The 109179-nt window shown below is 63.4% G+C and carries 118 protein-coding genes, 1 tRNA gene and 2 pseudogenes (2 of these 121 only partly in view); 55 read left to right on the top strand and 66 right to left on the bottom strand.

Going from position 1 to position 109179, the window contains the following annotated elements; genetic code table 11:
* The 4 genes from SPHS8_RS11840 to SPHS8_RS11825 all read left to right on the top strand — a co-directional run.
* A protein-coding gene (locus tag SPHS8_RS11840) for a hypothetical protein (protein ID WP_328805328.1) crosses the window boundary here: on the top strand, positions 1–89 show its final stretch. It extends 568 nt beyond the left edge of the window; 89 of the gene's 657 nt are visible here — the last part of the coding sequence; its start codon lies off the left edge, out of view; its stop codon occupies positions 87–89.
* Positions 90–167: 78 nt separating this feature from the next.
* Positions 168–1238 carry a DNA replication/repair protein RecF gene (gene recF, locus SPHS8_RS11835; protein WP_201515688.1) on the top strand — a complete coding sequence of 357 codons (1071 nt, stop codon included), beginning with the start codon at positions 168–170 and terminating at the stop codon, positions 1236–1238.
* A 108-nt stretch (positions 1239–1346) separates the two neighbouring features.
* Positions 1347–1880 (top strand): CHAP domain-containing protein, encoded by a 534-nt coding sequence (locus SPHS8_RS11830; RefSeq protein ID WP_201515687.1) that lies wholly within the window; start codon positions 1347–1349, stop codon positions 1878–1880.
* Positions 1881–1958: 78 nt separating this feature from the next.
* Entirely contained in the window at positions 1959–2684 is a 726-nt protein-coding gene (locus SPHS8_RS11825; protein ID WP_201515686.1) for a CHAP domain-containing protein, read from the top strand.
* 54 nt (positions 2685–2738) lie between these two features.
* Here SPHS8_RS11825 and SPHS8_RS11820 read toward each other — a convergent pair whose 3' ends face one another.
* From SPHS8_RS11820 to SPHS8_RS11790, 7 genes are all read right to left on the bottom strand, one after another.
* On the bottom strand, positions 2739–3011 hold the full coding sequence (locus SPHS8_RS11820; protein WP_201515685.1) for a DUF3297 family protein: 273 nt from the start codon (positions 3009–3011) through the stop codon (positions 2739–2741).
* A gap of 30 nt (positions 3012–3041) precedes the next feature.
* Positions 3042–3896, bottom strand: a complete 855-nt coding sequence (locus SPHS8_RS11815; RefSeq protein ID WP_201515684.1) for a S1 family peptidase — start codon at positions 3894–3896, stop codon at positions 3042–3044.
* A 2-nt stretch (positions 3897–3898) separates the two neighbouring features.
* The gene (locus SPHS8_RS11810) at positions 3899–4321 is read right to left on the bottom strand and encodes a DUF350 domain-containing protein (RefSeq protein ID WP_201515683.1); all 423 of its coding nucleotides are present in this window, start codon (positions 4319–4321) and stop codon (positions 3899–3901) included.
* An 88-nt stretch (positions 4322–4409) separates the two neighbouring features.
* On the bottom strand, positions 4410–4706 hold the full coding sequence (locus tag SPHS8_RS11805; protein WP_097092417.1) for a hypothetical protein: 297 nt from the start codon (positions 4704–4706) through the stop codon (positions 4410–4412).
* A 121-nt stretch (positions 4707–4827) separates the two neighbouring features.
* Positions 4828–6069 carry an SAM-dependent methyltransferase gene (locus SPHS8_RS11800; RefSeq protein WP_201515682.1) on the bottom strand — a complete coding sequence of 414 codons (1242 nt, stop codon included), beginning with the start codon at positions 6067–6069 and terminating at the stop codon, positions 4828–4830.
* 33 nt (positions 6070–6102) lie between these two features.
* Positions 6103–6855, bottom strand: coding sequence for a molybdopterin-dependent oxidoreductase (locus tag SPHS8_RS11795; RefSeq protein ID WP_443018572.1), 753 nt, complete (start codon positions 6853–6855; stop codon positions 6103–6105).
* Positions 6852–7580: a cytochrome b/b6 domain-containing protein gene (locus SPHS8_RS11790; protein ID WP_201515681.1), complete on the bottom strand. Its 729-nt coding sequence runs from the start codon at positions 7578–7580 to the stop codon at positions 6852–6854. The genes SPHS8_RS11795 and SPHS8_RS11790 overlap by 4 nt, the downstream gene beginning before the upstream one ends.
* Before the next feature lie 413 nt (positions 7581–7993).
* Between SPHS8_RS11790 and SPHS8_RS11785 the strand changes: the two genes are divergently transcribed.
* Positions 7994–8512 (top strand): outer membrane protein, encoded by a 519-nt coding sequence (locus SPHS8_RS11785; RefSeq protein ID WP_201515680.1) that lies wholly within the window; start codon positions 7994–7996, stop codon positions 8510–8512.
* 92 nt (positions 8513–8604) lie between these two features.
* On the opposite strand, the gene SPHS8_RS11780 is transcribed toward SPHS8_RS11785, so the two are convergent.
* The 5 genes from SPHS8_RS11780 to SPHS8_RS11760 all read right to left on the bottom strand — a co-directional run bounded on the left by SPHS8_RS11780 (position 8605) and on the right by SPHS8_RS11760 (position 13773).
* Positions 8605–9525 carry an EamA family transporter gene (locus SPHS8_RS11780; protein ID WP_201515679.1) on the bottom strand — a complete coding sequence of 307 codons (921 nt, stop codon included), beginning with the start codon at positions 9523–9525 and terminating at the stop codon, positions 8605–8607.
* Between the two features lie 263 nt (positions 9526–9788).
* On the bottom strand, positions 9789–10808 hold the full coding sequence (locus tag SPHS8_RS11775; protein WP_201515678.1) for a fatty acid desaturase family protein: 1020 nt from the start codon (positions 10806–10808) through the stop codon (positions 9789–9791).
* A 239-nt stretch (positions 10809–11047) separates the two neighbouring features.
* On the bottom strand, positions 11048–12568 hold the full coding sequence (locus tag SPHS8_RS11770; RefSeq protein WP_201515677.1) for a fumarate hydratase: 1521 nt from the start codon (positions 12566–12568) through the stop codon (positions 11048–11050).
* A gap of 93 nt (positions 12569–12661) precedes the next feature.
* Positions 12662–13021 (bottom strand): DUF4440 domain-containing protein, encoded by a 360-nt coding sequence (locus SPHS8_RS11765; RefSeq protein ID WP_201515676.1) that lies wholly within the window; start codon positions 13019–13021, stop codon positions 12662–12664.
* A gap of 89 nt (positions 13022–13110) precedes the next feature.
* The gene (locus SPHS8_RS11760; protein WP_201515675.1) at positions 13111–13773 is read right to left on the bottom strand and encodes a glutathione S-transferase family protein; all 663 of its coding nucleotides are present in this window, start codon (positions 13771–13773) and stop codon (positions 13111–13113) included.
* Positions 13774–14307: 534 nt separating this feature from the next.
* Between SPHS8_RS11760 and SPHS8_RS11755 the strand changes: the two genes are divergently transcribed.
* On the top strand, positions 14308–16242 hold the full coding sequence (locus SPHS8_RS11755) for a ribonucleoside-diphosphate reductase subunit alpha (RefSeq protein ID WP_097092408.1): 1935 nt from the start codon (positions 14308–14310) through the stop codon (positions 16240–16242).
* 67 nt (positions 16243–16309) lie between these two features.
* Here SPHS8_RS11755 and SPHS8_RS11750 read toward each other — a convergent pair whose 3' ends face one another.
* Positions 16310–16564, bottom strand: a complete 255-nt coding sequence (locus SPHS8_RS11750) for a DUF2171 domain-containing protein (RefSeq protein WP_097092910.1) — start codon at positions 16562–16564, stop codon at positions 16310–16312.
* Between the two features lie 89 nt (positions 16565–16653).
* Between SPHS8_RS11750 and SPHS8_RS11745 the strand changes: the two genes are divergently transcribed.
* From SPHS8_RS11745 to SPHS8_RS11735, 3 genes are all read left to right on the top strand, one after another.
* Entirely contained in the window at positions 16654–17709 is a 1056-nt protein-coding gene (locus SPHS8_RS11745; protein ID WP_097092407.1) for a ribonucleotide-diphosphate reductase subunit beta, read from the top strand.
* A 54-nt stretch (positions 17710–17763) separates the two neighbouring features.
* Positions 17764–18372, top strand: coding sequence for a hypothetical protein (locus tag SPHS8_RS11740; protein WP_236575110.1), 609 nt, complete (start codon positions 17764–17766; stop codon positions 18370–18372).
* A 172-nt stretch (positions 18373–18544) separates the two neighbouring features.
* Positions 18545–19156: a glycine zipper 2TM domain-containing protein gene (locus SPHS8_RS11735; RefSeq protein WP_201515673.1), complete on the top strand. Its 612-nt coding sequence runs from the start codon at positions 18545–18547 to the stop codon at positions 19154–19156.
* 9 nt (positions 19157–19165) lie between these two features.
* Here the strand turns inward: SPHS8_RS11735 and SPHS8_RS20450 are convergent, their stop codons facing one another.
* Both SPHS8_RS20450 and SPHS8_RS11725 read right to left on the bottom strand, forming a co-directional pair.
* On the bottom strand, positions 19166–19534 hold the full coding sequence (locus tag SPHS8_RS20450; RefSeq protein ID WP_236575109.1) for a thermonuclease family protein: 369 nt from the start codon (positions 19532–19534) through the stop codon (positions 19166–19168).
* A gap of 308 nt (positions 19535–19842) precedes the next feature.
* Positions 19843–20196, bottom strand: a complete 354-nt coding sequence (locus tag SPHS8_RS11725; protein WP_201515671.1) for a hypothetical protein — start codon at positions 20194–20196, stop codon at positions 19843–19845.
* A 136-nt stretch (positions 20197–20332) separates the two neighbouring features.
* Here SPHS8_RS11725 and SPHS8_RS11720 point away from each other — a divergent pair, with 136 nt between their 5' ends.
* The 4 genes from SPHS8_RS11720 to SPHS8_RS11705 are packed head-to-tail and all read left to right on the top strand — an operon-like array spanning position 20333 to position 22247.
* Positions 20333–20713: a RidA family protein gene (locus SPHS8_RS11720; RefSeq protein WP_201515670.1), complete on the top strand. Its 381-nt coding sequence runs from the start codon at positions 20333–20335 to the stop codon at positions 20711–20713.
* Between the two features lie 5 nt (positions 20714–20718).
* A complete protein-coding gene (locus SPHS8_RS11715; protein ID WP_097092907.1) occupies positions 20719–21075 on the top strand; it encodes an ArsC family reductase in 357 nt (118 codons plus the stop codon).
* A gap of 51 nt (positions 21076–21126) precedes the next feature.
* Positions 21127–21552 (top strand): RrF2 family transcriptional regulator, encoded by a 426-nt coding sequence (locus tag SPHS8_RS11710; protein WP_097092403.1) that lies wholly within the window; start codon positions 21127–21129, stop codon positions 21550–21552.
* 38 nt (positions 21553–21590) lie between these two features.
* Positions 21591–22247 carry an MBL fold metallo-hydrolase gene (locus tag SPHS8_RS11705; RefSeq protein ID WP_201515669.1) on the top strand — a complete coding sequence of 219 codons (657 nt, stop codon included), beginning with the start codon at positions 21591–21593 and terminating at the stop codon, positions 22245–22247.
* A 4-nt stretch (positions 22248–22251) separates the two neighbouring features.
* On the opposite strand, the gene SPHS8_RS11700 is transcribed toward SPHS8_RS11705, so the two are convergent.
* Positions 22252–22683 carry an MAPEG family protein gene (locus SPHS8_RS11700; protein WP_201515668.1) on the bottom strand — a complete coding sequence of 144 codons (432 nt, stop codon included), beginning with the start codon at positions 22681–22683 and terminating at the stop codon, positions 22252–22254.
* Between the two features lie 209 nt (positions 22684–22892).
* Between SPHS8_RS11700 and rpmF the strand changes: the two genes are divergently transcribed.
* The 5 genes from rpmF (at position 22893) to SPHS8_RS11675 (ending at position 25984) form a co-directional block, all read left to right on the top strand.
* Positions 22893–23072 (top strand): 50S ribosomal protein L32, encoded by a 180-nt coding sequence (gene rpmF / locus SPHS8_RS11695; protein WP_022682012.1) that lies wholly within the window; start codon positions 22893–22895, stop codon positions 23070–23072.
* 65 nt (positions 23073–23137) lie between these two features.
* Complete coding sequence (gene plsX / locus SPHS8_RS11690) at positions 23138–24163, top strand: phosphate acyltransferase PlsX (protein WP_236575140.1); 1026 nt, start codon at positions 23138–23140, stop codon at positions 24161–24163.
* Positions 24160–25128: a beta-ketoacyl-ACP synthase III gene (locus tag SPHS8_RS11685; RefSeq protein ID WP_201515667.1), complete on the top strand. Its 969-nt coding sequence runs from the start codon at positions 24160–24162 to the stop codon at positions 25126–25128. The genes plsX and SPHS8_RS11685 overlap by 4 nt, the downstream gene beginning before the upstream one ends.
* Before the next feature lie 126 nt (positions 25129–25254).
* A complete protein-coding gene (gene ihfA, locus SPHS8_RS11680; RefSeq protein WP_097092398.1) occupies positions 25255–25551 on the top strand; it encodes an integration host factor subunit alpha in 297 nt (98 codons plus the stop codon).
* A 70-nt stretch (positions 25552–25621) separates the two neighbouring features.
* Positions 25622–25984 carry a MerR family transcriptional regulator gene (locus tag SPHS8_RS11675; protein ID WP_201515666.1) on the top strand — a complete coding sequence of 121 codons (363 nt, stop codon included), beginning with the start codon at positions 25622–25624 and terminating at the stop codon, positions 25982–25984.
* A 184-nt stretch (positions 25985–26168) separates the two neighbouring features.
* On the opposite strand, the gene SPHS8_RS11670 is transcribed toward SPHS8_RS11675, so the two are convergent.
* From SPHS8_RS11670 to SPHS8_RS11660, 3 genes are read right to left on the bottom strand one after another with little or no spacing between them, the layout of a single operon-like run.
* Positions 26169–26711 carry a SixA phosphatase family protein gene (locus SPHS8_RS11670; protein WP_201515665.1) on the bottom strand — a complete coding sequence of 181 codons (543 nt, stop codon included), beginning with the start codon at positions 26709–26711 and terminating at the stop codon, positions 26169–26171.
* A complete protein-coding gene (locus SPHS8_RS11665; protein ID WP_201515664.1) occupies positions 26708–29458 on the bottom strand; it encodes an ATP-dependent DNA helicase in 2751 nt (916 codons plus the stop codon). Before SPHS8_RS11665 ends, SPHS8_RS11670 begins: the two co-directional genes overlap by 4 nt.
* Before the next feature lie 52 nt (positions 29459–29510).
* A complete protein-coding gene (locus tag SPHS8_RS11660) occupies positions 29511–29888 on the bottom strand; it encodes a PilZ domain-containing protein (protein WP_097092394.1) in 378 nt (125 codons plus the stop codon).
* A gap of 152 nt (positions 29889–30040) precedes the next feature.
* Here SPHS8_RS11660 and SPHS8_RS11655 point away from each other — a divergent pair, with 152 nt between their 5' ends.
* Entirely contained in the window at positions 30041–31618 is a 1578-nt protein-coding gene (locus SPHS8_RS11655; protein WP_201515917.1) for a lysine--tRNA ligase, read from the top strand.
* A 256-nt stretch (positions 31619–31874) separates the two neighbouring features.
* On the opposite strand, the gene SPHS8_RS11650 is transcribed toward SPHS8_RS11655, so the two are convergent.
* The 3 genes from SPHS8_RS11650 to SPHS8_RS11640 all read right to left on the bottom strand — a co-directional run bounded on the left by SPHS8_RS11650 (position 31875) and on the right by SPHS8_RS11640 (position 34177).
* The gene (locus SPHS8_RS11650; protein WP_097092393.1) at positions 31875–32348 is read right to left on the bottom strand and encodes an RcnB family protein; all 474 of its coding nucleotides are present in this window, start codon (positions 32346–32348) and stop codon (positions 31875–31877) included.
* Between the two features lie 187 nt (positions 32349–32535).
* On the bottom strand, positions 32536–33213 hold the full coding sequence (locus SPHS8_RS11645; RefSeq protein ID WP_201515663.1) for a 2OG-Fe(II) oxygenase: 678 nt from the start codon (positions 33211–33213) through the stop codon (positions 32536–32538).
* Positions 33214–33310: 97 nt separating this feature from the next.
* Positions 33311–34177 (bottom strand): RcnB family protein, encoded by an 867-nt coding sequence (locus SPHS8_RS11640; protein WP_236575108.1) that lies wholly within the window; start codon positions 34175–34177, stop codon positions 33311–33313.
* Between the two features lie 298 nt (positions 34178–34475).
* Here SPHS8_RS11640 and SPHS8_RS11635 point away from each other — a divergent pair, with 298 nt between their 5' ends.
* From SPHS8_RS11635 to SPHS8_RS11625, 3 genes are all read left to right on the top strand, one after another.
* Positions 34476–34958, top strand: coding sequence for a biliverdin-producing heme oxygenase (locus tag SPHS8_RS11635; RefSeq protein ID WP_201515662.1), 483 nt, complete (start codon positions 34476–34478; stop codon positions 34956–34958).
* Entirely contained in the window at positions 34951–37521 is a 2571-nt protein-coding gene (locus SPHS8_RS11630) for an HWE histidine kinase domain-containing protein (protein WP_201515661.1), read from the top strand. Before SPHS8_RS11635 ends, SPHS8_RS11630 begins: the two co-directional genes overlap by 8 nt.
* Before the next feature lie 69 nt (positions 37522–37590).
* Positions 37591–38400, top strand: a complete 810-nt coding sequence (locus SPHS8_RS11625) for a DODA-type extradiol aromatic ring-opening family dioxygenase (protein WP_201515660.1) — start codon at positions 37591–37593, stop codon at positions 38398–38400.
* 4 nt (positions 38401–38404) lie between these two features.
* On the opposite strand, the gene SPHS8_RS11620 is transcribed toward SPHS8_RS11625, so the two are convergent.
* The 3 genes from SPHS8_RS11620 to SPHS8_RS11610 form a co-directional block, all read right to left on the bottom strand.
* A complete protein-coding gene (locus tag SPHS8_RS11620) occupies positions 38405–38941 on the bottom strand; it encodes a (2Fe-2S)-binding protein (RefSeq protein ID WP_097092389.1) in 537 nt (178 codons plus the stop codon).
* A complete protein-coding gene (locus SPHS8_RS11615) occupies positions 38938–39414 on the bottom strand; it encodes a DUF2721 domain-containing protein (protein WP_201515659.1) in 477 nt (158 codons plus the stop codon). The genes SPHS8_RS11620 and SPHS8_RS11615 overlap by 4 nt, the downstream gene beginning before the upstream one ends.
* 238 nt (positions 39415–39652) lie before the next feature.
* Positions 39653–40861: an LL-diaminopimelate aminotransferase gene (locus SPHS8_RS11610; protein WP_097092386.1), complete on the bottom strand. Its 1209-nt coding sequence runs from the start codon at positions 40859–40861 to the stop codon at positions 39653–39655.
* Positions 40862–41003: 142 nt separating this feature from the next.
* Here SPHS8_RS11610 and SPHS8_RS11605 point away from each other — a divergent pair, with 142 nt between their 5' ends.
* The 5 genes from SPHS8_RS11605 (at position 41004) to SPHS8_RS11585 (ending at position 46603) form a co-directional block, all read left to right on the top strand.
* A complete protein-coding gene (locus SPHS8_RS11605; protein ID WP_201515658.1) occupies positions 41004–42743 on the top strand; it encodes a PHA/PHB synthase family protein in 1740 nt (579 codons plus the stop codon).
* A gap of 130 nt (positions 42744–42873) precedes the next feature.
* A complete protein-coding gene (locus tag SPHS8_RS11600) occupies positions 42874–43719 on the top strand; it encodes a phasin family protein (RefSeq protein ID WP_201515657.1) in 846 nt (281 codons plus the stop codon).
* Between the two features lie 144 nt (positions 43720–43863).
* Positions 43864–44232, top strand: coding sequence for an ATP-dependent Clp protease adapter ClpS (gene clpS, locus SPHS8_RS11595; protein WP_176502233.1), 369 nt, complete (start codon positions 43864–43866; stop codon positions 44230–44232).
* Positions 44233–44344: 112 nt separating this feature from the next.
* Positions 44345–46126 (top strand): sensor domain-containing diguanylate cyclase, encoded by a 1782-nt coding sequence (locus tag SPHS8_RS11590; protein ID WP_201515656.1) that lies wholly within the window; start codon positions 44345–44347, stop codon positions 46124–46126.
* A 99-nt stretch (positions 46127–46225) separates the two neighbouring features.
* Positions 46226–46603: a MerC domain-containing protein gene (locus tag SPHS8_RS11585; RefSeq protein WP_201515655.1), complete on the top strand. Its 378-nt coding sequence runs from the start codon at positions 46226–46228 to the stop codon at positions 46601–46603.
* A gap of 83 nt (positions 46604–46686) precedes the next feature.
* On the opposite strand, the gene glpX is transcribed toward SPHS8_RS11585, so the two are convergent.
* Positions 46687–47670: a class II fructose-bisphosphatase gene (glpX, locus tag SPHS8_RS11580; protein WP_201515654.1), complete on the bottom strand. Its 984-nt coding sequence runs from the start codon at positions 47668–47670 to the stop codon at positions 46687–46689.
* Between the two features lie 152 nt (positions 47671–47822).
* Here glpX and SPHS8_RS11575 point away from each other — a divergent pair, with 152 nt between their 5' ends.
* A complete protein-coding gene (locus SPHS8_RS11575; RefSeq protein ID WP_201515653.1) occupies positions 47823–48137 on the top strand; it encodes a hypothetical protein in 315 nt (104 codons plus the stop codon).
* 12 nt (positions 48138–48149) lie between these two features.
* Here the strand turns inward: SPHS8_RS11575 and SPHS8_RS11570 are convergent, their stop codons facing one another.
* Both SPHS8_RS11570 and SPHS8_RS11565 read right to left on the bottom strand, forming a co-directional pair.
* Positions 48150–49454: a homoserine dehydrogenase gene (locus SPHS8_RS11570; protein WP_201515652.1), complete on the bottom strand. Its 1305-nt coding sequence runs from the start codon at positions 49452–49454 to the stop codon at positions 48150–48152.
* A 97-nt stretch (positions 49455–49551) separates the two neighbouring features.
* Positions 49552–50409, bottom strand: coding sequence for a hypothetical protein (locus SPHS8_RS11565; RefSeq protein WP_201515651.1), 858 nt, complete (start codon positions 50407–50409; stop codon positions 49552–49554).
* A gap of 249 nt (positions 50410–50658) precedes the next feature.
* On the opposite strand from SPHS8_RS11565, the gene SPHS8_RS11560 reads away from it, so the two are divergent.
* From SPHS8_RS11560 to SPHS8_RS11540, 5 genes are all read left to right on the top strand, one after another.
* Entirely contained in the window at positions 50659–51318 is a 660-nt protein-coding gene (locus SPHS8_RS11560) for an energy transducer TonB (RefSeq protein ID WP_097092376.1), read from the top strand.
* Positions 51319–51389: 71 nt separating this feature from the next.
* Positions 51390–52148, top strand: coding sequence for a MotA/TolQ/ExbB proton channel family protein (locus SPHS8_RS11555; protein ID WP_176502232.1), 759 nt, complete (start codon positions 51390–51392; stop codon positions 52146–52148).
* 111 nt (positions 52149–52259) lie between these two features.
* Entirely contained in the window at positions 52260–52748 is a 489-nt protein-coding gene (locus SPHS8_RS11550; protein WP_097092374.1) for an ExbD/TolR family protein, read from the top strand.
* 19 nt (positions 52749–52767) lie between these two features.
* Positions 52768–53190: an ExbD/TolR family protein gene (locus SPHS8_RS11545; RefSeq protein ID WP_201515650.1), complete on the top strand. Its 423-nt coding sequence runs from the start codon at positions 52768–52770 to the stop codon at positions 53188–53190.
* Positions 53191–53382: 192 nt separating this feature from the next.
* On the top strand, positions 53383–53700 hold the full coding sequence (locus tag SPHS8_RS11540) for a PilZ domain-containing protein (RefSeq protein ID WP_097092903.1): 318 nt from the start codon (positions 53383–53385) through the stop codon (positions 53698–53700).
* Positions 53701–53724: 24 nt separating this feature from the next.
* Here the strand turns inward: SPHS8_RS11540 and SPHS8_RS11535 are convergent, their stop codons facing one another.
* Complete coding sequence (locus SPHS8_RS11535) at positions 53725–55512, bottom strand: ABC transporter transmembrane domain-containing protein (RefSeq protein ID WP_201515649.1); 1788 nt, start codon at positions 55510–55512, stop codon at positions 53725–53727.
* Between the two features lie 58 nt (positions 55513–55570).
* Positions 55571–56788 carry a class I SAM-dependent methyltransferase gene (locus SPHS8_RS11530; RefSeq protein ID WP_236575107.1) on the bottom strand — a complete coding sequence of 406 codons (1218 nt, stop codon included), beginning with the start codon at positions 56786–56788 and terminating at the stop codon, positions 55571–55573.
* A 173-nt stretch (positions 56789–56961) separates the two neighbouring features.
* On the opposite strand from SPHS8_RS11530, the gene dgcA reads away from it, so the two are divergent.
* A complete protein-coding gene (gene dgcA / locus SPHS8_RS11525) occupies positions 56962–57939 on the top strand; it encodes an N-acetyl-D-Glu racemase DgcA (protein ID WP_201515647.1) in 978 nt (325 codons plus the stop codon).
* On the opposite strand, the gene SPHS8_RS11520 is transcribed toward dgcA, so the two are convergent.
* The 5 genes and pseudogenes from SPHS8_RS11520 to SPHS8_RS11505 all read right to left on the bottom strand — a co-directional run bounded on the left by SPHS8_RS11520 (position 57933) and on the right by SPHS8_RS11505 (position 61884).
* The gene (locus SPHS8_RS11520; RefSeq protein WP_201515646.1) at positions 57933–58337 is read right to left on the bottom strand and encodes a hypothetical protein; all 405 of its coding nucleotides are present in this window, start codon (positions 58335–58337) and stop codon (positions 57933–57935) included. The two genes, dgcA and SPHS8_RS11520, sit on opposite strands and share 7 nt — an antisense overlap.
* A gap of 83 nt (positions 58338–58420) precedes the next feature.
* Positions 58421–59593 carry a mechanosensitive ion channel family protein gene (locus SPHS8_RS11515; protein ID WP_201515645.1) on the bottom strand — a complete coding sequence of 391 codons (1173 nt, stop codon included), beginning with the start codon at positions 59591–59593 and terminating at the stop codon, positions 58421–58423.
* A gap of 26 nt (positions 59594–59619) precedes the next feature.
* Positions 59620–59733, bottom strand: a pseudogene (locus SPHS8_RS20445) (DNA topoisomerase IB); the annotation flags it as partial.
* A gap of 73 nt (positions 59734–59806) precedes the next feature.
* A complete protein-coding gene (locus tag SPHS8_RS11510) occupies positions 59807–60517 on the bottom strand; it encodes a hypothetical protein (protein WP_201515644.1) in 711 nt (236 codons plus the stop codon).
* Complete coding sequence (locus SPHS8_RS11505; RefSeq protein WP_201515643.1) at positions 60517–61884, bottom strand: putative O-glycosylation ligase, exosortase A system-associated; 1368 nt, start codon at positions 61882–61884, stop codon at positions 60517–60519. The genes SPHS8_RS11510 and SPHS8_RS11505 overlap by 1 nt, the downstream gene beginning before the upstream one ends.
* Positions 61885–62084: 200 nt before the next feature.
* Here SPHS8_RS11505 and SPHS8_RS11500 point away from each other — a divergent pair, with 200 nt between their 5' ends.
* The gene (locus tag SPHS8_RS11500) at positions 62085–63314 is read left to right on the top strand and encodes a TIGR04063 family PEP-CTERM/XrtA system glycosyltransferase (protein WP_201515642.1); all 1230 of its coding nucleotides are present in this window, start codon (positions 62085–62087) and stop codon (positions 63312–63314) included.
* A gap of 35 nt (positions 63315–63349) precedes the next feature.
* The gene (locus SPHS8_RS11495) at positions 63350–64165 is read left to right on the top strand and encodes a hypothetical protein (RefSeq protein WP_201515915.1); all 816 of its coding nucleotides are present in this window, start codon (positions 63350–63352) and stop codon (positions 64163–64165) included.
* Between the two features lie 10 nt (positions 64166–64175).
* On the opposite strand, the gene SPHS8_RS11490 is transcribed toward SPHS8_RS11495, so the two are convergent.
* Positions 64176–64544, bottom strand: coding sequence for a hypothetical protein (locus SPHS8_RS11490; protein WP_201515641.1), 369 nt, complete (start codon positions 64542–64544; stop codon positions 64176–64178).
* Positions 64541–64726, bottom strand: a complete 186-nt coding sequence (locus SPHS8_RS20440) for a hypothetical protein (protein ID WP_236575106.1) — start codon at positions 64724–64726, stop codon at positions 64541–64543. The genes SPHS8_RS11490 and SPHS8_RS20440 overlap by 4 nt, the downstream gene beginning before the upstream one ends.
* 115 nt (positions 64727–64841) lie before the next feature.
* On the opposite strand from SPHS8_RS20440, the gene SPHS8_RS11485 reads away from it, so the two are divergent.
* Entirely contained in the window at positions 64842–65516 is a 675-nt protein-coding gene (locus tag SPHS8_RS11485) for a S24 family peptidase (RefSeq protein ID WP_097092363.1), read from the top strand.
* A gap of 155 nt (positions 65517–65671) precedes the next feature.
* Positions 65672–66589, top strand: a complete 918-nt coding sequence (locus tag SPHS8_RS11480) for an XdhC family protein (protein ID WP_201515640.1) — start codon at positions 65672–65674, stop codon at positions 66587–66589.
* Positions 66590–66598: 9 nt separating this feature from the next.
* Here the strand turns inward: SPHS8_RS11480 and SPHS8_RS11475 are convergent, their stop codons facing one another.
* From SPHS8_RS11475 to SPHS8_RS11460, 4 genes are all read right to left on the bottom strand, one after another.
* Positions 66599–66784, bottom strand: coding sequence for a YbdD/YjiX family protein (locus SPHS8_RS11475; protein WP_201515639.1), 186 nt, complete (start codon positions 66782–66784; stop codon positions 66599–66601).
* Positions 66781–68829 (bottom strand): carbon starvation CstA family protein, encoded by a 2049-nt coding sequence (locus SPHS8_RS11470; protein ID WP_201515638.1) that lies wholly within the window; start codon positions 68827–68829, stop codon positions 66781–66783. Before SPHS8_RS11470 ends, SPHS8_RS11475 begins: the two co-directional genes overlap by 4 nt.
* A 64-nt stretch (positions 68830–68893) precedes the next feature.
* Positions 68894–69355 (bottom strand): DoxX family protein, encoded by a 462-nt coding sequence (locus SPHS8_RS11465; protein WP_201515637.1) that lies wholly within the window; start codon positions 69353–69355, stop codon positions 68894–68896.
* Entirely contained in the window at positions 69333–69767 is a 435-nt protein-coding gene (locus tag SPHS8_RS11460; RefSeq protein ID WP_201515636.1) for a pyridoxamine 5'-phosphate oxidase family protein, read from the bottom strand. The genes SPHS8_RS11465 and SPHS8_RS11460 overlap by 23 nt, the downstream gene beginning before the upstream one ends.
* Positions 69768–69881: 114 nt before the next feature.
* Here SPHS8_RS11460 and SPHS8_RS11455 point away from each other — a divergent pair, with 114 nt between their 5' ends.
* Complete coding sequence (locus SPHS8_RS11455; RefSeq protein WP_201515635.1) at positions 69882–70439, top strand: 2'-5' RNA ligase family protein; 558 nt, start codon at positions 69882–69884, stop codon at positions 70437–70439.
* A 236-nt stretch (positions 70440–70675) separates the two neighbouring features.
* Here the strand turns inward: SPHS8_RS11455 and yihA are convergent, their stop codons facing one another.
* The 9 genes from yihA to SPHS8_RS11415 form a co-directional block, all read right to left on the bottom strand.
* Complete coding sequence (gene yihA, locus SPHS8_RS11450) at positions 70676–71314, bottom strand: ribosome biogenesis GTP-binding protein YihA/YsxC (RefSeq protein WP_443018578.1); 639 nt, start codon at positions 71312–71314, stop codon at positions 70676–70678.
* A 39-nt stretch (positions 71315–71353) separates the two neighbouring features.
* A complete protein-coding gene (gene yidC / locus SPHS8_RS11445; protein WP_097092357.1) occupies positions 71354–73054 on the bottom strand; it encodes a membrane protein insertase YidC in 1701 nt (566 codons plus the stop codon).
* Between the two features lie 37 nt (positions 73055–73091).
* On the bottom strand, positions 73092–73304 hold the full coding sequence (gene yidD / locus SPHS8_RS11440; protein ID WP_097092356.1) for a membrane protein insertion efficiency factor YidD: 213 nt from the start codon (positions 73302–73304) through the stop codon (positions 73092–73094).
* Positions 73301–73759 carry a ribonuclease P protein component gene (gene rnpA, locus SPHS8_RS11435; protein ID WP_097092355.1) on the bottom strand — a complete coding sequence of 153 codons (459 nt, stop codon included), beginning with the start codon at positions 73757–73759 and terminating at the stop codon, positions 73301–73303. Before rnpA ends, yidD begins: the two co-directional genes overlap by 4 nt.
* Before the next feature lie 32 nt (positions 73760–73791).
* Entirely contained in the window at positions 73792–73926 is a 135-nt protein-coding gene (rpmH, locus tag SPHS8_RS11430) for a 50S ribosomal protein L34 (RefSeq protein ID WP_007683189.1), read from the bottom strand.
* 176 nt (positions 73927–74102) lie between these two features.
* Positions 74103–74882 (bottom strand): DsbA family protein, encoded by a 780-nt coding sequence (locus SPHS8_RS11425; RefSeq protein WP_201515633.1) that lies wholly within the window; start codon positions 74880–74882, stop codon positions 74103–74105.
* Positions 74879–76228 carry a M48 family metalloprotease gene (locus tag SPHS8_RS11420; RefSeq protein WP_201515914.1) on the bottom strand — a complete coding sequence of 450 codons (1350 nt, stop codon included), beginning with the start codon at positions 76226–76228 and terminating at the stop codon, positions 74879–74881. Before SPHS8_RS11420 ends, SPHS8_RS11425 begins: the two co-directional genes overlap by 4 nt.
* A complete protein-coding gene (locus SPHS8_RS20595) occupies positions 76228–76359 on the bottom strand; it encodes a hypothetical protein (RefSeq protein ID WP_268933218.1) in 132 nt (43 codons plus the stop codon). The genes SPHS8_RS11420 and SPHS8_RS20595 overlap by 1 nt, the downstream gene beginning before the upstream one ends.
* Before the next feature lie 17 nt (positions 76360–76376).
* Positions 76377–79037: an Rne/Rng family ribonuclease gene (locus SPHS8_RS11415; protein ID WP_236575105.1), complete on the bottom strand. Its 2661-nt coding sequence runs from the start codon at positions 79035–79037 to the stop codon at positions 76377–76379.
* A gap of 573 nt (positions 79038–79610) precedes the next feature.
* Between SPHS8_RS11415 and SPHS8_RS11410 the strand changes: the two are divergent.
* The 6 genes and pseudogenes from SPHS8_RS11410 to SPHS8_RS11385 form a co-directional block, all read left to right on the top strand.
* Positions 79611–80447, top strand: a pseudogene (locus SPHS8_RS11410) (N-acetylmuramoyl-L-alanine amidase family protein); the annotation flags it as partial.
* An 80-nt stretch (positions 80448–80527) separates the two neighbouring features.
* Positions 80528–83044 (top strand): penicillin-binding protein 1A, encoded by a 2517-nt coding sequence (locus SPHS8_RS11405; protein ID WP_201515631.1) that lies wholly within the window; start codon positions 80528–80530, stop codon positions 83042–83044.
* 117 nt (positions 83045–83161) lie between these two features.
* On the top strand, positions 83162–83542 hold the full coding sequence (locus tag SPHS8_RS11400; protein WP_236575104.1) for a GIY-YIG nuclease family protein: 381 nt from the start codon (positions 83162–83164) through the stop codon (positions 83540–83542).
* A gap of 82 nt (positions 83543–83624) precedes the next feature.
* The gene (gene prfB / locus SPHS8_RS11395) at positions 83625–84752 is read left to right on the top strand and encodes a peptide chain release factor 2 (protein WP_097092349.1); all 1128 of its coding nucleotides are present in this window, start codon (positions 83625–83627) and stop codon (positions 84750–84752) included.
* Positions 84752–85486: a class I SAM-dependent methyltransferase gene (locus SPHS8_RS11390; RefSeq protein ID WP_201515629.1), complete on the top strand. Its 735-nt coding sequence runs from the start codon at positions 84752–84754 to the stop codon at positions 85484–85486. Before prfB ends, SPHS8_RS11390 begins: the two co-directional genes overlap by 1 nt.
* A gap of 101 nt (positions 85487–85587) precedes the next feature.
* Positions 85588–85899 carry a PilZ domain-containing protein gene (locus tag SPHS8_RS11385; protein ID WP_097092897.1) on the top strand — a complete coding sequence of 104 codons (312 nt, stop codon included), beginning with the start codon at positions 85588–85590 and terminating at the stop codon, positions 85897–85899.
* A gap of 3 nt (positions 85900–85902) precedes the next feature.
* On the opposite strand, the gene SPHS8_RS11380 is transcribed toward SPHS8_RS11385, so the two are convergent.
* The 3 genes from SPHS8_RS11380 to SPHS8_RS11370 are packed head-to-tail and all read right to left on the bottom strand — an operon-like array spanning position 85903 to position 88006.
* A complete protein-coding gene (locus SPHS8_RS11380) occupies positions 85903–86058 on the bottom strand; it encodes a hypothetical protein (RefSeq protein ID WP_176502231.1) in 156 nt (51 codons plus the stop codon).
* Between the two features lie 18 nt (positions 86059–86076).
* Positions 86077–86787: a hypothetical protein gene (locus SPHS8_RS11375; RefSeq protein ID WP_201515628.1), complete on the bottom strand. Its 711-nt coding sequence runs from the start codon at positions 86785–86787 to the stop codon at positions 86077–86079.
* A 4-nt stretch (positions 86788–86791) separates the two neighbouring features.
* On the bottom strand, positions 86792–88006 hold the full coding sequence (locus SPHS8_RS11370) for a toxic anion resistance protein (protein WP_201515627.1): 1215 nt from the start codon (positions 88004–88006) through the stop codon (positions 86792–86794).
* A 191-nt stretch (positions 88007–88197) separates the two neighbouring features.
* On the opposite strand from SPHS8_RS11370, the gene typA reads away from it, so the two are divergent.
* Positions 88198–90018, top strand: coding sequence for a translational GTPase TypA (gene typA / locus SPHS8_RS11365; protein ID WP_201515626.1), 1821 nt, complete (start codon positions 88198–88200; stop codon positions 90016–90018).
* A gap of 128 nt (positions 90019–90146) precedes the next feature.
* Positions 90147–91199, top strand: coding sequence for a DUF1176 domain-containing protein (locus SPHS8_RS11360; protein WP_201515625.1), 1053 nt, complete (start codon positions 90147–90149; stop codon positions 91197–91199).
* 3 nt (positions 91200–91202) lie between these two features.
* Here SPHS8_RS11360 and egtD read toward each other — a convergent pair whose 3' ends face one another.
* The 5 genes from egtD to gluQRS form a co-directional block, all read right to left on the bottom strand.
* Positions 91203–92162: an L-histidine N(alpha)-methyltransferase gene (egtD, locus tag SPHS8_RS11355; RefSeq protein ID WP_201515624.1), complete on the bottom strand. Its 960-nt coding sequence runs from the start codon at positions 92160–92162 to the stop codon at positions 91203–91205.
* Between the two features lie 3 nt (positions 92163–92165).
* Entirely contained in the window at positions 92166–93434 is a 1269-nt protein-coding gene (gene egtB / locus SPHS8_RS11350) for an ergothioneine biosynthesis protein EgtB (RefSeq protein WP_201515623.1), read from the bottom strand.
* Positions 93435–93527: 93 nt separating this feature from the next.
* A complete protein-coding gene (locus SPHS8_RS11345; protein WP_201515622.1) occupies positions 93528–94097 on the bottom strand; it encodes a cob(I)yrinic acid a,c-diamide adenosyltransferase in 570 nt (189 codons plus the stop codon).
* A 7-nt stretch (positions 94098–94104) separates the two neighbouring features.
* Positions 94105–94338, bottom strand: a complete 234-nt coding sequence (locus SPHS8_RS11340) for a twin transmembrane helix small protein (protein ID WP_097092341.1) — start codon at positions 94336–94338, stop codon at positions 94105–94107.
* Positions 94339–94347: 9 nt separating this feature from the next.
* Positions 94348–95259, bottom strand: a complete 912-nt coding sequence (gene gluQRS, locus SPHS8_RS11335; RefSeq protein ID WP_201515621.1) for a tRNA glutamyl-Q(34) synthetase GluQRS — start codon at positions 95257–95259, stop codon at positions 94348–94350.
* A 95-nt stretch (positions 95260–95354) separates the two neighbouring features.
* On the opposite strand from gluQRS, the gene SPHS8_RS11330 reads away from it, so the two are divergent.
* Positions 95355–95921 carry an HNH endonuclease gene (locus tag SPHS8_RS11330; RefSeq protein WP_097092339.1) on the top strand — a complete coding sequence of 189 codons (567 nt, stop codon included), beginning with the start codon at positions 95355–95357 and terminating at the stop codon, positions 95919–95921.
* A gap of 30 nt (positions 95922–95951) precedes the next feature.
* On the opposite strand, the gene SPHS8_RS11325 is transcribed toward SPHS8_RS11330, so the two are convergent.
* Positions 95952–96686, bottom strand: a complete 735-nt coding sequence (locus tag SPHS8_RS11325) for a Crp/Fnr family transcriptional regulator (RefSeq protein WP_097092895.1) — start codon at positions 96684–96686, stop codon at positions 95952–95954.
* A 215-nt stretch (positions 96687–96901) separates the two neighbouring features.
* On the opposite strand from SPHS8_RS11325, the gene murA reads away from it, so the two are divergent.
* Together murA and SPHS8_RS11315 are read left to right on the top strand one after the other, a co-directional pair.
* Positions 96902–98185, top strand: a complete 1284-nt coding sequence (gene murA / locus SPHS8_RS11320) for a UDP-N-acetylglucosamine 1-carboxyvinyltransferase (RefSeq protein WP_097092338.1) — start codon at positions 96902–96904, stop codon at positions 98183–98185.
* The gene (locus tag SPHS8_RS11315) at positions 98178–99701 is read left to right on the top strand and encodes a sensor histidine kinase (RefSeq protein WP_201515620.1); all 1524 of its coding nucleotides are present in this window, start codon (positions 98178–98180) and stop codon (positions 99699–99701) included. The genes murA and SPHS8_RS11315 overlap by 8 nt, the downstream gene beginning before the upstream one ends.
* Here the strand turns inward: SPHS8_RS11315 and SPHS8_RS11310 are convergent.
* From SPHS8_RS11310 to SPHS8_RS11300, 3 genes are all read right to left on the bottom strand, one after another.
* A complete protein-coding gene (locus tag SPHS8_RS11310; protein WP_201515619.1) occupies positions 99646–100083 on the bottom strand; it encodes a response regulator in 438 nt (145 codons plus the stop codon). The genes SPHS8_RS11315 and SPHS8_RS11310 overlap by 56 nt on opposite strands.
* A 68-nt stretch (positions 100084–100151) precedes the next feature.
* The gene (locus SPHS8_RS11305) at positions 100152–100379 is read right to left on the bottom strand and encodes a DUF2188 domain-containing protein (protein ID WP_097092335.1); all 228 of its coding nucleotides are present in this window, start codon (positions 100377–100379) and stop codon (positions 100152–100154) included.
* A gap of 4 nt (positions 100380–100383) precedes the next feature.
* Positions 100384–101001 (bottom strand): DNA-3-methyladenine glycosylase family protein, encoded by a 618-nt coding sequence (locus tag SPHS8_RS11300; protein ID WP_201515618.1) that lies wholly within the window; start codon positions 100999–101001, stop codon positions 100384–100386.
* A gap of 77 nt (positions 101002–101078) precedes the next feature.
* Here SPHS8_RS11300 and SPHS8_RS11295 point away from each other — a divergent pair, with 77 nt between their 5' ends.
* Complete coding sequence (locus SPHS8_RS11295) at positions 101079–101396, top strand: 2Fe-2S iron-sulfur cluster-binding protein (RefSeq protein WP_097092333.1); 318 nt, start codon at positions 101079–101081, stop codon at positions 101394–101396.
* Between the two features lie 21 nt (positions 101397–101417).
* Here SPHS8_RS11295 and SPHS8_RS11290 read toward each other — a convergent pair whose 3' ends face one another.
* Both SPHS8_RS11290 and rlmB read right to left on the bottom strand, forming a co-directional pair.
* Complete coding sequence (locus tag SPHS8_RS11290) at positions 101418–102152, bottom strand: hypothetical protein (protein ID WP_201515617.1); 735 nt, start codon at positions 102150–102152, stop codon at positions 101418–101420.
* 48 nt (positions 102153–102200) lie between these two features.
* Positions 102201–102941, bottom strand: coding sequence for a 23S rRNA (guanosine(2251)-2'-O)-methyltransferase RlmB (rlmB, locus tag SPHS8_RS11285; protein WP_201515616.1), 741 nt, complete (start codon positions 102939–102941; stop codon positions 102201–102203).
* Between the two features lie 106 nt (positions 102942–103047).
* On the opposite strand from rlmB, the gene SPHS8_RS11280 reads away from it, so the two are divergent.
* The 4 genes from SPHS8_RS11280 to SPHS8_RS11265 all read left to right on the top strand — a co-directional run bounded on the left by SPHS8_RS11280 (position 103048) and on the right by SPHS8_RS11265 (position 108078).
* Positions 103048–103134, top strand: a tRNA-Tyr gene (locus SPHS8_RS11280).
* Between the two features lie 112 nt (positions 103135–103246).
* A complete protein-coding gene (locus SPHS8_RS11275) occupies positions 103247–103567 on the top strand; it encodes a DMT family transporter (RefSeq protein ID WP_097092331.1) in 321 nt (106 codons plus the stop codon).
* Positions 103568–103637: 70 nt separating this feature from the next.
* Complete coding sequence (locus tag SPHS8_RS11270; protein WP_201515615.1) at positions 103638–105914, top strand: glycoside hydrolase family 3 N-terminal domain-containing protein; 2277 nt, start codon at positions 103638–103640, stop codon at positions 105912–105914.
* A 295-nt stretch (positions 105915–106209) separates the two neighbouring features.
* Complete coding sequence (locus SPHS8_RS11265; RefSeq protein ID WP_201515614.1) at positions 106210–108078, top strand: ABC-F family ATP-binding cassette domain-containing protein; 1869 nt, start codon at positions 106210–106212, stop codon at positions 108076–108078.
* Positions 108079–108084: 6 nt separating this feature from the next.
* Here SPHS8_RS11265 and SPHS8_RS11260 read toward each other — a convergent pair whose 3' ends face one another.
* Positions 108085–108531, bottom strand: coding sequence for a nuclear transport factor 2 family protein (locus tag SPHS8_RS11260; protein WP_201515613.1), 447 nt, complete (start codon positions 108529–108531; stop codon positions 108085–108087).
* Positions 108532–108796: 265 nt separating this feature from the next.
* Positions 108797–109179, bottom strand: the 3' portion of a protein-coding gene (locus tag SPHS8_RS11255) for an NtaA/DmoA family FMN-dependent monooxygenase (protein ID WP_201515612.1). 922 nt of this gene lie beyond the right edge of the window; the window shows 383 of its 1305 coding nt (coding positions 923–1305); its start codon lies beyond the right edge, outside the window; it ends in the stop codon at positions 108797–108799.

Raw genomic sequence — 109179 nt, 5'->3', positions numbered from 1 at the left:
CCAAGAGGCTGGAACTACGTCCGTCAGCCAATGGCCGCGAACTGACCATCATCAATGACGGAGCGGCGGTGACCCGCAAGCGCTGCTGATGCTCCGCCTTTGTCGCGGCGTTGCTTTTTGCGCAAAACCGGTTCCCTCTTTCACGCGCGATGCTCTAGAGCGGGGCGATGATCGGCCGCCTGACCTTGAGCGATTTCCGCAACCATGCGGATGCGCTGATCCTTCCTGATCATGCCTTCATCGTGCTGACGGGGGAGAATGGCGCGGGCAAGACCAACATATTGGAGGCGGTGTCGATGCTGGCGCCTGGCCGGGGCCTGCGGGGCGCGGCGCTGCGCGACATGGCGCGGCAGGGCGGGACAGGCAGCTTCGGCATCGCGGCGGAGGTGGACGGGGTGGTGCTGGGCACCGGCACTTCCCCGCAAGCGCCGGATCGGCGGCAAGTACGGATCGGCGGCGTTTCCTCTTCGGCGAACGCCCTTGCCGATCATCTCGCGATCGTCTGGCTGACCCCCGCGATGGACCGGCTGTTCATGGACAGCCCCGGCGGGCGGCGGCGCTTTCTCGACCGGTTGACGCTCGCGCTGCATCCCGAGCATGCCGTCCATAGCGCGCGCTACGAGGCGGCGATGCGGGCGCGCAACCGGCTGCTGTCCGACCTGCCGCGTGCCGATCCATCCTGGCTGGCGGCGCTGGAAACGCAGATGGAGGAACATGGCGAGCAGCTTTCGGTGGCCCGCGCCGACCTGGTCGCGCGGCTTGGCGGTGAACTGGAGGGGCAGGCTGACGAGCCCTTCGCCCGTCCATTGCTGGCGATCGAGGGTGAGGACGGGGGCGGCGCGCCGCTTGCCCAGCGGCTCGCGCGCGAGCGGCGGCGGGATGCGGCGGCTGGGCGCACCCTGTCCGGGCCGCACCGGCAGGATCTCGCGGTAAACCACGCGGCCAAGAGGCAGGCGGCGGCGCTCTGTTCGACGGGGGAGCAGAAGGCGCTGTTGCTGTCCATCCTGCTTGCGCATGCCGCTCTGGTCGCGGGACATCGGGGGCAACCGCCCGTGCTGCTGCTCGATGAGGTGGCGGCTCATCTCGACCCGTCGCGGCGGGCCGCGTTGTTCGACAGGTTAACTGAAACCGGCGGTCAGGTCTGGATGACGGGGACGGAAGATAGCCTTTTCAATGACTTGAGTTCCGCGACACGGTTAACCGTAACTTCGGGCCGTGTTTTTCGTTCCGCAGAATAACGCGCCCCCACAACAACTCACCGCTCGACGCTTCTCAATTCATCCTTGCTCTGCCCTAAGGGCGGCACGGGGTTGATAACGCACAACAAGTCGGGGGTCGTTACACACATGATCGGTGCTTTTCGCGCATTTATCGCGACTGCCATGCTTGCGCTCGGCGCCTTGATCGTGACCCCTGCCGCTGCCGGCGTTCTCCAGTGCGCGCCCTATGCGCGGCAAGTTTCCGGCATCGAAATCTACGGCAACGCTAACACATGGTGGGGACAGGCCGAGGGCCGTTATGACCGTGGCCATGAGCCGCGCGAAGGCGCCGTGCTGGCCTTCTCGGCAAGCCGCTCCATGCCCGTGGGCCATGTCGCCATGGTGAGCAAGGTGGTCAGCGATCGCGAAGTGCTGCTGACCCACGCCAACTGGTCCTATCGCGGTGGTATCGAGCGCAACGTGCGCGCGATCGACGTGTCGCCCAACAATGACTGGACCGATGTGCGCGTATGGTACGGCCCGATCGGCGGCTTGGGCCTCCGCTCGAACGCCGCCAAGGGCTTCATCTATCCCAGCCATGCCCGTGAAGCCGCGCCGGTCCAGATCGCCATGGCCGACCGCGTGAGCCCGGCCGCAGCCGCCGCTGGCGCTGCTTTCTAAGACATTAACTATTTTCTAAGCGCCGCTGGCTAGTTTGACCGGCGGTGGGGCGATTCTCAATATTTTGAGGTCGCAAAAATGTTTCGATATCTTCGCGGAGCAGCATTGGTGCTGGCTTCGCTGGCCGCAACCCCGCTATGGGGGGCGACGGCTTTGCAGTGCGTACCCTATGCGCGGATCGTGTCCGGCGTGAATATCCGGGGCGACGCGCTGACCTGGTGGGAACAGGCGGAAAACCGCTATGCGCGCGGCCATGTACCCCGGCGCGGCGCCGTCATGGCGTTCCGCCCCTATGGCCCGATGGTGCTTGGTCATGTCGCAGTGGTGAGCAAGGTGCTGGACGACCGGCGCGTGCTGATCCGGCACGCCAACTGGTCGGTGCCCGGCGCGATCGAGGAAGATGTGCTCGCGCTCGACGTGTCCGAAGCGGGCGATTGGAGCCAGGTCCGTGTCTGGCACAGTCCGACCGGGCAGATGGGTGCGCGGACCAACCCGACTTTCGGCTTCATCTATCCCGACAAGGCGCAGCTGCGCGCATTCGAGGCCGATCCGGCGCTCGGCATCAGCGTGCGCTTCGCCAAGGTGGACGCTGATATGGGGAAGCTGTCGAAGGCAGCGGTCAAGGTGGATGGGGAAGAGGCGCCGGCGCGCCTTGCGAGCCTGGGCCGGTCCTTGCGCAAGGCGACGCGTGAGCCGAAGCTGGAGGTCGACATGCGGGCGGTGCAGTTTGCGGACGCCATGCCGTCGGGACGATCGCTGCGGGACATCATCGCCGATGTGAAACGGGATGCGCGGCTGCGCTAAAGACAAATGCCGTTCGGGCCGAGCCATTCGACAGGCTCAGCCCGACCAATATATTTACTCGGGCTGCGACGGCTCTTCGTCGCCTTCGGCTGCACGCTCGAACCAAGCTTCCACCGGGCCTGACAGCTTGATGGTCAGCGGCTGGCCGTGGCGATCCTTGGTCTTGCCGGCGGCGACACGGATCCACCCTTCGGAAATGCAATATTCCTCGACATCGTTGCGGACGCGGTCCTTGAAGCGTATGCCGATCCCCCGTTGCAGCACGTCCATGTCGAAATGGGGGCTGCGCGGATTGGTCGAGAGGCGGTCGGGAGGCGTGTCGCTCATGGCTGTTTCAGATCCTTCGTTTCGCGCCGCCTAGCCTTTCGGCTGCGCCGCCGTCAACCGGGGCGCATCGTCCACATCGCAGAAGATGCGGCGGATCACCCCCTGCTCCAGCCAGGAGGCGAAGCGAACTTCCGCATCGGCAAGCCCGGCGAAGGGATAGGCCACGGGTTGATCGTTGACGGCGCGGCTGGCCTGAACCAGCCGGATCATCGCGTCCGGTGCAGTGGTCAGAATGCGCCCCCGCCGGTCGGTCGCCGCGCTGTTGACGCCGACCACATGGCCATCTTCGGCAAATACGGGGCCGCCGCTGATGCCGGACAAAGTGTCGTCGCTTTCGGGCAGGCGAGCGACTTCCGCCCAGGCGAGAACTGGCTGGGTTTCCTCCGTCCGCCCGCGCCGGGCGCTTGCCGCGCCGATCAGTTCGGAGACGACGAGCGCGGCGCGTCCTGCGGGAAAGCCCATATGGAAGCCGACGGAGCCAGGCGCGGGAACCCGGCCCGACAAGGGCAAGGCATGATCGCTGGGCAGGCCGTCACGCACGAGGGCGGCGTCCGCCTCCCGGCTTTCCACCACGCGGGACACGGCGCGCGCGACGCCGCCTTCCTCCAGCCCGATGCGGGCGCAGTCGTGGGTGACATGCTCCGCCGTCAGCCAGGCACCGTCGCGGTCCACAGCGAAGGCTGTGCCCATGCTGTCCGATGGCGCGCCCGGGCGGTCTTCGATCACGAAAGCCTCATCGCTCCATTGCGGCATTGGGCGGCGCGGGGAACGCGGGTCGAAGGTTTCGACTTGCAAGGGCGTGGGCTGCGTCACCTCGCCGATCCAGGCGAGCGCCAATATGCCGCCCAGCATCAGCGGCAGGCATCCTATGCTCCGCCGCGCCATATTCAGCCCGCCACGGCCGCGGCCGTCAGGCAGGCGATCGCAACCTTCATCATCGCCAGGAAGATGGCGGCGGATCGCTCATTCGCCTCGATCCGGGCGGAAAGGGAGCCGAGCAGGAAATCGACGAAGCGGAAGGCGATCAGTTGCAGCACAAGCGTGACGCTGCCCCAGATGATGATGTCCCAGACGTTGACCGATCCGGCGAGGCACAGCGCCAGCGGAACCGCAAGGCCGATCGCCGCGCCGCCGAGCGAGATTGCCGCAGCCTCGTTCCCGGCGCGAATCAGGGCGAATTCATCGTGCGGCGTGATCCACATATAAAGCGCCAGTGCCGCGAGCCACGCCAGCGTCGCGCAGGCAAGGTGCAGCAGGAAGATGGGGAGCCCGGACAGCAGGCTCTGAATGACGGGCATGGGATCGCTCATGCCGCCAAGGATGCCGCAACCTGATCCCCGCTTCAATCAGGGATCGGGTTGCGGAAGTGTTTCTGTCCCTAAGCCAGACAGTTATGCGTCAGCGGCAGATGCGCACCCGCACGTCGCGATCGCGATAATAGTCATAGCGCCATTCGGTCCAGCAGCGTTGGCGGTAGCGATAATGATGCCGCCTGCCGTCCCGCCAGTAGCGCCGGTCGCCATCGCGCCAGCGGCGATTATCCCAGCGCCGGTCCCAGTCACGGTCGCCCCGCCACTCGCGGTCGCCATAGCCATAATAGCCGCCGCGATATTGCGCCTGGGCTGGCATCGCCGTCGCGCCGAGGGCCGTGACCGCCAGCCCGAGCGCGGCCGCGCCCTTCACGAAGATATTCATATCCTCTCTCCTCAACATGCATCCCCGGACGCAGAGCGTTGGACGGGGCCTATGGGAGAGAGGATGCACAAGCTTCACTGAACCGTCCGGGAACGGCACTGTCAGCCATCATTAAGGGAGGCTATTTGCCGCGCAGTTCGTCTTCTGCTGCGGTCATGTAATCGCGCGTGATCGGCAGCGCGCGGCGATCACGCGCATATTGGACCTGGTAATTCACCATGCCGCCATGTTCGAATACGGTCGCCGCGCCCGCGAGATAAAAGGTCCACAGGCGGAAGAAACGCTCGTCATAGAGAGCGATGATGTCAGCCCGCCGTGCCATCGCCCGGGCATACCATTGGCGGATTGTGAGGCCGTAATGGAGCCGCAGCACTTCGACGTCCGTGACCATCAGCCGCGTGCCCTCGCTGCCCTGAATCATTTCGGACAACGCCGGGATATAGCCGCCGGGAAAGATATATTTCTGGGTGAAGGCGTCGGTGATGCCCGGCCCGTCCACGCGCCCGATCGTGTGCACCAGCATCACGCCGTCGGGCTTCAGCAACTGCCGACACTTTTCGAAGAAGGTGCGGTAATGGGCGGTGCCGACATGTTCGAACATGCCGACCGACACGATGCGATCGAACGGACCCTCCACATCGCGATAGTCGATCAGTTCGAAGCGGACATGATCGGCGACGCCTGCTTCCTCGGCCCGTTGGCGCGCGACCTTCAGCTGTTCCTCCGAGAGGGTGATGCCGGTAACGTCCACGCCGCAGGTGCGGTGCAGATAAAGCGCCATGCCGCCCCAGCCGCAGCCTATGTCCAGCACCTTCATGGCTGGCTTCAGGTGCAGCTTCGCGGCGATATGCGCCTTCTTGTCCTCCTGCGCCTGCTCCAGGCTGATCCCGGCCTCATTGTCCGCATCGGGGAAATAGGCGCAGCTATACTGGCGGTCGCGATCGAGGAACAACGCATATAGCGCGCCTGACAGGTCATAATGATGGGCGACGTTGGCCTTTGACCGCGCGCGATGGTTGGCGCGCCAGAGCGTTTGGCGGATCGACTTGATGCCGCGTTTCAGCCGCCCCTTGGCGCTGATCGACTTGCCGCTTTCCCAGCTGTTGTTGGCGCGGATCAGCGAGACCAGCTCCATGATGCCGCCGCCCTCGATAGCGACGCGGCCGTCGATATAGGCTTCCGCCATGCCGAGGCGCGGGTCCTTGATGATGTCGAAGGGGACACGTGCGTCCCGGAATTTGAGGGCCAGCGAAGGGAAAGCCGGATCGGGGGTGCCTGCGGTCACTTTCGTGCCGTCATGATAGATGATGGTCAGCTGTCCCCGTGTGACCAGCCGCTTGATGACGCGATCGAACAGTTTCATGGGGCGGCAACCTGTCAGGTCATTACGTCGCCGTCAAATGCCTGCATACCAATCATAATTGGCGCGGTCCTCCCAATAGCCGCCCTTGCCGCCGCCGATGCTGGACAACGTGTCGACCGCCTCTATCTCCATCAGATATTTGGCATGTTTGTAGCCCAATTGCCGCTCGACACGCAGGCGCAAGGGCGCGCCATTGGCTACGCGCAGCGGCTCATCATTGAGCGCGAAGGCCAGGATGGTCTGGGGGTGAAAGGCGTCGATCATGTCGATGCTTTCATAATAGGGCCGCCCGTCGCCCATGAAATCCGCGCATTTGAAGACGAGATAGCGCGCCTTGTCGCTCATCCGCGCGGCGTCGAGGACGAGGCTGAGCGGCACGCCTCGCCATTTGCCGATGGCGCTCCATCCCTCGACGCAATCGTGGCGGGTGATCTGTTCGCGGTGGGGCAGGCTGTGCAATTGGGCGAGCGAGAGCGAGAGCGGACGGCCAACCAAACCCGAAATGTTGAGCCGCCAGTCGGCAAAGCCCGACCGCCACAGCGCGCGATATCCCGGCGTGTTCGGATTGGCAGTGCCGTTGGGCCGGAAGAAGGGCGAGATCTGGTCGGGCCTGAACTCCCGCGCCAGTGCACCGCGCGCCATCAGGCTGCGCTGCGCCCATTTGTGAAAATTCTCCGCCGAGAACAGCAGCTCCCGCGCTTGCTCGTTGCGGGCCAAGCGATCGCATCCCGAGAGCGTGGCGGCGGCGCCGAGCAAAAATGTGCGGCGGTTCAGGATCAGGGTCACGGCCGCGCCTCTGGCAAGCGGTAGCGGCCGGTGATGATGGAGCGCAACTCGTTCGCAGGACCGGCAAGCAGCACCATGCTGAGGTGCACCAGAAAGAAAGCCGCCAGCAGGAAAGCGGCGATGAAATGGATCGAGCGCGCCGACTGCCTGCCGCCGAACAGATCGACCAGCCACGGCCAGGCGGCATTCATGCCAGGCGACATGGTGAGGCCGGTGAAGATCAGCAGTGGCAGCGCGATGAAGATGACCAGGACATAGCTCGCCTTTTGCAGGACATTGTAGCGCATCGCGGCTTGGCCCGTGGGAAAGCGCAGCCGGGCGTGATCGGCGATGTCCTGCCACACATGGCGCGGCGCCAGCTCACCCCTGCGGAAGGCGAGGTCGCGGCCGATATGACGGCTGAGCCACGCCCAGAGCATATAGGCGAGCAGGGCGAAGGCGAAGAGGGGAGCCGCCGCCAAGTGCCAGTGGCGGGACATGGCGAGATCATAATGGGCAGGCAGGGTGATCCACCCGCCAAAGCGCTCCAGCTCCAGCCATGGCTTGTCGAAATTGGCGCCATAATGGCCCCAATAGAGGCGTGGATGGGCGTTGAAGATGCCAAGGCCACTGGTGAAGAGGATGTAGAGCAGTCCGGCATCCAGCCAGTGCCACAGCCGAACCTGCCAGCGGTGGCGCAGCACCAGCGGCGCCGTCATGCTGGGGGAGGCGGGGCTGCTGTCCATGAGATGCTGTTACCCTTTTGCATCAGTCGCGTCAAAAAGTCGGCCTTTGGTCAGAACGTATCCGAAATGATTGGCCGGTTCATCTTCTGGCCATATTCGCCGTGGATAGGGACGATCATCTTCCGGGGCTGGCAGGCACGGACGGCATGCGTGTCGAATGTGGAAGATGAAGACGAATGACTGTTGCGAAATAGCATCATCAATCAACAATCTTCATATCGATATTGCAACATTGATCAAAGGTCACCATATGCGCTTCAGCTCACGACGCAAGATCGGGGCAAGCAGGGATGGCGTAAAAGGGTCACTTCATAGCGGCGCTTGGGGCTGAAATGCTTCGATACCATGCCTGTTATATATCAAGAGTGCGGCTCACTTCCTGAGTAACGCACTTCTTATTGCATGAGGACTTTATGAAGACTGTGATTTTCGCAGCCGCTGCTGCTGCCGCTTTCTCGGCTCCCGCTTTCGCGCAGGACGCTGCTCCCTTCACCGGCCCCCGCGCTGGCGTGACTGTTGGCTATGACAGCGTCGAAGACTTCAAGGACGGCGTGAGCTATGGCGTGAGCGCTGGCTACGACGTGGCCCTGACCCCCTCGATCACCTTCGGTCCGGAAGTGACCCTGGGCGACAGCACGGCTGACGCCGATGTCGTTGGCGCGGAAGTCAGCCGTGATCTGGCCGCTTCGGTTCGTCTGGGCTACATCCTGAACCCGCAGGTTCTGCTGTTCGGCAAGGTTGGCTACGCCAACACCCGTTTCGAAGGTTCGAACACCAACAACGGCGCTTCGCTCGAAGGCGTTCGCTTCGGTGGCGGTCTGGAATATGCATTCAACGGCAACGCCTACATCTCGGCTGAATATCAGCGCACCGAATATGAGAACGAAGGCAGCCGTGATGCCGCCGTCGTCGGCATCGGTTTCCGTTTCTAATCCTTTTCGGATCTGAAACACAGAAGGGCGGTCCCATTGGGGCCGCCCTTTTTGTTTGCGTGCATGATTCAGTTTCGCGCGCCTCGCAACGTTCACCAGAGCGAATCGGCCAGCGCAAGCACGACGCCACTGACAACCAACAGCAGCCCCAGAACCTCGCTGCGCGTCATCCGCTCGCCAAGGTAGAAATGGCCGAAGCCGAGCGTGAACGCGATTTCCACCTGACCAACGATGCGGACGAGCGCGACCGGCGCTGTGGCAAAGCCGGTAAACCAGCAGGCTGACCCCATGGCAGAGAGCAGGCCGACTTGGCCGGAAATGCGCCAGCTTCCCCAGAGCTTGCGCATCTCGTCCGGTTCGCGCAGCAGCAGATAGCCGCCCTGCATCAAAGTCTGGAGCGCTACCGTCACCACCAGAACGATGAGCGCGGCGAGGATCGGGTCGCCGCCGCCCACTTCCTGCGTGGCGCGGCGGATGCCAATGGCAGTCAGCGCGAAGAAGAAGCCCGAAGCGATGCCGGTGAGCGCCGCAGGTTGGCCGAGCGCCCTCAGGAAATCGGCTGGCCCCATGCGTTTGCCGCCCGCGGACAGCAGCATCACGCCAGCGACGCCGCAGCTTATCCCCGCCCAGGCAAGGGGATGAAGCCGCTCCCCCATCAGCAGGAAGGAGAGGATCGCACCCTGCACCGCCTCCGTCTTGGAATAAGCGGTGCCGACGACGAAGTTGCGGTGGGCAAAGGCCATGATGAGCAGGTTGGTGGCGACGATCTGCGCGAGGCCACCCGCAGCGCAGAAGAGCAGGAATTTGGCATCGGGCGAGGGCAGGGCCGTCGGGAACGCCCAATGATATCCACCAAGCAGCAGCAGGGTGAAGGGTAAGCCGTAAAGATAGCGGACCAGCCCGGCGGCGTTGACCGACAGGCTCTTGCTGACGCGTCGCTGAACTGCCGTGCGCCAGGCCTGGGTGGCGCCTGCGAGCAAGGTGGCGGGGAGCCAGATGGGCGAAGATATCATGCTGGTCCTATAGCGGCTTGCCCGGCGCTGTCATGATGAAGATCGGCGGAAAAGCGCCATTCTTGCCCCGAAGTTCACAGTGTAGGCGCGCGCGTGCCCGAGCGCGCGTGTGCGGATGCGACGCACGTCGCGTAGAGCGACGGGATACGCATCCCTGCCGGAAATAGGACAGGCGATTATTGATCGGTGCAGCGGAAATAGGATGGATTTTGCGCAGGCTGTAGCGGCCGGGCCACAGATGCCCTTGTCCCGCGCCCCGCCGTTCAGCCCTGCGGATTGGCGCTGGCCGTGGCCCGCGGTTCGCCCGCATCCTTGGCGGAAGGCGGCATCAACTCGCGCATCACCCCCCAGTAGCTTTGCGTGACATGGGCGTTGGCGGCGAAATTGGGGTCGGTCATCAAATGCGCATGCAGCTGGCGCAGATTCTGCCAGGGCACGGATGGAAACAGATGATGTTCCAGATGGTAGCTGACATTGAGCGGCGCGATCAGGAACCGGTCGAGCAGTGTCGGGACGATCGTCCGCGTGCCGTTGAGTTCTCGTTCGTTGGCAACGCCATTATGCTCCGCGATCGCCCTGATCCGGTTGAAGACATTGGCCCAGATGAATTGCGGGATCAGGAGAAGGCCCAATATCTGCCAGCGCCAGGGTGAAACCAGGATCAGGCCGTAGAACAGCACCGCCCAGACGATGTAGCGGATGCGCAAGGCGAGCGGGAAGTCGTAGCCGAAGCGCCCCGGATTATGGAAATTGGCGAAGGGCGCCCAGATGCGGCTGTCGCGGGCCATGCGATAGAAATTGAGGCCGGTCACGCTGCGGACGAGCAGCCACAGCATGGCGAGGGGCCGTTTCGGGAAATGCTGGTCGGGATCACGCTGCTGCACCCGATAGTCGCGGTCACGCATCGTGTTCGTGTAGCGATGATGATGCATGTGGTTGGCGCGGTACAGGTGAATGCTGAAGCCAAGCGGATAGGCGACGAAAATGTCCCCTATAAAGTCATTGATGCGGCGGTTGCTGAACAGCATCGAGTGGCAGGCATCATGCATCATCACCGCCAGGCATTGGATGCGCGATCCGATGATGAAGCCCGCCACTATATAGACGGGTATGTTGTCGAGATGGATTGCGACGGCCCCGGCGGCGATCGCGACAGCCCATTGCAGGCACAGCAGCACCGCGTTGCGGCGGTCGTCGATGACGGACAGCTTGCGCACGGTCGCCAGCATGTCGCGCCGGGCATAGCGATAGCCGGGCGGATAGAGGTTGGCGTTGTCTTCCACGGGAATGCGTCTCCGAGCGCGGCGTCAGCTTGGCGGGGCGACGTTATGAGGGGAGCAGCGCTGCGTCAACGGCGGGGGCTTGGGAGAAGGCATGGCGGCAGGACGCTGAGGCCCTTCGACAGGCTCAGGGCGAACGGGGGTAAGGTGCTTCGCGCTGTCCAATGTGGGTGGAAGCGGCGGGAGGAAGAACAGCGCCGGGTCTGGCGCGGTCGCTGTTCTTCCTTATCGCGGGACCGGGATCAGGCCTGTTCCAGCAAGCCTTCCTTACGGATCTTTTCCTGCCAGACGAGCGGCGCGAGGCGATGGACATTCTGGCCTTCGCTATCGACGGCCACCGTCACAGGCATGTCCTGCACCTCGAATTCGTAGATCGCTTCCATGCCGAGGTCTTCGAAGCCGACGACCTTCGCGCCCTTGATCGCGCGGGCGACGAGGTAGGCCGCGCCGCCGACCGCCATCAGATAGGCGCTCTTGTGCCTGGCGATGCTGTCCGTTGCGGCCGGGCCGCGCTCGGCCTTGCCGACGCAGGCGGCGAGGCCCTGTTCCAGCATCATGTCCATGAACTTGTCCATGCGGGTCGCGGTCGTTGGACCGGCGGGGCCGACCACCTCGTCGCGCACCGGATCGACCGGGCCGACATAATAGATGACCCGACCCTTGAAATCGACCGGCAGCTGCTCGCCCTTGGCCAGCATGTCCTGGATACGCTTATGCGCGGCGTCGCGGCCGGTGAGCATCTTGCCGTTCAGCAGCAGGCGGTCGCCATGCTTCCAGCTCTGCACGACTTCCGGCGTCAGCGTGTCGAGATCGACGCGGATCGCTTCCTTGCTCGGCTTCCAATCGACCTGCGGCCATTCGGAAAGCTTGGGCGCTTCCAGATAGGCGGGGCCGGAGCCGTCGAGCGTGAAGTGCGCGTGGCGGGTCGCGGCGCAGTTGGGGATCATCGCGACCGGCTTGCCCGCCGCATGGCAGGGATAGTCGTAGATCTTGACGTCGAGGATGGTCGAAAGCCCGCCCAGGCCCTGCGCGCCGATGCCGAGTGCATTGACCTTGTCGAAAATCTCGATACGCAGGCGTTCGATGTCGTTTTGCGGCCCGCGCGCCTTGAGCTCGCCCATGTCGATGGGCTCCATCAGCGATTCTTTGGCAAGCGCCACGGCCTTTTCCGCTGTGCCGCCGATGCCGATGCCGAGCATGCCCGGCGGGCACCAGCCAGCGCCCATCTGCGGGATCATCTCCAGCACCCAATCGACGATCGAGTCGCTCGGGTTCATCATCTTGAACTTGGTCTTGTTCTCGCTGCCGCCACCCTTGGCTGCGACATCCACCGTCACCTTGTTGCCCGGCACCATTTCGACGTTCAGCACGCAGGGCGTGTTGTCCTTCGTATTCTGGCGCGAGAAGGCCGGGTCGCGCAGGATCGAGGCGCGCAGGCGATTTTCGGGGTTAAGGTAGGCGCGGCGCACGCCTTCATCGACCACGTCCTGCATCGAGCGGCTGTTGTCGTCCAGGCGACAATCCATGCCCCATTTGATGAAGACGTTGACGATGCCGGTATCCTGGCAGATCGGGCGATGCCCTTCGGCGCACATGCGGCTGTTGGTCAGGATCTGGGCAATGGCGTCCTTCGCCGCAGGGTTGGCTTCGGCCTCATAGGCTTTGCCGAGCGCGCGGATGTAATCCATCGGGTGATAGTAACTGATGAACTGGAGCGCGTCGGCGACGCTCTCGATCAGATCGGCGGTCTTGATGACGGTCATCTACCCTGGTCCTCTGGCCATTATAGCGATTTGCGCCCGGCTATAGGGTTTTGGCGGACGCTGTCCAGAGGAAGGGTAGGCCGAATTGGGCGCCTAGCTGGCGATCAGCGGTGGGGTCTGCTGGTGCTGGATGACGCGCCACTCCTCATGCGCCAGCCGCCGATATGTCGATGTGCAATGGGCTTCATAATCCTCACCCTCGCCCCGATGCGCCTTGGCCATGTAGGCGATCACGATCAGCCCCTCCTGTGGGCGCATCACCTGCCGTTCGGTGAGTTCGACGCTGTCCCAGCGCGGCGTCTGCGCCATCGCCTGCGCGGCGTCGCGGCCCTTGTAGATGAAGGGCGGCGCGGGCACGACCATCAGGCTTTCATCATCGATGCACTGCTCATAATCGCTGGCGTCGCCAGTCCAGAGCCGTTCCTCAAACTGCCACACACGCTGGTCCTCCATTTGTCGCGCCTTTCTGCCGGGTCGGATCAAAGAAGCGCCCGGCGAGCGCAAAGGCTCCCCGGCTTGGTCGCAGAGATGGGGCGGCCCGCCTATCGCTCCCGGTCAGCGGCCTCTTGCGCGTAGGGGAACATGTGCCACCAGGGCTCTTTCTCCTCCAGCACCCGGGCAAAGCTCGACCGCGCCTCCAAACGATCGAGATAAGCAGCCAGCACCGGGAAACCGCCGCGCATCGGCTCGACCTTGTCGGCATAGAAAAGGGCAGGGGCAGCGGCGCAGTCGGCCAGTGTGAAGGCGTCACCCGCAGCCCAATATCGCGCGCCGATCCGCTCTTCCAGCAGCGCATAGGCCTTGCCCAGCAGAATGCGCGCCTCGCCAACGCCATGCGGGTCGCGCGCTTCCGCCGGCCGCAGCCGGTCGGCAACGATCCTTTGCATCGGAGTCATCACATAATTGTCGAACAGCCGGTCCATCATCCGCACCTCCAACGCTTCCTCCGCATCGGCTGGGATCGCGCGGAAGGAGCCGGAGCAGTGCTGCCCCAGATATTCGATGATGATGCTCGCTTCCGCCAGCGTCTGGTCACGGGCCTCGTCGCGCAGTACCGGGAACTTGCCGAGCGGCCATAGCGCAAGCCATGCTTCTACGACGCCCGGCTCCTCCATCATCCGGCGATCAAACGGAATGCCCTGCTCGTAAAGGGCGATCAGCACCTTCCAGCAATAGGAGGAAAGGGGGTGATAGTAGAGAATCATCGGCTTTGCCTCTGCGCTGCATCGTCCGTGGGGAATTGCGGCTTTTATCACGCTTTTTCGGCGTTGGCCCATTCACGGTTAATCCACATCAGCTTGTGGATAAGTTGTGGATGAACCACCATCCTTAGCGAAACGGGACAAGGGTGCTGACCTGATCCCGGCAAATTCGATGATCGGGCAGAATTATTTTCGTTCTCAAATTGTTTCCCTTGCCTTTTGCGAGATGGCCGGAAGTCCGCGCGTCGCTGCGATGCAGGATCGGTCCATTGTCATATGTTTGCCATGTGAACCACCGCGCGGAGTCCTCCAATCGTCATTTACCCTCTTGCAAGCATAGGAAGCTGTGGCACTATCCCTTGTATCGGGTTAACGGGGGTTACCCAACAGATTGTGATTGCTCCGGCTGGACCATTTTCCAGGCGAGAGGCGTTTTGCCTCATGCGGTCCATAGTTGGTTGGCCCCCTGCTGGCAGGGCAAGCTCTCGACAAGAAGCTTGACCGAATCGAACGAAACAGGAACATTCGGGGGCTCGAATGGATTTTCGTGACAGCGAACAAACAGGTGCAAGCGACGTGGCGACGGTAATCGACGAAGTTATGGAAACGGTGGCGGAAAAGAAGAAGGCTGCGCCGGCCAAGGTGGCTGCGCCTTCCTCTTCGTCCATCCAGGCGCGCCGGTTCGATGTCGTGACCGACGACAGCCGCGATGCGTTGCTGACGGAGTTCGGCAAGGACACGCTGAAGGACCGCTATCTGCTGCCCGGCGAATCCTATCAGGATCTGTTCGCCCGCGTCGCGGCGGCCTATGCCGACGATCAGGCGCATGCCCAGCGCGTCTATGACTATATCTCGCGCCTGTGGTTCATGCCCGCGACGCCCGTGCTGTCCAATGGCGGCACTGGACGCGGCCTGCCGATCAGCTGCTATCTCAACAGCGTCGACGACAGCCTGGAAGGCATCGTCAACACCTGGAACGAGAATGTGTGGCTCGCCTCGCGCGGCGGCGGCATCGGCACCTATTGGGGCAGCGTGCGCGGCATTGGCGAGCCGGTGGGCCTCAACGGCAAGACCAGCGGCATCATTCCGTTCGTCCGGGTGATGGACAGCCTCACCCTCGCGATCAGCCAGGGCAGCCTGCGCCGCGGTTCGGCCGCCTGCTATCTCGACATCTCCCATCCGGAGATCGAGGAGTTCCTGGAAATCCGCAAGCCAAGCGGCGACTTCAACCGCAAGGCGCTCAATCTGCACCATGGCGTGCTGTTGACCGACGAGTTCATGGAGGCGGTGCGCAACGGAGCTGAGTTCCAGCTGAAATCGCCCAAGGACGGCTCCGTCCGTGGTTCGGTCGATGCGCGCAGCCTGTTCCAGAAGCTGGTGGAAACCAGGCTTGCGACGGGCGAGCCCTATATCGTCTTCTCCGACACCGTGAACAACATGATGCCCAAGCATCATCGCGATCTTGGCCTTAAAGTTTCGACGTCGAACCTCTGTTCAGAAATCACACTGCCGACGGGTCGCGACCATCTCGGCAATGACCGGACGGCGGTCTGCTGCCTTTCGTCCCTGAACCTGGAAACCTGGGACGAATGGAACAAGGACCCCGTCTTTGTCGAGGACGTCATGCGCTTCCTCGACAATGTGCTGCAGGACTATATCGACCGTGCGCCGGACGAAATGGCGCGGGCGAAATATTCGGCGGCGCGTGAACGGTCAGTGGGCCTGGGGGTGATGGGGTATCACTCCTTCCTCCAGGCCCGGGGCCTCCCTTTCGAAGGGGCCATGGCCAAGAGCTGGAACCTGCGCATCTTCAAGCATATCAGCGAGAAGGTGAACGACGCCTCGATGCAGCTGGCGGTCGAACGTGGCCCGTGCCCGGATGCTGCCGACATGGGCGTCATGGAGCGCTTTTCCTGCAAGATGGCGATCGCGCCCACCGCGTCGATCAGCATCATCTGCGGCGGCACGTCGGCCTGCATCGAGCCGATCCCGGCGAACATCTACACGCACAAGACGCTGTCCGGCAGCTTCGTGGTGAAGAACCCCTATCTGGAAAAGATCCTGCGCGACAAGGCGAAGGATTCGACCAATGTCTGGAATTCGATCCTCGAACGTGGCGGCTCGGTCCAGCATCTCGATTTCCTCAGCCAGGAAGAAAAGGACACGTTCAAGACCAGCTTCGAAATCGACCAGCGCTGGCTGCTCGAACTCGCGGCGGATCGTACGCCCTTCATCGACCAGGCGCAGTCGCTGAACCTGTTCATCCCGGCGGACGTGGAAAAGTGGGACCTGATGATGCTCCACTTCCGCGCCTGGGAACTCGGCATCAAGTCGCTTTACTATCTGCGGTCAAAGTCGGTGCAGCGCGCGGGCTTCGCGGGCGGGGTGGAAGCCGACAACACGATCGACGCACCGAAATTCGAGCTGGCTGGGGGAAGCACAGACTATGACGAATGCCTGGCGTGCCAATGAGCTAATGGGGGGGATGGGCGCGGCGGTGGCGACACCGGCCGCGCCCACACAATCACCCCCGGAGCCGTCACCCCTCGTCTTGTTCTTCTTCAAAGAGAACGGCGTTGGCACCGGTCGCAGAGAGCCGCACAGTGCCATCCTCATCAACCCCGGCGATCAGTCCCTGACTGATATAATGATGATGCCCGGAGTGACTTCCCTGGCCGCTATCCGCCTTGATCAGCTTGATACGATCGCCCTCGACGTGATCGACAGTGCCGACATGGACGCCATCAGCGCCGATAACCTCAGCATGTTCCTTGATGCTGGTAAGATCAACCATCATATTGCTCCTGTGCCGGGAATGACGGGGACCAAACGTCCCGCGCCCGCACAGGTTGCGCACATCCATTAATTCGCGGAGCCGACCCGATGCCCCTTCTTCAAGCCAGCAAGGTCTACAAGCCTTTCGAATATCCCTGGGCCTATGAGTTCTGGAAGCGCCAGCAACAGCTGCACTGGCTTCCCGAAGAAGTGCCCCTGGGCGAGGATTGCCGCGACTGGGCGCAGAAGCTGTCCGACCATGAGCGCAATCTGCTCACGCAAATCTTCCGCTTCTTCACCCAGGCGGACGTGGAAGTGCAGGATTGCTACCACGAAAAATATGGCCGTGTGTTCAAGCCGACCGAAGTGAAGATGATGCTGACCGCGTTCAGCAACATGGAAACGGTCCACATCGCCGCCTACAGCCATCTGCTCGACACGATCGGCATGCCCGAAACCGAATATTCGGCCTTCATGCAGTATAAGGAGATGAAGGATAAGCATGACTATCTGAGCCAGTTCGGCGTCGACACGGACGAGGATATCGCCAAGACGCTGGCGATGTTCGGCGGCTTTACCGAAGGGCTTCAGCTGTTCGCGTCCTTCGCGATGCTGATGAACTTCCCGCGCTTCAACAAGATGAAGGGCATGGGCCAGATCGTCACCTGGTCGGTGCGCGATGAGACGCTGCACTGCGAAGGCATCATCAAGCTGTTCCACGCCTTCGTGAAGGAGCGCGACTGCCTGACCCCGTCCGTCAAGGACGACATCATGGACATGTGCCAGAAGACGGTGCGGATCGAGGACGCGTTCATCGACCTCGTCTTCGAAATGGGCCCGGTCCCCGGCATGACGCCCAAGGACATCAAGAAATATGTCCGCTACATCGCCGATTGGCGGCTGGGGCAGCTTGGCCTCAAGCCCATCTACATGATCGACGAGCATCCCCTGCCGTGGCTGACGCCGCTGCTGAACGGGGTGGAGCACGCCAACTTCTTCGAAACCCGCGCGACGGAATATTCAAAGGGCGCGACGCGCGGCCAGTGGAATGAGGTGTGGGACGCGTTCGACCGGCGCAAGACGCTCAAGGCTGGCAGTGCCGCCAATGTGGATGAGCCGAGCGATCCGGATATGTTCAAGGCTGCGGGGATCGCGGCGGAGTAGCCGGTAGCTGATCAAATGCAGCTAGATCCAAGATATCAGCCTCCTTACGCACCTATGCTTCTCATGCACGGGGTGCGAGAGGAGGAGAAGGAAATTGCTCGTGCGATCACCTCCAACCTTAATGCCTTGTCTACGGAGGCGAATAACATTGCGGCCGCTGTTGCGCTGTTTGGTCTCTGTGCTGGAAAGCAGGAAAGAGGGCTTTGGCAAGATTGGATGAGAGTAGCCGCGCGAGACGGCGCGATGTCGATCCGAAACTTTGGTGAAGCTCTTGCAAAGATTAGAGGGCTGATCGGGAAAGTTCCAACATGGTGTTCGGTGGTCGATACTAAAGCTCTAAAATCTGCCGAAACCACGTTTAAGGAGACATTCCCTTTCGCTTATAAAATGCGTCACTCGGTGGCTCACCCTGAATTGTATAATGACCCATCTAAGAAGATGGGTATTTCTGGGTCTATGGATGAACTAGGCATTCGAGCGAACGATGTCACAAATCTATCGATCCAAGGCCTAATAACCGGTGTAACATTTGCATCGACGTTTGAGGGTGTGCTCGTTCGATATGATGTGAGTGCTGAAAGTCTCTCAGCAATCATCGATATCACAAATACGTGCTTTAGTTCTTTTCAGCGATTGGAGGGTTTTAGAAGAGAAGTACGCTAGTGCAGTATGCCTCGGTTACAAACATTGCGCCCGACTAACTGATAGGCCCTGCGATAAGGTGGAATTACCACCTGACTTCCCGCTGAACGCGACGTTTTATTCCGTTCATGCAACGTCCGCCTACCCCGTGAGTTTAGCTCCACAGCCTGATAAATATGGCAAGGAGCATCAGATGAACTTCTCGATCAAGCGCGCCATTGCCGCTTTTTCGCTGGGTGCGATGACGTTGACTGGCGTTGCTGCGACCCCTGCTTTGGCACAAGGCCGCGATGTGCGGATCGATGCACGCGACTTCGCTCGTGACCAGCGGGACGCACGTGAGGATCGGCGCAGGGACGTGCGCGACGCGCGGCGCGACTTCCGCGAGGACCGGCGCGACGCTCGGCGCGACTATCGCCGGGATGTCCGCGAAGCACGCCGCGACTATCGGGAGGATCGGCGTGACAATCGGTGGAAGCGCCCCGGCAGGACCGTCTACAACTATGATTGGAACCGCCCGGATCGCCGCTATGGCACCCGCTATCGTCCCGATCGCTATTATCGCAGCGGCTATGAGCCGATCCGGGTGACGCGCAACACGCGTATCTATCGCGGCTATGACGACCGCTATTATTGCCGCCGCTCGGACGGCACCACTGGCCTGATCGTCGGCGCGGCGCTGGGTGGGCTGCTCGGCAACCAGCTCGATCGGGGCGGGTCCAACCTGCTGACGACGCTGATCGGCGGCGGCGCGGGCGCTCTGCTCGGGCGGGAAATCGATCGCGGTGGCGTGAGCTGCCGCTAACGCTTGCCGTTAACCCCTGCTGTCATTGGGACACCAGGGCTGGCGTGACCCCATCCAGGGCCGCGCCAGCCCTTCTGCGACCAGCATCGCTCCGATCGACTGGTCCCCTCGCATGACCATCCGCAATGATCGCCCATAGCGATCCTGGTCGCGATCGATCGGTTGGAGCACGAAGGGACCGGCGTTGAGCAGCTCCCGCAGCCGCTCGGTCGCTTGGGCGCCGAGCGAGGCTTCCTCGGGGCAGCGGGCCGGATGGGTTTCCGGCGTATCGATGTCGGCGATTCGAATGGTTTCGCCCCCCAGGCGAAAGGTATCGCCGTCGATCACGCAGTCGCTGCCATAGCCGTCATCGCACATGGCGAAGGAGGCAGCTTGCAACCGTTCTTGCGGTATGGAATTCGGTGACGGGTTGAATCTGGTGCCAGGCAGCGATGGGAGAAGATCGCCTCCGGCCCAAAGTCCTGATGCGATGATCAGGAACGCGGCCAGAAAGCCGTTGAAGCGGGTGCGCGATGCTTGCGCGCTGTGCCGAGGCCGAGCGCTTGCGTGGACGAGGCGGAGATGCCTGTGGCGGACGGGCCTGCGGGGCTGGTAGGACATGTTGTCCACCTAGCCCGCCGCACATCATTGCCGCGCCGTGAAGCTGATCCGCTTTCCCTCCGTTCCGGCGCGAACGGGGGAGGGCCTTAGCCTTCCTCTTCCGTGCCGTCGCCCATCATATCGTCTTCATCGTCCATATTCTCGGTATCGACCTGGCCGAGGGCGCTTTCCTCGTCATCCATCTGGGGTTCGCCGGAGAAGGCGTCGAAATCCATATGTCCGGAACGGTTCATTTCCTCCATCCGCTCGACGAGGTCGGGGGTGTCGTCGGGGATGATCTGGGCCGGGTTGCTGCTGCCGCCGCGCTCGCTGTCTTCGGACAGGTCGGTGCTGCGGACGCGGGCGTCGTCGGTGACGGTCTGCGCCTGTGATCCTTCGTCGCGCTGCTCGTCATTTTCCTCGATGATGTCGGGGAAGCGGTCTTTCTCATTTGCGTCCATGGCATGTCTCCTTGCCCCCTCAACGGATCAGTCCCGCCGCCGTTCCTCCCCGCCCAAAAGCCGCTGGACGCGAGCGGCGGCATGGGGCAAGAGCCGCGCCAATCCCCATCCGTTTCCGTTCGAAGGAACTCCCCCCATGTCCCGCACGCTCATTTCCTCGGGCTCGCCTTTCGAGGCGCAGGTCGGCTATTCCCGCGCTGTCGTCCAGGGCGACTGGTGCTTCGTCGCCGGCACCACCGGCACTGATCCCGAAACCAAGACGATGCCGGAAAGCGTCGTCGACCAGACTAGCAACGCGCTGAAGGTGATCGGCAAGGCGCTGGAGGAGGCGGGCTTCTCCTTCGCCGACGTCGTGCGCGTGACCTATTATATCACCGACCCGGCCTATTGGGACGAACTGGGCAAGGCGACGGCGCCGGTCTTTGGCGAGATCCGCCCGGCGGCCAGCTGCATCGTCACCGGCCTTATCAAGCCGGAGATGAAGGTCGAAGTCGAAGTCACCGCGTTCAAGGGGTGATGGCCATGATCACCATGTACGGCATCAAGAATTGCGACACGATCAAGAAGGCGCGCAATTTTCTGGACAATGAGCGCGTGTCCTACAGCTTCCACGACTACAAGGTGTCGGGCGTGGACAAGGGCAAGCTGGAGGAATGGGTGATGGAACATGGGTGGGAAACCATCCTCAATCGTTCCGGCACCACCTTCAAGGCGCTGGACGCGGGCGACAAGGCGCATATCGATGCGGACAAGGCTATCCTGCTGATGAGCGCCAACCCATCCATGATCAAGCGACCGATCCTGGACGTGGGCGGCCGGACCATCGTGGGCTTCAAGGCGACGACCTATGAAGAGGCGCTGAGCGGCGTAAAGGCCTGACCGGCTGCGCGGCGGCTTGTCAAATGAGGCGCGGGGGCGAATAACGGGATCATGCTTTCGCAGAAGACCCGTTACGCCATCCGCGCTCTCCAGCATCTTGCCGACCGCTACCGTCAGGGGCCTGTGCCGCTGAACGAAATCGCGACGCGGCAGAATATCCCGGCCAAGTTCCTGACGGTGATCCTGTCGGAGCTGTCGCGCGAGGGGCTGGTGGCGACGCAGCGGGGACGCGACGGCGGCTATTGGCTCGCGCTGGCGCCCGTCGACATCAGCTATGGCGACATCGTGCGGCTGACGCGGGGATCGCTGGCGCTCACCCCTTGCGCGAGCCGATTCGCGCATGAAACCTGCACCAACTGCCTGCCCGAATCGGAATGCAGGCTGCACCGCGTGATGCTGCGCGTGCGCGACGAGACGGCGCGGGTGCTCGACAGCATCAGCCTGGCCGAGCCGCTGGCGATGGAAGAGGCCGAGTAGCCCTTGCGCCTGGCGCGCGGCTTCGCCACATCTCCGGCATGACTACGCCTCCGCTCAAAGCCGCGCTTATCCCTGTCACGCCCTTGCAGCAGAATTGCACGCTCTTTTGGTGCACAGCCACCAATCGCGGCGCGTTCGTCGATCCGGGCGGCGACCTGCCACGGCTGAAAGCCGCCGCGGAGCAGCAGGGCGCCACGATCGAGAAGATATTGGTGACCCACGGCCATATCGACCATTGCGGCGAGGCGGGGACCTTGGCCAAGGAACTTGGCGTGCCGATCGAAGGGCCGCATGAGGCGGACCGCTTCTGGATCAGCCGCCTGGAGGAAGATGGCCGCAACTATGGCGTCAACGGCAAGATCTTCGAGCCCGACCGCTGGCTGGCCGATGGCGACCAGGTGACGGTGGGTGAGCTGGTGCTGGATGTCTATCACTGCCCCGGCCACACGCCCGGCCATGTGGTCTTCCACCATGCGCCCAGCAAACTCGCCATCGTCGGCGACGTGCTGTTCCAGGGATCGATCGGCCGCACCGACTTCCCGATGGGCAATCATCAGGATTTGATCGACGCGATCACGGGCAAGCTGTGGCCGCTGGGTGGCGATACGGCCTTTGTGCCCGGCCATGGCCCGATGAGCAATTTCGCCCATGAACGCCGCACCAACCCCTTTGTCGGGGACGCCGTGCTGGCCTGACCGCTTAGACCTGGGCGGCAAGGGCCGGAGGAGCCGGTACGGCGCGGGTCGCGCTGTATGCGGCATAGAGCGCTGCGATCGCCAGTCCCGCCATGACGACCCAGGTCAAAAGCGCGCCGACTGCGCGGGCAGGGGAAGGGCTGTCACCATCCATCCCGATCGGATGAGCGACACGCGCGATGATGAAGGCGCATGCCGCGATCCAAAGCCATAGCGGCGAGCCAAGCGCCAGTTCGACAAGCGCGAACAGGATGAGGACCATCGGCGCATATTCGGTGAAATTGGCGTGGGCGCGCATGCGGCGGGCGAGCAATGGGTTTCCGCCATCGCCGTGGAGCGTCTTGGCTGACATGCGAATCCGTACGCATCGCGTCGCCAGCCACAGGTTCACAAAAGCGCAGGCGGCGGCCAGTGTCAGCGTGATCGGCAACAGCATGATGGTCTTCTCCCCTTCTCTCTCTGATGATCAGGGTAACCGGGATGCCGCCAAGGGCAAGGAAGGACTTGCGCCGGGATCAAAAAGCGCTATAGGCGCAGGGCTTCGCGATCACCCGGGCCGCATGGTCTGCGGCGCCTGTGGCGTCGGCATTCCTCGGATATCGGCCAGTCGCTCAACCAGATTTAATTATGGAATAAGGTGCCGACATGGCTGTCCCAAAGAGGAAAACTTCCCCGTCCCGCCGTGGCATGCGCCGCAGCCACGATGCGCTGCGCGTCGAAGCCTATCAGGAATGCTCGAACTGCGGTGAACTGAAGCGCCCGCACAATCTGTGCGAGGGCTGTGGCCACTATAACGGCCGCGAAGTCGTTGCCGTCGGGGCCTGACGACACCCTCTCTCCTGCAAAGGTGTCCTGAAGTGTCCAGCCAACCGCGAATCGCAATCGACGCGATGGGCGGGGATGAAGGCGTGCGCGTGATGATGGCGGGTGTTGCGCTCGCCCGTCACCGCCACGAAGGGCTGCGCTTCACCCTTTTTGGAGACGAGGCGCGGATCAAGGCCGCCCTCGACAATCATCCCAATCTACGGGCCGCGTCCGAAGTCGTACACGCCAGCGATGTCGTGTCGGCCGGGGACAAGCCCAGCGTCGCGATCCGCAAGAAGGCCAGCTCCATGAGCATGGCCATCGCCGCCGTAAAGGCAGGCGAGGCGGGCGCTGCCGTGTCGTCCGGCAATACCGGCGCATTGATGGCGATGGCCAAGCTCGCTCTGCGCACCATGCCCGGCATCGACCGGCCTGCCCTGGCGGCCTTGCTGCCGACGCTGGGCGACAATGACGTGGTCATGCTGGACCTTGGTGCCAATACCGAGTGCGACGCCCGCAACCTCGTGCAATTCGCCGTGATGGGCGCGGCCTATGCGCGCATCGCCTTCGATCTGGAACGCCCCCGCGTCCGCATCATGAACATCGGCACGGAAGATATGAAGGGCACGGAGGAAATCCGTGACGCCGCCGCCATCCTGCGCGCCGCCACCAGCCTTCCCCTGTCATTCGACGGCTTTACCGAAGGCGACAAGATCGGCCGTGGCGAGGCTGACGTGATCGTCAGCGACGGTTTTTCCGGCAATGTAGCGCTCAAGACGGCGGAGGGGACGGCACGCTTCGTCACGGACCTGCTGCGCACGGCCTTTACCAGCTCGATCCGGTCCAAGATCGGCTTCCTGATTTCCAAGCCCGCCATGCATCTGCTGAAGCACCATCTGGACCCCAACAATCATAATGGCGCGGTCTTCCTGGGGCTGAATGGCGTGGTGGTGAAGAGTCACGGCAGCGCCAATGACAAGGGCGTCGCCAATGCTGTCCATGTCGCCGCCCGGCTGTTGGAAGAAGATATCACGCGACGCATCGCCGCCGACATGGCGGGTGTCAGCGCGCTTTCGGGTGTGGCGTCCAAGCAGGAGCTCGCCGCAAAGTGATTCGCAGGTCCGTTCTTCTGGGTACGGGGTCAGCTCTCCCGGTTCGCGCCGTCAGCAATGCTGAACTGGCGGAAACCGTGGATACGAGCGACGAATGGATCGTCGAACGCACAGGCATTCGGAACCGCCATATAGCGGGCGATGGCGAGACGACCTCAACCCTCGCCACCGATGCGGCCAAGGCGGCGCTGGAGGCAGCAGGCCTTGAGGCCCAGGACATCGACCTCATCATCCTTGCGACGGCCACCCCGGACCAGACTTTTCCTGCCAGCGCGACCATCGTTCAGGCAGCGCTTGGCATCGATGATTGCGTGGCGTTCGACGTCGCGGCTGTGTGCTCGGGCTTTCTCTATGCCGTCACGGTTGCGGACAGCATGATCCGCTCTGGCGCAGCGCAACGCGCGCTGGTCATCGGTTCCGAGACGTTCAGCCGCATCCTCGACTGGGAAGACCGGACGACCTGTGTCCTGTTCGGCGACGGCGCGGGCGCGATCGTGCTCGGCGCTGAAGAAAGCGCGGATGGTGCGCGCGGCATATTGGCGGCCAAGCTGCATGCCGATGGGCGGCACAACCAACTGCTCTACGTGGATGGCGGCCCTTCGACGACGAAGACGGTTGGCAAGCTGCGCATGAAGGGACAGGAAGTGTTCCGTCATGCCGTGGTCAACCTGGCGTCCGTATTGACCGAAGTGATGGACGTCGCTGGCCTCCGGACGGACCAGATCGACTGGCTGATCCCGCATCAGGCGAACGCCCGCATCCTGGACGCCACTGCGCGCAAGCTGAAATTGTCGCCGGACCGGGTGGTGATGACGGTCGATCGTCACGCCAATACTTCTGCCGCTTCGGTGCCATTGGCGCTTGACCTGGCGATGAGGGACGGGCGGATCAAGCCGGGTGACCTGCTGGTGCTGGAGGCGATGGGCGGCGGCTTCACCTGGGGCGCGTGCGTCCTGCGGGTCTAACCCAAGGTATATACCCCGGAATTCTTTAGATTTCTTCGGCTGACCATCTTGCCGAATCGCTTATGTTATCGCAGGATTTACCATTGGCGTCGGCATTTGACCGGCGGATGAAGGTGGGGACTTTCGATGACTGGCAATGGCACCCTGACACGCGCGGATCTGGCGGAAAGCGTCAACCGGCACATCGGCCTCTCCCGATCCGAAGCGGCGGCGCTTATCGAGTCCATATTGGAGCATATGACGTCCGCGCTCGAACGCGGCGAAAATGTGAAGATATCGAGCTTTGGCACCTTCGTCCTGCGCGACAAGACCGAGCGGATGGGGCGCAACCCGAAAACCGGGGTCGAGGTGCCGATCGAGCCACGCCGCGTGCTGACTTTCCGCGCCAGCCAGACCATGCGCGACCGCGTCGCTGCATCCTGACGCAGGCGGCGGGGCCGACACGCTTTTCCCACGGTTGACCTTTGCGCCGCGATAGGTGCAACATCATGCGATGGAAAAGGCAGAAGGTGCATTCCTGACAATCAGTGAGCTGTCCGGGGAACTGGGGCTGCCGCAGCATATCTTGCGCTATTGGGAGACGCGCTTCCCCCAACTGCGTCCGCTCCAGCGCTCGGGTAATCGCCGCTATTACCGGCCCGCCGATGTCGCCCTTGTCCGGCGCATCAACCAGCTGTTGAATGTGGAAGGCTTTACCGTGCGGGGCGCGCAGAAGGCGCTGGCCGATGGGCTGGCTTCGCCAAGTCCCGTCGCTGCCCCGGTTGCTGCTGTCCCGGTCAAGCCCGAGCGGGAAGCGGACCTGTTGGATCGGCTCCAGGCAATCCGCGCAGCCTTGGCAAAGGCCATTGGTGACTAAGAGGAGCTTTGTGCTTTAAAAAGGCGCTATCTCCCGAACCGTTCGCCCTGAGCCTGTCGAAGGGCCTTCGCTCCTTACTGAAGAAGAACAGGGCTTCGACAAGCTCAGCCCGAACGGGTTGAGTGTTCAGAGGGAACACATTCCGCCCTAGCGGAGGCCTTGGGTCGCCTCTTAGCAGTAAATCTTAACGCGATTCCGGGCCCAGTGCGGGATCCAGGTCACGGGGCCGGGTGAAGCTTACCAGCGTGCCCCCGTTCGGTGCGACATCTGCCCAAGCATCGATCTCCAGGTCCAGCACCGCAAGGCTGGCCGTGGGGAACTTGACTTCGACATCGTCGCGGAGCGGGCTGGCGCCATCGTCCGGAACCAGTTCGAGGATCAGTTCCTCCAAGCCCGGATTGTGGCCCGCAAGGATGACGCTGCTGGCTGTGTCGGGCAGATCGCGTAACACGTCGAGCAATGTCGCGACCGACGCCAGGTAGATGCGCCGGTCCCAATGGGGATCGAGCGGCTGGCCATACCCCTCCAGAAACGTATCGAGCGTCTGCACCACCCGGACGGCGGGGGACGCGACGAGATGGTCGAACTGCATCTTCCGGCTGCGCGCATATTGACCGATCAGCAGCGCCGCCCTTTCCCCACGCCGATTGAGCGGCCGGTCGAAATCCCGCTCTACCGGATCGTCCCAGTCGGACTTGGCGTGGCGCAACAGGGTCAACCGCTTCATCTTTGCTCCAGGTGGTGGGTGCCGGATTCGTCTTCCTGCTGCCCTAGCGACATGCCGTGGCCATGACCAGCGCGGGAATGGGCGCTCACCGCAATGATCGCTTCGTCCAGGGTGACGCGGCGAATGGGGGTGTCTGGCGGAAAGGCGCTTAGCAACCGGCTGGGCATTGCGGCGGACAATATGACGAAGCTGCCGCGATCCTCGGCGCGGCGGATGAGGCGGCCAAAGGCCTGGGCCAGACGCGCGCGGATCAGCCGGTCATCATAGGCGGCGCCACCTCCGGCGAGACGGCGGGCGGCGTGGAGCACCGTCGGCTTCGACCAGGGAACCCCCTCCATCACGACGAGCCGCAGCGAATGGCCGGGCACATCGACCCCGTCGCGCAAGGCGTCGGTGCCGAGCAGCGATGCGCGCGGATCATCGCGGAAGATGTCGATCAGCGTGCCGGTGTCCATCGGATCGACATGCTGGGCGTAGAGCGGCAGGCCCGCCCGCGCGAGGCGGTCGGCAATGCGCGCATGGACCGCGCGCAGACGCCTTATCGCGGTGAACAAGCCCAGCGTGCCGCCGCCCGCCGCCTCGATCAGCCGCCCATAGGCGCCCGACAGCGCGGCGATGTCCCCGCGCTTGATATCGGTGACGATCAGCACTTCGGCCCGGCCGGGATAGTCGAACGGGCTTGCCGCCTCGAACCGCTTCGCTCCGCGTGGAAGATGGCTGGCTCCGCTGCGGCTTTCCGCATTGTCCCAATCGCCGCCGCCCTTCAGCGTTGCCGATGTGACCAGCACGCCTTGCGCCGGTTTCAGCACGGCTTCGGCAAGGGGGCGGGTCGGGTCCAGCCAGTGGCGATGGATGCCGATGTCATATTCCCGCCCTTCGATCCGGTCGACCGTCATCCAGTCGACGAAATCCGCGTCAGCCGGGCCGCCGATCCGGGCGAGCAGCGCCAGCCATGCAGCGATCAGGTCGCGCCGCCAGCCAAGCGAGGCGATCGCGCCTTCGATCCGTGCCCGGGCCGCGCCGTCCAGCCAATCGGGCGCATCCTCGATGACTGCTTCCATCCGCTTGCCCAGCCGGTTGAGCGGCCGCAGCAAAGCGTCGAGCGCAAGCGCGGCTTCCTGAGCCGCTTCCACCAGCGGGCCATCGGGCTCGGCAACTTCGGTTTCCAGGCCATAGCCTGCATCCGCCTCACCCACGTCGGCCGCGCGGGCATAGACGGTGCCGCGCACTGCGGCGAGCAACTGTTCCAGCGGCCCGAAAGGCTCGCCCGCGACGATCCGCTTCAGCCACTCGTCGGCGGGCAGGGTGCGGGCTGCATCCGCTGCGGCGCGAATCGCCTCGCCGCCTTCCGCATCATAGCTGGCGAGGTCCGACAGGCGGGCGGCAAGGCCGCGCCTGCGGCCCCGCGAATTGCCCTCCGGACCCATGACCCATCGGCGCAGTTCGATCGCTTCCTGCCCTGACAGGGCGACGGAAAAGGTGGAATCGGCCGCGTCGAAAAGATGATGGCCTTCGTCGAAGATGATGCGCTGGGGCCGTTGACCGGTTTCTCGCCCACGCGCCGCGTTGATCATGACGAGCGCATGATTGGCGATGACGATGTCCGCGTCCGCCGAAGCGCGCGCCGACCGTTCGATGAAGCATTTGCGGTAATGCGGGCAGCCAGCGTAGATGCATTCGCCCCGGCGGTCGGTCAGCGCCGTCGATCCGTTGCGGCGGAACAGCGTCGGCAGCCAGCCCGGCAAGTCGCCGCCGACCATGTCGCCATCCTTGCTGAACGCTGCCCAGCGCGCGACGAGCTGGGCAAGGATCGCCGCCCGGCCGGAAAAACCGCCTTGTAGCGCATCTTCCAGGTTCAGCAGGCAGAGATAATTTTCCCGCCCCTTGCGCACCACCACGCGGCGCGCCGCCGTCGCCGGATCGGGAAAAAGGCGCAGGCTTTCCCGGTCAAGCTGCCGTTGGAGCGCCTTGGTATAGGTCGATATCCATACCGTGCCCTGCGCCTCCGATGCCCAGAGCGACGCGGGGGCGAGATAGCCCAATGTCTTGCCGATACCGGTGCCCGCCTCCGCCAGCAGCATGTTGGGTTGATCCCGATGCTGGCGCGGGCGGAAGCTTTCCACGGCGGCTGCGGCATAGGCGCGCTGGCCGGGCCGGGCTTCCGCCGCACTGCCGGTCAGATGGGCCAGCCGCGCCAGTACCGCGTCTTCATCCAGCGAGATGGTGCGCGGCGCTGGACGCGGGGGTGTTTCCTCCCATTCGGGCAAGCGGGAGAACAGCCAGCGTTCCGCTTCGGCCGGCCGGTTTATCCGGGGCGTGACCAGCGGCGCCCACGGCCAGCGGAGGCGAAGAAGCGTCTGGGCGGAGGTCCAGCCGCCCTCGCGCTCGGCCCATGCCGGCGAGCCGAGAATGTCGAGCAGCGCTGCGGTCGCGGCTTGCAGCAGTTGCGGAATGTCCGCTTCGCTGCCCGGCCGCTCCAGGCCAAGCGATTCGGCCAAACCCTTGGGCGTTGGCACGAGGAAGCGGGCCGGATGAACGAAAGCCCACAGCTCCAGCAGGTCGAGGCCATTGAGTTCGGGATAGCCGAGCCTTTGGCCGGTGAGCGGTGCGTTGAGCAGCAAGGTCGGGGTTTCGGCAGCGCAGGCGATGGCCGCTCCCTTGGCGACCGCCTGCGTGTTTCCGCCCTCGCGCAGCCAGATCCCACCATGGCTGGCATGAAGGGCGGGCAGGGCAGTCGCGTCGATCACTCCCGTCGCTTAGGCGAGCGGGAACAAAAGGGAAACCGGAAAAAGGCGCGATTCAGCTTGCGCGGCGGCCAAATCCATTTGGTTGCGAGAGGAAGGGACGGACCATGAATGCGCCTTCGCCACGCTTATGTGCGAGCGGCGATCGCAGGCGGGTCCGCGCCATCTCCAGCATGTCGAACAGCGGGCCGTCCACCAGCTCATAGGGGAAGCGGACGCCCATGCGATCGGGTTCGGACCACTGCACCGTGGCGAAGACGATCTGCCCTTCAAAGCCGATCTGGCATTGGCTGCGAGCCGCCAAGCTGCATCCACGGATCAAGGCGCCGCCTTCGCTCAGGTCGACGATGCTGCCCTCCAGGCTGTCGAGCACCGTTGTCACGACGATGTCGATGTCGACCATTATGCGTTGGCGACTGCGCGCGATATGCATGGTGCCTGTAATCCCCCTTCGATCGGGGGAATATGCCGCATCATAGTTAATCAAGGTTAAACATGACTGCCGTCGTCGAAGCGCGGGCGGCAAACAGGGATCGCGGAAAGCCGTTCCATTTCGCGGCTGCCAAGGCTAGGGGCATCTGCATCATGACTGTGTCCGATATCGTCCGCACCGCCGCTCAGGCGTCCAAGGCCTGGCCCTATGAAGAAGCGCGCAAGCTGCTGAAGCGCTACCAGAATGGCGCGCCTGAAAAAGGCCATATCCTGTTTGAAACCGGCTATGGCCCGTCGGGCTTGCCGCATATCGGGACCTTCAACGAAGTGTTGCGCACGACGATGGTCCGCAACGCCTATCATGCGCTGTCGGACATACCCACGCGCCTGATCGCGTTCAGCGACGATATGGACGGGCTGCGCAAGGTGCCGGACAATGTGCCGAACCAGGCGATGCTGGCCGAACATCTCGGCAAGCCGCTGACGCAGGTGCCCGACCCGTTCGAAAAGTTCGAAAGCTTTGCGCACCATAATAATGCGATGTTGCGCGACTTTCTCGACCGCTTCGGCTTCGACTATGAGTTCGTCTCGGCCACGGATCGCTACACGTCCGGTGCGTTCGACGATGCGCTCAGGAATGTCCTGCGTCATTATCAGGACATCATGGACATCATGTTGCCGACCCTGCGCAAGGAACGGCAGGCGACCTATTCGCCCGTGCTGCCGATTTCCGCGAAGAGCGGCATCGTCCTTCAGGTGCCGGTCGAGGTGCTGGACGCCGACGCAGGGCTGGTGCGCTTCGAGGATGAGGGCGAGATCGTCGAACAGTCGATCCTCTCGGGCGGCGCGAAGCTGCAGTGGAAGGTCGATTGGGCGATGCGCTGGGTCGCGCTGGGCGTCGACTATGAAATGGCGGGCAAGGATCTGATCGATTCCGTCACCCAGTCTTCACGCATCTGCCGCGCGCTCGGCGCCCGCCCGCCCGAAGGCTTCAATTACGAGATGTTCCTGGATGAAAAGGGAGAGAAAATCTCCAAGTCCAAGGGCAACGGCCTCAGCCTCGAACAATGGCTGACCTACGGGCCGCAGGAAAGCCTGGCCTTTTACGCCTATCGCGAGCCGAAGAAGGCCAAGCAGCTGCACATGGGCGTGATCCCGCGCGCGGTGGACGAATATTGGCAATTCCGCGGCAATTATCCCAACCAGCCGGTAGAGCAGCAACTGGGCAATCCGGTGCACCACATCCATGACGGCAAGCTGCCGCAAGGAAAGCTGCCCGTGACCTTCGGGCTGCTGCTCAATCTGGTCGGCGTGATGGGGGATGCCAGCCGCGAGCAGGTGTGGGGATATCTGCAAAATTATGTCCCGGACGCCAGTGCGGAGACCTACCCTGAACTGGATGCCCTGATCGGGCATGCGCTGGCCTATCATCGTGATTTCGTCGCGCCGACGCTGAAGCGCCGCGCTCCCGAAGCCAATGAAGCAGCCGCCCTGCGCAGGCTGGACGACGAACTGGCGGCTTTGGATGACGGCGCGACGGCTGAGGACATCCAGAATATCGTCTATGCCATCGGCAAGGACGAAGCCTTCGGCTTTGCGGAACTGCGCGATTGGTTCAAGGCGCTGTACCAGACATTGCTGGGTGCTGATCAGGGGCCACGGATGGGAAGTTTCATTGCGCTCTACGGCATCGGCAATAGCCGTCGCCTGATCGCCGAAGCGCTGAGCTGACCTACGGGAACATTCACAGCAGGTGAGCGTTCCTATTCTGGTCCACCCCCTTTCGGACTGATGGCGCGCCCTGCGCGCGTCATCGGCCGCGCCCGCTCGGAGACGGGCGGCGCGGCCAAGGGGCTTCTCCACAATTTGGCTGACCTGTGTAGGCGCTGTGCGCCGTGGCCAATCTTCGTGTCTGGACGCTCGTCGCTCACATGAAAACGGCTCCGGACTTTCGCCCGGAGCCGCTCGTCATGCGTGATACTGCCGATTACCAGAAGAAGCCCCGATGGACCTCCATCACGCGGCCGCTGCGGACATTGACCAGCAGCACGTCATTATAGTGCCTTACCCAGCGAAGATTGGGGTTACCCGGCCGGGACAGGCGATAACGATAGGGGTCGCTGATATAGTAGCGGGAATTATAGTAGCTCGGGCGCAGCTGCGATCCGACTTCCCAGCGATTGTAGCGGAACGGCGCGCGCCAGTTGCCGCCGCGATAGACGTCGCGGTGCGAACGGCGATAGTCGCGCCAATCTTCGCGCAATTCCTGTCGCGCGTCGCGGACATCGCGGCGTTGTTCGCGCACGTCGTGGCGTGAGCCATAGCGGCGTGCATCACGCAGCTCGCGCTGTTCCTGACGCAGTTCCCGCGCACTGTCGCGTACCTCGCCGCGCGACTGGGCCATGACGGCGCCTGGCATCGCGGTCGCTGCGATAAGGCCGAGGATGATCAACTTACGCATATATCTTCTCCCATCAGCTTGGCGGCCCTGAACCGGTGAGGGATCAAACTTCTTTCCCCGATGACCAGTTCCGCCACCAACAGGCTGCTTATGCGCCCCCTCCGCTGAACCTTCAGGGAATGAGGTAGTCAGGAGTCAGACATTTATGTCTCAACTTGTATCACCGTTATGAACCGCGGCTTCGGCTTCAGGCCGTCCAGCGGCGCTCGCGAAACCATTTGGTGACGACATATTTGATGCCGCTTTCGACGGGCCGCGCGGCGTGCAGGCTCATCGGGTTGGGAGCGCCGTCAGCCTTCATGTTGTTCCAGATGAGGATCATGCCTTCCACCGGCGGCACCATGAATTCGCAATGGGGAAAATGCGTCTCCCCGCCAGCCGCGACGGGGGAAAGATAGATCATCGCCGTCCAACTGCGCTGTCCCCCTGTCTTCATCATTGCGGGCCAGTAGCTGGCGGTGACCGGGAAATAGTCGCAATGCGCCTTATATTCCTGGCCCGTCGCATAGCGCTGACCCTGCAGCGTCTCGCCATATTCGGGCGGCAGTCCGGTCAGTGCGCAGATCCGGTCGCTGATGCTTTTGACGAGCGGATCATACGGGCTGAGATTGCAGCTCTGGCTGGTGCGGTAATCGGCGTTCGCGCTGCCGGAGAAGAGGGTCGAAGGCTGCGCATCCGCATCGATCAGCGTGCGCAGGGCCTCGCACTCCTCGGGGCTCAGAAAGCCGTGCCGCCCGTAAATCTCCAGATCGGGCGCATCGATCCGGCTGACCATGGGATTGCGGTCCAGCTTTGCCCGCACGGTGTTGCCGATCTTCGCCCTTATGGTGGAGGCGGTGCCGCCATCATCGATCATGTCCGTCATGCCTGCTTCCTGCCGCCGCTGATGAGAGGGTGCAAATGAAAAGGGCCCGGCGCGCCTGGCGCCGGGCCCAGATGATGTCCGCCGGACGATCTCCAGCTTACCAGAAGAATTCCGGGATCACGTCCACGACATAGCCGTCCCGAATATCGACGAGCAGGGCATCGTCATAATAGCGGATCCAGCGCAGCGTCCCATAAGCTGGGGGCAGGCGGTACGACCATGGATCATCGATCCAATAATTGTTCGCGAACAGCAGGCTGTTCAGGAATATGCCAACCGACACGCGTCTGTAGCCATAATCCCAACCGCGCGGGGCATAATAGCGGCCGATGCGATAGCGGTCGCCATAACGCGCCCGGTAGCCGCGCCAGTCATAGCGGCGGTCCTGCCGCCAGCCATTGTCCCAGCGCCGCTGGCTGCTCCAGCGGGTGCGATCGTCGAAGCGGCGCGGCCCGGCCAGGGTGCCGCGCCAGTTGTTGCCGCTGTCGAGCCTCCCGCTCGGCCGGTAGCCGTTCCAGTCGGGGCGCCGCTCGGCGCGATTGTCGCGCCAGTCCGGCCGGTCCCCGCGCCGATCATCCCGCCATTGCGGACGCTCGCCGACAGATCTTTCCCTGATGCGGGCATCGTTGCGCCATGCATCGCGGGCCGCATCGGTGCGGACGTCGCCGCTGCCCCTCCATTGGCGATCGGTCTGCTGCGGAACGGCTTGAGCGCGAACACGATCATTGGCCCGATCGCCGCCACGGTCCTGCCAGCGCTGCGTTGCCGCCCGGTCACCGCGCATACCGCCGTCCCCGCGCTGGCCATATTGCCCGCCATCCCGGGATGCCCGGCCATCGGCGCGGCCCGATTGTTCGCCGCCGCGATCGCGGCCGCCATCCTGCCAGCGTTGGGCATATGCCGGAGCAACGCCGCCCAGCACCGTGGCGGTCATCAGGCCCGCCAGCATCATCTTCCTCAACATGATCTTTGACTTTCCAAAAGGGGCGCCATGCCCCGCATGTTGCCCTTTTTATGTCCCCCGCCATGTCGCGAGGCTGAACTTGTTCGTCAGCGATCAGAAAGAATCTTCTATCATGAAGATGGATAATGGAGCCAGGCGGGCAAAAATCCGTTATGCAGCTAGAAAATAGATCAACTGCTGTCGTTGGCCTTAAAAGCTGATCTAGATCAGTGCGCGGCTTGTTAACAGCTTTTAGGAACGACGAGTGAAGAGAACGTCCAGTGCCGGCCGTGTCCGACAGGCCCTCCGTGATGCCACCATGGCGAATCACCAGCGCGTGGACGAAATTTATTCAGACTTCTCGCTTGGTTCACCGGCTGAATATGCCGCTTTCCTGAAGGCGCATGCTCGTGCCCTCATGCCGCTCGAAAAGCTGGCTCAACCGGATTCGCCACGTTTGCCCCAGCTTGTCGAGGATCTTGCGGTCCTGGGCGAAGCGCTGCCCGAACCGCTCGCTGCTGAAGCAGGTGTAAGTGAAGCCTTTCGCTGGGGCGCTCTCTATGCCCTCGAAGGTTCGCGCCTGGGTGGTGCCATGCTGGAGCGGCGGGTGGCTCCCGGACTGCCGCGCGCTTATCTGAAGGCCGGGCACCACAACGGCAGTTGGATCGCATTTCAGCAGGCGCTGGACGCGGCCGCCGATGGCGGCGGGCAGGAATGGATCGACAGTGCGGTGCAGGGCGCAGAGGCTGCCTTCGCGCTCTTTGCCGCAGGCGCCGCGGCGGAGCGCCTGAATAATGGCTGAGCGCACGGACGCGGATGACGCGAGCTTCGCGGTCGACATCAACAATTGCGATCGCGAACCCATTCATGTGCCCGGCACCATACAGCCTTTCGGCTTTCTGATCGCGGTAACGGCCGACTGGCTTGTCTCACGCGTTTCGGCAAATTGTGAAAAGTTCATCGGCCTCGCGCCTGAGCAGATGCTCGGCAAGCCGATCAACGATATTTTCAGCGCCGACGCCATACATTCGTTACGCAACCGCATCACGTTGCTGCGTGGTCCCGACGCGGTCGAGCGGATATTTTCGCTGGTCCTGATCGATGGCATCAAGCCGTTCGACATTGCGGTGCATTTTTCCGGCTCGCTGGTCGTCATAGAGGCGGAGCCCGCCTTCGAGGATGAGATGGAGGCCACCAGCATGGTTCGCTCCATGGTTTCGCGGCTGGCCCAGACGGACAGCATGGCGGCCTTCCTGCGTGATGGCGCGCGACAGGTGAGGGCGCTGACGGGCTTTGACCGGGTCATGGTCTATCGCTTCGCCGACGGTGGAGATGGCGAGGTCGTGGCCGAAGCGTTGCGATCAGGCATCGACAGCTTTTTCGGGCTGCACTATCCCGCCTCGGACATCCCGACCCAGGCCCGGGCGCTTTATCTGCGCAATATCTTCCGGGTCATCGCGGACGTGAAAGCGGCGCCCGTTCCTATCATCCCGACGCTTGATCCGTCCGGTGCCGCGCTCGACATGTCGCTCAGCCTGCTGCGCGCGGTGTCGCCGATTCATATCGAATATCTCGGCAATATGGGCGTTGGCGCCTCGCTCTCCATCTCGATCATCGTCGAGGGACGCCTGTGGGGCTTGTTCGCCTGCCACCATTATGGGCCGCGCCTCCCCACCTTTGCCCAACGCAGCGCGGCGGAGTTGTTCGGGCAGATATTCTCCATGATGCTGGAAAGCCGGGAGCGGGCCGAAACCGCGGAATATGAGGGCAAGGCGCGGCAAGTGGCCGATCGCCTGATGTCCGCCGTGGCGCAGGATCATGATCTGCTGTCCAACGCCCGTTGGCTCGGCGACGTCATCTTCGACACCGTGCCCGCAGACGGCGTGGGCGTGTATATAGATGGGGAGATGACGCTTGCCGGGCTGACGCCCGACCGGTCGGCTTTCACGGCCATCGTGTCGATGCTCAATCGCGCAGCGGCAAGCCAGGTCTTCGCCACCGATTGCCTCAGCGGGATCATGCCTGAGGCGGCGGCCTATGCCGATCGCGCCGCTGGCCTGCTGGCGATCCCGCTGTCACGGCGGCCGCGCGACTATGTCGTGTTGTTCCGTGCCGAACAGATGCGTTCCGTGCGCTGGGCGGGCAATCAGGAAAAGCATATCGAATATGGCCCCAACGGGCCGCGTCTCTCACCGCGCAAGAGTTTCGAGGAATGGTCGCAACTGGTGAAGGGCACCTCCGTGCCTTTCACCCCGGCCGAACTGCGCGTTGCCGAGGCGCTGCGGACGGCATTGCTGGAAGTGGTGCTGCGCCTGTCCGACTCCGCCAATGAAGAACGGCAAAAGGCGCATGAGAAGCAGGAACTGCTGATCGCCGAACTGAACCACCGGGTGCGCAATATCCTGTCGCTCATCCGGGGGCTGCTGTCGCAGACGCGTGACAATGCCCGGTCGGTGGACGAGTTCATCGACAAGTTGGAAAGCCGGGTCCACGCGCTGGCTCGTGCGCATGACCAGATCACGGCCGACCGCTGGGCACCGGCGCGGTTGCAGGACCTGATCGATGTCGAGGCCGGGGCTTATCTCGGTGAGAAGCGTGACCGGGTCAGGCAGACGGGCCCCAATGTCCTGCTGACGCCTTCGGCCTTTACCGTTCTGGCGCTGGTCATCCACGAAATGCTGACCAACGCCGCGAAATATGGCGCATTGTCGGATGGCGGCACGGTCAGCATCGACTGGCACGTCGATCCCGATGGCAGCTTGCTGATCGACTGGAATGAGAGCGGCGGCCCGGCGGTCGTTGCGCCGACCCGCCGTGGCTTCGGTTCGACCGTCATCGAACGGTCCATCCCCTACGACCTGGATGGGAAGGCAGAGATCGCCTACCGCTTGGCTGGGCTGGAGGCGCATTTCTGCATTCCTTCGACCCATGTCGTGTCGATATTGCCTGACGTTACCGGCAGCGAAAAGGCAAAGCCGCTGCATGCTCCGACGCCCGGGTTGCTGAAGGGCCGCAACGTCCTGCTGGTCGAAGATAATATGATCATCGCCATAGACGGCGAAGATGCGCTGCGGGATTTGGGAGCCGAGGTGATCACCGCCGCCAGCGTCGGGCGCGCCCGCGAGGCGTTAGCTTCGCATCGTATCGATTTCGCGGTCCTGGATTTCAACCTCGGCAACGAAACGAGCCTGCCGGTCGCCGATTTGCTTGCGGAAAATGGCATCAGTTTTCTGTTCGCCACCGGTTATGGCGACGGGCTGGACCTGCCCGATCGCTTTGGCCAGCTCACCTTGCTCAAGAAGCCTTATTCCGGCGCCACGCTGGCGCAGGCTATTGCTCCAATGATTGGTGCGGAAAACGCCTGAGGTACGGCGAAACACACTGTTTCAATCCCCATGCTTGCATGGCGGGGCGCGCCACGCGATCTTCATGCCATGAAACAGCCAAGCCTTTACATACCGCATGGAGGCGGTCCCTGCTTCTTCATGGACCCAGCCGATCCGAACCGGCCTGCGAGCGATCCGATGTGGCAGTCGATGCAGGACTATCTCGCACAGCTGATCGAACACCTGCCGGAGCGGCCGCGCGCGATGCTGATCGTCTCCGCCCATTGGGAGGAGCCGGTCTTCACGGTGCATAAGGGCGATCGTCCAGAATTGCTGTTCGACTATTATAACTTTCCGCCGCACACCTACTCGCTGAGCTGGAACGCGCCCGGCGCGCCAGAGCTTGCCGATCGCGTTGCGGGTCTGCTGCGGGAGGCCGGTTTTCCCGTCGCCGAGGAGCGCGAACGGGGTTGGGACCATGGCGTCTTCATCCCGATGAAGGTTGCGCGGCCACAGGCGGACGTTCCCGTCGTTCAACTCTCGTTGCGCCACGATCTCGACCCTGCGGCCCATATCGCGGCGGGCCGCGCGCTTGAGCCATTGCGGGACGAAGGGGTCGTGATCATCGGCTCGGGCATGAGCTTCCACAATATGCGGGTCCAGGATTCGCAGGCGAGAACGCCGTCGCTCTTGTGGCACGCAGCGCTCAACGATGCCGTCATGGATGATGATCCGCAGCGGCGATCGGCTCGGGTGGCAGCGTGGGACCAGCTGCCCGAGGCGCGCTTCGCGCATCCGCGCGAGGAGCATCTGCTGCCCCTGATGGTGGCGGTCGGGGCGGGCGGCAGCGACCCTGCCCGGCTGGACTATGACGATGCGGTGCGCGGATGGCCGGTGTCGGCCTATCGCTTCGGATAAGCGTTCAGGGTCGGCGGAGCGCGGGAACCGCGCGGGCGGCGTCCTCGGGCGAAACGCCGGGCGGCGGGGCGGCTTCGACCTGCTCCTCGCCTCGCATGACCTTTCCGGCGCGCTTTATGGCGCCGCGCAGGCGGGGGTAGATGCCGCACCGGCAGATGTTGGTGATGGCGGCGTCGATCTCCTCGTCGCTCGGGTCGCTGTTGCGCTTCAGCAGCACGGCCGCCGTCATGAGCACGCCCGGAATGCAATAGCCGCACTGTGAAACATTGTCGGCGGCGAAGACCTGCTGCAATGGATGCCCCCGGTCGGGGGACAGCGCCTCTATCGTGGTGACGAAACGGCCTTCGGTTTCCCTGATCGTGACCTGGCATGACCGCACGGCCTGGCCATCTATATCGACGGTGCAGGCCCCGCAGTCGCCCGTTCCGCATCCATATTTGGTGCCGGTCAGGTTGGACGCGTCACGCAGCGCCCATAGCAGGGGCGTGTCGGGGTCCATGCGATATTGAACCGGGCGGTCGTTCACCGTGAACTTGGTCATGACGCCTCTTCCGCCTCCGCTTCATGGTACAGCACTTCGTTGCGGATATGTATGATCCGCGATGCCAGGCGGATTTCCTGGATGAAAGTGCCAAAGGCAGCAGCCTGCAGCAGCATCGACAGACTGAAAAGGATCGCGATCAGCGTGCCGAGATGCGCGCCGAACAGATTGCCCGCGAACAGCAGGATGACCACCAGGCAGACCGCGCCAGCGGACATTACCGTCAGGAAAATGGCGCTGTTGACGACGCTCATCCTGCGGTCGAGCACCCGGATTTCCGCCACCATCCGGTCATGTTCCCGGCCCCGGCTGACCATGATTTTGCCTTCCAGCAAACGCGCGCGGTCGATAATGCGCGCGAGCCGCCCCACGCAGACGTTGAGGAAGGCGCCGATGCCTGCCAGCAGGAACACCGGCGCGAGCGCCAGTTGGATCGTTTGCGCGACCTGGGAAACCTGCGGAAGGGAGTTCATCGTCTGTCTGTCATCCTGTCGACAAACCAGCGCACCAGCAGGAAAATGACAAGGGCTGAAAGAGGCGCGATCCACAAAATGTGAGCCGCATCATCCTTGCGCCCACAAGATTGCGCATCGCCGCAGTCACCGATCACCGAACCGACGAATACGATGGCGGAAAAGCCAAGGAATGCGATCCCTGCCAGGCAGCCGCACACTCCGCCAAGAATGCGCGGCCGATAGCCTCCGTCCTGATTCAGGCAGCGCCCTTGGCGGGCGTGTTGATGCCCATCGACTTCAGATATTGTTTGATGTTGCGTGCTGCCTGCCGAAGCCGCTGCTCATTTTCCACCATGGCGATGCGGACGAAACCTTCGCCATCCTCGCCATAGCCTACACCCGGAGCGACAGCGACCTTGGCATGGGTCAGGAGCTGCTTGGAAAATTCCAGGCTGCCCATCTCTTTCAGCGCAGGCGGCAGCGGGGCCCAGGCGAACATCGACGCCCTGGGCGCGGGGATTTCCCATCCTGCGCGGCCAAAGGCTTCCACCATCACGTCGCGGCGCTTGTGGTAGAGTTCGCGGTTCTTCTGGACGATGTCTTGCGGTCCGTTGAGCGCGGCGCAGGCCGCCGCCTGGATCGGCGTGAACGCGCCATAGTCGAGATAGGATTTCACCCGTTTGAGCGCAGTGATCAACTGCCGGTTTCCTACCGCGAAGCCGATCCGCCAGCCTGCCATGGAATAGGTCTTGCTGAGCGAAGTGAACTCCACCGCGACATCCTTCGCGCCCGGCACCTGCAGAATGGAGGGCGTCGGATTGCCGTCATAATAAAGTTCGGAATAGGCAAGGTCGGACAGGATCCAGACCTTGTTCTCCTTCGCCCAGGCGACCAGCCGCTCGTAAAAGGCGAGGTCGACCGTCTCAGCGGTCGGATTGCTCGGATAGCCGACGACCAGGATCGAAGGACGCGGCACAGTGAAGGCCATCGCCCGTTCCAGCGACTTCCAATAATGTTCGTCCGGCGTCGTCGGCACCGACCGGATGGTCGCGCCCGCGATGATGAAGCCGAACATGTGGATCGGGTAGCTGGGATTGGGCGCCAGCACGACATCGCCGGGCGCGGTGATCGCGGTCGCGAGGCTGGCGAGCCCTTCCTTCGATCCCATCGTGACCACGACCTCGGTCTCGGGATCGAGTTCGACGCCGAAGCGGCGGCCGTAATAATTGGCCTGCGCCCTGCGGAGCCCCGGGATGCCCATCGACTGGGAATAGCCGTGCGCACTCGGCTTCTGCGCGACTTCGACCAGCTTGGCGATGACATGGTCGGGCGGCGGCAGGTCGGGATTGCCCATGCCAAGGTCGATAATGTCCTCTCCCGCGGCTCGCGCGGCGGCCCGCATCGCATTGACTTCAGCGATGACATAGGGCGGCAGGCGCTTCATGCGGTAGAATTCTTCGGACATTATAGGGCTTTCCTGAAAGGTCTCCATGAGGGATAGTGCGGCCTGCACTTTCGGTGCGGCGCGCCTTGGCTATAGCCCGCAAGGCGGCCTCGCGCCAGCGAAAGCGGCGGATGTCAAGGATGCCAGGAGGAGGAGAGTGGCCATGAAAGCGCAGGACCTCAACGAGCCGCATCTTCCGACGCTGGAGCAGATGCAGCAATGGACGCAAGTGGTGGGCCGGGTACAGCAGCTCTTGCTGGAGCAGGCCGCCGGGGCGACGGGCCGAGCGCTCCCGTTCGACCCTGACGCCGTCGCTCGCATCCAGACCGGCTTTGCCAATGAAGGGCTGGCACTCTGGCAGCGGTTCCTCGATTCAGGCGGCGTGCTGCGCGATGAGCCCGACGCGCCTCCACCCGACAGCCCCGCCGCGCGCAAGGATCGCCGCTTCGCCGATCCGGCCTGGACCAAGCACCCTTTCTACGACCTCATCCGGCAGAGCTATCTGCTGCTGTCGGACTATCTGCTGAAGCTGACCGATGCGGTGGACGGGGTCGATCCCAAGCAGAAGGCAAAGCTGCGCTTTGCCGCCAGCGGCATGCTGGATGCGGTCGCGCCCAGCAATTTCCTGCTGACCAATCCGACCGTGATGGAAAAGACCCTGCAGAGCGGTGGCGAAAATCTGGTGAAGGGCCTGCAACATATGCTGGCCGACCTGGAAAAGGGGCAGTTGACGCAGACCGACGGCACCGTCTTCGAGCTTGGCCGGAACATCGCGGCCACCCCTGGCAAGGTCATCAAGGAAACGCCGCTTTATCAGCTGATCCATTATGCGCCGACCACCGAACAGGTGCTTGAAACGCCGCTCGTCATCTTCCCGGCCTGGATCAACCGCTTTTACATCCTCGATCTTTCGCCGGAAAAAAGCTTCGTCAAATGGGCGACGGATCAGGGGATCAGCGTCTTCCTGCTGTCCTGGAAGTCGGCGGATGCGTCGATGAAGGATCTGCTGTGGGATGATTATATCGTCCATGGACAGATCGACGCGATCGACACGGTGCGGGAATTGCTGGGCGTGCCGAGCGTCCATGCGATCGGCTATTGCGTGGCGGGCACCACGCTCGCCGCAACGCTTGCCCTGCTCGCCGCGCGCGGTGAAGCGGAGAAGGTGGCGAGCGCGACCTTCTTCACCGCGCAGGTCGACTTTACCGAAGCGGGCGACCTCGGCCTGTTCGTCGATGATGAGCAGATGCAGCTGATCGACCAGCTTTCGGCCGGGGGCTTTCTGGACGGGCGCTACATGGCCGCCACCTTCAACCTGCTGCGCGGCCGTGACCTCATCTGGAATTATGTGGTCAACAATTACCTGCTGGGGCAGGATTATCCGCCGTTCGACCTGCTCTACTGGAACGGCGACACCACCAATCTTCCGGCGCGCTGGCACAAAAATTACCTGACCCAGCTTTACCGCGACAATCAGTTGATCAAGCCGGGCGCGCTGACCGTCGATGGCACGCCCGTCGATCTCAGCAAGGTGCAGACGCCAGTTTATGTGCAGGCTGGGCGGGAAGACCATATCGCGCCGCCTGAAAGCGTGTGGAAGATCACATCGCACTTTTCGGGGCCGATACGCTTCCTGCTCGCGGGGTCAGGCCATATCGCAGGCGTGGTGAACCCTCCGGCTGCGCAGAAATATCAATATTGGACCTGCGACGAGTTGCCAGGCAGCCTTGGCGATTTCCTAGCGGGCGCGAAGGAAACGAAGGGCAGCTGGTGGCCCGACTGGATCGAATGGATTCGGTCGCTTGGCGATTCGACGGTGCCCGCCACGGGTGCCCGCATCCCTGGCGAAGGCGCGCTCAAAGCCATAGAGGATGCGCCCGGACGCTACGTCAGAGAGCGTTAAGTCCCTGCATTTGCTGGGAGTGGAGACATTGCCTCCCAGCTCCGCCGGACTTTTGCTGCACTGCACAAAATATTCTTGCGTCAAAGCTGCGGCATGTGTATTGTGCACTGCAGCAACGGAGAATGTTCGAATGGCAGTGACTCCAAAGCCCTCTCGGCAAAAGGCCGTGGTTAAGAAATCCGCTTCGACGCTTTCGGCGGCCGAAGCATTGAAGGCCGCGGAAAGCGCGGTCGGCTCCGAACCTAAGGCGGCTCCGGCAAGCAAGCCGACGGCGCCCAGGAAAGCTGCGGTCAAGAGCAGCGCCTCGGCTGATCCGGTCGCGATCATCGCTGCCACCACGGCGGCCGATGCAGCGCCCGAACCGGCTGCGCCGCCGCAGATCGAACCCGTGCCTGATGCGCCTGCGCCGCTGGTCGAAGAAACCGCTGCCCAAGTTGAACCAATCAAGAGCCTTTCGTCCGAGGCCGGGCCGGTAGAGCCCAAGACGCTGCCTGCCACAGAAGGAACCAAGATGATGAACGACGTGATTGAAACCGGTAAGAAGTTCGCTGAAGAGACCAAGGCCAAGTTCGAAACGGCCTATGCCGACTTCAACGTGAAGGCCAAGGCTGGCGTCGAAAAGTCGACCAAGGCGATCGAGGAACTGAGCGATATCGCTAAGGGCAATGTCGAAGCGCTCGTCGAATCGGGCAAGATCGCGGCCAAGGGCATTGAGACCATGGGTCAGGAAGCGGTCGACTACAGCCGCAAGAGCTTCGAAAAGGCGACTGCCTCGCTCAAGAGCTTCTCCACCGTCAAGACGCCGACCGAATTCTTCCAGCTGCAAAGCCAGCTTCTGTCGAGCAGCTTCGACGAGCTGACCAAGGAAGCCGCCAAGAACAGCGAAGCGCTGATCAAGCTGGCAGGTGAAGTGGCCCAGCCGCTTACCGCACGCGTCACGGTCGTCACCGACAAGGTGAAGTCGCTCGCGGTCTGATCTGCGATCGAACTTCAAAAGGAAGAACAGGCTCCCGCCGCTGTGGTGGGAGCCTTTTTTCGTGGTTACCGCGTCCAGTAGCGCGATGACTCGCCATCTGCGCCCCTTGCCTTGACGTCTGGAATCGCCATATTCTCACCCGTCATGAGCAGCATCAGCACATATCGGGAGAAGATGGCCGGCCGGGACCAGGACGACCAGGGCGAAGGCCCCGGCGGTCCCAATGTCGGCATCGCCACGCGCACCCGCGCGCGCACCAAAAAGCCGTCTCTCTACAAGGTGTTGATGCTGAACGACGATTACACGCCGATGGAATTCGTCGTGCACGTCCTCCAGCAATTCTTCCGCATGGATATGGAGGAAGCGACCCGCGTCATGCTTCACGTGCACCAGCGCGGCGTCGGCGTGTGCGGCATCTTCAGCTATGAAGTGGCGGAAACGAAGGTGAACCAGGTGATGGATTTCGCCCGGCAGAACCAGCATCCGCTGCAATGCACGCTGGAAAAGGCCTGAGCTTCCGCTCCGGCAGGGGCTGATCGGCCTTATATCCCCTGACGCTATGGAGGCCTGCAGCGCCTGGCATGGTTATCATATTTTAAGGATGGATCGCTAGGCAGGCATCGTCATGTCTGCCGCTCTTCGTTCCCCATCTCCCAGACTGGCGCCGCTGATTGCCGGTGTTGCTTATTTCACGATCGCGTCGGTGGCCCTGCTTTGCTCCCGCTTCGAAGGCGGCATCGCGTTCATTTGGGCTGCGAACGCCTTGTTGATGGCCGAACTGCAGACGTCGGAGACACGTTACTGGCCGCGTGCGATCACGGCATGCGGCATCGCCAGCATCCTTTCGACGGCCTTGTTCGGCATGGGGCCGTGGGCGGCCGCTCCGATGGCGATCATCAACATAGCCGAATCGCTGATCGTCGCCATCCTGTGCCGCCGCTTCATTCCCGTTCATCTGAGTGACGGGTCCAGGCGCTCCCTTCTGGTCTTCATCTTCGCGCTTTGTATTCCCGCCAACATCGTCGCCGCGACAGGGGCGGCTCTGGTTGCGTCGGTGCTTACCCCGGTCTCGTTCGGGGCGTCCTGGCTGCAATGGTATAGCGGGCATATTCTGGGCGGCCTGGTCTGCACGCCGATCCTGACGATGCTCCTGCAGGGGCAGGTGAGCGAATGGCTTGGCGAAACGTCCGGCCGGAAGAAGTTGGAGGTGCTGTGCCTTCTCCTGCTCTTCTCGCTCGTCGCCGTTCATGTCTTCTTCTTCGCCCGTTACCCGCTTCTGTTTCTGCTGGTGCTGCCGCTGGTCACGATCGCCTTTCGCATAGGTTCTTTGGGTGCCGCGGCCTCCATCGTGCTGCTCGCGCTGATTGGCGGAGGGGCGACCATGACGGGCCATGGACCGATCGCCCTGATCAGCAGCGACATTGGTGACCGCACGCAACTGTTCCAGCTGTTCCTAGCCCTGAGCTTCCTGCTTGCCATGCCGCTCGCCGCCGAACTGAACGGCCGCCGCCGCCTTTTCCAAACGTTGCAGGCGAGCGAGGCGCGTTACCGCGCCATTGCCGAACATAGCGGCGATGTGGTGTTGAACATCAGCGTCGATGGCATCATCCAATATGCGTCACCCTCGGCTGCCGAGCAGATCGGCTGTGCGCCTGCCTTGTTGGTCGGCCGCGCGGCGGAAATCGTCGTGGATCCTCAGGACCGGGCTGAGGTGAACGGGGCGCATCAGCGCGCGCTGGCGCGGCCGGGGGATGTGCAGACGGTCGAATTCCGCCCTGCTGCTTTCACCGACGGGGCCGACTGGTGCGAAATGGTGACCCGCGCCATGCTGGACGAACAGGGGCTGCCCACGGGCGTCGTCAGCACGATTCGGGACATGTCGCGGCACAAGGCGCGTCAGCGGGCGCTGCAACGGGTTGCGGCGGTGGATACGCTGACCGGGGCGGACAGCCGCTGGGCCTTCCTGGAAAAGCTGGACCAGGAAATCCAGCGGGTCGCGCGCGGCGCCCAGGCTTGCCTGCTGCTGATCGACATCGATCATTTCAAGTCGATCAACGATCGATATGGCCATGGTGTTGGGGATCAGGTGCTTTCCAGCTTCGTGGAGCGGCTGCGTCCGGGCCTGCGCGGCGGCGACAGTATCGGCAGGCTGGGCGGCGAAGAGTTCGCCATCCTTCTGACCGGCGCCGACATCCAACGGGCAAGCATGGTGTGCGAACGGCTACGGGACATGGTTTCGGAGCGGCGGATCAGTACGGTCGGCTGCGAATCCGTCATCGTCACCTTCAGCGCCGGGCTTGTGGAACTGAAGGGCAGGGCGGACCGGGCGGGGCTGCTCGACGCTGCGGACAAGGCGCTCTACCGCGCCAAGAACAGCGGCCGCAATTGCCTGCGGCTTGCCGCCTGACTTTTCCGATTCCGGCGTCCGCTATGTCCTGAAACAAGCTCATATTTATGCAGATGATATGTTGTAACTTCATCTGGTCTGGCCTATGTAGTGGCCACCATGCCGATCAGCATCCGCTCCAGCCTTTTGAATGGCCGCCTAGACCGCGCCGCGATCGCGCTATCGGGCCTGTGCGTTGCGCATTGCATCGGCACCGCCGTGTTGCTCGGTCTTCTCGCTTCTGCGGGCGGCATTTTTGAAAATCCGCTGTTCCACGAGGTCGGCCTCGTGCTCGCGATCATGCTGGGCGCGATCGCGCTCGGTCATGGCGCTATGAAGCATGGTTTCATGATGCCCGCCGCGATCGGATCGCTCGGGCTTGGCATCATGGCCGGTGCGATGACGCTCGACCATGGCTGGCAGGAAAGCGCCTATACCTTGCTGGGCGTTGTGACGCTCGCCCTCGGCCACGATCTTAATCACCGCGCTGGACGTTAAAGACTTCAAACAACAGGCCTGATCTGCGAGCAGAAAAAAAGGGGGCGATCTGCCCCCTTTTTCTATTCATTCATGCATTCCGCTCAGAAATGCTTGCGATCCACATGATGCTCGCCCTTCACCCAGCGGACGGTGCCGGTGCTCGCGCGCATGACGACGCTGTCCGTGGTCAGCTTGCCGCCCGGCAACCGCTTCACTCCTGCCAGCAATGACCCATCGGTCACACCGGTCGCTGCGAAAATACAGTCGCCTTTCGCCAGTTCCTTCAGGTCATAGACCTTGTCGAGATCGGTGATGCCCCATTTGAACGCCCGCGCGCGCTCGTCATCGTTCCGGAACAGGAGCTTGCCCTTGAACTGCCCGCCGACGCAGCGAAGCGCGGCGCAGGCGAGCACGCCCTCGGGCGCACCGCCCGATCCCATGTAGATGTCGATGTTGGTTTCAGGGTTGGTGGTCGCGATCACACCGGCCACGTCGCCGTCCGGGATCAACATGATGCCGCACCCGATCGCGCGCAGTTCCCCGATCAGCTTCTCGTGGCGGGGCCGGTCGAGAACGCAGACGATGATCTCGTGGGGATCGACGCCCTTGGCCTTCGCCACGGCCTCGACATTTTCCTTCACCGACTTGTTGAGGTCGATGATGCCGTCGGGATAGCCGGGGCCTACCGCCAGCTTTTCCATGTAAACATCAGGAGCGTTCAGCAGGCCGCCTTCTTCCGAGATGGCAAGCACCGCAAGGGCATTGGGCCCGGCCTTCGCCGTGATCGTGGTCCCTTCCAGCGGGTCGAGCGCGATGTCGATCTTCGGGCCTGAGCCGATCGCGTTTCCGACCTTCTCGCCGATGTAGAGCATCGGCGCTTCGTCGCGCTCGCCCTCGCCGATGACCACGGTGCCATCCATGTAGAGGTCGTTGAATGCCATGCGCATCGCTTCGACAGCGGCAGCATCAGCCGCCTTTTCATCGCCGCGTCCAATCAGCTTCGAGGCGGCGATGGCGGCCGCTTCGGTGACACGCACCATCTCAAGCACCAGGACACGATCGAGAACTGAGCTAGCCTGCACCATGATAATCCCTCTGCTGTCTCTTTGTGATCAGCGCGATAGGAGGTCCTCCTTGGCTTGTCGACCCATCCAGCGGACATGATCCCGCTTTTCGCGGCGCCAATGCAACGGAAGGTCGTCTGCGGCGTTGGGCGGGCTAATCAGGATAAAGGGTCGTGATGATGATCGCCGCGCTGCTTGCCGCCAGCTTCGTTCAACCTGCAATCATCACGGCGCAGCATAGGGTACATGGTTCAGCACCGTGCTTGGCGTCTCCGCAACTGTGCGCTTCGGGATCGTCCCCATCGGCGCGGCTCAAGGGCGATGCCATGGCTCCAGGGCCCGATAACAAGATGAGCGCCTACCGCTTTGACGCGCGCCCCTGCCGGATAATCGGCAACATGGGCTGCCCCAAACAAGCGCGGTTGCGGCTGTTCCGCTTGGGTGAACCTTTGCGCGATACGCTCATGCGCAGCTTCGGGCCGCCTTGACGCGCAGGCTCTTTAGTCGAGTATGTGCATGACCATCGGCGTTTGAAGCACGCTATCCGACCCTTGGAGCCGTTCCAGCGTGCTGCGGACGCACCGTTCTTCGCCCGCATGCGTGACGATCGCCATGAGCACGCTGTCGTCGTGGCTGGCGCCGCGCTGGATCATGCTCTCTATAGATACGCCTGCATCACGCGTTGCCGCCGCGATTTCGGCGAGCACGCCCGGCCGGTCCTGTACCTTGAACCGCAGATAGCTGCGGCCGATGCGGGCGCCTGCGTCTGCCGCGGGCTGCTGCGCCAGTGCAGCGACCGGCATGGCAAGCGCATCGCCATACTCATCGCGTGCCACGTCGATGAGGTCCGCCACCACTGCCGAAGCCGTCGGGCCGTCCCCTGCGCCCCGGCCCTGGAAGAAGAGGCGGCCGACGAAATTGCCTTCCGCGACAACGGCGTTGAGTGATCCGTCGACATGGGCGAGCGGATGGTCGAGTGGCACCAGCATGGGATGAACCCGCTGGAACAAACCCCCGGGACCATTTTCAGCCATGCCGACCAATCGGATACGATAGCCCAACGCCGCTGCTTCGGCGATGTCGGCGGCAATGACGTGGCGGATGCCCGTCACCGCTACATTGCCAAAGTCCAATTCAGTACCAAAGGCGAGGCTGGCAAGGATGGTCAGCTTGTGCGCGGCGTCGACGCCATCGATATCGAAGCTCGGGTCGGCTTCGGCATAACCCAGTTCCTGTGCTTCCTTCAGCACATCATCAAAGCCGCGCCCTTCCTTCTCCATTGTGGTCAGGATGTAATTGCAGGTGCCGTTGAGAATGCCATAGACGCGGCTGATCTCGTTGGCGGCCGCTCCTTCGCGCAAGCCCTTGATGACCGGGATGCCGCCCGCGACGGCCGCTTCATATTTGAGCGCTATCCCGGCCTTTTCCGCCAAAGCCGCCAGATCCAGCCCATGATGGGCCAGCATGGCCTTGTTCGCGGTGACGAAGGGCTTGCCGGCAGCCAGGCACTGGCGGGCGAGGGTAAGCGCGGGGCCGTCGGCGCCGCCGATCAGTTCGACTACGACGTCGACATCTTCCCGGCCGGGCAGGGTGGTCATGTCGTCCACCCACTCATAGGGCAAGAGGTCCACCCCCCGATCCTTGTTGCGGTCACGGGCGGAAATGGCGACGATCTGGATCGGGCAACCTGCGCGGCGGGCAATCAGGTCCGCGTTCGTCTGCAACAGCCGGATCACGCCACCGCCCACCGTGCCGAGGCCGACAAGCGCGACGCGCAGCGGGGCATGGCGGTGCAGATTGGTCATGATGTTGGCTGTCCTCAGGCTGATATGAAGCCGCGCTGATAGCCGCCAACGCGCTGCTGTCCAAGCAAAAGGACATGTAGCGCGCGTGGGACGGCCATCAACCGGCTGTTCTGGTGCGCCCGCAATTGCCTAGCGACTGGATGACGAAAGCGTAGTCCGCGCGCGCCTGCTCTGCGTCGATCGGCGCGAGAGCCTTGACCGATGACATTGGCAATGTCGCTGGCAAGCTGCATGCAAGTCGATACCAGAGCAGGCTACCGGAAGCAGGGGGACGCGCTGCTTCATCGACGATTTCGCCAAGCGCGACTGCCCATCTGGGATCCTGCCCCGGGCGCCGGAGAATCGAGAGCGACACGGGGTCTCCAGTGGCCGTCCGCAGGAAAATCTGTGTCTCGCCCTCACCGGCGACGGTCCCGGCAACATGGAATGCGTCGCCGATGCCGAGAATCCTGGGCGGAGCCTTCGTGGCGACAAGTTCAGACAGGATAGCCTTCACCTGCTGAATGTCCGAAGGCGTTGCAAATATCTGGGCGTCGCGGGCCACAAGCTGAATTTCGCCCGGCCGGGCCGCGGGTCGGGCAAAGAGGATGACCTGCGCTTTCTTGAGCTTGGGGAGCTTTCCGCGCGCGGTGAGGGTGGCATCATAAAGGTAACGAACGCGCGGGCTGATTCCCCCTTCACCGCGAATCAGTGACTGAATTTCGGCTTCGACATAGACTCGTTTTTGACCGGTAGGGACATTTTGAGCGGCTTTTTGGGGTAGTGCAATTATGCTTCGGATGCGTGCGACCGCGACCAGCGGCGCAGCGTCGGCCAAGTCCGCAAGATCAGCATAGGACAGAGTGGCGGATTCGGTCGGCTGGCTCGTTTGAGCCGCCGAAACCAACGGAGATGCGGCCAAAATGAGGCATGCTGCAGCAGCAGTCTTGAAGGTCATGGAGGATTTTCTTTTCATGTTCGTCCTGCCTAAAGTCATCCGTGACAATGTTGTCACAGGCAAGTCATTCTGTTTTAAAATGCTCATCGGAAATCAACCTATCGATAAAGCGTTTGCGTGCCACGATGCGCCGCGATAGGAGTTTCGACGGTAGCAAATGCGCGGATGGGGGCCAAAGGTGGCCAGGGACGACCTGGTCAACTGGGGCCGCTTTTGGCTTGTTTGCTTATAACAATGGTAAGTTGAGTTAAGGAGTGTCGTTGCCGAATGGCCTATGCTGACCACTCGCAAGGATCGAGTCGCACGATCTCGATTATCATCGTCGCCCTGATTCACGCTGTTCTGGGTTATGCCTTTGTTACCGGCCTTGGCATGAAATATGTCAAAAAGGCGGCGGAACAGCTGAACGTGATCGACGTGAAGGAGGAACCGCCGCCACCAGACGAGGAGCCGCCGCCGCCGCCGCCAGACCAGCCGGTCGAACCGCCGCCGGTCGTCGCGCCCCCGCCGATTGTTCAGACGCCGGCTCCTGCGCCGCCCATCCAGACGGTGCGTACGCCGCCGCCGGTATTCAACCCGGTGCCGGTTGCGGCTCCGCCGCCGCCTGCTCCGCCGCCGCCGCCAGCCGTTCCGGCTTCGCGCGCTACGCCGCGCAGCTCGCCGGGCAGCTGGCTCAGCGATGCCGACTATCCGAGCCGCGCACAGCGCGAAGAGCGTTCGGGTACGGCTGGTTTCCGGCTTGAGATTGGACCTGACGGTCGTGTCACGAGCTGCACCATCACCTCTTCTACGGGTCACCCCGACCTTGACGAGGCGACGTGCCGTCTCCTGCCGCGCCGTGCGAAGTTCAAGCCCGCTACGGCAGCCGGAGGCGGACCCATGTCCGACACCTACAATGGTCGCATCACCTGGCGACTGCCTGAATAATTGTAACGGGAAGGCTGGCGCTGCTGCCGCCTTCCCCTTTTATTGATCCTTTTGAGAGGGAAGTCTTGAAAATGTTGATGTATCTCGCAGCAGCTGCGGCGCCCAAGCCGGAAAATCCCTACGGCCTCATGGAAGCCCTGGAGCAGGGCGGCACCATCGCATGGACCGTGTTCATCATCCTGGTCGCCATGTCTGTCGGCACCTTCTACATCCTGTTCACCAAGCTGATCGAACAGCAGAAGGTTCTCAATCAGGGCAAGAAGGTTCGCGCGACCTTCTGGCGCGCCGCGACCCTGAAGGAAGGTTCGGCCAAGCTCGAAAAGAACTCGGCATACAAGCAGATCGTCGACGACGGCATCAAGGCTCAGGAAGAACACACCAAGCTGACCGACCCGGTCGAAGCTCATGACTGGCTGCACGGTTCGCTCGCCCGTTCGGAAGCGTCGATCAACTCGAAGCTCGGCGGTGGCCTGGCGTTCCTCGCGACCGTCGGTGCGACCTCGCCGTTCATCGGTCTGTTCGGTACGGTTATCGGCATCTACCGCGCGCTCATCAAGATCGGTGCTGCCGGTCAGGCATCGATCGACGCCGTCGCCGGCCCGGTCGGTGAAGCTCTGATCATGACCGCGCTGGGTCTGGCCGTGGCCGTTCCCGCGGTGCTTGCCTACAACTTCCTGCAGCGCCGCAACAAGTCGATCGCCGAACAGCTGAATGGCTTCACCGTCGATCTGCTGGCTCACCTGGTGTCGAACGGCGCCGTCAAGCCTTCGTTCGCGACTGCCCCGGCTGCACCTGCTGCCAAGCCGGCTGCTGCTCCGACCAAGGCCTGATTGGGTCAAGGAGCCGGTGCGGGATAGTGGACGGCTGCGACTGCTGCTCCCCACCGGCTATGGGCCCCAAATGATGGGGCACCATCGACACGCATGTTAGGAAATTAATCAATGGCAATGAGTGTTGGCTCCGACGGCGGTGATGAAAAGCCGATGTCCGACATCAACACGACGCCGCTCGTCGACGTCATGCTGGTGTTGCTCATCATCTTCCTCATCGCGGTCCCGGTCGTCGTCCAGACGGTTCAGCTGCAGCTCCCCAAGGTCGCGTTCGAGCCGACGACGACGAAGCCGGAGAATGTCTCGCTGTCGATCACGCAAGCCGGAGACGGCAGCTGCGCGGTTTACTGGAACCTGACCAAGGTGTCTTCGGACGAGTTGCTCGACCGTGCGGTCGCGAAGCTCGAAGCGGACATCAAGAAGGCGGGCGGCGTTGAAAACCTGACGCCGGAGGATCTGCCTGAAGTGCATATCCGCGGCGACATCAATACGCCCTACCGGTGCATCGGCGGCACCATCTATACGATGCAGCGCGCCGGTTTCCCGAAGGTCGGCTTCATCTCCGAACCCGAACCGGGTTCGCAGACGCAGCGGCTCTAAGTTTTAGGAGTATCGCCCCATGGCAATGAGTGCCGGAAAAGATGATGGCGAGCCGATGATGGAGATGAACACGACGCCGTTGATCGACGTCATGCTCGTTCTCCTCATCATGTTCATCATCACGATCCCGATCCAGACCCACGCGGTCAGGATCGACCTGCCGCAAAACGCGCCGCCGACCGACAGCGTTATCGACCCTGTCAAGAACAAGGTCGCGATCGATGCCGGTGGTATCATCACCTGGAACGGTTCGGCCATCGACCTGCTGACCCTGCGTCAGTATCTGCAGCAGTCGCTGCGCTTGCCGGTCGAACCCGAATTGCAGTTCCAGCCTAACGCGGCCACCCGTTATGTGGTCGTTGATGAGGTGCTTGCGGAGATCAAGCGCGCTGGCGTCACGAAGCTGGGCTTCGTTGGCAACGAACAATATGGAAATTTCTAAAGGCTGGCTACGCCGCCGCCGTCTGGCCGGGAATATTCGACTTCCCGTTTCCGGGCGCGGGCTGGGGTGACGCAATCAGCTTTTGGCAATTGATCAAGGGTCGCTTCGGCGGCCCTTCTTTTTTTGCCCGCTCATCTTCAACACTTCTTAACTGCAATCAGCGACAATGCGCCGCAAGGGACGCATCTGACCATGGGCGCAGAAATTCACATTGAGCCGAGCGCAAACGGCAGCCGCCTATCGGAGCGGCGCTATGTCCACGTGCCAGTAAAGGTGAGGCGGCCGGGTGAAACCTGGTTCAAAAGCCGCGTCGCCGATCTCTCCGTCAGCGGTTTCCGGTTGCAGAGCTTCATGAAGCTTGCTGCGGGCGATTGCCTCTGGGTGATGCTACCGGGTTTCGAAGGGCGCCGTGCCCATGTCCTCTGGACGCGTGGCCACGAAGCAGGTTGCCAGTTCGAACGGCCGCTCCACCCCGCCATCCTCGATCATATCGTGCGGATCAGCGACTAGTCGAGCGGCGAGTGGTGGAAGCCTTCAGGCCGGCGCTACATCTTGAAACTGAAGGCTCGCCAGCCGCGCGTACAAGCCCTTTTCCGCCATGAGCGCGGCATGGTTGCCCTGCTCGACGACCCGGCCTCCATCAAGCACGATGATACGGTCCGCAGCACGCACCGTCGCCAAACGATGGGCGATGACGATCGTCGTCCGGCCCAGCATCAAACGCGTCAAGGCGTCCTGCACCAGCCGCTCCGACTCCGCGTCCAGAGCTGATGTCGCCTCGTCCAGCAGCAGGATAGGCGCATCCCTCAGCAGAGCGCGAGCGATCGAAAGCCGCTGCCTTTGACCTCCGGACAGACGAGCACCCCCTTCGCCCAAAAATGTATCAAGCCCTTGCGGCAGCGCGCGCAGAAAAGTCTCGGCATTCGCGGCGCGCGCGGCGTTCCAGATCTCGTCGTCCGACGCATCCCACCGGCCAAAGCGGATATTGTCCCTGGCGGAGGCAGCGAAGATCACGCTGTCCTGTGGCACCATCGCCATCATGTCGCGAACGGCTGCCGGATCTGCTTCGGGCAGGCGAATGCCGTTCAACCGGATTTCGCCCGCATCAGGATCATAGAAGCGAAGGGCCAGTTGGATCAGCGTCGATTTGCCAGCCCCTGACGGTCCGACGATCGCAACCGTCTCACCCGCCGCGATGTCGATCGATATGCCGTGCAGGGCCGCCTCGTCAGGCCGGGTCGGGTAGCTGAAATGCACATCATCGAATTGGAGGTTGGCGCCCGTTGGAAGCTGAGGGATTCGCCGGGGTGACGTGGGCGCGACGATGTCGGGCTTCGCCGTCATCAACTCATGCAGGCGGCTTGCAGCGCCCGCGCCTCGCAGCAGGTCGCCCCAGGTTTCGGAAAGCGCCCCGAATGCGCCCGCGACAAGGCCGCCTGTCAGAACGAAGGCTGCGATGCTGCCTCCTGACAGTCGGCCCGCAGCGACGTCGAGCGCGCCTTGCCACATCACCGCAGTGATCGACCCAAAGACCAGCGCGATGACCACGGCGGTCATGGCGGCGCGGAGGAGGATGCGGCGACGGGCCGTCGCAAACCCGGCTTCGACGGTTGCGTCGAAGCGCGCGGATTCGCGCGATTCCTGCCCGAATGCCTGAACGATCTTCATGGCTCCCAGCACTTCGGCGGTGACGCTGCCGACGGCGGCAAGCCTGTCCTGGCTTGCGCGGGAGAGCAGGCGGACGCGGCGGCCGAGGCTGATCATCACGACTAGGATGATGGGGATGCCGAGCACCAGGAGCCCCGCCAGCTTGGGCGCCAGCGCGAACAGGTAGATGAGGCCGCCGATCCCCGTGACCAGATTGCGCAAGGCGACGGACACGGTGGAGCCGACGATCTGGTCGATGATGGCGGTGTCGGCCGTCATGCGCGACGCGATCTCCGACGGGCGGTTCTCTTCGAAAAAGCGCGGTTCCAGGCGCAGGAGATTGGCCTGGGTTGCCGACCGGATGTCGGCAACCACGCGCTCGCCAAGCCAGGACACGAAGTAGAAGCGCGCCGCCGTGGCAAGGGCCAGGATCAGCACGATCAGCAGCAGATATTGAAACCACCGGCTGATATCGCCACCGCCCATGAAGCCGCGGTCGATGACCAGGCGGAAGCCGCTGGGAATGGCGAGCGTGGCGGCGGAAGAAATGATGAGCGCGGCGAGCGCGGCTGCGATCCGTCCGGGATAATGCGAGGCAAAACGCCACAGCATGGCGAGGCTGCCAAGGGACGAACGCGCGCCGCCGCGCGGCATGGATTGTTCCGCATCTTGCATGCGCGCGCGCTTAGCAGCCCGGGGCGCAAGCCTCAACGAGGATCAGTGGAGCGGGGGCTCAGCTGGCGGGCGTGATCTCCGCCGCCAGCGTCATGATGCGGCGGGCAGCGGTGCGGCCGGTAAGAGCGTAGGCCATGTCGCCCGCTTCCCAATAAGCGATGATGTCGGTCGCGCGCCGGGCGATCAGCGGCCGCGCTTCGGCAGGGGTTTCCGCCTTGTCCGCGAAGAAAGAGAGCTGTTCGCCCGCCGGTGTCACGAGAGATATGGCAATGGCCGGACTGTCCGGTGTCGGGAAAAGCTGAACGTCAGTGACGCGCCAGCTGCGCGGGAAAGAGGGTAGGATGATGCCGGTCGAACGGCGTATCTCCTCGCTGTTGAGGGTCGCGCTCTCCACCTGGGACGCCATGTTCTGGCGCAACAGGCCGGCACGATGGGACGCGGCGGCTTCGTCAAGGAAGGGACTGGCCTGAGCCGCCTGCGGAAATTCGCCCAGCGCGCCCCTCGCGATCCAGCCAGTCGCCAGCAGGGCGGCGATAGCGGCGGTCCGGCGTAGATGTTGCCAGCCGCGTCCGCTTTCATTGTCGTTGGCGACAGGAATCGACATGTCTCGCCTGCGGCCCACCAGCGTCCCTTTGGTGCCGTCATGCATCAGGCGGAAATCGATGTGTGGCCAGCGCTGGCGCCAGCGTTGCGCCACGATCCGTTCGCCCGGCCGTGCCGCATCATCCAGCAGGACAACGGCGTTGGGCGACAGCCGTGCAAACAGGCTGTCCGCTGCGCCCCGCACCAGTGGGTGAACGGACCATGGCGGCCCGTCGATGATCAGAAGGTCGATGCGCTCGGGCAGATCGTCCAGCGCATACCAGCGACCCGGCCAATCGCTGCTTTCCGATGCCAGCGGCGCGTGGCGCAGATCGGCGTGGAGGCCATGGTCGGAAAGCCAGGTCCGGGTTGCGTCAACAAAGCCGCCATGCTGGTCAAAGCTGGTCAGACGGCCGCCGCCATGCATCGCCAAAGCCTTTGCCGCGATCAAGGTGGACGCCCCTGCGCCCAGCTCCACCACTTGGGCGGGCCGCAGACGCGCTATTTCCCTGACGATATGCCGCAGAAAACCGACATCCGCTTTCCAGCTGCCGAGATGCGGGAGCGCGTCATGCGGCAGCTTGAGCTCATCCAGCAGGGCGCGTTTGTCAGCCTTGCGGCCGCCCGACAGGCTGGCGAGCAGCCAGGGCCAACTGATGGCGCCGAAGCCGATGCGCCAGGCAAGGTCCGACATGCGGCTTTGCGCTGTCCCGGCTTCTTGCTCGGCCAAAGAAAGAAAACCAGTCAACTCACGGGAGGTCACGATGCACCCATCCTCATATTAGAATTCGGCGGGACTATGCGGCGCTGCGCGATTTTCGCATAGAGCCTTGTGTCCGCCCTTGTTCCGCCGCTCAGGAAACGCCGATGAACCGCATAATTTCCGCTACCGTCGAACGCTGGCCAGTCGCTGGCGCCTTCATCATCAGTCGGGGCGCGAAGACGTCGGTCGATGTCGTGGTCTGTACTGTCGGCGATGGAGCGCATGTGGGCAGGGGCGAGGGCACGCCCATCTATTATGAAGGGGAGACAGCCGAGGCCTGCGCCGCTGCCATCAACGCCTACCAGGGGCCTCTCGACCGGGAGGCCTTGCTGAGGGCGATGCCCCGAGGTGCTGCCCGCAACGCGCTGGATTGCGCCCTTTGGGATCTGGAATCGAAGCAAGCGGGCGTGCCAGTGTGGCAGTTGGCGGGCGTGCAGCCGCCGACGCCGCTGCCGACAGCCTTCACCATCAGCTTGAACGACCCGGCCCAAATGGAACATGATGCACGTGCTGCCGCGGGCAGAGGCTTTGCCCTGCTGAAGTGCAAGCTGACTGGAGAGGGCGACCGGCAACGGATCGCGGCGGTTCGTGCCGGTGCGCCGGGTGCGCGCCTGATCGTCGACGCGAATGAAAGCTGGCACGACATCGATATCGCGGCTGAAGCGGAAGCGCTTGCGGCGCTTGGCGTCGAAATGGTGGAGCAGCCGGTTTTTCACGGGCGGGAGGACAGGCTGGCGGGCGTCAAGTCCCCATTGCCCCTTTGCGCCGATGAAAGCTGCCATACGCGCGCCGACCTGGATCGCCTGGGGGACTTCGATGCGGTCAATATCAAGCTGGACAAGGCGGGGGGCCTGACGGAAGCGCTGGCCCTCGCCCGCGCCGCAAGGGAGCGGGGTTTCCGCATCATGGTGGGCTGCATGCTCGGCACGTCGCTCGGCATCGCTCCCGCCGCGCTGGTGGCGCAGGGCGCGGACTGGATAGACCTGGACGGAGCGCTGCTGCTGGCCAAGGACCGGGAGGGCGGCCTGTCCTTGCAGAACGGACTGCTGCAACCCGGAAGCCTTTGGGGCATGGGTCAGTAGCCGAGCGTCAGGCCCGCGGTATAATATTTGGGACCGACATTGCCTTTTACGCGCAGCTTGGGAAGGATCGGCATTGCGATGGTAGCATAGGGCCTGGCCTTGTCGCTGCTGAAGCGGACGCCAGCGCCCACCGTTGCAAAGGCGGGCAGGGCGTATGTCGCTTCGACCCGGCCATAAAGCTTCGCCGCGCCGTCGCGCAGATAGACGCCCGCGCCGGGTGTCAGGCTGAACCCGGCCACGTCCAGTGCATAGCCTGCGCCGATTTCAGTGCCCCAATGTCCGTTTGCCCGGCCGTAATTGGCTTCGGCTCCAAGCCCTTCGGCATGGACGGCGGGAGCGGTGGCGAGGGATGCCGCCAAAGCGGCGGCGGCGAGTGTAGCGCGTGAAATCATCTTCATGTCCCCGATCGGATTTGCCGCTGCCTGACCCGCTGGCAGGGACGAGGCAAGCGAGGGGAAGATGAAGCGAATCGAAAACCGGTTCAGGTGAGCCGCGCCGTCCCTTCATGGTCGATATGCAGAGGATCGGGATAGGGCATGATCGTGCGCCCGTCCGGAGCGGCGGTGAAGCTTGTCTGGGTGGGATAGGCAAATTCGATGCCTTCCGCCTTGAACCGCTTCCAGATCGCCAGGCCGATGCGATGGCGCGACTGGAAATAATCATGCTGGTCAGGGTAGGGCACGTCGAAATTCAGCTCATAATCGAGCGAACTGGCACCGAAACGCACCAGGCCCGCGTTGACGAAGTTCATCCCTTCGGCAGTCACGATCTCTTCAAGCAGGGCCGGGATGGCATCGGCCTTTTCATCGGGCGTCTGGTAGATGATGCCGAGGGAAAAGGTCACCCGGCGCTGCTCCAGCGTTTGAAGGCTGGTGATCTCCTTCTGCAGGAGGTTGGCGTTGGAAATGACCTTCTTCTCGCCCGTCATCGCGCGAAGGCGGGTGCTTTTGAGGCCGATGCGTTCGACGCGCGCGGTCGTCTGGTCATAGGTGATTACTTCGCCCCGGCGGAAGGGCTTGTCGAAGATGATCGACAGCGCGGCGAACAGGTCGGAAAATATGCCCTGCGCCGCAAGGCCGATCGCGATGCCGCCGATACCGAGGCCAGCCACCAGCCCGGTGACGTTGACCCCTAGATTGTCGAGCACGACCACGGCGGCGATGGCGAACAGGCCAAAAGTTACCAGGACGCGGATGAGCCCCATCGCGTTGGCAAGGGTTTCGCCATGGGCGTCTTCACCGACCGTCTTGCGTTCGACAAGGCCCAGGATGATCTCGCGCGCCCAGATCGCCGCCTGGAAAACCGCAGCGATGGTGAAGAGGAAACCTACCGTCTTCATCACCATCAGTGGAGGATTGGCATAGCTCACCACCAAGCGGGCAGCGACGAGGGCCATGAAGAAATGGGTGGTCCGGGCGATCGCGCGGCCAACCACGTTGGAGACGGCCAGGGTGCTGCCCGGCTTGCCACGGAAGCGCTTGCCGAATCCGCGCAGTGCGGCGAGGCCGAGATAGATGGCTATGCCGATCCCGACGGCAATCACTATCTGCAACGAGTGAACCGCGAACCAGTTCGCCGTGGCATGCCACATTTCCGAAAGGTTGGGAGGGCGAACGGTGATTTCGGTGAATGCAGGCTCTTTCTTCGCGGCCATGGGGATCCCTGAAAATTGAAGAGCGGTCAGGCCGCCAAGGGAAGGGAGGGGCTGGCCCCGCGTTCTTCCAGAAAGGCGATCAAACCGCGTTCGTAACGGGTCAGATAGCGTGTACTGCGCGGCAAGCGAAGCCCCGCCCGTGGACGAGGCTTTGCAGCATGGGCTCCTTCTCAAGAGCCTCTAACCCGCCCTCCCGCATTTACGTTCCCGGCCCTAACCCATGTGGGTCAGGAAGGGCCACCGAAACGTGCCGCTGCTGCGCAGCCGCCAATGGTCCGGATGACGGCGAATGACGGACAGATGGGCGAGCGTCAGGGTCGTGGCCAACAGGGCTGCAGGCATGGCGATCATCGTGGCGCCGGGAATGAAGAGGGCTGCGCCGAAGCATCCGACAGCTGCCGCTGCCGTGAGCAGCGTAGCCCGCGCTTCGCCATCCGGTCCGCGCATCCAGAATACGCAGCCGCTCACGCCCAGCGCGAACGCCATGGCGAGCCGGGCGGGCTGGCCCTGTCCGGCAAGTCCGCAGCCGATGATCAGCAGAATTATGAGCAGCGCGATTCCCGCGCGCGGTAGTCGGCCAAGCAGATAGGCACCGGCAGGATAGAGCAGCAGCTCTGCCATCAGCACCGCCGCCAGGATCGATCCGGCCAGGGTCGCCTGCTCGGGACCCGCGATAACCGCCACGACCGCCGTCGCCGCCCATGGGACGAGGCGTCCGGGCGCCATGCGTATGTGGCTGATCCACCCCCGCAGTCCAGCGCGCGTATCCCATCGCCGGTCGGCCAGGCGCAGCTGGAACGCCGCGATGATGAACAATGCCTCAACGCCCCAGGGCAGGAATGCCTCGCCTATCATGGGCGACGCCAAGACAAGGCCCAGCAGCAAGCCGTGCGCCATGCCCAGAATGCGGAGTTCTCCGCTCATCATACTCTCCCTGTGACCGGCTTCAGCGGCCGCAACGCCATGGCCGGGCTCCCCACCATCTCCCGCTGCTTGCGCGCGAGATAGGTGTCGAGGCCGATTTGCAGCGATAGCATCATGAAGATGAAGGGTTGGTAAGCGATGCCGACGAACAGCGATCCGATCATGTAGATGACATGCCCCTGCTGAAGCGCCAGCGCGAAGGGCGCTATCCATGCCTCGCCCGGACCGTCGCGGCCGCGATAGCGCCGCCGGATCGCTTCGGTCCGGATGAAGCAGATCAGATGTATGAGCAGCCAGAGCGCGAAGCCGAAATAGCCTTGCTCGCCGAGCATTTCGAAATAAGCGCTGTGATAGGCGCGGCCCTTGTCGGTGACGAGCCGCCGCTCGACTCGCGATCCCCCGCTGTCGATTACCCGTTCCTGCGTGAAATAGGTGAAGCTGTTCTGCAGGTAATTGTCGAAGCCGCCGCCGCCGGGATGCTCCTTCACATAGTCCAGCGTCCACTTCCACACAGCTAGGCGCGTGGACGCGCTCTCATCGCCCTGATGATTTTCGATGGTGGACATGCGCTGGGTGAAGCTGGCGGGCAGGAAGGGGATGGCGGCCAGCGCTGCCACGGCCATGAGCGGGCCGTAGATAAACCGCCGCTTCGACCGCATCAGCATCATGCCAGCGAGGATGACGATGCAGACGAGGCCCGTTCGGGCTTCCGTCCCGATCGGCATCAGCAGACAGGCAAAGCATAGCGCATAGGCAAAGCCGCGCACCCGCCAGTCGGGGGGAAAGATAGTGCCATGCTTCGCCAGCCACAGGATCAGCGGAATGAGCGAGACGGCAACGCAGCTGATGATGCTGCCTTCATAAAGGCCGCTATTATTGTCGACCATCAGGTTGAGCACGCCATAGCCGCCGCCCGACAGCGCCGTCTTCATGCCGCCATTGATGATGATCGTGCTTGCGCACAGCACCATGAAGAGCGCCAGTGCCTCAAGCCGCAGTCGGGTGCGGAGCGTGAGCGGCAGGAAGATGGCGAAGATCATCGCCTTCCACACCCATTCCCATTTCGTGTGCGCGTTGAGCGGGAAGTCGGCCGTCGCGGTCGTGTAGCCGCACCAGGCTAGCAGGATAAGCAACAGGAGCTGGCGCATGGAGAAGCGGCAGTCCGTTTTCTTGTCCACCAGCAGCCAAGCGCCGACCGCCAACGCAAAGGCGATGGCGGAAATCGGGATTCGGTTCAGCAGGAAATAGGACAGCCGCTGCGGCGAGACGATGTCGATATAGGCGTAGACTGCGACCAGCAGGAATGGACGCCGCAACCCCAGCAGGAAGAAGGCGCCAAGAAAAGCGAGGAAGAAGAGATCACGCATCGGGCGATTGCTCCGCCCGCGATTCGTCATCCAGGTCCGGGCGCGACAGCAGCCGCCAGGCCGCCAGCATGATCACGCCATGGCTGACCAGCAGGGAAAGGGCGTCAATCATCGCGCGAAGGGTTCTTCCATGGCCACGGCCTTTCCCTAGCGCGGCAGAGTTGACGGGCCGTTAAACCTTTTCCGGCACAAGAAGCGTCATGACTCGGATACTCCATGTGCTCGATCACAGCCTGCCGATGCATAGCGGCTACACGTTCCGGACGCGTGCGATCCTGCGGGCGCAAATGGCGCAGGGCTGTGACGTGCGGGGCATCACCGGATTGCGCCACGGCGCCAAGGGACCAGCGGAGGAGGTCGTCGATGGCCTCCATTTCCATCGCACGCCGGGCCACCCGGCGACGGGCAACCCCCTGCTGCGCGAATGGCGAGATATCGCCGCGCATGCGGACGCGATCGATTCGCTGATCGCCCATTGGCGACCGGACATCATCCACGCCCATTCCCCGGTCCTGAACGCCATGGCCGCCCAGCGCGCGGCCAAGCGGCACGACATTCCCATGATCTACGAGATTCGGGCCTTCTGGGAGGATGCAGCGGTCGGCAACGGCACCGGCACCGAGGGAAGCCCGCGCTATTGGCTGACTCGGCAACTCGAAACCCACGCGGTGCGCGCAGCCGATGCCGTAGCCGTCATCTGCGAGGGGCTGCGCGGCGATCTGGTGGCAAGGGGGATTGATCCCGCAAAGATCATCGTCTCGCCCAATGGCGTGGACATGGAGCAATTCGGGACGCCGGTGCCTCGGGACCCGGCGCTGACGACCCGGCTGGGGCTGGATGGCGCGGACGTCGTCGGCTTCATCGGCAGCTTCTATGATTATGAAGGGCTGGACGACCTGATCGCCGCCATGCCCCGGCTTGTCCGCGCCCGCCCCAGGGTGAAGCTGCTGCTCGTCGGTGGCGGACCCTGTGAACGGGCGCTGAGGGATCAGGCGACAGCTTCGCCCTTTGCCGACCATATCGTCTTCGTCGGACGCGTGCCGCATGACGAAGTCGAGGATTATTATGCGCACGTCGATGTGCTCGCTTATCCGCGCAAGGCGATGCGGCTCACCGATCTTGTGACTCCCCTCAAGCCGCTGGAGGCGATGGCGCAGGGGCGGCTGGTGGCGGCTTCCAATGTTGGCGGCCATCGCGAACTGATCGAGCATGGGGTGACCGGCACGCTGTTCACGCCTGGTGATCCGGCCGCGATCGCGTCTGCATTGGCGGAAATGTTCGCCGATCGGGGCTTCTGGGATGATCGCCGTGCAACGGCGCGCGCCTTTGTCGAGCGGGAACGTAACTGGTCGTCAAATATTCTGCGCTATCAGCCGGTTTATGAGCGGTTGCTGGCGCAGCGGCCCGCCCATGTCCGTGCCGCCGCATGAGTGGGAGCTTGATTGTAGGACGATCTCATCGGGTGATGACCCCGGCCATATTGGCGGGGATCGCGGTGGGCATGATCCTGCTGACAATGCCGACCGGGCTGGTCGAGACGGTCGTGGCGTCGAGCGGCCTCAGCGAGGCCTTGCCCGCTGCCGCGCCGCCATTGGGGTTGAAGGCACGCTTGCTGCTCGCCGGGTTCGGCGCGCTGATGGCGACAGGCGTTGCATGTTTGGGCGCTGCGCCAGTGCCGATGAAAAAGGATCGACGCCGTCACAGCGTCACGGGAGTGAGTGATATGGGTTTTGCATTGCCGAAGCTGAACTGGCTGTCTCGCGGCCGGGCGACCGGAGCGTCCAGAATATCGCGCCCGCTGGCGCGCCGTGCTGACGCGCATCCCGATGCGCCTGCACGCACGCCGATCTTCGCCAGCCGGGACTTTGGCGGGCTGGAGATCTTCCCCCGGATCGCGCCCGCGCGCGGGGAGCAACCGGAACTGCCTGAGGTCGAAGAGCAGGCGATCATCCAGCCGGGCCCATCCTATTTTGAAGAAGCTGGCCAGGATGAGCCCACCTATGCCGAGTTCGAGGATATTGCTCCTCCTGCTCCGGTAGAAACGACTCGGACGGAGGCTCCCGTATCGGCGATGCCGTCCCTTGCCGAGTTGACGGCCCGATTCGAAAGGGGGCTAGCCGAACGCGTGCGGGGAAGCAGGACGGCTCTCGAGGCCGGTGTCATCGCGGACATGCCCGTCGAACAACGCGTCCCGGTGCGGGATCATGTCGAGGATGACGTTGATCAGGCGCTACGGGCCGCGCTCGGCACATTAAGGGCCATGGCAGACCGCACGCGCTGATCCCCGCTGCTCACCGGTCTTCGATGGTGAGCGCGGAAAGCTCGATCCATTCCTGATCGGCAGCCGAACGGCCGCCGTCAATCTTGATGTCGGCAACGAAATGCCGGGTCAGGGTCCACTCGGCATCCTCCAGCCCCAAGGCGAAGCGTGCCCGCCTTTCCTTCGCGTCCGGACCCGTTATCCGCAGGGCGATGACGTGCCGACGTCCCTGAAACAAGGCGCTGGCCCATGGGCGGCTGGTCGCCCGCTCAATACTGGCGGGCTCGCCTGCGCGTTCGATGAGTTGCGCCAGCAGCCGTGGCAGCGGGTCAGTGCTGCGGCGCATTCCTTCGTTTGCGACCGGACCTCGCCTCTCGCGGAGATGATCCATACTTGTCATTGGCCCGCGCTCCTGCGATACGTGTTCATGAAATGTTCTATACGTCTCTTGATCCGTTCCCCCGGCTCCCGCCCTTGGCGCAGGTCGAATACCAAACGAGGATCGCGGACGCTCTCCCGGCCAAAGCGGGTCGCTGGAATGCCGTTGTCCCGCAGGAACCTCTCTACGGCGCGAATCAACATGCGTTTCAATCTCCCTCTTCAACACGATTCGCCCTTCGCGAATCTCTAGGATGTTTCCTATCTGTTCCTGCATTTCCTACTTGTCTAGGAAAAATCCTATCGATAGGATTCCGTTATGGCCGTTGATTTGGAAGATCCGCGCATAGTGCTGGAACGGCTGATCGCGGAACGGGGGGAGAATTATTCTGACCTCTCCCGGCGGCTGAAGCGTAACCCCTCCTATATCCAGCAATTCATCAAGCGCGGGACACCGCGCAAGCTGGATGAGGAAGACCGGCGGATTCTCGCCCGCTATTTTGGCGTTTCCGAGGACGTGCTGGGCGGACCGGCGCGGCAGGAGTTCATGGTGGAACGGAAATCGCGGCCGTTGCCTGCCGTGGTGCCGGTGCCGCGCCTCTCCCTGGGCGCTTCGGCTGGCCCCGGGTCGCTTGACGAGGACGAGCGCGCGGCCGGCGTGATGGCTTTCGACGCGAAATGGTTGCGCCATCTGGGCGTGCGGCCACAGCGCGTTTCGATCATCAGGGTGGACGGCGAATCGATGGCGCCCACGCTCAATGATGGCGATGAGATCATGGTCGATCATGATGATGACGCGATGCGGCTGCGCGACGGCGTCTATGTGCTGCGGCTGGATGGCGTGCTGATGGTGAAGCGGATCGCCATGGGGCCGCGCCGGGGATTGTTCAGCGTGCTCAGCGACAATGTCCATTATCCCGATTGGGTGGATATCGATCCGGCGCTGGTGGCCATCGTTGGCAGGGTCGTCTGGACCGGACGGCGGCTGGTTTAAAGCGCGCCGCGTTTAATCGGACGCAGGTCGCGCGCTCTGGTTTTTGTTATTGCATCGTTTGAAGCGCGAACCCGGTCCCCACTTTTGCGCACGATGCTCTAGCTTGGCGCGACGGCGGAGGCTTCCTATGTGCGGACGGCGCAAGGAGGCTCCGATTGAACGACAATGACGCGGTGATCCGGAAGGCGATCGAATGGCGGGGGCAGCCGATGGCGCTGGCCACGGTCGTATCGACATGGGGATCTGCGCCCCGGCCGCGCGGCAGCCATATGATCGTCCATCGCGATGGCCGCTTCGAAGGCAGCATCTCAGGCGGCTGTGTCGAGGCGGATGTGCTGCAACGCGCGGAGGACGTCATCGCCGGGCGTGCTGCGCATGTCGAACGCTATGGCGTTGCCGATGGCGATGCTTGGGCGGTGGGGCTTCCATGCGGGGGCGAGATCAGCGTGCTGGTGCAGCCGGTGGCCGAAGGGAGTTTCGCGCCGCTGCTCTTCGACCGGATTGCGCAGGCGCGGGATGAGGGGCGGGCGCTCACCCTTTCCACCCACCTTGGCACATGCATCACCCGTGAGGGCGTGGTCGAGGGCCAGTTCCAGAACCGGTACGATCCGCCGCGCCAGTTGCTGATCGTAGGCGCGGTGCAGATTGCCCAATCCTTATGCGCGCTCGCGCAAGCCATGGGGGTGAGGCCTGTGGTGATCGATCCCCGAGGCCGCTTCCTGACGCAGGAGCGTTTCCCGGGCGTCGAGTTGGACGATCGCTGGCCCGATGAAGCCATTGCAGCGCGAAGGCCGGGTGAAGCGACAGCGGTCGTGACGCTCAGCCATGATATCAAGATCGACGACCCTGCGCTGGCCGAGGCCTTACGCGTGCCGACTGGCTATGTCGCGGCGCTGGGATCGCGCAAGAGCCATGCCGCGCGGCTTGAGCGGCTCTCCGCCATAGGGTTTTCCGAAGAGCAGCTGCGCCGAATCGACGGCCCGGCGGGCATCGACATCGGCGCGGTGGGTGCGGCTGAAATCGCCCTGTCGATCGCGGCGGGCATGATCGCAGGCTTCAACGCGCGCGGCTGACCCCAACGGTCAGCAGCATTTTCCGCCATTCTTGCCGCCATAGCGGGCTTCCTGCCGTTCCCGGAAAAACTGGGTGCGGGTCATGACCGGGTCGCCGGGATGGTGCGCCTGCATGTGGCCGACATAGCCGTCATAGTCGGGCATGCCGACCATCATCAGCGCTGTCTGGCGAAGCTTGGCGAACAGCCGGGTCATTCCGCTGGCACCAGTGATGCGGGGATTTCGCGCGCGGTGGGCGCATCAACGCGCCGCGCGGCGATGCAGGTGCGGAAGGTGAAGAACAGCAGGGACAGCACCACCAGAAGGAAGATGCCTACCAATGCCGCATCCACCCGATCGTTGAAGATGATCTGCTGCATTTCCGCCATGGACTTGGCTGGGCTCAGCAATTTGCCTTCATTCGCCGCCGTGGAGAATTTGGCTGCATGCGCAAGGAAGCCGACCTTCGCGTCCGCCGAAAACAGCTTCAGCAGCCCGGCCGACAAGGTGCAGACCAGCAGCCACGCCGCCGGGATCATCGTCACCCAGGCGTAGCGGTCGCGCTTCATGCGGAACAGCACCGCCGTTGCCAGCATCAGCGCGATCGCCGCCAGCATCTGGTTGGAAATGCCGAACACCGGCCACAAGGTGTTCACGCCGCCCAAGGGATCGGTGACGCCCTGATAAAGGAAGAAGCCCCATGCCGCCACGGTGAGGCCCGTTGCCACAAGGCCGGGGCCAATGCCAGACGTATCCTTGAAACGAGGCACGACAAGCCCGATCAGGTCCTGCAACATGAAGCGTCCCGCTCTCGTCCCTGCGTCCACCGCCGTCAGGATGAACAGCGCCTCGAACAATATCGCGAAATGATACCAGAAGGCCTTCATCGCGGGCCCGCCGATCACATGGGAAAAGATTTCCGCCATCGCGACGGCCAGCGTCGGCGCGCCGCCTGCGCGCGATATGATGCTATGTTCGCCGACATCCTTGGCTGTCTGGGTGATGAGCTCGGGCGTGATGGGGAAGCCCATCGCCGTGACCGCCGCCGACGCGCTTCCGGCGTCGGTGCCGATCACCGCCGCCGGGCTGTTCATCGTGAAATAGATGCCGGGGTCTAGGATCGACGCTCCCACCAGCGCCATGATCGCGACGAACGCTTCCATCAGCATCGCGCCGTAGCCGATCAGCGGCGCGTCGCTCTCGCTCGCGATCAGCTTGGGCGTGGTGCCGCTGGCGATGAGGGCATGGAAGCCCGACACTGCGCCGCAGGCGATGGCGATGAAGAGGAAGGGGAAGAGCCCGCCCGACCAGACCGGGCCGTTGCCGTCCACGAACTGCGTGACGGCATGCATCTTGAGCGGCGGCGCCATGATGACGATGCCGATGGCAAGCGCGGCGATCGCCCCGATCTTGAGAAAGGTGGACAGATAGTCACGCGGCGCCAGCAGCAGCCAGACCGGCAGTACCGACGCCACCGCGCCATAGCCGATCAGTATCCAGCACAGCTGCACCGGCGTGAAGGTGAAGATCGGTCCCCACAAGGGTGATTCCGCAATCGCCTGCCCATAGATGATCGCAGCCAGAAGCCCGACGAGCCCGATAAGCGACACCTCGCCAATGCGCCCCGGCCTGATCCAGCGCGTGTAGGCACCCATCAGCAGGGCAAGCGGGACCGTCGCCGCCACGGTGAACATGCCCCAGGGGCTCTCCGCCAGCGCCTTCACCACGATCAACGCCAGCACGGCTAGGATGATCACCATGATCATGAAGGCGCCGAACAGCGCGATGGTCCCGGCGGCCTGGCCCATTTCCATGCGGATGAGCTCGCCCAGGGATCGCCCGTCGCGGCGCATGGAAATGAACAGGACCATGAAGTCCTGCACGGCGCCCGCCAACACCACGCCCACGATGATCCAGAGCGTGCCGGGCAGATAGCCCATCTGCGCGGCTAGAACCGGCCCGACGAGGGGACCGGCACCGGCGATCGCCGCAAAATGATGCCCGAACAGCACCACCCGGTCCGTCGCGACATAGTCCAGCCCGTCCGCCCGCCTGATTGCGGGCGTCGGCCGTGCGGGGTCGAGCCGCATCACGGCTCGGGCGATGTACAGCGCATAATAGCGGTAGGCGACGAGGAAACTGCTGACCGCAGCCACGACGATCCAGAGCGCATTGACCGCCTCCCCGCGCGATACGGCAACCACCGACAGCGCCACCGCCCCGACTATCGCCATCAGGATCCAGGGGATGTGCCGGGTCATCGCTCTCTCTCTGTCATTGTCGCAGTGTTGGCCGCCACAGTAGGGCCGCGCCCTCCAAAGACAATCACCGATGTGGGCGGCTCGCTGCTTTGCGATTGAACGGCCATTCGATCGCGGTGCTGGCCCAGAGCGCCCACCATATGATCACCGGCTGCAACAGCAGGCGCGGGCCATGATACCACCAGCCAAGGTGCACGCCGCCCAATGGAATGTCGTTCAGCGCGTGATTGATATTGGCGGGCCAAACGCACAGGGCGTAAAGCGCGAGGCCAATTCCGGCCGCTCTGCGGACTGACGGGACATGCAGCCCTATGGCGCCCGCAATCTCAGCGATCCCCGTGAGGGTAATGATGTCAGCCGGATATGGCACCCAATGCGGGGTAATGGCGATGAAGCCGCCCGGTCTGGCTATATGGGCGACGCCGGCGATCAGGTAGAATGCAGAAAGCAGCCAGCGCGAGGCCGTTCTTACATTATTGCCATCGCCTCGCGCATCGCCACCGTCAGAGCGTGATCTCCCCCTCATCTTCGCCATCCCAATAATGCGCCCTTTCCGCGCGTACCTTGATCATCACCAGGCCCGGCGTGTCGACGCCTTCGTCGAACCAGCGGTCAAGATCGCTGTTCCAATGCGCCGCAAACTGCGCCTTGTCACGGATCAGGTCAGCGCGCCCTTCGACCGCCACGAACAAGGGGCGCTGCTTCAGCAATCCGGCCGACCCCTGGAATGACAATCCCACCTTTGGATCGCGCTCGATATCACGAACCATGACGGTATCGTCCGTCGTGAAATAATAGCTGTCGCCGTCATAATCGACGTCACCATTGTTGCTCATCGGGCGAGCGGCGATCTGGCCGCCCTCAGCGCGGGTAGAAAGCATGGCGAAGTCGATGTCCTTCATCTTCTTTGCCAGCTGCGGCAGCGTCAGTTGAACCATCCAGTACACTCCTTTGACGAGATCATGCCAACGTCCCGCCGCAAAATAAGCTCCGGACTCGTCACCGGCTGAATAAGAACATATAGTGAACAAACGAATCGGAAAGGATCAGCCATGCGCCACGACAAGCGCGCCGCAACTTTGTATCGTCTCTTCTTCGCGCTGAAGCCGCCTGTAACGGTGGCGCGGCAGACCGATCATCTTGCGGAAAAATTAGGCGGCGGCGAGCGGCGTATCCGCCTGGAACATCAACATATGACGCTCGCCGTCACGGCCGATTATATCGAATATCCCTATGCAGTGATCAAGGCATTGCTGCGCGCGGGCACGAGCGTGGAGGCCGAACCCTTCGACATGCGGCTCGACAAGGTGAGTTTCACCAACCGGTCGGTCGCGCTACGTCCGTCCCGATCCGTGCCGCTGCTCAATCAGCTACAGCGCTCGATTGCCGATGCGATGTGGAGGGCAGGGGTGGCCTTGCGTCCGGGCTGGAGCTTCAGCCCCCATCAGACATTATTTTACAGGGACGGGCCGCCATCGCAGCAGAGCATCGATGGCTTTTCATGGTCACTCGACCGGTTTGTCCTGGTGTGCAGCCATGTCGGTCGCACGCGGCACGATATTCTGGGCACGTGGACGCTTAAAGGCGACGGGCAGTATGAGTTGTTCTGATGCTCAAGCGAAAGTGCGTCTAACAGAATCGCTCGAGCCGTTCGAGCTGAGCTTGCCGAAAAAAGCCCTCTTCTTGAAAAGTAGAGCCCCTCCGCAGGCTCAGGGCGAACGGCGTGGTGCCGGTATGAAGCACAAGATTTGAGGCCGTAGCTCGGTATCGATGGTTATGCCGTGGAGCAGCGTGCAGATGTGCGGTTAGTATGAACGCTGCCAGATAGCCGCAGGTGGAGAGTTTCTCAGCCCTCGGTCACGCTGGCCAGCACGGCGGCTCGAAGTTCGGCTATGCCCATCCCCTTGTCGCTCGATGTCGGGATGATCTCCGGATGGGCGGCCGGCCGCTTGCGGATGGCATCGCTCGCGGCCTGCATGATTTCGGCCAGATGGCTTGCCTTCACCTTGTCCGCCTTGGTGAGCACGATGCGATAACTGACCGCTGCTGCGTCCAACATGTCCAGAATGTCGTTGTCGACATCCTTGATGCCGTGGCGACTGTCGATCAGCACGAGCGTCCGCTTCAGCTTCGCCCGGCCGCGCAGATAATCATTCACCAGGAAGCGCCATTTACGCACCATGTCCTTGGGCGCGCGGGCATAGCCATAGCCGGGCATGTCGACGAGGCGAAAGCGCAGCGGATCGCCCACATCGAAAAAGTTGAGCTCCTGCGTCCGCCCCGGCGTGTTGGACGTGCGCGCCAGGCTGTTCCGCCCGGTAAGAGCGTTGAGCAGCGACGATTTGCCCACATTCGAACGGCCCGCAAAGGCCACTTCATTGACCGACATGTCGGGCAGGAATTTCAGATCCGGCGCCGATTTGAGGAAGGCGATCGGCCCGGCGAACACCTTGCGCGCTTCCTCGATCAGTTCGGGGTCGACAATGTCGGTCACGTGATTTCCGTTCGTCTCGTGGACTATGCGCTATTTCGCCGGGGCCGCGCTCAATGCAGGATGGCGCTTGTAGAGCCACCACTGCTGCAACATCGACAGGCAGTTGTTGGTGATCCAGTAAACCAGCAGGCCTGCCGCGAACGGCGCCATGATGAACATCATCATCCACGGCATGATCGAGAAGATCTGCTGCTGCATCGGGTCCATCTGCGCCGGGTTCAGCTTGAACTGCAGCCACATGGAAATGCCCAGCAGCAGCGCCAGCACGCCGATCGCCAGGAAGGACGGCGGGGTGAAGGGCAACAGGCCGAACAGGTTGAGGATGTGCAGCGGGTCGGGTGCGGACAAATCCTTGATCCACAGGACGAAGGGCTGGTGACGCATTTCGATCGTCAGCTGCAGCACCTTGTAGAGTGCGAAGAAGATCGGGATCTGGATGAAGATCGGCAGACAGCCGGCGAGCGGGTTTACCTTCTCGCGCTTGTAGAGCTCCATCATCTCCTGCTGGAGCTTGGGCTTGTCGTCCTTATATTTCTCCTGCAGCGCCTTCATCTTCGGCTGAACCGCGCGCATCGCCGCCATGCTGGCGAACTGGCGCTGGGCCACGGGGAACATCAATGCGCGGACCACGAAGGTCAGGCAGATGATAGCGACGCCGAAATTGCCGATATGTTCGAACAGCCAGTGCAGCAGCGCGAAGATCGGCTTTTCGAACCAGTAGAACCAGCCCCAATCGATCGCCCGGTCGAACAGCGGAATGCCCGCGTCCTGATAGGCTTCGAGCGTTTTCACTTCCTTCGCGCCGACGAACAGGCGCACGGTCTGCGTCACGGCCTTGCCGGGAGCCAGCATGGTGGGCGCAAGGCTGTAGTCGGCCTGATATTGCGTGCCTGCCCCCTTACGGAACTGGCCTTCAAAAGCGGCCTTCTGGTCAGGCACCAGCGCGGACAGCCAATATTTGTCCGTAAATCCGATCCAACCGCCCGTGGATTGGAAGCTCTGGCTGGAGGGACCCTTGTCCAGATCCTTGTAGTTCACGTCATAATTGGCCGCGCCGTTGAACACGCCCATGGGCCCTATATGGATGGTCCAGGTGTCGGGATCCTGGGGAATGCCGGTCCGGCTGATATAGCCGAATGGCTTCACGCCCACCACGCCAGTGCCGCTGTTCGCGACCTTCTGCTGCGCGGTGATCATGTAGTTTTCATCGACCGTCAGGCGGATTTCGAAGGTCTGGCCTGCGCCATTGTCCCAGCGCAGCGTCACGGGGCTGGTAGGCGTCAGCTCCTTGCCGTCGGCAGTCCAGACGGCGTTGGCGTCCGGCGCCTTCAATCCTTCACCTTGCCAGCCGAAGCCCGCGAAAAAGGCGTCTTTCGTGCCAGAGGGGCTGTAAAGGCGGATCGCTGGGGAATTCTTCGCGATCGTCTCGCTGTAGGTGGGCAGCACGATGTCGTCGATGCGCGCGCCCTTCAGGTTGATCGAGCCGACCAGCTTGGGAGTCCGGATCGCGACGCGCGGGCTCTCCTTCAGGACGAGGGCGCGGTCGCGAATCGCGGCGGGGCTGCTCGCCACGGGACTCGATCCCTGCGCCACCGGCGTCGTCTTGCCACCTTCGATCTTGGTCGCGGGCGGATTGGCGGCGGGGAAGAAATGATTGGCGATATAGGGCCAGCCGAACAGGATCGCTGCGGTCAGCAGCACCGCCAGAACAATATTCTTCTTGTCGTCCACGCTTGTCGGCTCCGCCGTCTTTTAGTGAAAATTCGTGTCAGGGCACCGGGTCGTAACCCGATCCGCCCCAAGGGTGGCATCGCATTAGCCGCTTCGTGGCGAGCCAGCTACCCTTCACCGCACCATATTTACGGACAGCCTCGATCGCATATTGCGAGCAGGACGGCGCATAACGGCAGCTTGGCGGCAATATGCGGGACGGGCCGATCTGCCAAAACCGTGCGATGAGTATGAGGAGGCGGGCGATCATGAGCTCGACTCGCCCTGTTTCTGCGAAGCGGGGAAACCAGTGCTGCTGTTGCCCGGCATCGCTGCGTCAGGACTATGCTTCTGATCCTTTGCGCGGGCGGGCCGCTTCTTTGCCTTGCGCGGTGCGTCGCCGACCGGTCGGCTCATCACCTTACCCAGCGCCTTTTCCAGCTCCGCGCGCAGCAGGGCGAAGTCCCGCTCGATCCCTTCGGACCGGCCGATCAGCACATGATCGGCCCCCGCCACGCCATGGACCGGCAGCAGCTCGCGTGCCAGAACGCGAAAACGGCGCTTCATCCTGTTGCGGATGACAGCGCCGCCAATCTTTTTCGTCACCGTGATGCCGATACGCATCGCCGGATCACCATCGGCCCGTTCGCGCACCAGCAGGACAAAGCCCGGCATTGGCGCGCGCCGCCCACGATTCGCCGCCAGGAAATCAGCGCGCCGCCGCATGACGGCTGGCGCGCGATCCGGCGGCGCGTCGTTCAGGCGCTCAGGCTCTTGCGGCCGCGAGCGCGACGGGCACGCAGCACGTTGCGGCCGCCGGGCGTCGCCATGCGAGCGCGGAAACCGTGACGGCGCTTCCGAACCAGATTGCTCGGCTGATAGGTGCGCTTCATCGTTCATTCCTCAAAGCAAAACGTCAAAATCGGGCGTGACAAAAAAGGGCCGCCGTTGGGCGGCCGCATGTCAGGGGGCGTCCGATAGGCAAAAGCGGTGGACGAGTCAATGGCGGAGGAGGGTGATCGAAGAGGATGCGCAACATGTTCTCACTCCCCTTCAGGGGAGAGGGAGTTCAGCGCCTCTGCTTCGCCCGGACCGTCGCCACCGCCTGCTTGAGCGCATCATATCCCACCGCGCCGTTCAGCACCTGATCGCCCACGACGAAGGTCGGCGTGCCGGTCGCGCGCAGCTTTTGCGCCAGGGCGATGTTGGACTGGATCTCCGCATCATATTTGCTGCTGGCCATGGCCGCCTCCGCAGCCTTGGCATCGATGCCGACCTTGGCGGCAGCGCCGAGGATCGTTTCCCGAGTAACCTTGCCACTATCATACAGCGCCCGGTGGAAGGGCATATATTGGCCCTTCTCCGCCGCCAGCAGCGACACCTTGGCCGCATCCGCGCTCGCGTCGGACAGGATCGGCAACTCGCGATAGACGACCTTCAACCCCTTGTCCTCGCCGACCAGCTTGGCAAGGTCCGCCAAAGATGCGCGGCAATATCCGCAGGCATAGTCGAAAAACTCGACCAGCGTGACGTCGCCATTGGCCGCGCCTTCCCAGGCACCGGCATAGGGCGTCTCGATCGCCTTGCGGCTTTCGCCGATGCTGTCGGCGACACGCTTCGCCTGGAGCCGTTCGACCGCTTCGGGAATGATCTCGGGATGTTCGAGGATATAGTCGCGCACGATCTTCTCGATCGCCGCCTTGTCTCCCGCCGCCACGCTGCCTGTACTCTGCATGCCGAGGGCCGCGCCCGCGGCAGTGGCGGCGATGAAGGCGAGGGCGCCAATCGTCATCTGGATGGTCCTGTTTGAAAGTGCGGCGCGAAAACCGGGCCGAGAGGTTTCGGTCATTTCTTCTTTCGCTTCTGCTCGATGGCCGCACGTGAAACCATGGCGATATCCTGCGCCCGCAGATAGTCAACCGTGCCAGGCTTTAACGCCTGCATGGCCGCGTCCGCGCTGCGCAACGCCATCTGGTCCTGACCCATGAGCGCGTAGCGTTCCGCCGTGGCGAGCGCCGCACGGGGCGTATCGCCCCGCCGTTCATAAACGACCCCCAGCTGATACCAGGCGAAGGGATTTTCCCGATCCCGTGCGACGGCGTTGCGCAGCACCTGTTCGGCCTCGGCGAAATTCTTGTCATCCTCCGTCGCGATCAGCGCATGGCCCAGCATGGTTGCGATCAAGGGCTGCTGGGTGAGCTGCACGGCTTCGCGCAGAGGAGGAATGGCGTCGGCGGGCCTGCCGCTTTCCAACAGCACCTGGCCTTTCAACTCCAGAAAATAAGGGTCATGCGGCTGCGCTGCAAGCAAGGCGTTCACCTCGGCGATCGCCTTGTCGGGGTAGGCGCTCTTGTGCCAGGCATAGGCGCGCGCGTAATGCGCCGGAAGAGACTGGTCGCTCTCGGGATATTTTATCAGCGTCTGGGTGGGTTCGGAAACGAAGCCGACCAGCTTGGCCTTGATCCTCTCGAACCGCGCTTCGAGCTTCGGGTCGACCGGCCTGTCCCAAGCGGGATCGACGGTGTACACCTCCCTCAGGACGTTGATGCGCTCGCCCGACAAGGGGTGCGTGCGGCCGTAGCTGTCCTCCTGCGGGATTGCGAGGCGATATTCCTGGTTCTGCAGCTTCTTGAAGAATTCCAGGCTGCCTTTGCCGGACAGGCCTGCCTTGCTCAGATAGCGCGCACCCGCAAGGTCGGCGGAGCTTTCCTGCGCGCGGGAAAAGGCGAGGAATTTGCCCATCGCCGCCTGCTGGCCCATGCCCAAAATGCCCATGCCCGCTTCCGCGCCGCCCGCCGCGATTGCCGCGGCGCCAAGGACGAGGCTGAGCAAGGTAATGCCCGTCGCGGCCTTCATGCCTTCCGACGAGCGGATGATATGGCCGCCCTCGATATGGCCAAGTTCGTGCGCGACCACGCCTTGCAGCTGGTTCACATTGTCTGCCGCGGCGATCAGGCCGCTATGAACCCAGACATATTGGCCGCCCGCGACGAAGGCGTTGATTTCCGGGTCGTTGAGAACCAGCACCTGGACATTGCGCGGCTCCATCCCCGCCGCGCTCACCAACGGTCCCGACATGTCTGCCATGAAGGCTTCGGTTTCGGCGTCGCGCAATATCTGCTGCGCCATCACCGGTTTGGCGACGAGTGCCAGCGATGCAACGGCAATCGCAGCGGCGCGAAGCCAGCGGCGCATCATGGCCGATCACCATGGAGCAGGGATGAAGGCAGCATGCCCGCGCCCCTGCCAGCGCCGCGATGAACTCCGCCTGAAGCGAGAACGCCGCCGCCTTTCCGGAAAACCGGCAGGGCGGCGGCGTTGCTCATCAGACGGGCGTCCTTACTTACTGGCCGAAGGTGCGCTGCCACCATCCACGGCGCGGTGCGCTTTCCGTTTCGGCCTGCTGGGCATCGGCAGTCTCGCCGCCGTCAGCGGCAGCGACGGCATTCTCGTTCGCGCTGGCCGGTGCCGCATCACCTTCAGGCGCCACGGTTTCCGCGATCGATGGGGCTTCCGCTGCTTCCTGAGCAACGGCCTCCACCTTCTTGCGCCGTGTGCGCTTGGGCTTGGCGGGTGCTTCGGCCTCGGGCTCCGCCGCAACCGCCGGTTCGGCCGGTGCCTCCGGAGCAGCTTCAGCCTTCTTGCGGCGCGTGCGCTTGGGCTTGGCAGGCGCTTCCTCTGCGGCCACTTCGGCAGGAGCCTCGACAGCCTCGACAGGGGCAGCTTCCGCTTCCTTCGGCTTGCGCGCCCGGGGACGGCGGCGCGTCTTCGGCGCCTCTTCCTCGGCCGGTGCTTCCGGTGCGGCTTCTGCTACCACGTCAGCGACCGGTTCAGCCTCAGCGGGTTCCTCGGTGGGCTCGGCAGCCTCGGCGGCTTCGCTGATCGCCTCGTCCGAAACCGCTTCGCCCTCGCGGCGGCGGCGTCCACCCCGGCGGCCGCGCCGGCCACGGCGGCGGCCCGCCTCTTCTCCCTCGCGATCGGCTTCGACGGGCTGTTCTTCGGCCCCTTCGGCCACCGCTTCAGCGTCTTCGTCAGCCTCTTCGGCGGGAGCGGCGGCAGCTTCTGCCTGACCCTCTCCATGATGGTCGTCGCGCTGACCGCCCCGGCGACGGCGACGACGGCGGCGGCGACGTCCACCCTCGCGGTCCTCGCCCCGGTCACCGCGCTCGTCGCGCTCTGCAGCCTCGACTTCCTCGATCTCCTCGTCGTCCAGCTCCTCGACGATGTCGAGATCATCCTCATCCTCGACGAGCGGCGCATAGGTCACCACCCGTTCCGGACGCGGACCGCTGGCCTCCACCGACATGCGCGCGCCTTCGACCTCGCCATCCGGCAGGATCGCGATGGTGACGCCATAGCGCTGCTCGATCTCGTCCAGCTCGCGGCGCTTGTTGTTGAGGACATAGAAAGCCGCTTCCTGGCTCGCGCGCAGTGTGACGAGATTGCCGCGCCCGCGCGCCGCTTCCTCTTCCAGCATGCGCAGCGCGCTGAGGCCTGCCGACGAAGCGGTGCGGACAAGGCCGGTGCCTTCGCAATGCGGGCACTGGCGGGTCGATGCTTCCAGCACGCCGGTGCGCAGCCGCTGACGGCTCATTTCCATCAGGCCGAAGCCGGAGATGCGGCCGACCTGAATACGGGCGCGATCATCCTTCAGCGCCTCCTTCATCGCCTTCTCGACCTTACGGATGTTGGAGTTCATCTCCATGTCGATGAAGTCGATGACGACCAAGCCCGCCATGTCGCGCAGGCGCAGCTGGCGGGCGATTTCCCGAGCCGCTTCCAGGTTGGTGGCGACGGCGGTCTGCTCGATGCCATGTTCGCGCGTCGAACGGCCGGAGTTGATGTCGATCGACACCAGCGCTTCGGTGGGGTTGATGACCAGATAGCCGCCGGACTTGAGCTGAACGACGGGATTGTACATCGCCGCCAGCTGATCCTCGACGCCCGCCCGCTGGAACAGCGACACGGCGTCGGCATATTGCTGCACCCGGCGCGCATGGCTGGGCATCAGCAGCCTCATGAAATCCTTGGCGGCCTTGTAGCCATATTCGCCCTCGACGATGACCTCTTCGATATCCTTGTTGTAGATATCGCGGATCGCGCGCTTGATGAGGTCGCTGTCATTGTGGATCAACGCGGGGGCTTCGGACTTCAGCGTCTTTTCGCGAATCTCGTCCCACAGGCGCGCGAGATAGTCGAAGTCGCGCTTGATCTCCGGCTTGGTGCGCTGGAGCCCGGCTGTGCGGACGATGCAGCCCATGGTGGAGGGCAGGTTCATTTCCGCGATGATCGACTTCAATCGCTTGCGGTCTGCGGCGTTCGAAATCTTGCGCGAAATGCCGCCGCCATGGCTGGTGTTGGGCATCAGCACGCAATAGCGCCCGGCAAGCGAGAGATAGGTGGTCAGCGCCGCGCCCTTGTTGCCGCGCTCCTCCTTGACGACCTGCACCAGCAGCACCTGACGGCGCTTGATGACGTCCTGGATCTTGTAGCGGCGGCGCAGCGCCATGCGCTTGCGGCGCAGTTCGTCGGCGGCTTCGTCACCACCGCGCTTGCGGCGGCCGCCCCTGTTGCCGTTGCCCTCGGAGCCCTCGCTGCTTTCAGCGGCCTCGCCTTCATCATCCTCATGATGCGTGGCTTCGACGACTTCCAGCCCATCGTCGTGATGATCCTCGTCATCCTCGACCTCGGCGCGCAGCGCGGCCTCTTCCTCGGCATGCTCGCGCTCTTCGCGCAGCAGCGCCTCGCGGTCTTCGCGCGGGATCTGGTAATAGTCGGGATGGATTTCGCTGAAGGCGAGGAAGCCGTGGCGATTGCCGCCATAATCGACGAACGCCGCCTGAAGCGAAGGTTCTACGCGGGTGACCTTGGCGAGGTAGATATTGCCTTTGAGCTGCTTGTGCTCGGCCGATTCGAAATCAAACTCCTCGATCCGGTTACCCTTGACGACCGCGACCCGGGTTTCTTCCCGGTGGCGCGCATCGATCAGCATACGCATTGTCATTCATTATTCTCCGGCGAAGGCGGCCAGCGGCACTGGGCCGGGCTGCCACGCGATAGTGGGGGGACGAACGCAGTCGCGCCGCCAGCGGCGCGGGTGTTGCTATCGTCCGGTTTGACAGGAAAAACTGCGCTTCTGCTGCATTGGCAGGGCCGGGCAAATCGCCGGTCCGCTCCGTCCAAGCCGCATCGCCCGTCATCGGGCTCAGCGTGGAACGGAAATCATGCCTCATGCAGCGTCAACCTGTTCGTCGCATCGGGCCAGAGCGTTGGGCGCTCGCCGATGCTGCCGTAAATGTTCCCGATGAAGAAGCCCATCTGACATGGGCGTTTCTTTCAGGAATGTGAATGGGTAGCAGCCTAAGGCCAGCCTAGCAATGTCCCGGGCGAAATTGTTTCGTCCAGGATGAATGCCGCCATTCTGCCGTTCAATCGCCGAACATGGTGAAGCAAAGGTAAACGCCGCGCGGATGCACGCGCATGGAGAAGGGGCTGGACGTCATGGCGCGGCGCGTTGCAAAAGCGCGCCATGCTTCACGCGCTAGCTCTGGCAGCTGCTTTCCTGACCGGCCCTCAAGGGTCCGGGCGCATCCTCTTCGCCCCTCCAGCGGCCATGGCGCCGCGCCCTGCCAAGCGGTGGCACAGCATTACCGTGCCGATCCCGCCGGTCGCGCGAGGCCTGTCTCTGCCGAAGGTGGAAGGGTCGACCGATCCCTCGCGCCCGCTGATCGTCATCGACGCGGGCCATGGCGGGCATGATCCGGGCGCGATCAGCGCCGAAACGGGCGAGAAGGAAAAGGACCTGACGCTGTCCATCGCGCAGGCGATCCGCGATCAGCTGGTAAGGTCGGGCCGGCTGCGGGTGGCGCTGACGCGGGATGACGATCGCTTCCTGGTGCTGCAGGAACGCTATGGCATCGCACGGAAGATGAACGCCGATCTCTTCATTTCGGTGCATGCCGATTCGGCCGACAATCATGAAGCACGCGGCGCGACCATCTATACCTTGTCGGAGGTGGCGTCGGACCGGGAAGCGGCGCGGCTGGCGGCGCGGGAGAACAGGGCGGACGTTCTGAACGGCGTCAACCTCAGCGGCCAGACCGATGCTGTGTCATCCATCCTCATTGATCTGACGCAGCGTGAAACAATGAAGGAATCAGCGAATTTCGCTCGCCTTCTCCAGCGGGAGGGGAGGCCGTTCATGCTGTTCCGGCCTGCGTTTCATCGCTATGCCTCACTCATGGTTTTGAAGGCGCCCGACACGCCGTCCGTGCTGTTCGAAACCGGGTATCTCAGTAATAAGGACGACGCCGCTTTCCTCGCCTCACCTGAAGGGCGGAGCGGCATCGCGAAGGGCGTGGCAAAAGCGGTCGAGATCTATTTCGCCCGCAGGCTCGCGCCCGGCGGCGGCTGAGCGCCAAGATCCCGTCGATCTGCACTCCGTCGATCCGCACTGGCGCTGGCCGCATTTTGACCTTAGAGCCTCCTGTCGTCATGGAAGAGGCCCGTCCCCATACCGCCCGCTCGTCCTTCGCCGACCGCCTGAGGGGCAGGCTGGCGCCCCTTTGGCAACGACGCCGGTTCCGCTGGGCAGCCATTGCGCTGGGCGGGATGTTCACTGCGATACTGCTGTTCTGGCTGATCTTCGCGCGCGGCTTGCCCGACGCCGCCACGCTGCTGGAATATGAGCCGCCGCTCCCCACGATCGTGCGCGACATCAATGGCCAGCCGGTGCACAGCTATGCCCGCGAACGCCGCGTCCAACTGCAATATAGCGATTATCCGCCGCTCCTGATCCGCGCCTATCTGGCGGCGGAGGACAAGACCTTCTTCGATCACCATGGCGTCGATATTCCCGGCTTCTTCGGCGCAGTGTTCGACTATGTGACCAAGATCGGGTCCGGCCAGCGCGCCAAGGGCGGGTCGACCATCACCCAGCAGGTCGCCAAGAACCTGCTGATCGGCGATGAATATTCCCCCACGCGCAAGGTGAAGGAGATGATCCTCGCCTACCGCATGGAAAATGTGCTGTCCAAGCAGCAGATTCTGGAACTCTACCTGAACCAGATATTCCTGGGCCGGAACGCCTATGGCGTGCAGGCCGCGGCGCGGGCCTATTTCGGCAAGGACGTCGCGGACCTCAAGCTGCAGGAGATGGCCTATCTCGCGATCCTGCCCAAGGGACCGGCCAATTACCGTCCGGAAAGCCCCACAGGTCATGAGCGCGCGCTCGACCGGCGCAACTGGGCGCTTGGCGAGATGTACAAGAATGGCTGGATCAGCCAGGCGCAATTGAGCCAGGCGCAGGCCCAGCCGCTCGGCACGGTCGCACAGCATGGCTCCAGCTTCGACGCGCGCGCGGGCGGCTATTATATGGAAGAGGTGCGCCGCCGCCTGATCGACCTGTTCGGCGAAAAGGCGGAAGATGGCCCCAACAGCGTCTATGCGGGCGGCCTTTGGGTCCGCAGCCCCTATGATCCCAAGCTGCAGGAAGGGGTCGCCACCGCCCTGCGCAACGGCCTTTTGCGTTTCGACGCAGGGAAGGGTTGGTCTGGTCCGGTAGGCAAGATCGACCTGACGCGGGGATGGAAGCGCGAACTGGCCGCCAGCTATATCGGCATCGATTACGCCGGTTGGCGCGTGGCGGCGGTGATCGACCGCAGCTCTTCCGGGGCCGAAATCGGCTTTTCCGATGGGACCACCGCGACCCTGCCCGCGAGCGCGGCGCAAATGCCCTATCGCCGCGCCGGCGGGCCTGCGTTCAACAGCATGAAGCCCGGCGACCTGATCGTGGTCGCGCGCAACGGGTCCAGCTGGGCGCTGCGCAACGTGCCCGAAGTGTCCGGTGGCATGTTGGCCGAGCAGGTCCATTCCGGACGGGTGCTTGCCATGCAGGGCGGGTTCGACAACCGCCTGTCGTCCTATAATCGCGCGACGCAGGCGATGCGCCAGCCCGGATCGACCATCAAGCCGTTCGTCTATGCCGCCGCGCTGGACAATGGCATGACGCCTGCCTCGATCATCGTCGATGGCCCCTTGTGCGTCTATCAGGGCGCGGGGCTGGGGCAGAAATGCTTCCGCAACTTCTCCGGCGGCAGCGCCGGGCCGCAGACGATGCGCTGGGGCGTCGAGCAATCGCGCAACCTGATGACGGTGCGCGCCGCCAGCCAGACCGGCATGGATCGCGTCGTGCGAACCATCAAGGCGATGGGGATCGGCGATTATCAGCCCTATCTTTCCTTTGCTCTCGGCGCTGGCGAAACCACGGTCGAGCGCATGGTGAACGCCTATGCGATGCTCGCCAACCATGGACGTCAGCTTTCGCCCAAGGTCATGGACTATGTGCAGGACCGGCGCGGCAAGGTGATATGGCCGCTCCGCTGGCGCGCCTGCGACGGGTGCAACATGGCCAATTGGGATGGCAAGCCCATGCCCCGCTTCGGCTTCGAAGGGCGGCAGGTGATGAACCCGATGACCGCCTATCAGGTCGTGCATATCACCGAAGGCGTGATCCAGCGCGGCACCGCGACGGTTCTTGCGGATCTCAAGCGGCCGCTGTTCGGCAAGACGGGCACGACGAACGGCCCGACCAACGTCTGGTTCGTGGGCGGATCGCCCGACATCGTCGCTGGCGTCTATATCGGCTATGACCAGCCACGCAGCCTGGGCGGCTGGGCGCAGGGCGGCCGGGTCGCCGCGCCGATCTGGAAAGCGGCCATGGCCCCGGTGCTCGAAACCATGCCCAAGACCCCCTTCGTCGCGCCCGCGGGCATCCGCATGGTCACGATCGACCGCCGTTCGGGCAAGCGCGTTTATGGCGTGTGGCCCACCGACGATCCCAAGCCCGCCGTCATCTGGGAAGCGTTCAAGCCTGAAAGCGAACCCCGCCGCTCCATCCGCAAGGAAGAGGTCGCCGCGCAGGAACAGGCCGCCCAGCGGCGTGAGGCAAGAGCCCAGACGCGACAGCGAACGGACAGCGACTTCCTGCAGGAACAGGGCGGGATTTATTGAGAGGTGCAGGGGGACGCCGGGCTGGGTTTCGCGCGTCCTTCGACAGGCTCAGGACGACCGGGGGTTTGGAAAGACCGTCAACTTGGACCAGTAACACAAATTCCGTTCGTCCTGAGCTTGTCGAAGGACGCGCGCGCCAGCTGGACGCAAATCATGGCCTTCCATGCATATCTTCTCCGTTGCAGCGACGGCTCCTTTTACACCGGTCATACGGATGATCTGGAAAGCCGGATCGCGGGCCATCAGGCGGGCGTCATCCCTGGATATACTGCAACGCGGCGGCCCCTTGCGCTGGTCTGGTCGGAGAGCTTTGGTACGAGGGACGAAGCTCTGGCCGCTGAACGTCGTATCAAGGGCTGGAGCCGCGCCAAGAAGCTCGCGTTGATTGATGGGGACTGGGATAGGATGAGAATGTTAGCGCGTAACCGCCAAGGCAGCTCAGCGTCCTTCGACAGGCTCAGGACGAACGGGGGTGGTATAAGCGCGCTGAAGGATTGAACCTTCCCAAAATCGCATCCCTCGGATAGGGGCTGGCGTTTAGCGCGTTTAGGATGCGCCCCGAAGTTTCTGGAGACTCCCCATGCGCGCCGAAGCGCAGCAATATATCGATCGCATCGACGCCGCGCTGGACCTGCTGCGCCGCTTCCTCGACTGGGACCGCGCCTTGCGTCGCCTCGACGAATTGAACGCCCGCGTCGAGGACCCGACGCTCTGGGACAATCAGAAGATGGCGCAGGAAGTCATGCGCGAACGCACGCGCCTGGAAGCCGCGATCGGCGCGACCCGGGCGATCGACAGTGAAAAGACCGACACCGCCGAACTCATCGAAATGGCCGAGGCCGAAGGCGATGAGGAGATGGTCAACGAAGGCGTCGCTTCGCTGAAGGCGCTGGCCGACCGCGCGGACGAGGACAAGATCAAGGCGCTCCTGGCCGGAGAGGCGGACGCCAGCGACACTTATCTGGAAATCCATGCGGGCGCGGGCGGCACGGAAAGCCAGGACTGGGCGGAGATGCTGTCCCGCATGTACCGCCGCTGGGCCGAACGGCGCGGCTACAAGGTCGAACTGGTCGACTATCAGGCAGGCGATCAGGCAGGCATCAAGTCCGCGACCTTCTTGTTCAAGGGCGAGAATGCCTATGGCTATGCCAAGACGGAAAGCGGCGTCCACCGGCTGGTGCGCATCAGCCCCTATGACAGCTCGGCGCGGCGGCACACCAGCTTCTCGTCGGTCTGGGTCTATCCGGTGATCGACGACAATATCGAGATCGAGGTGAATGAGGGCGACCTCAAGATCGATACCTATCGCGCGTCGGGCGCGGGCGGGCAGCACGTCAACACGACCGACTCCGCCGTCCGCATCACGCACATCCCTTCGGGCATCATCGTCGCGTCGCAGAATGACCGGTCGCAGCACAAGAACCGCGCGACGGCGATGAACATGCTCAAGGCCCGGCTCTACGAGGCCGAGTTGCAGAAGCGCGAGGCGGCGGCTTCGGGCGAATATCAGGCGAAGACAGAGATCGGCTGGGGCCACCAGATCCGATCCTATGTGCTCCAGCCCTATCAGCTGGTGAAGGACCTGCGCACCGGCGTTACCTCAACCTCGCCCGACGACGTGCTCGACGGCGCGCTCGACCCCTTCATGGCGGCCGCCCTGTCGCAGAAGGTCACGGGCGAGAAGGTCGATGTGGAGGATGTCGACTGATGATCCGGGGCGCGCTGGCGGGATCCTTGTTCCTGCTGGCAGGCTGCGGCCTGTTGTCGTCCGCCAAGCAGGATGACCGGCCCGCCGCCGCGCGGGACTTTCCCCGTGCCGACAGGCCGGTGGCGCCCATCGTCTCGACCCGCTGGTCCAACGAGGAAGCGCGCGACCGCGTCAACGAGGCCGAAGACATCATGGATCGTGCGGGCATCCGGCCCGGCATGACCGTTGCCGACATCGGCGCTGGCGAAGGCTATTATACCGTTCGGCTCGCCAACCGCGTCGGCGCCAAGGGCAGGGTGCTGGCCGAAGACATCATGCCCGAGGTGATCGAGGCGCTGTCCCGCCGCATCACGCGCGAGGATTGGCGCAATGTCAGTGTCAGGTTGGGCGCGCCGGAAGACCCGAAGCTGCCGGAAAACAGCTTCGACCGCATATTCATGGTCCATATGTATCATGAGATCGCCGAGCCCTATGCGTTCCTGTGGAACCTCAGTCCCGCGCTCAAAAGTGATGGCGAACTGATCGTGGTCGATGCCAATCGGCCGACGGCACAGCACGGGACGCCGCCGCGCCTGCTGGTCTGTGAACTGGCAGCCGTCGGTTTCCGCCTGGAGGAACTGGTGCCCAAGCCCACGGCAGGCGGCTATTTCGCCCGCTTCCGCCGGGTCACGGCCCGGCCATCGCCGCAAAGCATCGTACCCTGCGCCATGAAAAGTGCGACTAACGTAAATTAGCAGTTTCCCTAGGGTAAAAGGTAGCTAATGGCGGGTTAACCATGATTCTGTGCGCCGTCTTGACCTTTTCATGGTTGGATGGCCCGTGGGAGTAGCTCGGTATGAACAACCAAAGCCCATTCCTGGCGGGCAACGCCGAACAGCGGCGGCACAGTGCACGGCACAAGATGTTCGGCCCCGTCACCCTATGCGTGGCCAATGCCGAAATGCGCGGCCATTTCCTGGACCTTTCCACCTCCGGCGCGCTTGCTCATTGCGAAACACCGCCCGCTGCTGGCAGCTATGTCGAGGTGAAGGCCTTTGGCGTGGAAACCAGTGGGCGCGTTGTATGGGCGCGGGGCAAGCGTTTCGGCATTCAGTTCAGCCAACCGATGACGGATGAAGCGATCGACACAGTCATCCGGGGAAGTTGAGCGTCAGCCGCGCTTGCGCCATTTCCGAAAGAGTGAAGCGCTGACCAGGCCGCCGCCCAGCAGCGCGGCGATGGCGCCACCTGCGGAGGCGAGCGCCCAGGCACCGGCGGCGAGCAGGCCGGTCAGGAAATCGACGATGATCAGCGTCAGATGGATCATGGCAAGAGGACGGCTGGCCTAGCGGCCAAGTTCCTTGGCTTCCTGATATTTGAGTTCAAGGAAGCGGTTCTGCACCGCCAGCTTGTCGATATCGCCGCTGGCCAGCGTCTCGCTGATCCGGGCGAGCTCTCCGTCGATGACCTTCAGCCCTTCGATCAGCTGCTGCTCGGGCACGCGGCCGTTGCGTTCCTCGCGGCGAAGCGGGGCGGGAATGGATTCATAGCCGGTGACCAGTTCGGGCAGGTGATCGGACAGCAGCTTGCGGATTTCCTGGGCGGCAGGCTCCTGATCATTGAGGCGTTCGAGCTGTGGCGCCAGCGTCTCCAGCTTGACGCCGATGCTGTCGGCTAGGGTGACGGCGGGGGCGGGCAAGGCCTTGCGCTGATTGTCGAGCCAGATTTCGGTCTGGAGCGGCAGGGCGGTGATCGGGGCGGTGGCGAGCGCCTGCGTCCCGACGCGTCGTTCGGAGGGGAGGAGGGCGATCAACAGCAGCGCCGCGATGGCAAGACCCAGCGCGACCATGACGCCAGTCGTGCCGAGTGGGATGAAGAAGCCTGCAACCATGCTGCCGACAAGGATGGCGAGTATCGACCAGAAGGCCCATTTCACCTTGCGCATCAGCGCGGTGCCGCGCCTCTGCCGCGCCCGGGTCGATAGGCTGCGCCCACGGTCGCCGTGGCGGCGCAGCACCGCTTCGGCATCGGCCAGGACACGGTCGGATCGGCTCACTGCCTTAGGCCTCGATCGCGCTCAATAGCGGGTTGTCGGCGCGCGCCTGTTGGGCGGCCTGGGCCTGGCCCTCTGCGCGGGCGATGTAGCCCTTCGACTTTTCCACCTCCGTCGACAGCGTGTTCACCGTCGTCTTCATATTCTCCAGCGCCTTGGCCTTGAACGTGTCGATATTGTCCATGGTGTCGTAGATATTCTGGAAGGCGCGTTGCAGCGTCGCGATGGGGATGGTGCTGGACGCGGCCTGCTCATGGATTTGCGCCGTCTGGTTCTTCAGCATCTCGCCGGTCGAATCGATCATGTTCGCCGTGGTCGTGTTGAGCGCGCTGATCTGTTCGAGCACCAGCTTCTGCCCCGCCAGTGCCTGCGCCACGGTGACGGCGGTGCGCAGCGCGGCAACGGTGGTGGTGCTCGCGCGGTCGACGCCCTTCACCAGTTCGACATTGTTCTTCTTGACGAGGTCGAGCGCCAGATAGCCTTGCACGGTCACGGCCATCTGCGTCAGCAGGTCCTGCGTGCGCTGGCGGATGTAGAAGAGCGCGCTCTCCCGGATCGCCTTGGCCTTCGCCGGATCGGTCGCGTCCAGTTCAAGCGCCTTCGCCTCCAGCCGGGCGTCGAGCGTCTTGGAGATGTGGATCATCTGTTCCAGGCGGCCCATCGCCGCCCACATATTCTGCCGCTCGACATCGATGGCGGCATTGTCCTTGATCAGCACGTCCTTGCCGCTGGCCAGGCTGCCGAGGATCGAGTTGATATGCCCCTGCGCGCTTTTATAGCCGTCGAAATAGTCGCGCAGCCGGTTGCCGAAGGGAATGATCCCGAACAGCTTCTTGGGCGCAAGCAGGCTGCCGCGCTTGCCCGGATCGAGATCCTCGACCGTGCGGCGTAGCTCAGCCAGGTCCGCGCCAACCTTGTTGTCGCTGTCCATCGCGCGGACGGGGCGATCGAGGAAGCGGTTCGAATGGCCCGCCGCCTCTGCGATCTCCTTGCGGCCCATATTGGTCAGCTGGTCCACCCGCTGGCCGAATTCGGGCGAGTTGGCGTCCTGTGCGACAAGGTCGTCGATGAAGGCATCTACCTTCTCGTCCAGCTTCGAACGCTTTTCGTCATCAAGGGGTACGAGACCCGCTGCCTTTTCTGGCGAGACCGGCGGCACCGGATCGGGCGGCGTCAGGTTGAGCGTGTCGGCTGTCGCCGTGGTGGGCGCGGTGCTGGCCATAACGTCTCCTTCATGCTGTTATATGTAGCTATAACAGTGGCGCTTCAATCCGGAATATGGTCCTGCGTCCGGGCCGATGCAAATCCTTGCCCTGCCCTTGCCGCAACGCATCATTTCCTGTAGGGGCGCGCGCGATACTCTGGTCAGGCGTGGTGCCGGCCGGGAAAACAGAAAATCCCAAAGGCACATGCATGTCCCTGCGTAATATCGCCATCATCGCACACGTCGATCATGGCAAGACCACATTGGTGGATCAGCTCTTCCGGCAGTCCGGCACCTTCCGCGACAATCAGCGCGTCGAGGAACGCGCGATGGATTCGAACGACCTCGAAAAGGAACGCGGCATCACCATCCTGGCGAAGCCCACCTCGGTCGAATGGAACGGCACCCGCATCAACATCGTCGACACGCCGGGCCACGCCGACTTCGGCGGAGAGGTGGAGCGCATCCTCTCGATGGTCGATGGCGTCATCCTGCTGGTCGATTCGTCTGAAGGCGCGATGCCGCAGACGAAGTTCGTGACCGGCAAGGCGCTGGCTCTGGGCCTCAAGCCCATCGTCGTCGTCAACAAGGTCGACCGTCCCGACGAGCGCATCCAGGAAGTGCTGGACGAAGTGTTCGACCTGTTCGTGACGCTCGACGCGACCGACGAGCAGCTCGACTTCCCGGTGCTCTACGCTTCGGGCCGCAACGGCTACGCCAGCGAAGATGCTCAGCGCCGCGAAGGCACGCTGGAGCCGCTGTTCCAGAAGATCGTCGATCATGTGCCGCCGCCGTCGCTGGACGTGGACGCGCCTTTCAGCTTCCTCGTGACGCTGCTCGACCGCGACAATTTCCTTGGCCGCATCCTGACCGGCCGGGTCCAGTCCGGCACGGTCAAGGTCAACCAGCCGATCCACGCGCTCGACGCTGACGGCAATGTGATCGAAACCGGCCGTGCGTCGAAGATCATGTCCTTCCAGGGCCTGGACCGCGTACCGGTGGACGAAGCCAAGGCGGGCGACATCATCAGCCTCGCGGGCCTGACCGTCGCTACCGTCGCCAACACCATCGCCGACCCGCAGGTCAGCGTTCCGATCAAGGCGCAGCCGATCGATCCGCCGACCCTGTCGATGCGCTTTGCGGTCAATGATTCGCCGATGGCTGGCCGCGAAGGCAGCAAGGTGACGAGCCGCATGATCCGCGACCGCTTGGCCCGCGAAGCCGAATCCAACGTCGCCATCAAGGTGACGGAATCGGAAGACAAGGACAGCTTCGAAGTCGCGGGCCGCGGCGAACTTCAGCTCGGCGTTCTCATCGAGACGATGCGCCGCGAAGGTTTCGAGCTCGGCATTTCGCGCCCGCGCGTGCTGTTCGGCGAGGACGAGAATGGCAACAAGACCGAGCCTTATGAAACCGTCGTCATCGACGTGGACGATGAATTTTCGGGTACGGTCGTCGACAAGATGAACATCCGCAAGGCCGAGATGACCGACATGCGTCCCTCGGGCGGCGGCAAGACCCGCATCACCTTTTCCGCGCCCTCGCGCGGCCTGATCGGCTATCATGGCGAATTCCTGTCCGACACGCGCGGCACCGGCATCATGAACCGCCTGTTCGAGAAGTACGGCCCCCACAAGGGCAAGATCGAAGGCCGCAAGAATGGCGTCCTGATCTCGAACGGCGCGGGCGAAGCCAATGCCTATGCGCTGGGTCCGCTGGAAGATCGCGGCATCCTGTTCGTCGGCGTGGGCGAAGCGCTCTACGAAGGCATGGTGATCGGCGAGAACGCCAAGCCCGAAGACCTTGAAGTCAACCCGATGAAGTCGAAGGCGCTGACCAACTTCCGCGCCAGCGGCAAGGACGACGCTGTCCGCCTGACCCCGCCGAAGAAGATGACGCTGGAACAGGCGATCGCCTATATCGACGATGATGAAATGGTCGAGGTGACGCCCAAGACCATCCGTCTGCGCAAGCGCTATCTCGATCCGAACGAGCGCAAGCGCATGTCGCGCGCCAAGGCGGCGGCTTGATCCAAGAGGCCGGTGTCGAAGGACACCGGCCTTTTTGTTATGGGGCCCCCATCAGTAGTGCATGTCCGGCGATGCGGCATGCCGACAAGCCACTACCGCTCCACTATAAACTAAGTTATAGTTAACTCATGGGGGACAAACGCTTAATCACGTTGGCGGCGATGCTGTCGGCGTTCATCGCATCCGCGCCGCTGGGGGCTCAGGCACCACGGCCCGGCGCCTTGGAAACCTACAAGGATTGGACGATCGGTTGCGACAATCGCAGCCGATGCGAGGCCGTGTCACTGCTTCCCGATGGCGGTGAGTGGCCGGACAAGCCCGTCGCGCTCGGCCTGGTGCGCGAGGCGGGGGGAGCAGCCGACCCGGAAATATGGGTCAGCCGCGATGGGCGCGGGCAGGAGGAGGTCAGCTTCCTGGTCGACGGTCGCAGGATCGCCACGGCCGCGGGCAGGGATGGCGAAGCCCGGCTGCAAGGGCCCCAGGCGGCCGCTCTCGCCATCGCCATGGCGCGGGGCACGAAGCTTGAACTGCGATCGGCCGGTGCAGTCATTGCCCGGCCGTCCCTTGCCGGAGCGGCGGCGGCAATGCGCTATATGGACGCGCGGCAGGGGCGTGCAGGCACGCAGGCGGCGCTGGTCGCGACAGGAGCGCTGGCGGCGAATGCGGTTCGCCCGGCGCCTCCGCTTCCTTTGATCCGCCGGGCGGTCATACCGGCAGGCGCGGCGCCCGTGACCCTGTGGCGCGAAGAACTGGCGGCTGTGGGGAAATTCACCGGTTGCGCGGACGAGATGCGTGATGCGTCGCCGCCGGAACTGCATCGCCTTTCAAAGACGGAAACGCTGGTGCTGGTCCCCTGCGGCGCGGGCGCTTACAATTATTCGGCTGTTCCGGTGATCGCCACCGGCATTCCGGGACGGCGCAGCTTCCGCCACGCGGCCTTCGATTATCAACCCGGCTGGAGCGAGGATGCCGCGCATCCCACCTTGGTCAACGCCTCCTGGACGCCAGAAAGTTCGTCGCTTGAAAGCTATGCGAAGGGTAGGGGCATTGGCGACTGCGGCAGCAGCGAAAGCTATGTCTGGGATGGCATCCGCTTCCGCCTGGCATCCGCGAGCGCGATGGGCGAATGCCGGGGGGCCTGGCATTGGATCACCACCTGGTCGGCCAAGGTCGTCCCATAGCGGTCACGCCGCAGCGGTGAGGATGAGGGAGAAGAGCCCGTCGGGATCGGTCCATTGCCGCGCCGGTTCCCATCCTCCTGCACGCAGCAGCAGTTGTTCGTCGCGCGGCCCATATTTGTGGCTGCTCTCGCTATGGATGGTCTCGCCCTGCTCCATCGCGAACGCATGGCCCGCAACGTGAAAACGCAGAGGCCGCAGTGCCTCCAGATGCATTTCGATCCGGGCCTTCCCGTCATTCCATATCGCGCGATGGGCAAAGTCTTCGATCGGCAGGTCGCCTTCCAACTCGCGGTTGATGCGCGCCAGAAGGTTGAGATTGAAGGCGGCTGTGACGCCCGCTGCGTCGTCATAGGCCGCGATCAGCCGGGCAGGGTCCTTGATCTGGTCCATGCCGATCAACAGCATCGCGCCCTCTCCGAGCAACCTGCGCATCGATCGAAGCAGGTCGACGGCCGATGACGGTTCCATGTTGCCGATGGTCGATCCGGGGAAAAAGCCGAGCCTTGGCAGATCATCGACCATATTGGGCAACGTCAGGTCGGCATGAAAGTCGCCGACCAGCGGCAGCACGGGCAGGCCGGGGAATGCGGACGCCAACGCCGCGCTGCTCGCGTGAAGGAAGTCGCCGCTGATATCGATCGGCACATAGGCGGATGGATCGATCGCCCGAAGCAGATGCGGCGTCTTGCGCGCGCTGCCTGCGCCGAATTCGATGACGGCCCGACCGGGGCCGACGGCATCGGCGAAGTCCGCACCATGGCGTTCCAGCAATGTCGTTTCGGTACGGGTGGGATAATATTCGGGCAGGTCGGCAATTTCCTCGAACAGTTCCGATCCGCGCCGGTCGTAGAACCAGATCGGTGGCGTCGCCTTGGGATAGCGGGAAAGCCCCTCCACTATGTCACGGCGAAAGCTGCTGTCCGCGACGGGGTTCGCGGCGGGGGCGTCGAGTGTCAGAAGCACAGGCTAGAGATCCTTGGCCAGGCGCAGGCCAGTGAACTGCCAGCGTTGATGGGGGTAGAAGAAATTCCGGTAGCTCGGCCGCACATGCCCGCGCGGGGTGGCGCAACTGCCGCCCTTCAGGACGAACTGCCCGGCCATGAACTTGCCATTATATTCGCCTGCCGCGCCCTCATTGGGGCGGAAGCCGGGGTAAGGGCGATAGCCACTGCCGGTCCATTCCCACACATCGCCGAACATCTGGGTAAGCGAGGCGCGGCCGTCCGTGGCTTGGGGGCGGGGACATTCAGCGCCGTCGAGTTGATTGCCGCTGGTCGGTGCGACATTCAGCGCGCCGCTTTCCCACTCCTCTTCCGTCGGCAGTCGCGCGCCGGCCCAGCGGGCATAGGCATCGGCCTCATAGAAGCTGATGTGACAGACCGGCGCGGCGGGGTTAACCGGTTTACGGCCGTCCAAACCGAAGCGGGTCCAGCCTTGAGCATCGTGGCGCCAGTAGAGCGGCGCTTCCACGCGCTCCGCCTGAACCCATGTCCAACCGTCCGAAAGCCAGTGCGCGGGATCGCGGTAGCCGCCATCCTCGATGAAGGCGATCCATTCGCTGTTCGTGACCGGCCGGTGGGCCAGCGCATGCGGGTGGAGAAGCGCCTTGTGCCGTGGCCCCTCGCAATCGAAGGCAAAATCGCCTTTGCCATCGTCGCCTATTTCAACAAGGCCCTGGCGTCCTTCGATCCAGTGGATGGACCCCGGAAGCGCCGCTGGCTTGGACCTTGGTGTTTCAAACAAGGCGGGTTCCAGCGGGTTTAGCGAAAAGAGGTGCTGCATGTCCGTCAGCATCAATTCCTGATGCTGCTGCTCATGATGAAGGCCGAGGAGGGCGAGCGACTGCGCGGATGAGGTAAGGGTAGGGAGGACCGCCAGCAGCGCTTCATCGACATGGGCCCGGTAAGCGAGAATATCCGCAAGCGGCGGGCGGGTCAGCATGCCGCGCAGCGGGCGGGCCTGGCGGGGGCCTTCCGCTTCATAATAGCTGTTGAACAGGAACGCATAGTGCGGATCGAACGGACGATAGCCCGGCACATGGTCGCGCAAGACGAAGGTTTCGAAGAACCAGCTCGTATGCGCCAGATGCCATTTGGCTGGGGAAGCGTCCGGCATGGACTGGACGGTCGCATCGGCATCCGACAGCGGGGCGCACAGCGCTTCACTCAGCGCGCGCACGTCGCGATAGTGTTGCGTCAGATCATGCTGACCCGGTGCGACCCGGCTTTTCGCCATGCTGGCCCCTTCCCATAGGCTTGTGCTGCAATCGCAAAAACAAGCGCATGGGAGGCGATTTCGGTTCCGCTGGGCGGCGGAGCTTCTTTGAAGCTAGCGCGAGGCGCCGGGCACCCACTTCACATCGGCCGCGCCATTGCCGTTGAGGCGGCGAGCCATGACGAACAGCAGGTCCGACAGGCGATTGAGATAGGCGAGGGCCTGAGGATTGAGCGCGACCTCCGCCGCAGCCGCCGTGGCGCTGCGTTCGGCCCGGCGCGTGATGGCGCGGGCGAGATGGACGGCGGCGGAAGCGGGCGAGCCGCCGGGCAGGATGAAGCTGTCGAGCGGCTGCAAATCGGCGTTCATCGCATCGATCTGGTCTTCCAGCCGCTTCACCTGGGTGGCGACGATGCGCAGCGCCCAAGGTTCGTCCTCCCCCTCCGGCACTGGCGTGGCGAGATCTGCGCCGAGGTCGAAAAGATCATTCTGGATCGTCGTCAGCCAATCCGCTTCGGGCGCTGTGCCGATAGCGAGAATGGCGAGGCCGATCGCGCTGTTGGCTTCATCGACATCGCCGACCGCCTGCATGCGCGGCGCATGCTTGGGCAGGCGCGATCCATCCACAAGGCCGGTGGTCCCCGCATCGCCGGTGCGGGTGTAGATCTTGTTCAGCTTCACCATCGGCGGATCAGCCGTTGCCCTTCATCAGCAGCAGGATGGCCACGATGATGACGGCCGCCGCCTGAAACAGGATGCGGTTCATCATCATCTTGTTCTGCTTCAGGCTGGAAGGGCTGGGCGTGCCGTCCGGCGCGTTCAGCTGCTCCTTGGTCGTCTGCAGAAAGGCGATGATGCCCCGGACGAGCGCAAAAAGCGTCGCTGCCATGGCAAGGACAAGCGCGATGACGAGAATGATGTTCATGGCCTGAATCTAGGCCTTGGCCAGTGAAATGCCAACCGGAAAGCGACCGCCGCGCAGATCGGCGGCAAGAACTGCGGGATCGGTGCCCTGCCCGCGCAGGTCCGCCAGGGCGATCGATCCATCGCGCTTGGCCAGGCGCTTGCCGTCGGCGCCGACGAGCAGCGGATGGTGGCAGTAAACGGGTGTCGGCAGGTCGAGCAGCGCCTGAAGCAGCCGGTGGACATGCGTCGCGGCAAACAGGTCATCCCCGCGCAGCACATGGGTGACGCCCATGGCCGCATCGTCGAGGGTGCAGGACAGATGATAGCTGGCGGGCGCATCCTTGCGCGCGAGGACCACGTCGCCTGCGGTCTGGGGCTCCGCCTCGATCATCCATCCATCCCCGGCACTCAGCCCGAGCGGGGGGAAGGGAGCGGACTTCCAATGCAATTCACCTGTAGTCGCAATCGCCTTGGCCATATCCAGCCGCCACGCATGGGGTTCGCCTGCCGCAACCCGCCGTTCCCGTTCGGGCGAAGGCAATGCGCGACAGGTGCCCGGGTACACAGGCCCCTCCGGCCCATGCGGCGCACTGGCGCTGGCGGCTATGTCGGCGCGCGTGCAGAAACAGGGATAGAGAAGGTCCATGTGCCGCAATCTCTCCAGCGCCGCGTCATAAAGGTCGAGCCGCTCCGATTGAAAGACCAACTCGCCGTCCCACGTCACCCCCAACCAGTTGAGGTCCTCCCTTATGCCCGCGACATGCTCCGGCCGGCTGCGCGTGCCATCGATATCTTCGATCCGAAGCCGAAATAAGCCGCCATTTGCGCGGGCAAAATCCATCGCCAGCAATGCCGACCAGCCATGGCCGACATGCAGCTTGCCGGTGGGGCTGGGGGCGAAGCGCGTTACCACATGCTGTGGCGGGGAGGATTGGATCATACAGGCCCTTGACGGGTCGGGGTGGTTAATGCTGTCATGTTGCCGTCACGTTCCTGATCGATCAGGATCTGGCAATTGGGGGTTCGAGGGTTCTTATGTACCATCCCGACCTGATACGACATCCGGAAAACTGTCCGGCGCTGGTCCTGAACGCTGATTATACGCCGTTAAGCTATTATCCGCTGAGCCTCTGGCCATGGCAAACCGCTATCAAGGCGGTTTTTTTGGAGCGGGTGGACATCGTCGCCAATTATGAGCGGGAGGTGCACAGCCCCAGCCTGCAGATGAAGATCCCGTCGGTGATCGCGCTCAAGCAATATGTGAAGCCGTCCGAACACCCCGCCTTCACCCGGTTCAACCTGTTCTTGCGGGATCGCTTCGCCTGCCAATATTGCGGATCGCCGCACGATCTGACCTTTGACCATGTCATTCCGCGCCGGGCAGGTGGCCGTACGACTTGGGAAAATGTCGCCACGGCCTGTTCACCCTGCAATCTCAAGAAAGGCGGCCGCACGCCAAGGGAAGCGGGCATGCGGCTGCATGTCGAGCCGATCCGGCCGACCAGCTGGCAGTTGCAGGAACATGGCCGGGCCTTTCCGCCCAACTATCTGCACGAAAGCTGGCACGACTGGCTCTATTGGGACGTCGAACTGCTCGCCTGATGCTTGGCCCGCCGGGTCGCCAAGAGCCGGTCAGATGTAACCAGGCAGCCAGTCGAGATCCACATCCTTGTGCCTGTTCGTGTAGTGGCCGATCTCTTCCAGCCGCTGCATATCGAGCAGGGTGATGCGACCATTCGCGCGGCTGATCAGACCTTCCTGTTCCATCTGCCGCACCATCCGGTTCACATGGACGGAGGTCAGGCCGATCGCGTCGCCAATCTCCTCTTGCGTCAGTTTGAGGTCGAAGCTGTCGGTGACACCGTCATCGGTAACGCGCAGCCGGTCGAAAATGTCGAGCAGGAAGGACGCGACCCGCGCCTTGGCCGACGTGCGGCCCAAGGACGCGAGCCGGTCGGTCAGCGCCACCCTTTCCGTGTTGGACAGCAGGAACAACAGGGCTGCGACCCGCGGATATTCCTCCAGCAACCGGCGCAAGGCATGCTTGTCGAAAGGGCAGACGATCGCGTCGGAAAGCGCCACCAGTGATTCGGGCGCCTTGCTGTAGATGGTGCTGGCGGAGCCGATGAAATCGCCGGGGAAATAGACCCTCAGGATCTGCCGGCTGCCATCGGGCAGGATGACGAAACTCATCACCCGTCCCTCGCGCAACACGAACAATTCGGTCACCGTTTCATTGACGCGCTGAATCATCGCCCCGCGCTTCACCTTGCGCGGATTTTCCTCAAGTCTGGTAAGTGCGTTCTTTTCCTCGTCGGACAATGGCACATGCTTTGCGAGCCTGTCCGCGAAACAACCTGTCGCCACCCAAAGCACCTTTTATCAAATTTGTCGTTACGGTGGCAAAACGCCCCTTACGTCTTTTGGCTGCATTTTGGGCCCGCGCACTAAACTCGATCAATTTCGTTGGCCCGAAAGTGCAAATGTTTCCCCAGCGTATCCCAACGATCACATGCGGCTGCTTGGGCACGCTGGTCGCTCCCGCCTTGCGCCGAACGCAATTAACGTTAAGAACCCAGCCGATGGACCGCATTCATATTCGCGGCGGCAAAGTGCTGAGCGGCCGCCTTCCCATCTCCGGTGCGAAGAACGCCGCGCTGACATTGCTGCCTTGCGCATTGCTGACCGATGAACCGGTGACGCTGCGCAACCTGCCCCGTCTGGCGGACGTCGACAGTTTCGGTCATTTGCTGAACCAGCTTGGCGTATCGACGATGATCGAAGGCGCGCGGCCGGAGGATTTCGGGCGGGTCATGACCATGCGCGCGGGCCGGGTCACATCGACCGAGGCGCCCTACGACATCGTGCGCAAGATGCGGGCGTCCATTCTGGTGCTCGGCCCCCTGCTCGCGCGTGCGGGCGAAGCGCGGGTTTCGCTGCCCGGCGGCTGCGCCATCGGCAACCGCCCGATCGACCTGCACCTGAAGGCACTGGAGGCTTTCGGTGCGGTGATCGAGATCAACGCGGGTTATGTGCGCGCCTCCGCACCTGATGGCGGCCTGCCCGGTGGCATCTATACTTTCCCTGTGGTGTCCGTTGGCGCGACCGAAAATGCCGTCATGGCGGCGGTGCTCGCAAAGGGAACCTGCGTCCTTGAAAATGCCGCGCGCGAGCCAGAGATCGTCGATCTTTGCAAATTGCTGATCGCCATGGGCGCGGATATCGAAGGGGTCGGGACCGACAAGCTGATCATCCATGGCCGGGACCGGCTGCATGGCGCGACCTACAGCGTCATGCCGGACCGCATCGAGGCAGGCAGCTACGCCTGCGCGGCGGCGATCACCGGGGGCTCGCTTGAACTGGCCGGGGCCTGTGCCGACGACATGCATGCCATCCTGGCCGCCCTGCGCGACGCGGGTGTCCAGGTCGATGAGCTGAAGAACGGCATCAGGGTTTCGGCAGACAGCAAGCTCAAGCCGCTGACCTTGTCCACCGCGCCTTTCCCCGCCTTCCCGACCGACATGCAGGCCCAGTTCATGGCGATGCTGACGAAGGCGGACGGCGCGTCCGTCCTGACCGAGACGATCTTCGAAAACCGCTACATGCACGTGCCTGAACTGGCTCGCATGGGGGCGGATATCGGCGTGAACGGCCGCACGGCCGTGGTGCGCGGCGTGGATCGTCTGGTCGGCGCGCCGGTGATGGCAACGGATTTGCGCGCTTCCATGAGCCTGATCCTCGCCGGGCTCGCGGCGGAAGGGGAGACGCAGGTCAACCGCGTCTATCATCTCGATCGCGGCTATGAGCGGCTGGAGGAAAAATTGTCAGCCGTCGGCGCGGACATCGAACGGGTCAGCGATGGCTGACGGCACAGGGCTGGAGACGGATCGGGCGGCCTTGCTGGCGCGCTATGATCTGGATGCCGGCGGCTTTCGCACGCTGGACCAGATCACCGACTTCGCCGCTGCGCTTTGCGAGGCGCCGATCGCGCTCGTCAGCATCGTTGAGGAAGAGCGTCAGCGCTTCCTTGCGCGCACGGGCCTTGATGCCGAAGAGACGTCGCGCGACGTGTCCTTCTGCGCCCATGCCATGCACGGCAGCGACATTTTCGTGGTGCAGGATGCCAGCGCCGATCCGCGCTTTGCGGAAAATCCGCTCGTCACGAGCGCACCGCACATCCGTTTCTATGCTGGAGCGCCGTTGTTGAATGGAGAGGGAGTGCCGCTGGGCTCGCTCTGCGTCATCGATGACAAGCCAAGGGAGGACCTGACGCCGGTTCAGCGGCAGGGCCTGTTCCTGCTGGCGCGCCAGGTGATGGTGGAGCTGGAGGGGCGGCGGCGCGATCAGGACATCATCGCCCGCCAGGTCAAGGATGCGGAGGCTGTGGCGGAGAGCGACCGGCTCTTCCGCACCCTGGCCGATACCATGCCGCAAATGGTCTGGTCGACGCTGCCGGACGGCTATCATGATTATTATAACGCCCGTTGGTATGAATATACCGGCGTGTCCGATGGCGCGACGGATGGCGATGGCTGGAACGGCACCTTCCACCCGGACGATCAGGAGCGGGCATGGCAGCGGTGGCGGCATTCGCTGAAAACCGGCGAGCCCTATGAGATAGAATATCGGCTGCTCCATCATAGCGGCGAATATCGGTGGACCTTGGGCCGGGCGCTGCCCATCCGCGATGGTGAAGGCAGGATCACGCGCTGGATCGGCACCTGCACCGAAATTCACGAACAGAAGCTGATGATGGAGGAGCGTGAGATCATCGCGCACGAACTTTCCCATCGGATCAAGAATATCTTTTCCGTGATCGCGGGCCTGATCGGTTTGTCGGCGCGTCAGAACCCCGCAATCCGGGTGGCGGCGGATGATCTGCGGGACCGGATCATGGCTCTTGGCCGGGCGCATGATTTCATCAGGCCGCACAGCATCGAAACCGGCGAAGACATGCAGCAGGGGCGGCTGCACGGCATATTGGAGCAGATCTTCGCGCCCTATAATGACGCTGGTGGAAACCGCATCATCCTGTCCGGCGAGAATCCAGCGATCGATGATCGATCCGCCACGCCGCTTGCGCTGCTGTTCCACGAACTCGCGACCAATGCGGCCAAATATGGCGCGCTGTCGGTGTCGCAGGGGCAAGTGCGCATCGATGTCCAGCGCGAGGGCGCAGACATCTGCATCGAATGGCGGGAAGAAGGCGGTCCACCAGTAAAGCCGTCAGACCGCGAGGGCTTTGGCAGCCGCCTCATGCAGCTAAGTGCTGAGCGGCAACTGGGCGGACGCATGGAGCGCGACTGGCGGCCCGAGGGCCTTCGTATCAGCCTGCGGATTCCATTCCGCTCCATGAGCCGGGCGAAAGTCGAAATGGCGTAAAGCCGAAAATCTCGGCTGTTTCGAGGTCCCTTTGTTCCGACGCGGCGAGGCGTAGCGTTTCGGCGATACTATGGGCGCGAAACGGCTTGGTTATCACGCCAAGGGCCGCTTCGGCAGCGGCGCCGATCTGAGCCGGGTTGGCGGTGACGTAGATCACCTGGACGCCATATTGAGCGGCAAGCTCCAACCCGATGCCAGGGCCGGTCGGCCCGTCGCGCAGGTTGAGATCGACGAGCGCGATGTCGCAATCATTGGCGGCAATGAGCGCGCTTTCGCGATCAGCGGCAATCGCGCTGACCGCAAAACCTGCGTCTTCGACGATCTGCTCGATCTCGAGTGCGACGAAAATTTCGTCTTCGACGATTAAGACCTTCTTACTCATGCCTCAGCCCGCGGAACTGGAGCCGACAATGTCCAAACCGCCATCTGGTTCCCAAAATCCGAAAATTTTCAAGCCGTCTCGTCAGGCTGATTGGTCCAGAGCGTCTCGAACTTGGTCCCCTGCATCAGCAGCACGCTGGCGGTATAGCCGCCGTCGCCAGCCTTTCGCGCCGTATCGGTGGCGTTCTCGACTGCGGCTTCACGGGTGGCGAATGGGCCATAATAGCGGTTGTCGAGATTGATCTTCCAGACGCCCTCATGTTCCAGGACGATGTAGCGGGCATGGGGCAGGGACATGAGCTTAGAGAACCTCCGTATTATAATGATGCCAGGCCATGATCGCGGCAGCGCCCCTGTGGGGCCGCCATGCTTCGGCAAGGGCGCGGGTTTGCCGCTCGCTCGGCCGTTCGGGCAGGCCGAGGATGCGGCCCACCTCGATCTGCACGGCAAGATCGCCAGCGGGCCAGACATCGGGTCGCCCTTCGGCGAACAGCAGGTAGATTTCGGCTGACCAGCGCCCGATGCCCTTCACCTGGGTAAGGAGCGCGATCGCCTCTTCGTCATCCTCCGGCAGGGCATGCAGGTCGATCTGCCCGCTCGTGACCAGTTCAGCGAGGCTCCGGGCATAGCCCTGTTTCTGGCGCGACAGGCCGCAGGCGCGCAGTGCGTCGAAATCGCGGGAGAGCAGCTGGTCCGGCGCGCACCCCTCGCCAAGCTCCGCCTCCAGCTTGCGCCAGACGGCTGCCGCCGCCGCGACGCTCACCTGCTGGCCGACGATGGTGCGCAGCAGCGTCTCATAGCCGGGCTCCCGCACGCGGGGCAGGGGATAGCCGACGCGCGCCAGGGCAGCGGCAAAGCCGGGTTCGAGGACGGCGATCGCGTCCAGGCTGTCGCGCAGCTGCTCAGGGGTGGTGACCATGCTCTGCTTGTTTCCGGCTCTTGATTTATCGGCTCCCCCGCCTATGAGCGGCGGTGGAAATTTTAGGATCGAGGTACATGCCTAAACTGATAGTGGTCAACCGTGCGGGTGAAGAGCAGGCTGTCGAGGGCGACAGCGGCCTGTCCGTGATGGAAGTCATCCGCGACAATGGCTTTGACGAGCTGCTGGCGCTGTGCGGCGGTTGCTGCTCCTGCGCGACCTGCCATGTCTATGTCGATCCCGCCTTCGCAGACAAGCTGCCGGCGCTGAGCGAAGACGAAAACGACCTGCTCGACAGTTCGGATCATCGCAACGAAAGCAGCCGCCTGTCGTGCCAGCTGGTGATGAACGAGGATCTGGACGGTCTGCGCGTCACCATCGCGCCGGAAGACTGATCCTTCTCATCCGGGCGCCCATCACTGGTTGACGCGCAGCGTCGCCATGGGCGCCTCGCTGGTGAGCGGCGTGATCCGCCAGACGATCCGCCTGCCGCCTGCGATGGTCTGCGCGCCGTCTTCCTGATTCTGGCTGACGATTTCGGCGTCGGTGGTCAGCGTGAAGTGGCCGTCGAGCGCCTTTGCCGCATCCTCTCCAGGCCCGCTTTGCCCCATCGGCTCACGGCTCTTGTCGAAGCCGTTGGAATAGCCCGGAGCCTTCACCCGCACCCTGTCGCCGCCGCGCAGCTCGACCGCCACGAAGGGCAGGACGATTTCCGCGTCGCTGTTGAAGGGGAAGAGGAAGCTGTGGGTCAGCCGCCCGCTGATCGCATAGTCGATCTCGAAGCGGTGATTGCCCATGTAGCGGGCGAAACGAAATCCCTTCTCCTTGGACAGGGCGGCGGCGATCGCCTGCATCTGCGCCTCGTCGCCGGATGCGCCGCCTGCGCCAAATCCTTCTTCATGGCCCTTCTGCATCGCCGTCTTGTGAAGGGCGCTATCCTTCTTTTCCGGCGCGCCATCGCCAATGGAATCCCCACTGGAGGAGCCGAACCCCTTCATGTCGGACGATATGATCTCACCCTTATAGGTGAAGCTGAACTGCCGGTCCGCGCGGATGTCCAGGGTGGATTCGAACTTGCCCGGCGTGACCAGGCAGGCGCCCAGCAGCAGGCAGCAGGCAAGTGCGCTGGCGGCGCGAAGAAAAACAGCCATGTCGTCCCCCCATTTCCGGCGCTGCATCATCAGCGCAGCCTTGCCCTGCTACCGGCTTGCGGCGGCGTACAGGGCGATGGCAGCCGCGTTGGAGACATTGAGGCTCTCCATGCGCGGGCTGATCGGCAGTTTAGCCAAAATATCGCAATGGGCCATGCTGTTGTGACGCAGCCCTTCGCCCTCCGCACCGAGCACCAGCGCGACGCGCGATTCGCCGATCGCCTCGCCCAATGTGGTATCCGCCTCGCCATCCAGGCCGATGCGCCAATATCCCGCCTCGGCAATCTCATCGAGCGCGCGGGCGAGGTTCACCACGCGCACCCACGGCACGATCTCCAGCGCGCCGGACGCAGACCGGGCCAACACACCCGACTCCGGCGGCGCATGCCTGTCCTGCGTCACGATGCAAAGCGCGTCGAATGCCGCCGCCGACCGCAGGATCGCGCCGACATTATGGGGATCGGTGACTTGATCGAGAACCAGCACGGGCCGCTTGTCGTCCTGTCCAGCCTCCAAGACATCGCCCAGCCACACATCATCTAGCGGCTCGACTTCCGCGACGATCCCCTGATGGGGCGCATCGGAGGGCACCATGCGGCCAAGGTCGGCCACATCGGCATAGACGATGGGCAGCACCGGCGGCAGGTCGAGCGCATTCAGCGCGTCGCGCGTGCCCCAGATTTTCCGGACCACCCGGTTGGGATTGGCCAGGGCCGCGATGACGGCGTGCCGTCCGTAGAAGCGGGGAAAGTTGCCTTTGGGCTTAGCGCCGCGATGTCCTTTTTTCATGGAAGCGCTCTTTTCACATCCGGCCATTGACAGGCAAGCCTCCATTCGCCATTGAGCGCGCCTCCAGCGCGGTAAAAGGCAGTTTTGCCTGCCGCGTCAGGGCACTGGACAGGTGGCCGAGTGGTTAAAGGCAGCAGACTGTAAATCTGCCCGGGTTTCCCGTACGCTGGTTCGAATCCAGCCCTGTCCACCACCCTTTGGCTTTGGCCTTCGGGTATCTGCCCCCTTCCGGCGCGCCGCCTCTTTCGGGTTTCCGGCCTGCGCGCTTCCCATTCGAGCCCGTCTGAAAAGAAGGACCGCTCGTCATGGCGTGGCTTGTGCTTGGCATTGCTGTATTCACCGAAATCTGTTGGGCGCTCAGCCTCAAATGGGCGGCAACCATCGGCAGCTGGCAGGCGTCGTCCGTGCCGATCGCCTTGAGCTTCCTGAACATGGGCCTGCTTGCCCTGGCGATGAAGGGACTGCCCGCCGGGACCGCCTATGCGATCTGGACCGGCCTTGGCGCTGTCGGCGTCATCATTGGCGGCATGATCCTGTTCGGCGACCGCATCGCGCCGGTGCAGGCCGGTTTCATGGCGCTGATCGTCATTGGCGTCATGGGGACGAAGCTGTTCGCCCCCGGCTGATCGCGCGGCGGCACCATATGGCGGAGCCGGGCGTTGGCCCCGCACCAATCATCCGTTACGCTGCCGTGCAATGACCATCGATCGTCGCGCCTTCCTGGCTGCCGCTCTATCCGGCTCCTTCGCCTTTCCATTTGCTCGCCGGGCGCTCGCCGCGACGGAGGTCGAACGCGTCGACGCGCTGATCGCCCGGATGACCGTCGAGGAAAAGGCGGGGCAGATGACCTGCCTTACCGACAGCTTCCGGCCCTATAATCCGCCCAATCCGCAGGTCGGCATCCAGGATGAGAAGCGGCTTGCCGAAGAGGTGCGCAAGGGCCGGGTAGGCTGTCTGTTCAACGGCATCGGCGTGGCAGGCGCGCGCCGTGCGCAAGAGATCGCCGTCAAGGAAAGCCGCCTTGGCATTCCCTTGCTGCTGGCGGGTGATGTCATCCACGGGCTCAAGACCATTTTTCCCGTGCCCTTGGCCGAGGCCGCGAGCTTCGACCCGGCGCTGGCCGAACGCACCGCGCGCGCCATGGCGCAGGAGGCAAGCGCGGCCGGGCTGCACCTCACCTTCGCGCCCATGGTCGATGTGGCGCGGGACCAGCGCTGGGGCCGTGTTGTCGAAGGTTCCGGGGAGGATGTCTATCTCGGTAGCCTGTTCGCCGCTGCCCGCGTGCGCGGATTTCAGGGGCGCGACCTGCGCCGGGACGATTCGCTTCTGGCGTGTCCCAAGCATTTCGCCGCCTATGGCGCGGTCGCGGCTGGCCTTGAATATGGCAGCGTCGATATTTCCGAAGAGACGCTGCGCGAAACCCATCTGCCGCCCTTCGGCTCTGCCTTTGCGGCTGGCGCGCTTACCACCATGGCGGCCTTCAGCGAGATCAATGGCGTCCCCGCCACCGCCGACCGGGAATTGCTGACCGACTTGCTGCGTGGCGAGATGAAGTTTCGCGGCTTTGTCTTTTCCGACTATACCGCCGACGAAGAACTGATCGCGCATGGCTTTGCCGAGGATGAGCGCGATGCCGCGCGCCTGGCGGTGCTGGCTGGCGTCGACATGTCGATGCAAAGCGGCCTGTATATCCGCCATTTGCCCGATCTGGTGAAGAGCGGCGCTGTGCCAATGGGTACGATCGACGTTGCCGTGCGCCGCATCCTCTATGTGAAGATGGCGATAGGTTTGTTCGACAATCCTTACCGCTCCATCAGCGAAGAGGCGGAGCGGACCCGCATCGCCACGCCCGCACGTCATGCCCTGGCGCGGGAAGCCGCCGGGCGGTCAATCGTTCTTCTCCAGAATAGCGGCGTCCTCCCGCTCGATCCCGCCAAGCGCCAGAAGATCGCGCTGATCGGCCCCTTTGGCGAAGACCGGGACAATCTCTACGGCCCCTGGGCATTTTACGGGGAGAAGGGCAAGGGCGTCGACATCGCCGCCGGGCTGCGCGCCGCCATGCCCGATCCTGCCCTGCTCAGCATCGCAAAGGGATGCGACATCATGACGCCGATCGACGGCGGGATCGCGCAGGCGGTGGAGGCGGCCAAGGCAGCGGACATCGTGCTGCTCGCGCTCGGCGAATCGCAGGACATGTCCGGCGAGGCGCAGTCGCGCACCGTCATCGAATTGCCTCCGCCGCAACAGATGCTGGCCGACGCGGTGGCTGCCACCGGCAAGCCTGTCGTCATTCTGCTGCGCCACGGCCGCGCTTTGGCGCTGCACGGGTCGGTCGCGAGTGCGCAGGCTGTCCTCGCCACCTGGTTCCTGGGATCGGAAGCGGGCCATGCCATCGCCGACATCCTGTTCGGCCGGGTCGATCCGTCCGCCAAGCTGCCGGTCAGCTTCCCGTGGGAATCGGGACAGGAGCCCTTCTTCTACGACCGCAAGTCCACCGGCCGCCCCGTGGTTGACAACCGCACCGAATATCGCGCGCGCTACATGACCACGGACAACAGCGCCCGCTATCCCTTCGGCCATGGCCTCAGCTACACCAGATTCGCGCTGGAGAATCTCAAGCTGTCTGACACCGCCTTGCGCTGGGATCGGGCGATAGAGGTGACGGCCCGGCTGACGAACAAGGGGGACCGGCGGGGCAGCGAAGTCGTGCAACTCTACATCCGCGATCGCGTGGCGAGCCGCACCCGCCCCGTGCGCGAACTCAAGCGCATCGAACGCGTCACGCTTGATCCCGGAGAGAGCAGGACGGTGCGCTTCTCCCTGTCCCGCGCCGACCTGCAATTTGTCGGATCGGGCAACCGCATCATCGCGGAGCCCGGCCTGTTCGACCTGTGGCTCGGACAATCGTCGGAGGGTGGGCTCCACGCCCAGTTCACCCTCTATGCGGAGGCAGCCGCGCCCGCGTCCGCCTGATAAGCCTGCCATCTCCGCGAAGGCCGAACAGGCACCGCGCGCTCCAACTCGCTTTCCTACAAGGGCGGGTCCATGGCATGATGCCACTGGCTCTTTCCCACCGTGAACCTTCCCCGCCCCATGGGTCCGGGGCGTCATTTCGCAAAAATTTTCCTATTGCGAAATCGACGCCACCCGTCCGTACTCACGCAAATGCGTCGGCCACAACGGTGTGAACTTCGCAACGTCCTGCGTGACTGCAAAACTCCCCGCCTGCACCTTCACCACTCCGCGCGGCTCTGCTAGAGGGCGTCCCATGCTGAATCTCAGGGATATCACCGTGCGGCTGGGTGGCCGTACCATCATCGACCGCGCCAGTGCCGCGCTGCCGCCGCGCAGCCGCGTCGGCCTGATCGGCCGCAACGGCGCGGGCAAGTCCACGCTGATGAAGGTGATGATCGGGCAACTCGATCCCGACGATGGCGGTTGTGAGATGCCCCGCGACACGCGCCTTGGCTATATCGCGCAGGAAGCGCCCGCCGGGACGGCGACCCCCTTCGAAACCGTGCTCGAAGCCGACAAGGAACGCGCCGCCCTGATGGCGGAAAGCGAAACCACGCAGGACCCGGACCGGCTCGGCCATATCTATGAGCGGCTGACGACGATCGACGCCTATACCGCGCCTGCCCGTGCCGCGCGCATTCTGGTGGGCCTAGGCTTCGACGAAGAAATGCAGGGGCGCCCGCTCGACAGCTATTCGGGTGGCTGGAAAATGCGTGTCGCGCTCGCCGCGCTGCTTTTTTCCGAGCCCGACCTGCTGCTGCTCGACGAACCCAGCAACCACCTCGATCTTGAAGCGACGATGTGGCTGGAAAGCTTCCTCAAAAATTATCGCGGCACCGTGGTCGTGATCAGCCACGAGCGTGACCTGCTGAACAATGTCGTCGACCATATCCTGCATCTGGAAGGCGGGAAGGTGACGCTCTATCCCGGCGGTTATGACGCGTTCGAGCGGCAGCGTGCCGAACGGCTGGCGCAGCAGGAAGCGGCCCGCGCCCGGCAGCAGGCGGAGCGCGAGAAGTTGCAGGACTATATCGCCCGCAACTCCGCCCGCGCCTCGACCGCCAAGCAAGCCCAGTCGCGGGCCAAGGCGCTGGCAAGGATGCAGCCGATCGCCGCCGCGATCGAAGACCCCACCCTGTCCTTCGCCTTTCCCAGCCCGCCCGAACTGCGCCCGCCGCTGATCACCATGGACATGGCGGCGGTCGGCTATGGCGACACGCCAGTGCTGCGCCGGGTGAACCTGCGCATCGACCCTGATGACCGGTTGGCGCTGCTTGGCCGCAACGGCAACGGCAAGACGACGCTTGCGCGCCTGATCGCGGCGCAGCTCGCGCCGATGGAAGGGTCGATGAACAGCTCGGCCAAGATGAATGTCGGCTATTTCACCCAATATCAGGTGGAGGAACTCGACATCGCCGACACGCCGCTTCAGCACATGACGCGCGTGATGAAAGGCGCGACGCCGGGCGCGGTGCGCGCGCAGCTTGGCCGTTTCGGCTTTTCCGGCGAGCGGGCGACGCAGCAGGTCGGCTCCATGTCTGGTGGCGAGCGCGCACGGCTGGCGCTGGCGCTGATCACGCGCGATGCGCCGCACCTCCTGATCCTCGACGAACCGACCAACCACCTCGACGTCGACAGCCGCGAGGCGCTGGTGCAGGCGCTCAATGAATATTCGGGCGCCGTCGTCATCGTCAGCCACGATCGCCACATGATCGAACTGGTGGCTGATCGCCTGGTCCTGGTGGACGGCGGCACGGCGCAGCCGTTCGACGGCAGTCTGGACGATTATACCGACATCATATTGCGCAAGACAGATGGCGGCGGCAGCGGCGGGGACGCGCCCAAGGCGGATCGCAAGGCGGAAAAGCGCAACGCAGCCGAATGGCGCGAAAAGCAGAAGAGCCTCAAGGCAGTGGTCAGCAAGGCGGAAAAGGAGATGGCAACGCTCTCCGCCGAACGCAGCCGGATTGATCAGGCGCTGTTCGATCCCAAGGCGGCGACGGGTGCCGAGGCGAAGATGACGACGACCGACCTCATGGTGCGCCGCGCCTCGATCGAGAAGAAGCTGGAGGCGATCGAGGAAAGCTGGATTGAAGCCAGCGCGGCGCTGGAGGAGCTGTAAGGGCCGTCAGCCCGCGTCGATGCGCAGGCGCGTCAGGCGGATTTCGCTGATGCGCCAGCCATCGGCCAGCCGCACATAGCGCTCATGATAATGGCCGTAGCCATGCATCCAGCGGAAGGGCAGGGGTGAACCTTCCTGAACCCACAGCTTGTCCTCCATCGCGCAGATGCCGCTGGCCTGCGTGTCCGTTTCGATGTGGATTTCGGGCATATGGCCGTGGTGCACGGTTGTGACCTTCTCCAGCATCGGCGCCAGGCGCGCCACATAGGGCGCAGCGCCGTGGATCAGCATGCTCTCGTCCCGTTCCCCTGCGGCGTCGCGGAAATCTGCGACTAGGTCGGGCGCGAAGACCGCCTCCAGGGCGGGCCAATCCTTGTTGTCCATGGAGCGGAAGTAGCGTGCTTTCAGGGCATATATCGCCAAGGTCGCTACGATCTTGTCGGTTTCAGTCACGCATTCCTCCCGCACCGGCCTAGATTTGTCGACCGTTTGCGAGAACCCTAACGCAGCGGGTGCCGCGTTCCAAGCAAGGCTTTTCCCGAAAGATGGGGTCGTGAAAATCGTCCTGCCGCTTCGTGACATCGGACAGCGGCGGGGATTTCCGCTGGGACCAGCACATGCCAAAAACAACTGGAGCGCGCCGCTATGTGCGGGCGCGCTCCAACTTTGAGATATAAGGAGCGGCGCGGAGCAACCGTACCGCTCCACGCCAGTCGCTTCAGAATTCGCGCAGGATCTCGCGCAGCGTCGTGCCCTCATATTCGGTGCGCACCGCACCTGCCCTCTGCAGGGCAGGGATGACGCCGTTGACGAGGTCTGGCAGCTGGCGGTTGTAGCCCGATCCTTCGATCAGGAAGCCGTCGCCGCCCACTTCGTCCATCACCGCCATCATCTTTTCGGCAACCTGCTCGACGGTGCCGCTGAAGTCCATGCCGCTCGCACCCTTGCCCGCGGAGAACAGGTCGCGCAGGGACTTGCCCTCTTCGCGGCCCGCCTTCTTCATATATTCAAGGGCACTGGTGTGGCCGCCAGCAGTAATGTCCTGCGGCACCGGCGCATCCACGTCATATTGGGAGAAGTCGACGTCCAGCGAAGAGGATG

It is taken from the genome of Sphingobium sp. S6 (genome assembly GCF_905120495.1).
In the GTDB taxonomy this organism is placed as follows: domain Bacteria; phylum Pseudomonadota; class Alphaproteobacteria; order Sphingomonadales; family Sphingomonadaceae; genus Sphingobium; species Sphingobium agri.
The sequence above is the reverse complement of the archived record's forward strand: the minus strand, read 5'-3'. Positions and strand labels throughout refer to the sequence as shown.

Coding starts and splice junctions, on each gene's coding strand:
- SPHS8_RS11275 (WP_097092331.1), top strand. CDS start 103,247: ATGGCGTGGCTTGTGCTTGGCATTGCTGTATTCACCGAAATCTGTTGG.
- SPHS8_RS11615 (WP_201515659.1), bottom strand. CDS start 39,414: ATGAACTCCCTTCCGCAGGTTTCCCAGGTCGCGCAAACGATCCAACTG.
- SPHS8_RS11700 (WP_201515668.1), bottom strand. CDS start 22,683: ATGCTGTTGCCGATCACGCTGACACTGGCCGCCGCCTGCGCTTTTGTG.
- SPHS8_RS11550 (WP_097092374.1), top strand. CDS start 52,260: ATGGCAATGAGTGTTGGCTCCGACGGCGGTGATGAAAAGCCGATGTCC.
- SPHS8_RS11755 (WP_097092408.1), top strand. CDS start 14,308: ATGGATTTTCGTGACAGCGAACAAACAGGTGCAAGCGACGTGGCGACG.
- SPHS8_RS11370 (WP_201515627.1), bottom strand. CDS start 88,006: ATGGCCAGCACCGCGCCCACCACGGCGACAGCCGACACGCTCAACCTG.
- SPHS8_RS11360 (WP_201515625.1), top strand. CDS start 90,147: ATGGGGGACAAACGCTTAATCACGTTGGCGGCGATGCTGTCGGCGTTC.
- SPHS8_RS11500 (WP_201515642.1), top strand. CDS start 62,085: ATGACTCGGATACTCCATGTGCTCGATCACAGCCTGCCGATGCATAGC.
- SPHS8_RS11540 (WP_097092903.1), top strand. CDS start 53,383: ATGGGCGCAGAAATTCACATTGAGCCGAGCGCAAACGGCAGCCGCCTA.
- SPHS8_RS11645 (WP_201515663.1), bottom strand. CDS start 33,213: ATGACGGACATGATCGATGATGGCGGCACCGCCTCCACCATAAGGGCG.
- SPHS8_RS11545 (WP_201515650.1), top strand. CDS start 52,768: ATGGCAATGAGTGCCGGAAAAGATGATGGCGAGCCGATGATGGAGATG.
- SPHS8_RS11825 (WP_201515686.1), top strand. CDS start 1,959: ATGTTTCGATATCTTCGCGGAGCAGCATTGGTGCTGGCTTCGCTGGCC.
- SPHS8_RS11765 (WP_201515676.1), bottom strand. CDS start 13,021: ATGGAGGACCAGCGTGTGTGGCAGTTTGAGGAACGGCTCTGGACTGGC.
- SPHS8_RS11295 (WP_097092333.1), top strand. CDS start 101,079: ATGCCTAAACTGATAGTGGTCAACCGTGCGGGTGAAGAGCAGGCTGTC.
- SPHS8_RS11660 (WP_097092394.1), bottom strand. CDS start 29,888: ATGCATATCGCGCGCAGTCGCCAACGCATAATGGTCGACATCGACATC.
- glpX (WP_201515654.1), bottom strand. CDS start 47,670: ATGGTGCAGGCTAGCTCAGTTCTCGATCGTGTCCTGGTGCTTGAGATG.
- SPHS8_RS20595 (WP_268933218.1), bottom strand. CDS start 76,359: ATGAGCAACGCCGCCGCCCTGCCGGTTTTCCGGAAAGGCGGCGGCGTT.
- SPHS8_RS11535 (WP_201515649.1), bottom strand. CDS start 55,512: ATGCAAGATGCGGAACAATCCATGCCGCGCGGCGGCGCGCGTTCGTCC.
- SPHS8_RS11305 (WP_097092335.1), bottom strand. CDS start 100,379: ATGTCCCTGCCCCATGCCCGCTACATCGTCCTGGAACATGAGGGCGTC.
- rlmB (WP_201515616.1), bottom strand. CDS start 102,941: ATGAAAAAAGGACATCGCGGCGCTAAGCCCAAAGGCAACTTTCCCCGC.
- SPHS8_RS11460 (WP_201515636.1), bottom strand. CDS start 69,767: ATGGTTCAACTGACGCTGCCGCAGCTGGCAAAGAAGATGAAGGACATC.
- gluQRS (WP_201515621.1), bottom strand. CDS start 95,259: ATGATCCAATCCTCCCCGCCACAGCATGTGGTAACGCGCTTCGCCCCC.
- SPHS8_RS11415 (WP_236575105.1), bottom strand. CDS start 79,037: ATGACAATGCGTATGCTGATCGATGCGCGCCACCGGGAAGAAACCCGG.
- SPHS8_RS11470 (WP_201515638.1), bottom strand. CDS start 68,829: ATGACCCGGCACATCCCCTGGATCCTGATGGCGATAGTCGGGGCGGTG.
- SPHS8_RS11405 (WP_201515631.1), top strand. CDS start 80,528: ATGGAAGAGGCCCGTCCCCATACCGCCCGCTCGTCCTTCGCCGACCGC.
- SPHS8_RS11620 (WP_097092389.1), bottom strand. CDS start 38,941: ATGACCAAGTTCACGGTGAACGACCGCCCGGTTCAATATCGCATGGAC.
- SPHS8_RS11505 (WP_201515643.1), bottom strand. CDS start 61,884: ATGCGTGATCTCTTCTTCCTCGCTTTTCTTGGCGCCTTCTTCCTGCTG.
- SPHS8_RS11345 (WP_201515622.1), bottom strand. CDS start 94,097: ATGGTGAAGCTGAACAAGATCTACACCCGCACCGGCGATGCGGGGACC.
- SPHS8_RS11425 (WP_201515633.1), bottom strand. CDS start 74,882: ATGACCGAAACCTCTCGGCCCGGTTTTCGCGCCGCACTTTCAAACAGG.
- SPHS8_RS11340 (WP_097092341.1), bottom strand. CDS start 94,338: ATGAACATCATTCTCGTCATCGCGCTTGTCCTTGCCATGGCAGCGACG.
- ihfA (WP_097092398.1), top strand. CDS start 25,255: ATGACTGGCAATGGCACCCTGACACGCGCGGATCTGGCGGAAAGCGTC.
- SPHS8_RS11380 (WP_176502231.1), bottom strand. CDS start 86,058: ATGATCCATCTGACGCTGATCATCGTCGATTTCCTGACCGGCCTGCTC.
- SPHS8_RS11420 (WP_201515914.1), bottom strand. CDS start 76,228: ATGCGCCGCTGGCTTCGCGCCGCTGCGATTGCCGTTGCATCGCTGGCA.
- prfB (WP_097092349.1), top strand. CDS start 83,625: ATGCGCGCCGAAGCGCAGCAATATATCGATCGCATCGACGCCGCGCTG.
- SPHS8_RS11585 (WP_201515655.1), top strand. CDS start 46,226: ATGCCGATCAGCATCCGCTCCAGCCTTTTGAATGGCCGCCTAGACCGC.
- SPHS8_RS11810 (WP_201515683.1), bottom strand. CDS start 4,321: ATGAGCGATCCCATGCCCGTCATTCAGAGCCTGCTGTCCGGGCTCCCC.
- SPHS8_RS11390 (WP_201515629.1), top strand. CDS start 84,752: ATGATCCGGGGCGCGCTGGCGGGATCCTTGTTCCTGCTGGCAGGCTGC.
- SPHS8_RS11785 (WP_201515680.1), top strand. CDS start 7,994: ATGAAGACTGTGATTTTCGCAGCCGCTGCTGCTGCCGCTTTCTCGGCT.
- murA (WP_097092338.1), top strand. CDS start 96,902: ATGGACCGCATTCATATTCGCGGCGGCAAAGTGCTGAGCGGCCGCCTT.
- SPHS8_RS11315 (WP_201515620.1), top strand. CDS start 98,178: ATGGCTGACGGCACAGGGCTGGAGACGGATCGGGCGGCCTTGCTGGCG.
- SPHS8_RS11640 (WP_236575108.1), bottom strand. CDS start 34,177: ATGTTGAGGAAGATGATGCTGGCGGGCCTGATGACCGCCACGGTGCTG.
- SPHS8_RS11570 (WP_201515652.1), bottom strand. CDS start 49,454: ATGACCAATCTGCACCGCCATGCCCCGCTGCGCGTCGCGCTTGTCGGC.
- SPHS8_RS11330 (WP_097092339.1), top strand. CDS start 95,355: ATGTACCATCCCGACCTGATACGACATCCGGAAAACTGTCCGGCGCTG.
- SPHS8_RS11630 (WP_201515661.1), top strand. CDS start 34,951: ATGGCTGAGCGCACGGACGCGGATGACGCGAGCTTCGCGGTCGACATC.
- SPHS8_RS11515 (WP_201515645.1), bottom strand. CDS start 59,593: ATGGCCGCGAAGAAAGAGCCTGCATTCACCGAAATCACCGTTCGCCCT.
- SPHS8_RS11735 (WP_201515673.1), top strand. CDS start 18,545: ATGAACTTCTCGATCAAGCGCGCCATTGCCGCTTTTTCGCTGGGTGCG.
- SPHS8_RS11635 (WP_201515662.1), top strand. CDS start 34,476: ATGGCGAATCACCAGCGCGTGGACGAAATTTATTCAGACTTCTCGCTT.
- plsX (WP_236575140.1), top strand. CDS start 23,138: ATGGGCGGGGATGAAGGCGTGCGCGTGATGATGGCGGGTGTTGCGCTC.
- SPHS8_RS11520 (WP_201515646.1), bottom strand. CDS start 58,337: ATGAAGATGATTTCACGCGCTACACTCGCCGCCGCCGCTTTGGCGGCA.
- SPHS8_RS11830 (WP_201515687.1), top strand. CDS start 1,347: ATGATCGGTGCTTTTCGCGCATTTATCGCGACTGCCATGCTTGCGCTC.
- SPHS8_RS11820 (WP_201515685.1), bottom strand. CDS start 3,011: ATGAGCGACACGCCTCCCGACCGCCTCTCGACCAATCCGCGCAGCCCC.
- recF (WP_201515688.1), top strand. CDS start 168: ATGATCGGCCGCCTGACCTTGAGCGATTTCCGCAACCATGCGGATGCG.
- rpmH (WP_007683189.1), bottom strand. CDS start 73,926: ATGAAGCGCACCTATCAGCCGAGCAATCTGGTTCGGAAGCGCCGTCAC.
- egtB (WP_201515623.1), bottom strand. CDS start 93,434: ATGGCGAAAAGCCGGGTCGCACCGGGTCAGCATGATCTGACGCAACAC.
- SPHS8_RS11610 (WP_097092386.1), bottom strand. CDS start 40,861: ATGTCCGAAGAATTCTACCGCATGAAGCGCCTGCCGCCCTATGTCATC.
- yidD (WP_097092356.1), bottom strand. CDS start 73,304: ATGATCGCCCGCCTCCTCATACTCATCGCACGGTTTTGGCAGATCGGC.
- SPHS8_RS11555 (WP_176502232.1), top strand. CDS start 51,390: ATGTTGATGTATCTCGCAGCAGCTGCGGCGCCCAAGCCGGAAAATCCC.
- SPHS8_RS11740 (WP_236575110.1), top strand. CDS start 17,764: ATGCTTCTCATGCACGGGGTGCGAGAGGAGGAGAAGGAAATTGCTCGT.
- SPHS8_RS11265 (WP_201515614.1), top strand. CDS start 106,210: ATGCTGAATCTCAGGGATATCACCGTGCGGCTGGGTGGCCGTACCATC.
- SPHS8_RS11710 (WP_097092403.1), top strand. CDS start 21,127: ATGCTTTCGCAGAAGACCCGTTACGCCATCCGCGCTCTCCAGCATCTT.
- SPHS8_RS11600 (WP_201515657.1), top strand. CDS start 42,874: ATGGCAGTGACTCCAAAGCCCTCTCGGCAAAAGGCCGTGGTTAAGAAA.
- SPHS8_RS11625 (WP_201515660.1), top strand. CDS start 37,591: ATGAAACAGCCAAGCCTTTACATACCGCATGGAGGCGGTCCCTGCTTC.
- rnpA (WP_097092355.1), bottom strand. CDS start 73,759: ATGCGGCGGCGCGCTGATTTCCTGGCGGCGAATCGTGGGCGGCGCGCG.
- SPHS8_RS11750 (WP_097092910.1), bottom strand. CDS start 16,564: ATGGTTGATCTTACCAGCATCAAGGAACATGCTGAGGTTATCGGCGCT.
- SPHS8_RS11300 (WP_201515618.1), bottom strand. CDS start 101,001: ATGGTCACCACCCCTGAGCAGCTGCGCGACAGCCTGGACGCGATCGCC.
- SPHS8_RS11310 (WP_201515619.1), bottom strand. CDS start 100,083: ATGAGTAAGAAGGTCTTAATCGTCGAAGACGAAATTTTCGTCGCACTC.
- SPHS8_RS11565 (WP_201515651.1), bottom strand. CDS start 50,409: ATGAAAAGAAAATCCTCCATGACCTTCAAGACTGCTGCTGCAGCATGC.
- SPHS8_RS11745 (WP_097092407.1), top strand. CDS start 16,654: ATGCCCCTTCTTCAAGCCAGCAAGGTCTACAAGCCTTTCGAATATCCC.
- SPHS8_RS11455 (WP_201515635.1), top strand. CDS start 69,882: ATGCGCCACGACAAGCGCGCCGCAACTTTGTATCGTCTCTTCTTCGCG.
- SPHS8_RS11560 (WP_097092376.1), top strand. CDS start 50,659: ATGGCCTATGCTGACCACTCGCAAGGATCGAGTCGCACGATCTCGATT.
- SPHS8_RS11485 (WP_097092363.1), top strand. CDS start 64,842: ATGGCCGTTGATTTGGAAGATCCGCGCATAGTGCTGGAACGGCTGATC.
- SPHS8_RS11725 (WP_201515671.1), bottom strand. CDS start 20,196: ATGGACGCAAATGAGAAAGACCGCTTCCCCGACATCATCGAGGAAAAT.
- SPHS8_RS11705 (WP_201515669.1), top strand. CDS start 21,591: ATGACTACGCCTCCGCTCAAAGCCGCGCTTATCCCTGTCACGCCCTTG.
- SPHS8_RS11510 (WP_201515644.1), bottom strand. CDS start 60,517: ATGAGCGGAGAACTCCGCATTCTGGGCATGGCGCACGGCTTGCTGCTG.
- SPHS8_RS11495 (WP_201515915.1), top strand. CDS start 63,350: ATGACCCCGGCCATATTGGCGGGGATCGCGGTGGGCATGATCCTGCTG.
- clpS (WP_176502233.1), top strand. CDS start 43,864: ATGAGCAGCATCAGCACATATCGGGAGAAGATGGCCGGCCGGGACCAG.
- SPHS8_RS20440 (WP_236575106.1), bottom strand. CDS start 64,726: ATGTTGATTCGCGCCGTAGAGAGGTTCCTGCGGGACAACGGCATTCCA.
- SPHS8_RS11590 (WP_201515656.1), top strand. CDS start 44,345: ATGTCTGCCGCTCTTCGTTCCCCATCTCCCAGACTGGCGCCGCTGATT.
- SPHS8_RS11815 (WP_201515684.1), bottom strand. CDS start 3,896: ATGGCGCGGCGGAGCATAGGATGCCTGCCGCTGATGCTGGGCGGCATA.
- dgcA (WP_201515647.1), top strand. CDS start 56,962: ATGAACCGCATAATTTCCGCTACCGTCGAACGCTGGCCAGTCGCTGGC.
- rpmF (WP_022682012.1), top strand. CDS start 22,893: ATGGCTGTCCCAAAGAGGAAAACTTCCCCGTCCCGCCGTGGCATGCGC.
- SPHS8_RS11675 (WP_201515666.1), top strand. CDS start 25,622: ATGGAAAAGGCAGAAGGTGCATTCCTGACAATCAGTGAGCTGTCCGGG.
- SPHS8_RS11650 (WP_097092393.1), bottom strand. CDS start 32,348: ATGCGTAAGTTGATCATCCTCGGCCTTATCGCAGCGACCGCGATGCCA.
- SPHS8_RS11780 (WP_201515679.1), bottom strand. CDS start 9,525: ATGATATCTTCGCCCATCTGGCTCCCCGCCACCTTGCTCGCAGGCGCC.
- SPHS8_RS11475 (WP_201515639.1), bottom strand. CDS start 66,784: ATGACCCGGCTGTTCGCCAAGCTTCGCCAGACAGCGCTGATGATGGTC.
- SPHS8_RS11720 (WP_201515670.1), top strand. CDS start 20,333: ATGTCCCGCACGCTCATTTCCTCGGGCTCGCCTTTCGAGGCGCAGGTC.
- SPHS8_RS11655 (WP_201515917.1), top strand. CDS start 30,041: ATGACTGTGTCCGATATCGTCCGCACCGCCGCTCAGGCGTCCAAGGCC.
- SPHS8_RS11760 (WP_201515675.1), bottom strand. CDS start 13,773: ATGATTCTCTACTATCACCCCCTTTCCTCCTATTGCTGGAAGGTGCTG.
- SPHS8_RS11385 (WP_097092897.1), top strand. CDS start 85,588: ATGAACAACCAAAGCCCATTCCTGGCGGGCAACGCCGAACAGCGGCGG.
- SPHS8_RS11715 (WP_097092907.1), top strand. CDS start 20,719: ATGATCACCATGTACGGCATCAAGAATTGCGACACGATCAAGAAGGCG.
- SPHS8_RS11770 (WP_201515677.1), bottom strand. CDS start 12,568: ATGACCGTCATCAAGACCGCCGATCTGATCGAGAGCGTCGCCGACGCG.
- SPHS8_RS11605 (WP_201515658.1), top strand. CDS start 41,004: ATGAAAGCGCAGGACCTCAACGAGCCGCATCTTCCGACGCTGGAGCAG.
- SPHS8_RS11800 (WP_201515682.1), bottom strand. CDS start 6,069: ATGAAACTGTTCGATCGCGTCATCAAGCGGCTGGTCACACGGGGACAG.
- SPHS8_RS11290 (WP_201515617.1), bottom strand. CDS start 102,152: ATGGCTGTTTTTCTTCGCGCCGCCAGCGCACTTGCCTGCTGCCTGCTG.
- SPHS8_RS11790 (WP_201515681.1), bottom strand. CDS start 7,580: ATGGACAGCAGCCCCGCCTCCCCCAGCATGACGGCGCCGCTGGTGCTG.
- typA (WP_201515626.1), top strand. CDS start 88,198: ATGTCCCTGCGTAATATCGCCATCATCGCACACGTCGATCATGGCAAG.
- SPHS8_RS11670 (WP_201515665.1), bottom strand. CDS start 26,711: ATGAAGCGGTTGACCCTGTTGCGCCACGCCAAGTCCGACTGGGACGAT.
- SPHS8_RS11530 (WP_236575107.1), bottom strand. CDS start 56,788: ATGTCGGACCTTGCCTGGCGCATCGGCTTCGGCGCCATCAGTTGGCCC.
- SPHS8_RS11465 (WP_201515637.1), bottom strand. CDS start 69,355: ATGAGGGGGAGATCACGCTCTGACGGTGGCGATGCGCGAGGCGATGGC.
- SPHS8_RS11805 (WP_097092417.1), bottom strand. CDS start 4,706: ATGAATATCTTCGTGAAGGGCGCGGCCGCGCTCGGGCTGGCGGTCACG.
- SPHS8_RS11270 (WP_201515615.1), top strand. CDS start 103,638: ATGACCATCGATCGTCGCGCCTTCCTGGCTGCCGCTCTATCCGGCTCC.
- SPHS8_RS11490 (WP_201515641.1), bottom strand. CDS start 64,544: ATGACAAGTATGGATCATCTCCGCGAGAGGCGAGGTCCGGTCGCAAAC.